Annotated in this window: 111 protein-coding genes and 1 pseudogene (1 of these 112 running past the window's edge); 43 read left to right on the top strand and 69 right to left on the bottom strand. The window is 66.2% G+C overall.

Annotated elements, in window-relative coordinates; translation table 11 throughout:
• The first annotated feature begins 128 nt into the window (after positions 1–128).
• Both ACSQ9I_RS35755 and ACSQ9I_RS35750 read left to right on the top strand, forming a co-directional pair.
• Positions 129–326 carry a ribbon-helix-helix protein, CopG family gene (locus ACSQ9I_RS35755; protein ID WP_436316691.1) on the top strand — a complete coding sequence of 66 codons (198 nt, stop codon included), beginning with the start codon at positions 129–131 and terminating at the stop codon, positions 324–326.
• A gap of 354 nt (positions 327–680) precedes the next feature.
• Positions 681–941, top strand: coding sequence for a hypothetical protein (locus ACSQ9I_RS35750; RefSeq protein ID WP_436316690.1), 261 nt, complete (start codon positions 681–683; stop codon positions 939–941).
• A gap of 224 nt (positions 942–1,165) precedes the next feature.
• Here the strand turns inward: ACSQ9I_RS35750 and ACSQ9I_RS35745 are convergent, their stop codons facing one another.
• Positions 1,166–1,588, bottom strand: coding sequence for an ACT domain-containing protein (locus ACSQ9I_RS35745; RefSeq protein WP_436316689.1), 423 nt, complete (start codon positions 1,586–1,588; stop codon positions 1,166–1,168).
• 138 nt (positions 1,589–1,726) lie between these two features.
• On the opposite strand from ACSQ9I_RS35745, the gene acs (ACSQ9I_RS35740) reads away from it, so the two are divergent.
• Positions 1,727–3,778, top strand: coding sequence for an acetate--CoA ligase (gene acs, locus ACSQ9I_RS35740; RefSeq protein ID WP_436316688.1), 2,052 nt, complete (start codon positions 1,727–1,729; stop codon positions 3,776–3,778).
• A gap of 445 nt (positions 3,779–4,223) precedes the next feature.
• Here the strand turns inward: acs (ACSQ9I_RS35740) and ACSQ9I_RS35735 are convergent, their stop codons facing one another.
• On the bottom strand, positions 4,224–4,661 hold the full coding sequence (locus tag ACSQ9I_RS35735) for a universal stress protein (RefSeq protein WP_436316687.1): 438 nt from the start codon (positions 4,659–4,661) through the stop codon (positions 4,224–4,226).
• 301 nt (positions 4,662–4,962) lie between these two features.
• Between ACSQ9I_RS35735 and ACSQ9I_RS35730 the strand changes: the two genes are divergently transcribed.
• Positions 4,963–6,702: a hypothetical protein gene (locus tag ACSQ9I_RS35730; RefSeq protein ID WP_436314384.1), complete on the top strand. Its 1,740-nt coding sequence runs from the start codon at positions 4,963–4,965 to the stop codon at positions 6,700–6,702.
• A 425-nt stretch (positions 6,703–7,127) separates the two neighbouring features.
• Here ACSQ9I_RS35730 and ACSQ9I_RS35725 read toward each other — a convergent pair whose 3' ends face one another.
• Positions 7,128–8,639, bottom strand: a complete 1,512-nt coding sequence (locus ACSQ9I_RS35725; RefSeq protein ID WP_436316686.1) for a DUF2254 family protein — start codon at positions 8,637–8,639, stop codon at positions 7,128–7,130.
• A gap of 196 nt (positions 8,640–8,835) precedes the next feature.
• On the opposite strand from ACSQ9I_RS35725, the gene ACSQ9I_RS35720 reads away from it, so the two are divergent.
• The 3 genes and pseudogenes from ACSQ9I_RS35720 to ACSQ9I_RS35710 form a co-directional block, all read left to right on the top strand.
• A complete protein-coding gene (locus ACSQ9I_RS35720; RefSeq protein WP_436294349.1) occupies positions 8,836–9,285 on the top strand; it encodes a universal stress protein in 450 nt (149 codons plus the stop codon).
• Positions 9,286–9,802: 517 nt separating this feature from the next.
• Positions 9,803–10,540: an acetoacetyl-CoA reductase gene (phbB, locus tag ACSQ9I_RS35715; RefSeq protein WP_436314853.1), complete on the top strand. Its 738-nt coding sequence runs from the start codon at positions 9,803–9,805 to the stop codon at positions 10,538–10,540.
• 186 nt (positions 10,541–10,726) lie between these two features.
• Positions 10,727–10,855: pseudogene (locus ACSQ9I_RS35710) on the top strand (phosphorylase); the annotation flags it as partial.
• Between the two features lie 56 nt (positions 10,856–10,911).
• On the opposite strand, the gene ACSQ9I_RS35705 reads toward ACSQ9I_RS35710, so the two are convergent.
• The 7 genes from ACSQ9I_RS35705 to ACSQ9I_RS35675 form a co-directional block, all read right to left on the bottom strand.
• Positions 10,912–11,574: an ABC transporter ATP-binding protein gene (locus ACSQ9I_RS35705; RefSeq protein WP_436316685.1), complete on the bottom strand. Its 663-nt coding sequence runs from the start codon at positions 11,572–11,574 to the stop codon at positions 10,912–10,914.
• A gap of 44 nt (positions 11,575–11,618) precedes the next feature.
• Positions 11,619–12,863, bottom strand: coding sequence for an ABC transporter permease (locus tag ACSQ9I_RS35700; protein WP_436316684.1), 1,245 nt, complete (start codon positions 12,861–12,863; stop codon positions 11,619–11,621).
• 4 nt (positions 12,864–12,867) lie between these two features.
• A complete protein-coding gene (locus tag ACSQ9I_RS35695; RefSeq protein ID WP_436316683.1) occupies positions 12,868–13,920 on the bottom strand; it encodes an efflux RND transporter periplasmic adaptor subunit in 1,053 nt (350 codons plus the stop codon).
• Positions 13,921–14,194: 274 nt separating this feature from the next.
• Complete coding sequence (locus ACSQ9I_RS35690; protein WP_436316682.1) at positions 14,195–16,987, bottom strand: cation-translocating P-type ATPase; 2,793 nt, start codon at positions 16,985–16,987, stop codon at positions 14,195–14,197.
• A 4-nt stretch (positions 16,988–16,991) separates the two neighbouring features.
• A complete protein-coding gene (locus ACSQ9I_RS35685; protein WP_436317127.1) occupies positions 16,992–17,210 on the bottom strand; it encodes a hypothetical protein in 219 nt (72 codons plus the stop codon).
• Positions 17,211–18,140: 930 nt separating this feature from the next.
• A complete protein-coding gene (locus ACSQ9I_RS35680; RefSeq protein WP_436316681.1) occupies positions 18,141–18,296 on the bottom strand; it encodes a hypothetical protein in 156 nt (51 codons plus the stop codon).
• A 16-nt stretch (positions 18,297–18,312) separates the two neighbouring features.
• Complete coding sequence (locus ACSQ9I_RS35675) at positions 18,313–18,756, bottom strand: universal stress protein (protein ID WP_436307652.1); 444 nt, start codon at positions 18,754–18,756, stop codon at positions 18,313–18,315.
• A gap of 105 nt (positions 18,757–18,861) precedes the next feature.
• Here ACSQ9I_RS35675 and ACSQ9I_RS35670 point away from each other — a divergent pair, with 105 nt between their 5' ends.
• The 9 genes from ACSQ9I_RS35670 (at position 18,862) to ACSQ9I_RS35630 (ending at position 26,539) form a co-directional block, all read left to right on the top strand.
• A complete protein-coding gene (locus ACSQ9I_RS35670; protein WP_436316680.1) occupies positions 18,862–21,192 on the top strand; it encodes a heavy metal translocating P-type ATPase in 2,331 nt (776 codons plus the stop codon).
• Positions 21,192–21,329 (top strand): cbb3-type cytochrome oxidase assembly protein CcoS, encoded by a 138-nt coding sequence (ccoS, locus tag ACSQ9I_RS35665; RefSeq protein WP_436316679.1) that lies wholly within the window; start codon positions 21,192–21,194, stop codon positions 21,327–21,329. Before ACSQ9I_RS35670 ends, ccoS begins: the two co-directional genes overlap by 1 nt.
• A gap of 65 nt (positions 21,330–21,394) precedes the next feature.
• A complete protein-coding gene (ccoN, locus tag ACSQ9I_RS35660) occupies positions 21,395–22,834 on the top strand; it encodes a cytochrome-c oxidase, cbb3-type subunit I (RefSeq protein WP_436316678.1) in 1,440 nt (479 codons plus the stop codon).
• Positions 22,835–22,846: 12 nt separating this feature from the next.
• A complete protein-coding gene (gene ccoO / locus ACSQ9I_RS35655; RefSeq protein WP_436316677.1) occupies positions 22,847–23,473 on the top strand; it encodes a cytochrome-c oxidase, cbb3-type subunit II in 627 nt (208 codons plus the stop codon).
• A 10-nt stretch (positions 23,474–23,483) separates the two neighbouring features.
• On the top strand, positions 23,484–23,621 hold the full coding sequence (locus tag ACSQ9I_RS35650) for a cbb3-type cytochrome oxidase subunit 3 (RefSeq protein ID WP_436307656.1): 138 nt from the start codon (positions 23,484–23,486) through the stop codon (positions 23,619–23,621).
• 9 nt (positions 23,622–23,630) lie between these two features.
• The gene (gene ccoP, locus ACSQ9I_RS35645; RefSeq protein WP_436316676.1) at positions 23,631–24,545 is read left to right on the top strand and encodes a cytochrome-c oxidase, cbb3-type subunit III; all 915 of its coding nucleotides are present in this window, start codon (positions 23,631–23,633) and stop codon (positions 24,543–24,545) included.
• A 7-nt stretch (positions 24,546–24,552) separates the two neighbouring features.
• Positions 24,553–25,992, top strand: coding sequence for a cytochrome c oxidase accessory protein CcoG (gene ccoG / locus ACSQ9I_RS35640; protein WP_436316675.1), 1,440 nt, complete (start codon positions 24,553–24,555; stop codon positions 25,990–25,992).
• 20 nt (positions 25,993–26,012) lie between these two features.
• Positions 26,013–26,288, top strand: coding sequence for a FixH family protein (locus ACSQ9I_RS35635; protein ID WP_436316674.1), 276 nt, complete (start codon positions 26,013–26,015; stop codon positions 26,286–26,288).
• 5 nt (positions 26,289–26,293) lie between these two features.
• Complete coding sequence (locus ACSQ9I_RS35630; protein WP_436316673.1) at positions 26,294–26,539, top strand: hypothetical protein; 246 nt, start codon at positions 26,294–26,296, stop codon at positions 26,537–26,539.
• On the opposite strand, the gene fnr is transcribed toward ACSQ9I_RS35630, so the two are convergent.
• Positions 26,520–27,236 (bottom strand): fumarate/nitrate reduction transcriptional regulator Fnr, encoded by a 717-nt coding sequence (gene fnr / locus ACSQ9I_RS35625; protein WP_436316672.1) that lies wholly within the window; start codon positions 27,234–27,236, stop codon positions 26,520–26,522. The genes ACSQ9I_RS35630 and fnr overlap by 20 nt on opposite strands.
• 212 nt (positions 27,237–27,448) lie before the next feature.
• Here fnr and ACSQ9I_RS35620 point away from each other — a divergent pair, with 212 nt between their 5' ends.
• A complete protein-coding gene (locus tag ACSQ9I_RS35620; protein ID WP_436316671.1) occupies positions 27,449–28,162 on the top strand; it encodes a sulfite exporter TauE/SafE family protein in 714 nt (237 codons plus the stop codon).
• A 23-nt stretch (positions 28,163–28,185) separates the two neighbouring features.
• A complete protein-coding gene (locus ACSQ9I_RS35615) occupies positions 28,186–28,782 on the top strand; it encodes a hypothetical protein (RefSeq protein WP_436294363.1) in 597 nt (198 codons plus the stop codon).
• A 550-nt stretch (positions 28,783–29,332) separates the two neighbouring features.
• Here the strand turns inward: ACSQ9I_RS35615 and ACSQ9I_RS35610 are convergent.
• The 3 genes from ACSQ9I_RS35610 to ACSQ9I_RS35600 all read right to left on the bottom strand — a co-directional run bounded on the left by ACSQ9I_RS35610 (position 29,333) and on the right by ACSQ9I_RS35600 (position 33,157).
• The gene (locus ACSQ9I_RS35610) at positions 29,333–29,548 is read right to left on the bottom strand and encodes a YgaP family membrane protein (protein WP_436316669.1); all 216 of its coding nucleotides are present in this window, start codon (positions 29,546–29,548) and stop codon (positions 29,333–29,335) included.
• Positions 29,549–29,617: 69 nt separating this feature from the next.
• The gene (locus ACSQ9I_RS35605) at positions 29,618–32,296 is read right to left on the bottom strand and encodes a bifunctional acetate--CoA ligase family protein/GNAT family N-acetyltransferase (protein WP_436316668.1); all 2,679 of its coding nucleotides are present in this window, start codon (positions 32,294–32,296) and stop codon (positions 29,618–29,620) included.
• 180 nt (positions 32,297–32,476) lie between these two features.
• Positions 32,477–33,157: a hypothetical protein gene (locus ACSQ9I_RS35600; RefSeq protein ID WP_436316667.1), complete on the bottom strand. Its 681-nt coding sequence runs from the start codon at positions 33,155–33,157 to the stop codon at positions 32,477–32,479.
• Positions 33,158–33,394: 237 nt separating this feature from the next.
• Between ACSQ9I_RS35600 and ACSQ9I_RS35595 the strand changes: the two genes are divergently transcribed.
• Entirely contained in the window at positions 33,395–34,126 is a 732-nt protein-coding gene (locus tag ACSQ9I_RS35595) for a Crp/Fnr family transcriptional regulator (RefSeq protein ID WP_436316666.1), read from the top strand.
• Here ACSQ9I_RS35595 and ACSQ9I_RS35590 read toward each other — a convergent pair.
• The 3 genes from ACSQ9I_RS35590 to ACSQ9I_RS35580 all read right to left on the bottom strand — a co-directional run bounded on the left by ACSQ9I_RS35590 (position 34,120) and on the right by ACSQ9I_RS35580 (position 37,814).
• A complete protein-coding gene (locus tag ACSQ9I_RS35590) occupies positions 34,120–36,168 on the bottom strand; it encodes a PAS domain S-box protein (RefSeq protein WP_436316665.1) in 2,049 nt (682 codons plus the stop codon). The two genes, ACSQ9I_RS35595 and ACSQ9I_RS35590, sit on opposite strands and share 7 nt — an antisense overlap.
• Positions 36,168–36,896: a winged helix-turn-helix domain-containing protein gene (locus tag ACSQ9I_RS35585; protein WP_436316664.1), complete on the bottom strand. Its 729-nt coding sequence runs from the start codon at positions 36,894–36,896 to the stop codon at positions 36,168–36,170. The genes ACSQ9I_RS35590 and ACSQ9I_RS35585 overlap by 1 nt, the downstream gene beginning before the upstream one ends.
• Positions 36,897–36,980: 84 nt before the next feature.
• The gene (locus ACSQ9I_RS35580) at positions 36,981–37,814 is read right to left on the bottom strand and encodes a universal stress protein (RefSeq protein ID WP_436316663.1); all 834 of its coding nucleotides are present in this window, start codon (positions 37,812–37,814) and stop codon (positions 36,981–36,983) included.
• 133 nt (positions 37,815–37,947) lie between these two features.
• Between ACSQ9I_RS35580 and ACSQ9I_RS35575 the strand changes: the two genes are divergently transcribed.
• The gene (locus ACSQ9I_RS35575) at positions 37,948–38,268 is read left to right on the top strand and encodes a hypothetical protein (protein ID WP_436316662.1); all 321 of its coding nucleotides are present in this window, start codon (positions 37,948–37,950) and stop codon (positions 38,266–38,268) included.
• Here ACSQ9I_RS35575 and ACSQ9I_RS35570 read toward each other — a convergent pair.
• The 6 genes from ACSQ9I_RS35570 to ACSQ9I_RS35545 all read right to left on the bottom strand — a co-directional run bounded on the left by ACSQ9I_RS35570 (position 38,259) and on the right by ACSQ9I_RS35545 (position 44,113).
• Positions 38,259–38,633, bottom strand: coding sequence for a TraR/DksA family transcriptional regulator (locus ACSQ9I_RS35570; RefSeq protein ID WP_436316661.1), 375 nt, complete (start codon positions 38,631–38,633; stop codon positions 38,259–38,261). The genes ACSQ9I_RS35575 and ACSQ9I_RS35570 overlap by 10 nt on opposite strands.
• A 163-nt stretch (positions 38,634–38,796) precedes the next feature.
• Positions 38,797–39,786 (bottom strand): zinc-dependent alcohol dehydrogenase family protein, encoded by a 990-nt coding sequence (locus ACSQ9I_RS35565; RefSeq protein ID WP_436316660.1) that lies wholly within the window; start codon positions 39,784–39,786, stop codon positions 38,797–38,799.
• A gap of 5 nt (positions 39,787–39,791) precedes the next feature.
• Complete coding sequence (gene adhP, locus ACSQ9I_RS35560) at positions 39,792–40,823, bottom strand: alcohol dehydrogenase AdhP (protein ID WP_093110199.1); 1,032 nt, start codon at positions 40,821–40,823, stop codon at positions 39,792–39,794.
• A gap of 55 nt (positions 40,824–40,878) precedes the next feature.
• A complete protein-coding gene (gene phbB / locus ACSQ9I_RS35555; RefSeq protein WP_436307702.1) occupies positions 40,879–41,598 on the bottom strand; it encodes an acetoacetyl-CoA reductase in 720 nt (239 codons plus the stop codon).
• A gap of 2 nt (positions 41,599–41,600) precedes the next feature.
• Positions 41,601–42,254 carry a BON domain-containing protein gene (locus ACSQ9I_RS35550; RefSeq protein ID WP_436316659.1) on the bottom strand — a complete coding sequence of 218 codons (654 nt, stop codon included), beginning with the start codon at positions 42,252–42,254 and terminating at the stop codon, positions 41,601–41,603.
• Positions 42,255–42,391: 137 nt separating this feature from the next.
• Positions 42,392–44,113, bottom strand: coding sequence for a PHA/PHB synthase family protein (locus ACSQ9I_RS35545; protein ID WP_436316658.1), 1,722 nt, complete (start codon positions 44,111–44,113; stop codon positions 42,392–42,394).
• A gap of 136 nt (positions 44,114–44,249) precedes the next feature.
• On the opposite strand from ACSQ9I_RS35545, the gene ACSQ9I_RS35540 reads away from it, so the two are divergent.
• From ACSQ9I_RS35540 to ACSQ9I_RS35530, 3 genes are all read left to right on the top strand, one after another.
• The gene (locus ACSQ9I_RS35540; protein ID WP_436316657.1) at positions 44,250–45,107 is read left to right on the top strand and encodes a universal stress protein; all 858 of its coding nucleotides are present in this window, start codon (positions 44,250–44,252) and stop codon (positions 45,105–45,107) included.
• Between the two features lie 235 nt (positions 45,108–45,342).
• Positions 45,343–47,127, top strand: a complete 1,785-nt coding sequence (locus ACSQ9I_RS35535; RefSeq protein ID WP_436316656.1) for a PQQ-dependent methanol/ethanol family dehydrogenase — start codon at positions 45,343–45,345, stop codon at positions 47,125–47,127.
• 1 nt (position 47,128) lies between these two features.
• On the top strand, positions 47,129–47,449 hold the full coding sequence (locus tag ACSQ9I_RS35530) for a high-potential iron-sulfur protein (protein ID WP_093110193.1): 321 nt from the start codon (positions 47,129–47,131) through the stop codon (positions 47,447–47,449).
• Between the two features lie 307 nt (positions 47,450–47,756).
• Here ACSQ9I_RS35530 and ACSQ9I_RS35525 read toward each other — a convergent pair whose 3' ends face one another.
• The 10 genes from ACSQ9I_RS35525 to ACSQ9I_RS35480 form a co-directional block, all read right to left on the bottom strand.
• The gene (locus ACSQ9I_RS35525; protein WP_436316655.1) at positions 47,757–48,743 is read right to left on the bottom strand and encodes a tripartite tricarboxylate transporter substrate binding protein; all 987 of its coding nucleotides are present in this window, start codon (positions 48,741–48,743) and stop codon (positions 47,757–47,759) included.
• Positions 48,740–49,582, bottom strand: a complete 843-nt coding sequence (locus ACSQ9I_RS35520; protein WP_436316654.1) for an ABC transporter permease — start codon at positions 49,580–49,582, stop codon at positions 48,740–48,742. Before ACSQ9I_RS35520 ends, ACSQ9I_RS35525 begins: the two co-directional genes overlap by 4 nt.
• Positions 49,575–50,555, bottom strand: a complete 981-nt coding sequence (locus ACSQ9I_RS35515) for a PQQ-dependent catabolism-associated beta-propeller protein (RefSeq protein ID WP_436316653.1) — start codon at positions 50,553–50,555, stop codon at positions 49,575–49,577. The genes ACSQ9I_RS35520 and ACSQ9I_RS35515 overlap by 8 nt, the downstream gene beginning before the upstream one ends.
• A gap of 19 nt (positions 50,556–50,574) precedes the next feature.
• Positions 50,575–51,288 carry an ATP-binding cassette domain-containing protein gene (locus ACSQ9I_RS35510; protein WP_436316652.1) on the bottom strand — a complete coding sequence of 238 codons (714 nt, stop codon included), beginning with the start codon at positions 51,286–51,288 and terminating at the stop codon, positions 50,575–50,577.
• Positions 51,282–52,484, bottom strand: coding sequence for a pyrroloquinoline quinone biosynthesis protein PqqE (pqqE, locus tag ACSQ9I_RS35505; protein WP_436316651.1), 1,203 nt, complete (start codon positions 52,482–52,484; stop codon positions 51,282–51,284). The genes ACSQ9I_RS35510 and pqqE overlap by 7 nt, the downstream gene beginning before the upstream one ends.
• 8 nt (positions 52,485–52,492) lie before the next feature.
• A complete protein-coding gene (gene pqqD, locus ACSQ9I_RS35500) occupies positions 52,493–52,747 on the bottom strand; it encodes a pyrroloquinoline quinone biosynthesis peptide chaperone PqqD (protein ID WP_436307712.1) in 255 nt (84 codons plus the stop codon).
• The gene (gene pqqC, locus ACSQ9I_RS35495; protein WP_436316650.1) at positions 52,744–53,520 is read right to left on the bottom strand and encodes a pyrroloquinoline-quinone synthase PqqC; all 777 of its coding nucleotides are present in this window, start codon (positions 53,518–53,520) and stop codon (positions 52,744–52,746) included. The genes pqqD and pqqC overlap by 4 nt, the downstream gene beginning before the upstream one ends.
• Positions 53,517–54,449 carry a pyrroloquinoline quinone biosynthesis protein PqqB gene (gene pqqB, locus ACSQ9I_RS35490; RefSeq protein WP_436316649.1) on the bottom strand — a complete coding sequence of 311 codons (933 nt, stop codon included), beginning with the start codon at positions 54,447–54,449 and terminating at the stop codon, positions 53,517–53,519. Before pqqB ends, pqqC begins: the two co-directional genes overlap by 4 nt.
• Before the next feature lie 68 nt (positions 54,450–54,517).
• A complete protein-coding gene (pqqA, locus tag ACSQ9I_RS35485; RefSeq protein ID WP_139191749.1) occupies positions 54,518–54,592 on the bottom strand; it encodes a pyrroloquinoline quinone precursor peptide PqqA in 75 nt (24 codons plus the stop codon).
• A 245-nt stretch (positions 54,593–54,837) separates the two neighbouring features.
• The gene (locus ACSQ9I_RS35480; protein ID WP_436316648.1) at positions 54,838–56,955 is read right to left on the bottom strand and encodes a sigma-54-dependent Fis family transcriptional regulator; all 2,118 of its coding nucleotides are present in this window, start codon (positions 56,953–56,955) and stop codon (positions 54,838–54,840) included.
• A gap of 353 nt (positions 56,956–57,308) precedes the next feature.
• Here ACSQ9I_RS35480 and pedF point away from each other — a divergent pair, with 353 nt between their 5' ends.
• Both pedF and ACSQ9I_RS35470 read left to right on the top strand, forming a co-directional pair.
• Entirely contained in the window at positions 57,309–57,776 is a 468-nt protein-coding gene (gene pedF, locus ACSQ9I_RS35475; RefSeq protein WP_436317114.1) for a cytochrome c-550 PedF, read from the top strand.
• Positions 57,777–57,789: 13 nt separating this feature from the next.
• A complete protein-coding gene (locus tag ACSQ9I_RS35470; RefSeq protein ID WP_436316646.1) occupies positions 57,790–58,641 on the top strand; it encodes an ABC transporter substrate-binding protein in 852 nt (283 codons plus the stop codon).
• Positions 58,642–58,692: 51 nt separating this feature from the next.
• Here the strand turns inward: ACSQ9I_RS35470 and ACSQ9I_RS35465 are convergent, their stop codons facing one another.
• Together ACSQ9I_RS35465 and adh are read right to left on the bottom strand one after the other, a co-directional pair.
• Positions 58,693–59,073: a DUF779 domain-containing protein gene (locus ACSQ9I_RS35465; RefSeq protein WP_093110181.1), complete on the bottom strand. Its 381-nt coding sequence runs from the start codon at positions 59,071–59,073 to the stop codon at positions 58,693–58,695.
• Between the two features lie 2 nt (positions 59,074–59,075).
• Positions 59,076–60,596 carry an aldehyde dehydrogenase gene (gene adh / locus ACSQ9I_RS35460; protein WP_093110180.1) on the bottom strand — a complete coding sequence of 507 codons (1,521 nt, stop codon included), beginning with the start codon at positions 60,594–60,596 and terminating at the stop codon, positions 59,076–59,078.
• Positions 60,597–61,018: 422 nt separating this feature from the next.
• Between adh and ACSQ9I_RS35455 the strand changes: the two genes are divergently transcribed.
• The gene (locus tag ACSQ9I_RS35455) at positions 61,019–62,182 is read left to right on the top strand and encodes an Acg family FMN-binding oxidoreductase (protein WP_436316645.1); all 1,164 of its coding nucleotides are present in this window, start codon (positions 61,019–61,021) and stop codon (positions 62,180–62,182) included.
• A 105-nt stretch (positions 62,183–62,287) separates the two neighbouring features.
• Here the strand turns inward: ACSQ9I_RS35455 and ACSQ9I_RS35450 are convergent, their stop codons facing one another.
• Entirely contained in the window at positions 62,288–62,848 is a 561-nt protein-coding gene (locus tag ACSQ9I_RS35450; RefSeq protein ID WP_436316644.1) for a hypothetical protein, read from the bottom strand.
• A gap of 167 nt (positions 62,849–63,015) precedes the next feature.
• Between ACSQ9I_RS35450 and ACSQ9I_RS35445 the strand changes: the two genes are divergently transcribed.
• The gene (locus ACSQ9I_RS35445; RefSeq protein WP_093110177.1) at positions 63,016–63,264 is read left to right on the top strand and encodes a DUF6429 family protein; all 249 of its coding nucleotides are present in this window, start codon (positions 63,016–63,018) and stop codon (positions 63,262–63,264) included.
• Positions 63,265–63,817: 553 nt separating this feature from the next.
• Positions 63,818–64,123 carry an NIPSNAP family protein gene (locus tag ACSQ9I_RS35440; protein WP_436316643.1) on the top strand — a complete coding sequence of 102 codons (306 nt, stop codon included), beginning with the start codon at positions 63,818–63,820 and terminating at the stop codon, positions 64,121–64,123.
• Between the two features lie 56 nt (positions 64,124–64,179).
• Here ACSQ9I_RS35440 and ACSQ9I_RS35435 read toward each other — a convergent pair whose 3' ends face one another.
• The 8 genes from ACSQ9I_RS35435 to ACSQ9I_RS35400 all read right to left on the bottom strand — a co-directional run bounded on the left by ACSQ9I_RS35435 (position 64,180) and on the right by ACSQ9I_RS35400 (position 74,093).
• Positions 64,180–64,845, bottom strand: a complete 666-nt coding sequence (locus tag ACSQ9I_RS35435; RefSeq protein WP_436316642.1) for a TetR family transcriptional regulator C-terminal domain-containing protein — start codon at positions 64,843–64,845, stop codon at positions 64,180–64,182.
• 172 nt (positions 64,846–65,017) lie between these two features.
• The gene (locus tag ACSQ9I_RS35430; RefSeq protein WP_436316641.1) at positions 65,018–67,198 is read right to left on the bottom strand and encodes an exonuclease domain-containing protein; all 2,181 of its coding nucleotides are present in this window, start codon (positions 67,196–67,198) and stop codon (positions 65,018–65,020) included.
• Positions 67,195–67,569 (bottom strand): response regulator transcription factor, encoded by a 375-nt coding sequence (locus ACSQ9I_RS35425; RefSeq protein ID WP_093110175.1) that lies wholly within the window; start codon positions 67,567–67,569, stop codon positions 67,195–67,197. The genes ACSQ9I_RS35430 and ACSQ9I_RS35425 overlap by 4 nt, the downstream gene beginning before the upstream one ends.
• Positions 67,551–70,343 (bottom strand): ATP-binding protein, encoded by a 2,793-nt coding sequence (locus tag ACSQ9I_RS35420; RefSeq protein ID WP_436316640.1) that lies wholly within the window; start codon positions 70,341–70,343, stop codon positions 67,551–67,553. Before ACSQ9I_RS35420 ends, ACSQ9I_RS35425 begins: the two co-directional genes overlap by 19 nt.
• A 1-nt stretch (position 70,344) precedes the next feature.
• Complete coding sequence (locus tag ACSQ9I_RS35415) at positions 70,345–70,545, bottom strand: hypothetical protein (RefSeq protein ID WP_093110173.1); 201 nt, start codon at positions 70,543–70,545, stop codon at positions 70,345–70,347.
• Between the two features lie 15 nt (positions 70,546–70,560).
• The gene (locus ACSQ9I_RS35410; RefSeq protein WP_436316639.1) at positions 70,561–71,991 is read right to left on the bottom strand and encodes a putative nucleotidyltransferase substrate binding domain-containing protein; all 1,431 of its coding nucleotides are present in this window, start codon (positions 71,989–71,991) and stop codon (positions 70,561–70,563) included.
• Positions 71,992–72,060: 69 nt separating this feature from the next.
• Positions 72,061–73,788 carry a cation acetate symporter gene (locus ACSQ9I_RS35405; protein ID WP_436294600.1) on the bottom strand — a complete coding sequence of 576 codons (1,728 nt, stop codon included), beginning with the start codon at positions 73,786–73,788 and terminating at the stop codon, positions 72,061–72,063.
• Positions 73,785–74,093 (bottom strand): DUF485 domain-containing protein, encoded by a 309-nt coding sequence (locus ACSQ9I_RS35400; RefSeq protein ID WP_093110171.1) that lies wholly within the window; start codon positions 74,091–74,093, stop codon positions 73,785–73,787. The genes ACSQ9I_RS35405 and ACSQ9I_RS35400 overlap by 4 nt, the downstream gene beginning before the upstream one ends.
• 137 nt (positions 74,094–74,230) lie before the next feature.
• Between ACSQ9I_RS35400 and acs (ACSQ9I_RS35395) the strand changes: the two genes are divergently transcribed.
• The 3 genes from acs (ACSQ9I_RS35395) to ACSQ9I_RS35385 are packed head-to-tail and all read left to right on the top strand — an operon-like array spanning position 74,231 to position 77,191.
• Positions 74,231–76,207: an acetate--CoA ligase gene (gene acs, locus ACSQ9I_RS35395; protein ID WP_436316638.1), complete on the top strand. Its 1,977-nt coding sequence runs from the start codon at positions 74,231–74,233 to the stop codon at positions 76,205–76,207.
• Positions 76,208–76,226: 19 nt separating this feature from the next.
• Positions 76,227–76,583: a c-type cytochrome gene (locus ACSQ9I_RS35390; protein WP_436316637.1), complete on the top strand. Its 357-nt coding sequence runs from the start codon at positions 76,227–76,229 to the stop codon at positions 76,581–76,583.
• Positions 76,584–76,606: 23 nt separating this feature from the next.
• Entirely contained in the window at positions 76,607–77,191 is a 585-nt protein-coding gene (locus ACSQ9I_RS35385) for an NAD(P)H-dependent oxidoreductase (protein ID WP_436316636.1), read from the top strand.
• Between the two features lie 6 nt (positions 77,192–77,197).
• Here the strand turns inward: ACSQ9I_RS35385 and ACSQ9I_RS35380 are convergent, their stop codons facing one another.
• The 5 genes from ACSQ9I_RS35380 to ACSQ9I_RS35360 form a co-directional block, all read right to left on the bottom strand.
• Positions 77,198–78,487, bottom strand: a complete 1,290-nt coding sequence (locus tag ACSQ9I_RS35380; protein ID WP_436316635.1) for a trypsin-like peptidase domain-containing protein — start codon at positions 78,485–78,487, stop codon at positions 77,198–77,200.
• A 186-nt stretch (positions 78,488–78,673) separates the two neighbouring features.
• Positions 78,674–79,189 carry a universal stress protein gene (locus ACSQ9I_RS35375; protein ID WP_436316634.1) on the bottom strand — a complete coding sequence of 172 codons (516 nt, stop codon included), beginning with the start codon at positions 79,187–79,189 and terminating at the stop codon, positions 78,674–78,676.
• A 49-nt stretch (positions 79,190–79,238) separates the two neighbouring features.
• Positions 79,239–79,631, bottom strand: coding sequence for a DUF302 domain-containing protein (locus ACSQ9I_RS35370; RefSeq protein ID WP_436316633.1), 393 nt, complete (start codon positions 79,629–79,631; stop codon positions 79,239–79,241).
• A complete protein-coding gene (locus ACSQ9I_RS35365) occupies positions 79,607–80,215 on the bottom strand; it encodes a flavodoxin family protein (protein WP_436316632.1) in 609 nt (202 codons plus the stop codon). Before ACSQ9I_RS35365 ends, ACSQ9I_RS35370 begins: the two co-directional genes overlap by 25 nt.
• A gap of 116 nt (positions 80,216–80,331) precedes the next feature.
• Entirely contained in the window at positions 80,332–80,727 is a 396-nt protein-coding gene (locus ACSQ9I_RS35360; RefSeq protein WP_436316631.1) for a hypothetical protein, read from the bottom strand.
• Between the two features lie 198 nt (positions 80,728–80,925).
• Here ACSQ9I_RS35360 and ACSQ9I_RS35355 point away from each other — a divergent pair, with 198 nt between their 5' ends.
• From ACSQ9I_RS35355 to ACSQ9I_RS35340, 4 genes are all read left to right on the top strand, one after another.
• Positions 80,926–81,768 (top strand): universal stress protein, encoded by an 843-nt coding sequence (locus tag ACSQ9I_RS35355; RefSeq protein WP_436316630.1) that lies wholly within the window; start codon positions 80,926–80,928, stop codon positions 81,766–81,768.
• A 108-nt stretch (positions 81,769–81,876) separates the two neighbouring features.
• Entirely contained in the window at positions 81,877–82,377 is a 501-nt protein-coding gene (locus ACSQ9I_RS35350) for a universal stress protein (RefSeq protein WP_436316629.1), read from the top strand.
• Positions 82,378–82,865: 488 nt separating this feature from the next.
• The gene (locus tag ACSQ9I_RS35345) at positions 82,866–83,273 is read left to right on the top strand and encodes a hypothetical protein (RefSeq protein ID WP_436316628.1); all 408 of its coding nucleotides are present in this window, start codon (positions 82,866–82,868) and stop codon (positions 83,271–83,273) included.
• A gap of 40 nt (positions 83,274–83,313) precedes the next feature.
• A complete protein-coding gene (locus ACSQ9I_RS35340; RefSeq protein WP_436316627.1) occupies positions 83,314–83,946 on the top strand; it encodes a hypothetical protein in 633 nt (210 codons plus the stop codon).
• Between the two features lie 204 nt (positions 83,947–84,150).
• Here the strand turns inward: ACSQ9I_RS35340 and ACSQ9I_RS35335 are convergent, their stop codons facing one another.
• Entirely contained in the window at positions 84,151–85,515 is a 1,365-nt protein-coding gene (locus ACSQ9I_RS35335; RefSeq protein WP_436298218.1) for an IS1380 family transposase, read from the bottom strand.
• A 225-nt stretch (positions 85,516–85,740) separates the two neighbouring features.
• On the opposite strand from ACSQ9I_RS35335, the gene ACSQ9I_RS35330 reads away from it, so the two are divergent.
• Positions 85,741–86,625 (top strand): AAA family ATPase, encoded by an 885-nt coding sequence (locus ACSQ9I_RS35330; RefSeq protein ID WP_436316626.1) that lies wholly within the window; start codon positions 85,741–85,743, stop codon positions 86,623–86,625.
• Between the two features lie 87 nt (positions 86,626–86,712).
• On the opposite strand, the gene ACSQ9I_RS35325 is transcribed toward ACSQ9I_RS35330, so the two are convergent.
• A complete protein-coding gene (locus tag ACSQ9I_RS35325; RefSeq protein ID WP_436316625.1) occupies positions 86,713–86,922 on the bottom strand; it encodes a hypothetical protein in 210 nt (69 codons plus the stop codon).
• Between the two features lie 347 nt (positions 86,923–87,269).
• Complete coding sequence (locus ACSQ9I_RS35320; protein ID WP_436316624.1) at positions 87,270–88,163, bottom strand: LysR substrate-binding domain-containing protein; 894 nt, start codon at positions 88,161–88,163, stop codon at positions 87,270–87,272.
• 143 nt (positions 88,164–88,306) lie between these two features.
• On the opposite strand from ACSQ9I_RS35320, the gene ACSQ9I_RS35315 reads away from it, so the two are divergent.
• Positions 88,307–89,758, top strand: a complete 1,452-nt coding sequence (locus ACSQ9I_RS35315) for an amidase (protein WP_436316623.1) — start codon at positions 88,307–88,309, stop codon at positions 89,756–89,758.
• 264 nt (positions 89,759–90,022) lie between these two features.
• Here the strand turns inward: ACSQ9I_RS35315 and ACSQ9I_RS35310 are convergent, their stop codons facing one another.
• On the bottom strand, positions 90,023–90,544 hold the full coding sequence (locus ACSQ9I_RS35310; RefSeq protein WP_093110378.1) for a universal stress protein: 522 nt from the start codon (positions 90,542–90,544) through the stop codon (positions 90,023–90,025).
• A gap of 135 nt (positions 90,545–90,679) precedes the next feature.
• Here ACSQ9I_RS35310 and ACSQ9I_RS35305 point away from each other — a divergent pair, with 135 nt between their 5' ends.
• Positions 90,680–91,102 carry a universal stress protein gene (locus ACSQ9I_RS35305; protein ID WP_436316622.1) on the top strand — a complete coding sequence of 141 codons (423 nt, stop codon included), beginning with the start codon at positions 90,680–90,682 and terminating at the stop codon, positions 91,100–91,102.
• A 1-nt stretch (position 91,103) separates the two neighbouring features.
• Entirely contained in the window at positions 91,104–92,498 is a 1,395-nt protein-coding gene (locus ACSQ9I_RS35300; RefSeq protein WP_436316621.1) for a trypsin-like peptidase domain-containing protein, read from the top strand.
• On the opposite strand, the gene ACSQ9I_RS35295 is transcribed toward ACSQ9I_RS35300, so the two are convergent.
• A complete protein-coding gene (locus ACSQ9I_RS35295; RefSeq protein WP_436316620.1) occupies positions 92,488–92,949 on the bottom strand; it encodes an NUDIX domain-containing protein in 462 nt (153 codons plus the stop codon). The genes ACSQ9I_RS35300 and ACSQ9I_RS35295 overlap by 11 nt on opposite strands.
• A gap of 116 nt (positions 92,950–93,065) precedes the next feature.
• Between ACSQ9I_RS35295 and ACSQ9I_RS35290 the strand changes: the two genes are divergently transcribed.
• Positions 93,066–93,650, top strand: a complete 585-nt coding sequence (locus tag ACSQ9I_RS35290) for a hemerythrin domain-containing protein (protein ID WP_436310836.1) — start codon at positions 93,066–93,068, stop codon at positions 93,648–93,650.
• Positions 93,651–93,884: 234 nt separating this feature from the next.
• Here ACSQ9I_RS35290 and ACSQ9I_RS35285 read toward each other — a convergent pair whose 3' ends face one another.
• A complete protein-coding gene (locus ACSQ9I_RS35285) occupies positions 93,885–94,670 on the bottom strand; it encodes a YoaK family protein (RefSeq protein WP_436316619.1) in 786 nt (261 codons plus the stop codon).
• 181 nt (positions 94,671–94,851) lie between these two features.
• On the opposite strand from ACSQ9I_RS35285, the gene ACSQ9I_RS35280 reads away from it, so the two are divergent.
• Positions 94,852–95,283, top strand: coding sequence for a hypothetical protein (locus ACSQ9I_RS35280; RefSeq protein ID WP_436316618.1), 432 nt, complete (start codon positions 94,852–94,854; stop codon positions 95,281–95,283).
• Positions 95,284–95,292: 9 nt separating this feature from the next.
• Here the strand turns inward: ACSQ9I_RS35280 and ACSQ9I_RS35275 are convergent, their stop codons facing one another.
• From ACSQ9I_RS35275 to ACSQ9I_RS35260, 4 genes are all read right to left on the bottom strand, one after another.
• Complete coding sequence (locus ACSQ9I_RS35275; protein WP_436316617.1) at positions 95,293–96,522, bottom strand: hypothetical protein; 1,230 nt, start codon at positions 96,520–96,522, stop codon at positions 95,293–95,295.
• 280 nt (positions 96,523–96,802) lie between these two features.
• The gene (gene ubiM / locus ACSQ9I_RS35270; protein ID WP_436316616.1) at positions 96,803–98,023 is read right to left on the bottom strand and encodes a 5-demethoxyubiquinol-8 5-hydroxylase UbiM; all 1,221 of its coding nucleotides are present in this window, start codon (positions 98,021–98,023) and stop codon (positions 96,803–96,805) included.
• Between the two features lie 168 nt (positions 98,024–98,191).
• Entirely contained in the window at positions 98,192–98,548 is a 357-nt protein-coding gene (locus tag ACSQ9I_RS35265; RefSeq protein ID WP_436316615.1) for a TraR/DksA family transcriptional regulator, read from the bottom strand.
• 181 nt (positions 98,549–98,729) lie between these two features.
• On the bottom strand, positions 98,730–99,479 hold the full coding sequence (locus tag ACSQ9I_RS35260; protein WP_436316614.1) for a hypothetical protein: 750 nt from the start codon (positions 99,477–99,479) through the stop codon (positions 98,730–98,732).
• A 274-nt stretch (positions 99,480–99,753) separates the two neighbouring features.
• On the opposite strand from ACSQ9I_RS35260, the gene ACSQ9I_RS35255 reads away from it, so the two are divergent.
• Together ACSQ9I_RS35255 and ACSQ9I_RS35250 are read left to right on the top strand one after the other, a co-directional pair.
• Positions 99,754–100,035: a hypothetical protein gene (locus ACSQ9I_RS35255; protein ID WP_436316613.1), complete on the top strand. Its 282-nt coding sequence runs from the start codon at positions 99,754–99,756 to the stop codon at positions 100,033–100,035.
• Positions 100,036–100,340: 305 nt separating this feature from the next.
• Positions 100,341–101,894, top strand: coding sequence for a sialidase family protein (locus ACSQ9I_RS35250; protein ID WP_436316612.1), 1,554 nt, complete (start codon positions 100,341–100,343; stop codon positions 101,892–101,894).
• Between the two features lie 864 nt (positions 101,895–102,758).
• On the opposite strand, the gene ACSQ9I_RS35245 is transcribed toward ACSQ9I_RS35250, so the two are convergent.
• The 10 genes from ACSQ9I_RS35245 to ACSQ9I_RS35200 all read right to left on the bottom strand — a co-directional run.
• The gene (locus ACSQ9I_RS35245) at positions 102,759–103,958 is read right to left on the bottom strand and encodes an NnrS family protein (protein ID WP_436316611.1); all 1,200 of its coding nucleotides are present in this window, start codon (positions 103,956–103,958) and stop codon (positions 102,759–102,761) included.
• A complete protein-coding gene (locus tag ACSQ9I_RS35240) occupies positions 103,958–105,025 on the bottom strand; it encodes a hypothetical protein (protein WP_436316610.1) in 1,068 nt (355 codons plus the stop codon). Before ACSQ9I_RS35240 ends, ACSQ9I_RS35245 begins: the two co-directional genes overlap by 1 nt.
• Positions 105,026–105,111: 86 nt before the next feature.
• Positions 105,112–105,489 (bottom strand): metal-sulfur cluster assembly factor, encoded by a 378-nt coding sequence (locus ACSQ9I_RS35235; protein ID WP_436316609.1) that lies wholly within the window; start codon positions 105,487–105,489, stop codon positions 105,112–105,114.
• Positions 105,486–105,953 carry an RrF2 family transcriptional regulator gene (locus ACSQ9I_RS35230; RefSeq protein WP_093110357.1) on the bottom strand — a complete coding sequence of 156 codons (468 nt, stop codon included), beginning with the start codon at positions 105,951–105,953 and terminating at the stop codon, positions 105,486–105,488. Before ACSQ9I_RS35230 ends, ACSQ9I_RS35235 begins: the two co-directional genes overlap by 4 nt.
• 22 nt (positions 105,954–105,975) lie before the next feature.
• Entirely contained in the window at positions 105,976–108,288 is a 2,313-nt protein-coding gene (locus ACSQ9I_RS35225) for a nitric-oxide reductase large subunit (protein WP_436316608.1), read from the bottom strand.
• A 36-nt stretch (positions 108,289–108,324) separates the two neighbouring features.
• Complete coding sequence (locus ACSQ9I_RS35220) at positions 108,325–108,618, bottom strand: DUF2249 domain-containing protein (RefSeq protein ID WP_093110355.1); 294 nt, start codon at positions 108,616–108,618, stop codon at positions 108,325–108,327.
• Positions 108,619–108,709: 91 nt separating this feature from the next.
• Positions 108,710–108,919, bottom strand: a complete 210-nt coding sequence (locus tag ACSQ9I_RS35215) for a putative zinc-binding protein (RefSeq protein ID WP_436317113.1) — start codon at positions 108,917–108,919, stop codon at positions 108,710–108,712.
• A 5-nt stretch (positions 108,920–108,924) separates the two neighbouring features.
• Positions 108,925–109,542, bottom strand: coding sequence for a PAQR family membrane homeostasis protein TrhA (gene trhA / locus ACSQ9I_RS35210; protein ID WP_436316607.1), 618 nt, complete (start codon positions 109,540–109,542; stop codon positions 108,925–108,927).
• A gap of 12 nt (positions 109,543–109,554) precedes the next feature.
• Positions 109,555–110,454, bottom strand: a complete 900-nt coding sequence (locus ACSQ9I_RS35205; RefSeq protein ID WP_436316606.1) for an acyltransferase — start codon at positions 110,452–110,454, stop codon at positions 109,555–109,557.
• A gap of 148 nt (positions 110,455–110,602) precedes the next feature.
• On the bottom strand, positions 110,603–110,988 hold the 3' portion of the coding sequence (locus ACSQ9I_RS35200; protein ID WP_436316605.1) for a hemerythrin domain-containing protein. 166 nt of this gene lie beyond the right edge of the window; the window shows 386 of its 552 coding nt (coding positions 167–552); the start codon falls outside the window, past its right edge — the gene reads right to left on this strand; its stop codon occupies positions 110,603–110,605.

Genomic DNA, 110,988 nt, shown 5'->3' with positions numbered 1-110,988 from the left:
AACGAGACAATGCAAATGAACGGCTCCAGCATCTCGGCCAAGCAGGATCGGAAATGCCCTGCCTAGCTTGCAATTCGATTGCACTAGATGATACTGTTATTATCATGAAACTAACATAGGGATAGCTCATGGAACTCAAGACAGCGCGCCTGACGGTGCTGATCGATCCCTCGAAGAAAAAGGCCTTTGAGGCACTTTGCGCCCGCCAGGATGTGACCCCTTCACAGGTCGTTCGACGTCTGATTCGCGACTACTTGGCGCACCACGGCGTCACCTTCGTCCCAAGCGGAATCGAGCAAGACGAGGAAATGGCTGCAAAGCCCTGATCGACGCTGACGCGAGCAAGAACATTCGAGAGAACTGTCGGACGGCGCACAGTGGATGGTGTCGACAGCCCCGAAATCTTTGCCCAGTTCGGATGCTGGATGCATGCACTTTTTTCAGGGGCGGTCTGCGAAGCGCGATCTGGTCCCAATGGCTCTGGTCGATACGTGCTGCCGGCGACGGGGACTGCGAAACTTCGTGGGCCGCGCGCGGCGGCTCTCGATCAGCACAAGAGTCGCCGAGCCACATGGCAATCCTCGGCTTTCTACGCACGACGGTTGAAAGTGCCAAACCCAGCGGCGGCCATGTCGACGTGGCGCGGGCTATTTTTACGTAGCCGCCTCATCAGGCAATGAATGTCTTCTCCCAACGAAATAGAGAAACGAGCGGACGTGAGTGACCGCGTGCCGCCGCATGAACTCGACGACGATCAATTGGCCGAGATGGCCCGGGAATGGCGCAGTCGGGCCGCACGCGGGGATGAGCTCGCCTTTGGCCTCGCGCATGCTTTCGAGGCAGAACTTCGCCGCCGCGTGCGAGACAGCCAAATCTCGCCTCTCGCGACGTCCGAGCAACCGATGAGCCCCAAACCGCGGCCATGGTGGAAGTTCTGGTGAAGCATCAGCTTGAAGCGTCTATCCACCCGCTCTGTCCCGCCTCATTTCTGCAAAACACCCCGAGCCTGCCTTCTTCCAGCATGCGTTTTGCGTCGCAGGCTCGACGTACAGCTTGGCCTCAACCGGCTCCATGCCGAGCAGGCGGGAGCGGGCGCGCGACAGCTGTGCAGTCGTGCCTGCACGCAACCACCGCATTTCTTGCGCCGGAACCTGTTGTCGCGATCTCAGACCTTCGACAGGATTTCCATCGCCTTGTTGGCGTCGCCCAGCGAGTCGACCGCGATATAGGCCACGAACTGTTTGCCGATCACGGAGGCCGAGAAGCCGCGAAGATTGATTTCCCCAACGGCAAGCTTTTGCGTCAACTCCGCAGCGATGCCCGGGCGATCCGGGCCCATGACTCGAACCGAGTGAAGGCTTTGCGTCACGTTGAAGCCCACCTGTGCCGCCGCACGGATTTCGCGGTCGTTCTGCAGCGGCGTGACGTAGACGACCCCCGTCGCGGGCTTCTCCGGCCTGCGCCTCGCGATGATGAATTGCAGGTCTGCCCCTGCTTCACGCAGCGTATCGAGCACCTCGGCAAGGCCGCCGGGCCGGTCCTGGATGTCTGCTGCCCATACATCCGCACGTTCCACGAGAAGATCCATGATTGATCCTCCACTTTTGCTGCTGCTGACGCGTCCGACTACAGGCTAGACCGCAATCGCTGACTTGACAAGCCCTGGCGCGGTGGTGTACTGGTTTATTTCTGGAATTTCGATCCGTCCGAAAAAGGAGTGATCGTCATGACTGAACACACTCGCCATGCCGCGGAGCAGCAGACCGTCGATGTCTCCGAGGCACAGATCGCGGTGCATTGGCCGGAAGAGGACTATGTCGCGCCGCCCAGCCGGTTCATCGCACAGGCCAATTTGACCGACGCCGGCATCTTCCAGCGCTTTGCCCTCGACAAATTCCCCGAGTGCTTCAAGGAATTCGCGGACCTTCTCGACTGGTACCAGCCCTGGCAGACGACGCTCGACGCCAGCAACCCGCCGTTCTGGCGTTGGTTCGTCGGCGGCAGGATCAACGCCTGCCACAACTGCGTCGATCGCCACCTCGTCAAACACAAGAACAAGACCGCGATCCATTTCGTGCCCGAGCCGGAGAACGAGCCGGTACAGCACCTGACCTATCAAGAGCTATTCGTCCGCGTCAACGAGTTCGCGGCGCTGTTGCGCGACTTCTGCGGACTCAAGGCAGGCGACCGCGTGACCTTGCATATGCCGATGGTGGCGGAACTACCGATCACCATGCTCGCCTGCGCGCGGCTCGGCGTGATCCACTCGCAGGTGTTCAGCGGCTTCAGCGGCAAGGCTTGTGCCGACCGCATCTGGGATTCCGAGAGCCGCGTGCTGATCACGATGGACGCGTACTACCGTGCCGGCCATCTGCTCGATCACAAGGAAAAGGCTGACATCGCGGTGAAAGAGGCCTCCAGCCTCGGCCAGCAGATCGACAAGGTCCTGGTCTGGCAGCGCTACCCGGGCAAAACCTCGAGCGCCAAGCAGCTGGTCGAGGGGCGCGACGTCATCGTCAACGACCTGCTCGGTAAGTTCCGCGGCCATCGTGTCGAGCCCGTGCCGATGCCGGCCGAGGCGCCGCTGTTCCTGATGTACACGAGCGGCACCACCGGGCGGCCGAAAGGTTGCCAACATTCGATCGGCGGCTACCTCGCCTACGTCACCTGGACATCCAAATACATCCAGGACATCCACCCCGAGGACGTGTATTGGTGCATGGCCGACATCGGCTGGATCACGGGCCATTCCTACATCGTCTACGGCCCGTTGGCGCTCGCTGCTTCAACGGTCGTGTATGAAGGCGTTCCGACCCATCCGGATGCCGGCCGGCCATGGCGCATCGCTGAACAACTCGATGTCAATATCTTCCATACCTCGCCCACGGCAATCCGCGCGCTGCGGCGCGACGGACCCGACGAGCCAGCGAAATACAGCCACCAATTCAAGCACATGACGACCGTTGGCGAGCCGATCGAGCCAGAGGTGTGGAAGTGGTACCACCGCATGGTCGGCAAGGGCGAAGCCGTCATCGTGGACACCTGGTGGCAGACCGAAACCGGCGGCTTCCTCTGCAGCACGGTGCCGGGCATCCACCAGATGAAACCCGGCAGCGCCGGGCCCGCGATTCCCGGCATTCATCCGGTGATCTACGACGATCAGGGCAAGGAGCTCGCCAGCGGTTCGGGCAAGGCCGGCAACATCTGCATCCGCAATCCCTGGCCGGGCGGCTTCCAGACGATCTGGAAGGATCCCGAGCGTTATGTGCGCCAGTACTACTCGCGCTACTGCAAGGACCCAAAGAGCAAGGACTGGCGCGACTGGCCCTACCTGGCGGGCGACGGCGCGGTGCAAGCGGCCGACGGGTACTACCGCATCCTCGGTCGCATCGACGACGTGATCAACGTTGCCGGCCACCGCCTGGGCACCAAGGAAATCGAATCGGCTGCGCTGCTCGTGCCAGAGGTCGTCGAGGCGGCCGTGGTTCCGGTGGCCGACCCGGTCAAGGGCAAGGTGCCCGACCTGTATGTCGCGTTGAAGCTGGGGCTGGCACCTTCCGCGGAGATTGCCGACCGTGTCTCGGCATCGGTGGTGTCCGAAATCGGCGCCATTGCGCGTCCGCGCCGGGTGATCGTCGTTCCCGACATGCCCAAGACGCGCTCGGGAAAGATCATGCGGCGCGTGCTCGCAGCGATTTCGAACCGTCAGGATCCAGGCGACGTGTCCACCCTCGCCAATCCAGAGGTCGTCGACCGGATCAGGGAGCTGGCCAAATAGAACCGTTCTGTCGCCCGCGACCAGGCATGCTTCGAAAAATGCGAACGAAGGTCTGTCATGCGGCCCGAGATGAATGCTCATGTGCCGGATGCGCATCACGGCCATCGGCATTGGCACCGTGCGGTTCGAGCTGAAGTGTCTATGGTGGCAAGAGCAGCAAGGAGAAACACCATGCATGATTTGCTGCGCCGCAAAGTGTTGTCTAACGTACGCCGGTCCCGAGGACATCGTATTTTCGCCCGCGTGTTCAGGAAGCGTCAGGGGTAGCCACCGTCGCAAATCGCACGACAAACACGGACCCAACTTCGCTCACCCGACAAGGCGAAGAGGGGACATGCCAGCCTCTGGACCGAGCCTCTGGCGCCTTGCGCCTGCACGGCCATCCAGCCCACCGCAATTGGGGATCAGGATCACAGCCGTCAATCGCGCAGCACCGCAATTCCGCTCAGTGATACACCAGCACGGGTATCTTGCTGTGGGTCAGGACCTTGTGAGTTTCGCTGCCTAGCAGCAGGGCCCGTACGCCTCGTCTTCCGTGGGAGGCCATGACGATGAGATCGCAACCCTTCTCATCGGCCGTCTTGATGATCGCCTCGAAGGGGTGATCGCTGGTGACAGACACGGTGTCGCAGGTGACGCCCGCCTGGCTCGCCGCCTCCTGGATCAGGATGAGGTATTGACGCGCGTGAACGCGACAGTCCGCAGCAAACTCCTGCTTCGTGTCTTCCAGCATCTCGGTCCGATAGGTCAGTACGTGGAACTCGGGCATGACGTAGATGCCTGTCACGCGTGCCTGCGCGCTCTTGGCAAGCTGGATGCCTTTCATAACCGCGTCGTTGGACGACGGAGAACCATCCGTTGGCAGTAGAAGATGCTTGAACATGTTGCCCTCCTGTTCGCTAGCCTGGATTTCCACGCACCACCATTTGGGTAACGCTGCTCGATAGGAGCAGACCGCTTCTGCTGGTGTTGGTGGAGGGGCCTGGCCCTCCAGCGTTAGCAGTTGGTGCGCCTACCCCATCATCTCGACGGCCCCACGCGGGGCCGTTGGCATTTCTGCATTGCTTGTGCCAGTCCACGCCAATCTCTCGCCAAGCCGCATGCAGCTTGAGGTTCCCGATCTTTGATGGGTACCGATGGGATTGTCGTTGACACCGCCATTCTCCATATAGCACAATGCACGTATGGGTATAGGCGTACCTAAAGATCTAACAGATATCCGACGATTCTTCGCCGAGCCCTCCCATCCCCGCCAGCGCCAGTACGAAGCGCTGCGCGCCTTCTTCGTCGAAGACCGCCCCTCCCACGAGGTCGCCCGCGCCTTCGGCTACACCCCCGGATCCTTCCGCGTGCTGTGCCATCAGTTCCGCCGCGATCCCGATCCGCAGTTCTTCCACTCTCCCAGTCCCGGTCCACGCACCCAGCCGCTCAAGTCCAAGGCCCACGACCTGGCCGTGGCCCTGCGCAAGCAGAACCATTCGGTCTACGAGATCAGTCAGGCACTCAAGGAGCACGGCACGCCCTTGAGTCCCACCGCCGTGCGCGAAGTGCTGCGCGAGGAGGGCTTCGCGCCGCTGCCGCGGCGCGGCGACGACGAGCGACTTGAGCATCTGGGCCCCACCGCTGAGGCGGTGGCCGACGTGCGCGAGTTCGCGCTACAGCCCGGCACGCAGTTCACCACACGCTGCGGTGGCTTGTTCCTGTTCTTGCCCGATCTGGTGCGCCTGCAGCTCGAGGAGATCGCCGCGCGCGCCAAGCTGCCGGGCTCCAGGATGATCCCCTCGTCTCACGCCCTGCGTTGCGCGCTCGCGCTCAAGCTGTGGTCCATCGAGCGCAAGAGCCATGTCATGGCCTTGGTCACCGATCCGGGCCTGGCGTTGTTTTGCGGCTTGAACGTCATCCCCAAGAAGAGCTACCTGTGCGAGTACTCCTCGCGGGTCGAGCGTGAGCGCACCGTCGCGCTGCTGGCGGCCTGGCACCGCGCCGTCACCGACGAGCAACTGTTCGACGCCCACTCTTTCAACCTGGACTTCCACTCGGTGCCGTACTACGGCGACGATCCCCAGGTCCAGCGCCACTTCGTGTCCGCGCGCAGCCGCGCCCAGCCCAGTGTGCTGGCCTTCCTCGCGCAGGACGCGAGCGGTCGCGCCTTTTGCTACTCCAACGCCGATCTGCGCAAGGGTGAGGAGGCCGAAGAGATCTTCCGCTTCATCGAGTTCTGGAAGCGCCAGCACGGCGCGCTCCCGCGGCACCTGGTGTTCGATTCGCGCCTGACCACCTATGCCCACCTGGCGCGTCTGGATCAGTTGGGCATCACCTTCATCACGCTGCGTCGCCGCTCGGCGGCGCTGCTGCAGGAGGTGGCCGATCTTCCCGCCTCGGCCTGGCGCCGTGTCACGCTGGATGTGCCCGCGCGCAAGTACAAGACCCCGCGCGTGTTCGAGCAATCGATCCGCCTGGCCGGGGCCACCTTGCGTCAGCTCTTCGTGATCGACCTCGGCCATGAGCAGCCCACCATCCTGCTGACCAACGACCCTCACAGCTCTCACGCCAAGCTGCTCACCCGCTATGCCCAGCGCATGTTGATCGAGAACGCCTTGTCCGACGCCGTGCGCTTCTTCCACATGGACGCACTGTCATCGGCGGTGGGCATGAAGGTGGACTTCGACATGGCGCTGCTGGTCGTCGCCAGCGGCCTGTACCGGTTGCTCGCGCGTCGCATGCGCGGCTATGCCGATGCCCAGGCTCGCCACATCTTCCGTGACCTCATCGACACTCCCGCCGACGTCTCGGTCACCGACTCCGAGGTCCACGTCCACTTCCACCGCCGCGCCCACTTGCCCATCGTCCTCGCCTCCGGACTGCTCAATACTGCGATCCCCATTCCCTGGTGGAAGGGCTACTCTCTGCGCATGTCGGCGTAACCCCCAGCCCCTGACGAACAGGCCACCGCGTTAGGCGAACTACCCAGCGTGGAAATCCAGGCTAGAGGAGTTACAGGGACACTTCGTTCCCGAGCCGGCACCTGGGTGCGCTGTAGAGGGCGTCGAGGAGGCGCGATGGATAGCGAATCGCGTCTTGTCGCTCGGGCCGAGGGCCCCAGCCCATTCTGTACCTTGGCGTCGCGCTCGCCAACCCTCGTTGGCGCGCAGCGGCACCGGCCACCAGCAAGAAGGTGAAATACGGGGAGTACCTCGCCAACGTCGGCCACTGCATGGAATGCCACACCCCGCGCGACGCCAAGGGCTTGCTGCAGCGCGTCAGCCTGGGCGCAGGCGGCGTTGCCGGTCATCGGCGCTTGGTCGAATGGCGGGCGCGCATCGTTTGTTCGATGACGCGGTCCCGGCAGTCAGCCTGTGTTGGCCTTCAGCCGTTCGAAGACTTCGGTCACCCGCGTCCGGCGCTGCGGTTCGACGAAGTCGAAGTTGAGGCCGCGGTCATTCAGTTCCCAGAACACTCGGTCCTGCACGGAAAGGATGCCGTGCTTCGCTTTCTCGATGACAGCCGGCGTCACGCCCCGCAACGAGGCCTCCAGTAGTTCCAACTCTTGCGTCAACCCGCACTCGAGGAAATAGGCCGCGAGAATTGCACGCGACTTGACCAAGCCTACGCTCTGCGCGGCGCCGTCGAAGGCGAGCACGGCATCGAGCAGCTCTCGCGCTGGCGCAGCCTTGCGCTCGTAGGCGCGCTCGGTCAGTTCGCTCAACTCGTAACTGACCAGTTCATAGATGAAAGGCAGCCCCTGCATGCGCGCGTACTCGGCGTAAAAGCGCAGGTAGCGTACCAGTCGAGGAACCTGCTCGGGACGGTCGCTGAGTAAGCGACGGATCAGGGCCTTGTACGAGTAGACGACATTGAAGACGGAGGCATTCTCTTTCTTCTTGATCGCCTCGCGCGTAAAACAATTCAGCACGCGCACGAGCAGGTCGAAGACAGCATCGTTGCGCCGGCACGCCTCTTCGTGCGCGGCGTTCTTGACCGCCTGGGCCATGGCGCTCACGCCGTCCGGCATCTTCCCCAGCACGCTCTTGAAGGCCAGGACCAACTGAATGGCAATGCGGTGCTCCATCCAGATGCGGGCCTCGCTGAGAATGTCGGTGGCGTCGCCGGACAGGCCGACGAGCAGGTCGTTGCTGACCTGGAAGAACTTCTCGGGCAGCCGCGCCTTCACATCGCGCAAGCGAGCCAGTTCCAGCATGTGTGTCTGGATTGCGTCGAAGGTCACGTCGCGATCAGCTCGATCCGCCGCGCGTAGCAGCACGCTGCCGAGGTTGGCGATCTTCTGGTTGACGCGATGCTGGGACACAGCCACCGAATACTTGCCGGCGGCAGCGTCGTCGAGTTCGTGCATCAGGCTGTTGCGCACCCGCTTGATGATCGTCAGCGGGTCAATGAAGCTGACGACATAGAAGTAGTACGGCAGCAGCAAGAGCCAGCCGAAGATCGCACCGGCAACCGCAATCGCGAACGGCAGTTGTCCGGTCCATTGGTCGAACGAAAGGCTGAAGGCGAACAGATTGTGGGCGGCGAGAATCGCGCAGGTGCAGAGCACGAACAGGTTGATGCGGTCGCGGATGAAGATTTCGATCAGTTTCGGGGTGTAGAGATTGGCTGTGATCGGGATGGCCAGGGAGATGAAGGTCAACAGCAGGGCGATCAGCGTGTTGTAGGCGCCGGCGAAAGACGAAGAGAGCGAACGCACCATCGCCGGCGTCGCTCGAAGTTGCGACAGCCGCACGGCCTCCCCGGTGGCTGGGTCAATCGCGTGCGACAAATCCCACGCGGCTTCCAGCCAGAAGAAGATCAGCGTGATGAAAAACAGGGCGACCAGCAGCCTCAGGGCGAATTTGACATGGTCCATGGTGGAAGGGTCACAAGCGATAAGGGCTTTCGGCCAGCATCCCAGCATTCTGGAGCGACACGACGTACTTGTCCGCTTCGCGTCCGCGTCGAACTCAATCTTCACACTCGACTGCGGAGGGGATTTGCCCGGCGCCCGCCGGCACGCAAGATCTGGGTCAATCGGGAGTAATCTTCGATATTCTTGGAGAATCGCCATGTTCAAACGCATTCTTGTCGCTACCGATGGTTCCGCGCTGTCCGAACAGGCCGTCGCCAAGGCGATCGACCTGAGCGTGCTGACCGGGGCTGAGCTGTTTGCAGTCACTGTGGCTCACCTCGAACCGCACAGCTACTTTGACGGCTCGACCGTGTTGTTGAACGACCGGGAGATCGAAGAGTCGCGTCATCGTTCGGTCGCTGCCGCCCAGAAGTTGGTCGACGCAGTCAAAAGCGCCGCGCACGCCAAGGGGGTTCGCAGTGCGGAGGCCGTGGTCATGAAGTCGAACCTGGTGGCCGAGTCCATCGTCGACGTCGCCAAAACCCACGAGTGCGACTTGATCGTGATGGCTTCGCACGGGCGCCGGGGCCTCACGCGGCTGCTGATGGGTAGCGAGACGCTGCACGTCCTGACCCACTCGCACACGCCCGTTCTGGTACTGCGCTAGTCAGGGCTGCCTGCCACGCGGGCTTTGCGTGCCGGCCACGGACTGCCGCACACCTTATTCTTGCACCATCGTCGCTATCGGCCTGTTTCTTGGGAAACGTGCCGGCGTGCAAGCGCGACCCCCATGGCAGCCGCGATTCGCTCACTCACACCAGCGGCATGCCCCGTATGGCGGCCCCTCGAGCAATTGCGCCTTCCTGTCGGTGATCTGGTTGGGAGGCACGTCGTGCTGCTGGGCCAACGCGGCCAGCGTCGTGTCACCACGGACGGCCCCCAACGCCGCCAAGGCCCTAGAACGCTGGTGAGTGATCGCGGCGTGGTCTTTGGCTCTTGGTCTCTACGCCTCATACACCCGCTTCGCAGGTGCGTTTATGGGGCAGAGTTGCCATTCATCGCGGTGTGGGGCCACTGCTCACCCCGTTGCAATCCAGGCTCAGTGTTTTCCTGAGCGGGGGTGATGAGAAAGCTCGCTACAGTGAACAGCGCCGGTTCAGGTTCGTCCACTTCAAGGAACGCGCATGAGCAAGAAAGTCGCATACGTCACCGGGGGCATGGGAGGCATCGGAACCGCCATTTGCCAGCGCCTGCACAAGGATGGTTTCACGGTCATCGCCGGCTGCGGTCCCACGCGGGACCATGCCAAGTGGCTGGCCGAGCAGAAAGCCGAGGGCTACGAGTTCCACGCGTCGGTCGGCAATGTCGGCGACTGGCAGTCGACGGTCGAGGCCTTCACCAAGGCCAAGGCCGAACACGGCAGCATCGACGTGCTGGTCAACAACGCCGGCATCACGCGGGACCGCATGTTCCTCAAGATGACGCTCGAAGAGTGGAGCGCGGTGATCGAGACCAACCTCAACAGCATGTTCAACGTCACCAAGCAGGTGGTCGCGGACATGGTCGAAAAGGGCTGGGGCCGCATCATCAACATCAGCTCGGTCAACGGCGCCAAGGGCCAGGCCGGCCAGACCAACTACTCGGCCGCGAAGGCCGGCATGCACGGCTTCACGATGGCGCTGGCGCAGGAGCTGGCGGCCAAGGGCGTGACGGTGAACACCGTGAGCCCGGGCTACATCGGCACCGACATGGTCAAGGCGATCCGCCAGGAAGTGCTCGACAAGATCGTGGGCACGATCCCCGTCAAGCGGCTCGGCGAGCCGAGCGAGATCGCTTCCATCATCGCCTGGCTCGCGACCGACGAAAGCGGCTACTCCACCGGGGCCGATTTCTCGATCAACGGCGGCTTGCACATGCGCTGAGGGCGCTCGCGCCCTCGTGCATTCAAGAAGACCCGCTGCAGCGGGTCTTCTTGCGTGTCTTTTCGCCGCGATGGACGTGCGGCGATCCAGACGGCGCGCTCAACCCTTCGATCGAGACCGTGATCCGCAGCCACAACGAGGGCGAGGCCGATTGCTCATCTAGGAAGCGTCATCGTCCAAAACGCAATGCGGCGCGCCCTGGCAGACGGTGCACTGAAGCCGATCGAGACTCAGACCATCCTCCTCGACAGCGATGGAGTCCGATTCGTCGTGCGCACGGTGTCGAGCCTCGCGCGCAGGGACAAGACGCGCCATGGAAGCAAACTCAACATGTGCGCGCGAACCGTGGAACAGCGGCCAAGCGGCTGGCGTCAATCCGGCCGCCATGCCATGTCGATGCGGCCATCGACGATGCCGATGCGCCGGTCTGCCACAGAGGCAAAGTTGGCGTCGTGCGTGACGGCAACCACGGTCTTATCGAACTCGTGGGTCAGGTTGCGCAGGATGTCGCGCACGTTGGTGCTGGCGACCGAATCGAGGTTGCCGGTCGGCTCGTCGGCGAGGATCACGAGCGGGTCGTTCGCCAGCGCACGGGCGATCGCGACGCGCTGGCGCTGGCCACCCGACAACTGGCTCGGCCGCTTGTGGCGCTGGCCCGCTAGGCCGAATCGATCCAATAGCTCGGCGGCGCGCGCCCGGGCCGCTTCGTCGGACACGCGGCCCAGCTTTCGCATGGGCAGCGACACGTTGTCGAGCGCGCTGAACTCGGCTAGCAAGAAATGGAACTGGAACACATAGCCCAGCCGCAACAGCCGAAAATCCGTGAGCCGGTCGTCGTCGAAGCTGCTCGTATCTTCGCCGTCGATCCAGACGCGTCCACGCGTGGGCACGTCGAGCAGCCCCAGCAGGTATAGCAGGGAGGACTTGCCCGAGCCCGAAGGCCCCATCACGCAGACAAACTCGCCGCGCTCGATCTGCAGGCTCACGTCGCTCACCAGCGTAACCGGCACCTCGCCTTGGAGCGTGCGGGTCACGTGTTCGACGCGAATCGCCGGGCCAGACGCCGATTCACCGCCACTCATGCCGCACCCCGCAGGATGTCCACCGGATTTACGCGTCCGGCACGCCGCGCCGGAAGATACGAGGCCGCCAGGCACGAAAGCATCGCAAACGCCGCCGCCAGCGCGTACTGTTCGGCGCCCCAGAACATCGGCAGGTGCACGACCTCGGTCACGCCGGGCGGACGGATCTCGATCTGCTCCAGCAGCCGCATCAGAGACAGGCCGAGCAGTTCGCCTAAGGCGCTGCCGATGAGTCCGACGATCAGCCCTTCGAGTAGGAAAATGCGGCGCAGGTCGCGCGCGTGGAAGCCCATCGACTTCATGATCGCGATGTCGCGCGTCTTTTCCATCACGATGGTCGAGATCGTGTTGTAGATGCCGAACGCGGCCACCACCAGGATCGCCGAGACCACGCTGTACATGATGATGTTGCGCACCAGAAGCAGGCTCAGCAGGTCTTCCGAGGCCTCGATCCACGACACCGACTTGTAGCCCGTGGCGGCCTCGATGGTCTGCGCCACGCTCTGCGCCGCATACGGGTCGGCGACTTGGATGACCAAGCGGTTGACGCGATTCTCGCGCCCCAGCAGCGACTGCGCGCGCTTGAGGAGCACAAAGGCCTGGGCCTCGTCGTACGTGGCGTTGCCGGTACGAAAGATGCCGACCACGCGCAAGGATCGGCTGGTGCCGTCGGCGGCCAGCACGATCAGCGTACTTCCCAGGCGCAGGCTGAACTTGTCGACCAGGCCGCGGCCGACGACAACCCCGTTGGGGTCGGCCGCAAGCGCTTCGAGCGAGCCCTCGAGCATCTTCTCCTCGATGGTCGTCACATGCTTCATCTTCTCTGGCACCACGCCGGACAAGGTGACGCCCTGCTGGCGCCCAGCGAAGGTGAGCACGGCTGCGTCGGCGAGCACCGGCGCGGCGCGCACACCCGGCAAAGCCTCGATGACGGCCAGCCGCTGCGACCAGCCGCGTATGCCGCGCGTCTCACGCGGCGGCCGCACGTTGTGCACGCTGACTGCGCCATCGGGCCAGCGCAGCGCGGCCGGCTGCACGCGGCCGTGGCGCATCTCGTCGTAGACGGTGATGTGCGGGCTGTTGTCGACCAGACGCTTGAGAAAGTCTGCCTCCGAGCCGCGCATCAGCCCCGACACGGCGAGGAAGAAGGCCACGCCGAGCACGACGCCGGTGAGCGAGACCAGCGTCTGCCGCTTGCGACTAGTCAGGTGAGCCAGCGCGACGTCGAGTGCGATCGCCATGGCGTCACCGTTGGGTCGATGGGGCCGAGGCAGCCGAGGCGGGCGCGCTGCGCGCACGCTGCCCGTCGCGCAACGCGTCGGGCGGCGACAGCACCACTTCTTCGCCATCCGCGAGTCCGGTGACGATCTCGGTGCGCTCGCCGCCGACCACGCCCTTGTTCACCGTGCGCCGCTTCACTCGACCCTGCGCCATCACCCACACGGCGTCGCCCTTCAGCGCGCGGTTCGGTATCAGTAGCGCCCCTTCGCGGCGCGACACGATCAGGTTGGCGTCCATCGTCATGCCGCTGCGCAGCGGGCCGGCATCGACGGCGGGCGCGTCGGCGAGGCGGACGCGCACCCGGTAGCTGCGCGACACCGGATCGCCCTTGGGCGTGATCTCGGCCACCTCGCCGTCGAACAGGCGCTTGGGCAAGGCATCGCTGCGCATCGTGACCTTCTGGCCGACCGCGACACGGGCGATGTCCTCTTCGTCGACCTCAGCCGTCACGCGCAGCGGCGCGCAGCAGGCCAGCGTGAACACCGCCTGGCCGGCAGGCACGAACTGGCCGGCTTCGCCATCGCGGCGCAGCACCATGCCGTCGGCCGGGGCCACGAGTTGGTTGTAGTCGCGTTGGGCTTGGGCCCGCTTCGCAGCAGCCTGCGCGACCTGCAGCTCGCTGCGCGTGCGGTCGAGCTCGGCCGGCGCGACGAAGCGCTTCTCCACCAGGTTGCGGGTGCGCTCGAACTGGGCGCGCGCCAGCTGTTCGCGCGCGCGCATCTCCAGCACGGTCTGATCGAGGTCGATCGACTCGATGCGCGCGAGCACCTGGCCGCGCTTTACCGGCGCGCCTTCCTCGGCCTCGATCGCCACCAGCCGTCCGCCGGTGCGCGGCGCCACTGGTACCATCACCGTGGGTTCGACCGTGCCCGTGGCGTACACCGCCTCGATCGCCGGACCGCGCGTGGGCAGCGCGGTTTCCACGCGCGCGGGCCACTGCCACCAGACGATGGTGACCGCCCCAGTCGTCAGCGCGACGAGGGCGATGGCGATTGCCGTCTTCCGTTGCAAGCGCATTCCGGTTCGCATGAGTGCAAGGGGGTTCACTATCGCACGCCGGTGAATTCATGGGCTAGGGGTCTTTGGTATTTGCGATGTCCGGTCTGGCCCGACTGCCGAAGTTAGCGGCAGTCGCATCGACCGGTTGAATCCGCACTGCAAACCCGGCCGGACGCGTCATGCGCGCCGCAGCTTCATGTTGAAGAGAAATGTCTCGGCAGAGTACAGATTGATCGCCACTTCCGCGACCCTGTCCGAAGCCGTCTTGTACGAGCGAGCGGCGACCCGGCTCTCATCGGCCCCGTGCGCGTTTCACCAGCTTGCGAAGCTCGCTGAACCACAGCACTACGCTGGCCATCGCAGCGCACACCAGCCATTGATCGACAGCCAGCGGCACCGTGCCAAAGGCGAGGTTGAGGAAGTCGAGATGGACAACCGCCACCTGCAGCAGAACCGAAAGCGCAATCGCCCCCCAGAGCCAAGGATTGACGAACAGATGCGAGAAGGCACTCGTGGTTTCGGAGCGCGCATTGAAGCAGTTGAACAACTGGGCGAAGACGAGCACCGTGAAGCCCGCAGTGCGCGCATTGGCGAGGTCGTGCGTGCCCTCGATCAGCCCGCCGGGCAGGTGGATGTCGATTGTCAGCAGCGTCATCGCGGCCATCACGGCGCCGATCTGGATCACCCCTGCCCACATTCGCACGTCGATCACCCGCTCGGTGGGCCGCCTCGGTCTTCGGGCCATGACATCGTCGACGGGCGGGTCGACACCCATCGCCAGTGCGGGCCCCGAGTCGGTGATCAGATTGATCCAGAGAATCTGCGTCGCGAGCAGCGGCAGCACCACCGCCTCGCCGGAACCCGTGAGCCCGATCACGCCGGCTCCCACGACACCCAGGAAGACGGTCAGCACCTCGCCCATGTTCGAGGACAGCAGGTAGCGCAGGAATTTTCGAATGTCGTCGAAGATGGCGCGCCCTTCGCGCACGGCCGCGACGATCGTGGCGAAGTTGTCGTCGACGAGGATCATCTTGGCGGCCTCCTTCGTGACCTCGGTCCCGGTCACACCCATTGCAATACCGATGTCTGCCGATCTCAATGCCGGAGCGTCGTTGACGCCGTCGCCGGTCATCGCGACGACGTTGCCATCGGCCTGCAGCGCATCGACGATGCGCAACTTGTGCGCGGGCGCGACCCGGGCGTAAACCGAGGTCGTGCGCACTGCCTCAGCGAAGGCGGCATCGTCCAGCCCATCGATCTCAATGCCAGTCAGCGCGGTCGCTCCGGATTCCACAATCCCGAGATCCGTGGCGATGCGCACAGCCGTGCGGGGATGGTCACCGGTGATCATGATCACGCGGATTCCTGCGCGCCGGGCCTCGCGAATGGCCACGGCCGCTTCCTCGCGCGGCGGGTCGATGATGCCCACGGTGCCGACGAACACGAGATCGCGTTCGAGCGCTTCCGTGATCAGCGGATCTTCCTCGGGCCCGAGCGGGCGGTAGGCCACGGCCAGCGTCCGCAGCGCCGCGTCGGACAGCGTTTCGACGTCGGCGAGGATCCGCGCCCGAAGCGAGCCGTCGAGAACGACCGCGTCCATTCCCACCCGCGCCCGGGTGCACCGATCGAGTAGGACGTCCGGGGCTCCCTTGGTGATCAGCACGACTTCGTCGCCGTGCTCGTGGTCGCGCTCGATCGTCGACATCATCTTGCGCTCGGACGTGAACGGGATTTCCCCGATGCGCTCGAAACGCCGCTCGCGCCGCCCGGTGACGCCCAGCTTGCGCTCGGCTACCAGAAAGGCCGCCTCCGTGGGATCGCCCTGGATCTCCCATTGGCCATCCGGTCCTTGGCGCAGGTCGGCATTGCCGGCCAGGCTGCCGCCGCTGAGCACCACGATGTGCTCCTCGCGCAGCGCCCCGGGCTCAAGTTCGACGCCTTTGTGCTCGACCCGTCCCTGCGGCGCGTACCCCACCCCGGTGACGCGGGAACTGCCCGAGGCGGTGATCACTCTCTCAATGGTCATCTCCGCCCGGGTCAACGTTCCTGTCTTGTCCGAGCAGATGACCGACGCCGACCCGAGCGTCTCCACGGACGACAGGTTCTTGACAATCGCGTTGTGCTTTGCCATCCGCTGCACTCCCAGGGCGAGCACCACCGACAGGATCGCCGGCAGCCCTTCGGGCACGGCCGCCACCGCCAGCGAGACGCCGAGCAGCAGGACGGTGATGACATCTGCGGCGCTGCGGATGTCGGAGATCAGCAGGATGGTCCCCATCACCACGACGGCGATGATGACGACCGCGATGCCCAGCATGCGCCCGATGCGCCCGACCTCCTTCTCGAGCGGCGTCGGCTCCTGGGCGGTGGCCTCGAGCATTTCGGCAATCGCGCCCATCTCGGTGTCCATCCCGGTCGCCGTGACGACGGCGCGGCCGGTTCCCTGCGCGACGGCCGTTCCCTTGAAGACCATGTCGAGGCGGTCGCCGAGTGCAGCGCAATCCTGAAGCGTGGCGGCGTCCTTGAGCACCGCTTCGCTCTCGCCGGTGAGAGAGGCTTCCTGCACGCGCAGCGATGTGGCCTGAATCAGGCGCGCGTCCGCCCCAACGGCGTCGCCCTCGCCGAGGACGAGCAGGTCCCCGCACACCAGTTCGGCGCTGGGAACGCGCAGCGACTGCCCGTCGCGCACGACGGCCGAAGTCGCGGCGGTCATCCGGGCCAGCGCGGCCACGGCGTTCGCCGCCTTGGCCTCCTGCAGGTAGCCCAACACGGCGTTGAGCAGGACGATCGTCGCGATGACGATCGCATCCACGGGCCAGCCATCCCGACCTTCGATCGCCCAGGCAATGAGCGCGATAGCGATGGCGGCCAGCAGCAGGTAGATCAGCGGATCCTGGAACTGCGACAGGATGCGGCGCCAGGTCGGCGTCTGCGGGCTGGCGCGAAGTTCGTTCGGACCGCTTTCCGAAAGTCGGCGTGACGCCTCCTGCGAAGTGAGCCCTTTGTCGACGTCCGCCCCGAGCGCACGCGCGACTTCGTCGATGTCCTTCGTGGCCGGCTCGTCGAGGCGGGCTGCCTTTGCCATGGCGTCAGGCCGCCTGGGTCATGTATCCCATCCATGACCAGTACGTCAGCGCGAAGATCCCCAGCAGGACGGTCGCCGCCAGCATGTTCTGCGGCGCATTCACCGGCAGGATGAAGCCGAAGCTCACCACGAACTGCAGCAGCATGGTCATGCCGGAGATCTGGACCCGGTCTCCAGGCTTGAACGCGGAAACACCCGGACCCACGGCGTCGCCGATGCCCACGCCTTCATGGCGCGGTACGGTTGCGGGTTAGCAGCTCGGCGCGTCGCCCTTGAGGATGTGCAGGTCGGTGCCGGATGGTCATCTTCGTGATTCCTGATGACCGCGTCGGTGGGCCTGCTGATGATCGGCTTGGAGCGGACTTCCAGCGTCTGGCGACCTGGGCCGTTGTACACGAGGGCTTGAATGAGGATCTCCTTTGCAATCGGCCTGATGGCTGGTACGGGTGAGAGCGGACAAGAACCCACGTAGCCTAGGTTTCGAGCTTGCGCTGTGGTTTGCGCTGAATCAATGCAGCGTTTTCGGCCGGCGTGGCAAAACTTGATCGAGCGCAAGTGCCTTGTCCCGGCTGCTTGCTAGTCTCAGCCATTGTCCACGGAGAAGTCATGACACGACCATCATTGAAATTCAGATTGGCTGCGGCTTCTCTGCTGCAAGCGCTTCGAGACGGTGAGCGCGAGGTCTCGTCGTTTGGCGCCGGCGGACGATCGCGCGATGATGACGCCATCACGGCTCAAACGAAAGAAAGATCAACTCGGCGCAAGCGGCCCGGCTCAAGCGCCGGCAAGACCCCCGGGCGACTGCGAGCCCCTTGAGGGGGAACTCTCATTCAATGGCGCCGTGGGCGCTCGTTGTCTCACGCGCGGCGCCATGGGGGCCGCGTTCTGGGGAATTTCATGGTCCTTCCATCGACGACCTCAAGCGCTGGGCATCCCAACACTTTGGATTCATCGAGAACCTGCTGGATGGTGCGCCAGGTCAATGAGCTTGAATACGCGGATCAGATGTCAGCCTCGGATCGATCCGACGTCCCTTCCATGGGCTTGCCTCTCGCGGATCCGGCTGTGAGAGATAGATCGGGCTTCTGGCGGTGCTTGAAGAGGCCAACAACACCCATTCGTCGGCAGCCAGATGGCTCGTGTGGATCGCCCCTCAACGGGCATTGACCGGCAGACAGATGATGCAAGCGCTCGCGGCCGCCGGCTGCGGCTCTTCGGCGAGACCCGCGGCCACCAGCAGGGCTGTCGCTCCAAGGGTTGCAAGAACGAAGGCCAGCGCCTTCAGCGTTCGGGTGTGCCTCGAGGTCATGGGGTCAACTCTTCATTCAGCGAAGCACCAGTACCGGCAACGCCGAATGGGTCAACACGTGCTGTGTCTCGCTCCCGAGCAACAGCCGCTTGATGCCCTTGCGGCCATGCGATGCCATGACGATCAAGTCGCTCTTGTGCTTCTTTGCGGCGGCGATCACTGCGTCCCCCACGAGGTCCGAGTTGATGGTTGCCGTCTTGCTCCTGACACCCGCTGCCTCTGCCAGCGTAGTGGCTTCGTCCAACGTGCCCTGTGCGGTCTCGGCCCACTGCCGCTCAATGCGCGCGACCTCGTCGTGCGAGAAGACCATCGCGCCGTCGAAATAGGTCTTCGGATAGCGAGGCACGACCGTGACTGCCACGAGGTCGGCATTGTTCTGAGCCGCCAGGGCGACGGCGCTTTTCACGGCCTTCTTCGAGAGCGCGGAGCCATCCGTGGCGACCAGGATGCGTTTGAACATGATCTTTCCCCTATGCGGTGAATGTCGCAAGCGTACGGAACGGGGTGTGATGGGGGTTTGATGCAGATCAAGGCCGCCCTGCATGCGTGCCAATAGCCTTGCACAATGCAAGCCGCAGCTGCGTTCAGCCCGCCCGCCCGCCACGACCCCACGTCCGCCGATCTCGCGGCACAGGCGGACTGCTCGCTGCTGGACGATGCGACCGAGTGGCCGGCATTCGGGCGTTCGCTCGACGACCAGCCTGCGGCGGGCCGCTGGGAATCGCAGGTTGTGGTCGAGGGCATGCATTGCGCAGCCTGCGCCTTCACGGTCGAGGCGACGCTGGCACAGGTGCCGGGCGTCGAGAAGGCCGAAGTCAATGCCGCAACCCGGCGCGCCCGGATCGTGTGGTCGGCCGCGGCCGTGACGCCCTCGCGCTGGTTCGCGGCCTGCGCGGCCGCCGGCTACCGGCTCGTGCCGGCCGGCGACATGTTCGTGCGCGCTCGGCGTGCGCGTGAGGCGCGGCTCGCGCTGTGGCGCTGGCTGGTCGCGGGCTTCTGCATGATGCAGGTGATGATGTATGCCTACCCAGCGTACATCGCCGAGCCCGGCGACATGACGCCCGATGCCGCGCAGCTGCTGCGCTGGGCCTCCTGGGTGCTCACCCTGCCGGTGATCCTGTTCTCGTGCGGCCCGTTCTTTCGCAGCGCGCTTCTTGACCTGCGCCGAAAGCGCATCGGCATGGACCTGCCTGTTGCGCTCGGCATCGCAATCACCTTTGTTGTCAGCACGGCGGCCACCTTCGATGCCTCTGGCCCGCTGGGCGGCGAGGTGTACTTCGACTCCCTCACGATGTTCGTGTTCTTCCTGCTCACCGGCCGCTGGCTCGAGACGCGCTTGCGCGACCGCACCGCCGGCGCTCTCGAGGCGCTGATGAACCGGCTGCCAGACAGCGTCGAGCGGCTCGGCGCCGACGGAATATTCACACGCGTGGCCGTGCGCCGGATTGCGCTTGGAGACATCGTGCGCGTGCTGCCGGGCGAGGCTTTTCCGGCGGACGGCATCCTGACTGCCGGCGACACCACGGCGGATGAGGCCTTGCTGACTGGCGAATCGCGCCCGGTGCCGCGTCCCTGCGGCACGCGCGTCTTGGCCGGCAGTCACAACCTGTCGTCGGCGGTGCAGATCCAGGTCGAATCGCTGGGCCAGAACACGCGCTTCGCGCAGATCATGGCGCTGATGGAGAGCGCGTCGCTGCAGAAGCCGCGGCTCGCTCGGCTCGCGGATCGTGCGGCGCGGCCCTTCCTGGTGGCTGTTCTGGCCGCAGCCTTCCTTGCCGGGGCGTTCTGGTGGCCGGTCGATTCGGGCAGGGCGTTGATGGTCGCGGTGGCGGTGCTGATCGTCACTTGCCCCTGCGCGTTGTCGCTCGCCACGCCGGCGGCGATGCTCGCGAGTGCCGGCTTCCTGGCCCGCCGCGGCGTCGTGGTGCGCAATCTGCAGGCGCTCGAGGCGCTCGCCTCGGTCGACACCGTGGTCTTCGACAAGACCGGCACGCTCACGCGCGATGTGCCCCGACTCGACCGCGTCTACTGCCGGCACGGCATGCGGCCTGGCGACGCGGTGGAACTCGCCGCGGCGATCGCTGCGCAGTCGCTGCATCCCGCAGGCCGTGCCCTCGTCGCGGCCTGGAGTGCCCAGTTCCGCACCGCGCCGGCGTGGGAGATCCTTCAACTGACGGAATACGGTGGGCTCGGACTCGAAGCACGTGTTCGCCGAAATGCGGCGATGGACGACACCGCGCGTTGCGTGCGCCTCGGCTCGGCAGCCTTTTGCGGGGTGCCCCCGCTGGCGGTCGAGGCGGTGCAGGTGCATCTGAGCGATGCGCAGGGCTGGCTGGCGAGCTTCGTGCTGGCCGAGGATCTTCGCCCCGATGCGGGCGTCGCGGTGGCTGCGCTGCAAGGGCAGGGCCTGTCGGTGCAGCTTCTCTCGGGCGACCGCGACGCAGCCGCGCGCCAAGTCGCCGCCCGCGCCGGCATCAAACAAGCCAGGGGCGACTGTGCGCCCGAGGAGAAGCTGCGCGTCCTGCAGGCGCTTCAAGCGAGTGGTCGGCGCGTCGCGATGGTCGGCGATGGCCTCAATGACGGCCCCATCCTGGCGCACGCGCATGTCTCTTTCGCCTTTGGCAACGCCGTTCCGCTGGCCCAGGCGCGAGCCGACTTCGTCGTGCTGGGGGGCTCGCTCGCCGTCGTCGCGCAAGCGGTCGCGCAGGCACGCCGCACGCTGCGGGTGGTGCGGCAGAACCTCTGGTGGGCCGCCGGCTACAACGCGCTGTGCGTGCCGCTGGCCGTCGCAGGCTGGCTGCCGGCCTGGCTCGCCGGGCTCGGGATGGCGGCGAGCTCGCTGCTCGTGGTGCTCAATGCGGCGCGCCTGGCCAGGCCCGTTGAGGCAGGGCGCTGATGGACATCCTGTTTCTCCTGATCCCCTTCTCGGTCGTGCTCGTGCTGGTGATCCTGGGTGGGCTCTGGTGGGCCGTCGAGCGTGGTCAATTCGACGACATCGAAGGCGAGGGCGAGCGCATTCTGCGCAACGATTGATCTGCATCAAACCGCCTCGCATGCCGCGCCGGGACACTGACCGCAATCCACGAGAAGGCCAGAAGATGCAAGTATCCAATCCTCCCGCAGCGGTCTACAGCGACACCGTCGTGCGGCAACTCGCCCTGATGTCGGTCGTGTGGGGGGTGGTCGGCATGCTCGTCGGCGTGATCATCGCCTCGCAGCTGGCCTGGCCCGAGCTCAATCTCGGCATTCCCTGGCTCAGCTACGGCCGGCTGCGGCCGCTGCACACCAACGCGGTGATCTTCGCCTTCGGCGGCTGCGCGCTGATGGCCACCAGCTTCCACGTGGTGCAGCGCACCTGCCAGGTCCGCCTGTTTGCGCCGGCGCTCGCCTCCTTCGTCTTCTGGGGCTGGCAGGCCGTGATCGTGGCTGCCGCCATCAGCCTGCCGATGGGCTACACGAGCGGCAAGGAATACGCCGAGCTCGAATGGCCGATCGACATCCTGATCGCCCTGGTGTGGGTGGCCTACGCGGTCGTGTTCTTCGGGACCATCGGCACGCGCAAGGTCCGGCACATCTACGTGGCCAACTGGTTCTACGGCGCCTTCATCATCGCGGTCGCCCTGCTGCACATCGTCAACAGCGTGGCGATCCCCGCCGGCTTGATGAAGAGCTACTCGGCCTACGCGGGCGTGCAGGACGCGATGGTGCAGTGGTGGTACGGCCACAATGCGGTCGGCTTCTTCCTCACGGCCGGCTTCCTCGGGATGATGTACTACTACATCCCCAAGCAGGCCGGCCGGCCGGTGTATTCGTACCGGCTCTCGATCGTGCACTTCTGGGCGCTGATCTTCACCTACATGTGGGCGGGGCCGCACCACCTGCACTACACGGCGCTGCCCGACTGGACCCAGTCGATCGGCATGGTGTTCTCGCTGATCCTGCTGGCGCCGAGCTGGGGCGGAATGATCAACGGCGTCATGACCCTCTCGGGCGCCTGGCACAAGCTGCGCACCGACCCGATCCTGCGCTTCCTGATCGTGGCGCTCTCGTTCTACGGCATGGCGACCTTCGAGGGGCCGATGATGTCGATCAAGACGGTCAACGCGCTCTCCCACTACACCGACTGGACCGTCGGCCACGTGCATGCCGGTGCGCTCGGCTGGGTGGGACTGATCTCGATGGGCTCGCTCTACTACCTGATCCCGAGGATGTACAGCCGTAGCGAGATGCACAGCGTCAAGGCGATCGAGCTGCATTTCTGGATGTCGACCATCGGCATCGTGATCTACATCGCCGCCATGTGGATCGCCGGCGTCATGCAGGGCCTGATGTGGCGCTCCATCAACCCGGACGGCACGCTCACCTACACCTTCGTCGAGAGCGTGAAGGCCACCTATCCCTACTACGTGGTGCGCCTGATCGGCGGTCTGCTCTACCTGGGCGGGATGCTGGTCATGGCATGGAACGTCGTCATGACCGTCATTTCGGGACGCTCGGTGCGCGCAGCCATTCCACTGCCCGCAGCCGCAGCCGCCTGAGGAAAGAAGAACATGAGCTCGAACACGCCCAAGTCCGGCTTCTCGCACGAGAAGATCGAGACCAACAACTTCCTGATGATCGTGCTGATCCTGCTGGTCGTCGCCATCGGCGGCCTGGTCGAGATCGTGCCGCTGTTCTTCCAGAAATCGACCACGCAGGCCGTGACGGGCATGCGACCGCCGAGTTCGCTGCAGGTGCTGGGCCGCGACGTCTACGTGCGCGAGGGCTGCTACAACTGCCACTCGCAGATGATCCGGCCGTTCCGGGCCGAGACGCTGCGCTATGGTCACTACTCGGTCGCCGGCGAGTTCGTCTACGACCACCCGTTCCAGTGGGGCAGCAAGCGCACCGGCCCTGATCTGCAGCGCGTCGGCGGCAAGTACAGCGACGAGTGGCACCGCATCCACCTGAACAACCCACGCGATGTGGTGCCCGAGTCGAACATGCCGGGCTACGCCTGGCTCGAGAAGGCGCCGCTCGACGGAGCCGAGGCTGCAACCCACATGCGTGCCCTGCGCCGCGTCGGCGTGCCTTTCACCGATGAGCAGGTCGCCGCGGCGCCGGCCGAGGTGAAGGGAAAGACCGAGATGGATGCGCTGGTGGCCTATCTCCAGTCGCTCGGGCTCGCGGTCAAGTAAGGAGCGCCTCATGGACATCACCACCTTGCGGATCGTGGCCACGCTGGCTTCCTTCGCCACCTTCATCGGCATCTTCGTATGGGCTTACTCGCGCCGCAACGCGAAACGGTTCGAGGGCGCCGCCCAACTGCCGTTCGAACAGGACTGAGAGAGCAACATGAGCGATTTCTTCAGTGACTTCTGGTCGAACTATGTCGCCATTGCCTCGCTGGGCAGCATCCTGCTGTGTGCATTGCTGCTGTGGCTCGTTGCCCGCGCGAAGGTTCCGGGCGGGACCGATGAAACGACCGGACATGTCTGGGACGAAGACCTGCGCGAGGCCAACAATCCGATGCCGCGCTGGTGGATCGGACTCTTTGTGCTCACGATCATCTTCGGCCTGGCCTACCTGGTCGCCTACCCTGGGCTGGGCAGTTACCAGGGCGAGCTCGCCTGGAGTACCGAGAACGAGTATGCGAAGGACCTTGCCAAGGCCAAGCGCGAACTCGAACCCGTCTACGCCGCCTATGCGGTCATGCCGATCGAGCGCGTGGCGGGCGAACCCGCGGCGGCGGCGATCGGCGAGCGCCTGTTCCTCAACAACTGCGCGCAGTGCCACGGCTCGGACGCGCGCGGCAGCAAGGGCTTTCCGAACCTGGCCGACCGCGACTGGCTGCACGGCGGCGCACCGGAGAAGATCAAGGAATCGATCACCCGGGGGCGCACCGGCGTGATGCCGCCGATGGCCGAGGCGGTCGGCACCCCCGAGGATGTCAAGAACGTCGCCAACTATGTGCTGAGCCTGTCGGGCAGCCCGCACGATTCGGTCCGCGCCGGCCTGGGCAAGAGCAAGTTCAGCGCCTGCGCGGCCTGCCATGGCATCGGCGGCGTCGGCAACCCCGCCATGGGCGCGCCGAACCTGGCCGACAAGGTCTGGCTGCACGGCTACGGGCAGGAGGCGATCATCTCGATCATCAACACCGGCAGGACCAATCAGATGCCGGGGCAGCAGGGCCGCCTGACCGAGGCCCAGATCCATGTGCTGGCCTCCTATGTCTGGGGCTTGTCGAACAAGCCTGCCGCTGCGCCCTAGGGCTGTCATGAAGGATGCCGCTTCCGCGTCGACCCCGGTGAGGCGCCGGGTGATCCCGATCGCCGCCGTTAAGGAAGGTGGCGGCCTGTTCGCCGCGCACCAGAAGGTCTATCCCCGCACGGTGCGCGGCGTCTTCGCGCGCTGGCGCTGGGCCATGGTGTTCCTGACGCAGCTCGTGTTCTACGGCCTGCCCTGGCTCGAGTGGGGGCAGCGCCAGGCGGTGCTGTTCGACCTGGGCGCGCGGCGCTTCTACATCCTCGGCCTGGTGCTGTACCCGCAGGATCTGATCTATCTGACGGGCCTGCTGGTGATCTCGGCGCTGTCGCTCTTCCTCTTCACCGCGGTGGCCGGGCGGTTGTGGTGCGGCTATGCCTGTCCGCAAACGGTCTACACCGAGATCTTCATGTGGGTCGAGCACAAGATCGAAGGCAACCGCATCGCGCGCATGCGCCTGGACGAAGGCGACCTCTCGCTCGAGAAGCTGGTCAAGAAGTGGTTCAAGCACATCGTGTGGCTCGGCATCGCGCTGTGGACCGGCTTCACCTTCGTCGGCTACTTCACGCCGATCCGCGAGCTGGGCCTGGAATTCCTGCAAACGCGCATGAGTTCGTGGGAGGTGTTCTGGGTCTTCTTCTACGGCTTTGCGACCTACGGCAATGCGGGTTTCATGCGCGAGCAGGTCTGCATGTACATGTGTCCCTATGCGCGCTTCCAGAGCGCCATGTTCGATCGCGACACGCTGATCGTGAGCTACGACAGCGAGCGCGGCGAACCCCGCGGGGTGCGTTCCAAGAGCAGCAATGCCCGCGCTCAGGGGCTTGGCGACTGCATCGACTGTTCGTTGTGCGTGCAGGTCTGCCCGACCGGCATCGACATACGCAAGGGGCTGCAGTATGAGTGCATCGGCTGCGGGCTCTGTGTGGACGCCTGCAACACCGTGATGGACAAGATGGCCACACCGCGAGGTCTGATCCGCTACGCGACCCAGAACGGCATGGCCGGCCATTGGACGCCGAGGCAGGTGTTGCGCCGCGTGCTGCGCCCACGGGTGCTGATCTACACGGGCTTGCTCGCTGCGCTGACGATGGGCGTGCTGGCGAGCCTGGTCGTGCGCATGCCGCTGAAGGTCGACGTGGTGCGCGACCGGGCTTCGCTCGCGCGCATCGTCGAGGGCGGTCAACTCGAGAACGTCTATCGCCTGCAGATCATGAACGCGACCGAGCAGGTGCAGCGCTACCGCATCGAAGCCAGGGGGCTGGAAGGCTTGAGCGTGTCGCCGCCTGATCCGGTCGAGGTCGGTTCTGCGCAGTCGCGCTGGGTCGCGGTGCGCCTGCAGCTCCCCTACGGCAGCGCCACCGCGGGTTCCCACGTCGTGCACTTCGACGTGCGCTCGGCCGACGGCAGCGCGCAGGTGTCGGAGAAGGCGACCTTCCTGGTGCCTCGTTGAGTTGGCAAAGAGGAGACAAGATGGACGATCATGCGATGACTTCCCCGAAGAGCGAACCCTGGTGGCAGTTCCCGCTGCTGTGGATGGTGATGGCCGGGCCCGCGGTGGTCGTCGTCGCCAGCTTCGTGACGCTCTGGCTCGCCCTGCGCACGCCCGATCCGGTGGTGGCGCCGGACTACTACCACCAGGGTATCGAGATCAACAAGCATCTGGTCGAAAAGAAACTGATGCCCGCGCTGGCGGGCCGCAATCATGCGGCAACGCCTGATGCCGACCTGCCCGCACCCAGGCGCTGATGGTCATGAAGACGCGCAACTGGATGTCGATTCTCTGGCCCGCCTTTCTGCTGGCGAGCGCGGCCGAACTGCTGGTTTTTGCGCTGGTCGACCCCGGCGACCTCCACTGGCGCGGCGAGGCCGTCGGCCTGTCGCGCCAGGCGGTCTATGCGGCCGGCTTCTTCGCCTTCTGGCTGCTGGCGATAGGGTCGAGCGCGCTGACGCTGCTTTTGACCAGGCCGGCCTCCGAGATCAACAACCGGGAGGATTGACGATGCGCCGGAGCGCCTCGGCGTCGACGATGCGAAGATTGCGCTTCTCCACCTCGACGATCCCATCCTCCATGAACTTGGAGAGCGTTCGGCTCACGGTTTCGAGGGTGAGTCCGAGGTAGCTGCCGATCTCCTCGCGGGTCATGCGCAGCACGAACTCGGAGCGCGAGAAACCGCGCGCGTGCAGGCGCTGCACGAGGTTGAGCAGAAAGGCCGCGAGGCGTTCCTCGGCCCGCATGCTTCCCAGCAGCAGCATCACCCCGTGCTCGCGCACGATCTCGCGGCTCATGATCTGATGCACGTGGCGCTGCAGCGCCGAGACCTCGCGCGACAGTTCCTCGATTCGGTGAAAGGGCATCACGCAGACCTCGGCATCCTCGAGCGCGACCGCGTCGCAGGTGTGCTGGTTGTTGACGATGCCATCGAGGCCGATGATTTCGCCGGCCATCTGGAAACCGGTGACCTGGTCGCGCCCATCCTCGGTCGCCACGCGGGTCTTGAAGACACCGGTGCGGATCGCATAGAGCGAGGTGAAGGGCTCGCCGTTGCGAAAGAGCGTCTCGCGGCGTCGGACCTTGCGCCGCGTGGCCACGATCTCGTCGATGCGTTTCAATTCGCTCGGCTCCAGCCCCGCGGGCATGCACAGCTCGCGCAGGGTGCAACTGGAGCAGGCGACCTTGATGTGTTCGGCTTTCATGGAGGGCGTCGAGGGTTGCAGTGATTCTGTGACGCGGTGCGCCGCCCAGGCTTGATGCACATCAAGGATGACGGGTCGACCTGCCCGCATAGTGGGTCATTGCTTGCCAGACCCACCGCCGCAATGAACACATCTCTCGCCCTCGCCCCTGCCGATTCATCTCGCGTCCCGGCCGAGCACAACCGCACGCGCTTCTCGCGCATCGTCTGATCATGCAGACTGCGCTCGCCAGCACTGCGCTCCTGATGGGATTGGTCGGCGGGCCCCATTGCGTCGCGATGTGCGGTGCTGCCTGTGCCGGCGTGATCCGTATCGTGCGCGTGCCGGTGGATGGTGGTGTGGCGCCGCTTTCGGCGAGCCCTCCGGCTGTTTCCGCATCCGTCGCCTTCCATGCGGCCCGTATCGCAGGCTATACGGCTGCCGGGGCGGCCGCCGCAGCGGCGATGCAGAGCCTCGGGTTCGCAAGCGAACAGGTCGCGGCGTTGCGCCCTCTGTGGGTGCTGCTTCATGTGTTCGTGCTCGCCTGGGGCCTGGTGCTCGCCGCACTCGGGCGACAGCCACTCTGGGCGCACCGTATCGGGCGCGCGCTCGCTACGCGCCTGCGGCCGCTCACCGGTTCGATGGCCGGCGTGCTCGCGACGGGTGCGCTCTGGGTCTCCATGCCTTGCGGTCTGTTGTATTCCGCGCTGATGCTTGCCGGGCTGGCCAACGGACCGGCGCAAGGCGCACTGACGATGGCCCTCTTTGCCGTGGGCAGTGGCGTGTCGCTGGTTCTGGCCCCTTGGCTGTGGCAGCGCTTGCGTTCAGGCGCCAGCATTGCGCGCAAGGAATGGGGAACCCGGCTTGCCGGCGGCCTGCTTGCGGCAGTGGCAATTCCGGCACTGTGGATCGACCTGAGTCATCAGATCGACATATGGTGCCGCTGAAGGGAGACACCATGAGACGCACCATGATCGCGCTGATCGGACTTTCGGCCGTCTGCGCCGCGCTCATGAGCCCTTGCGCTGCCCAGCAGCGCCCCGCGCAGCCAGACCTTCAGATGCAGGGCATGGCCGCCCATGACGTTGCATATCAGGCGGCTCTCGATGCAGCCTCGGCCACGCGAAACGCGTCCAAGGACGCCGCTGCGGCGTTGCTCAAGGCAAGAAGGTATGCAGCTCGGCCCTCTGATCGCCGCGTGAAGGCGGCCGGCGAAGCGGCACGAAAGACCGGGCTGTCCGCCCATCGCGCTTGGCAAAGGGCGCTTGTTGCAGCCGATCGCGCGACGAGCCAAAGCAAGACAGCGGCCGAGCATGCGGCGCAGGCGAGCGAGCAAGCCTCTGTCGCCTGGAATCGGGCGCTCGAGCAGATCGAGGCGGCGTCCGACCAGTTCGCTGGGGCGAGCACGGCGCAAGCCAAGAGCGCCGCGAGCGCTGTCTACGAAGATCTCCGGACAGCGCGCGATGCCTTGCGCATGGCAGCAAAGGCGAGCCACGAGGCCGCTGAGGAATCATGGCGGGCGAAAAGGCGGGCGCTGAGCGGAGAGACAGCTTCGGCCGCGCCTTAGCGCCGGGTTAGCCTTCAATGGAGCACAAACCAGACGGCAGCGGCCCATGCGCATGCGAGGTTGGCAAACAGGCCGGCGGCGATACGCAGCGCGAAGCTGAACCCCCCGCGATGGCGGCCAGGGTACATCGGGTCACCGTGTTGGCGCTGACCGCGACCAAGGCGCCGCGCACGAAGTGATGGTCGGCAAGCGCCCGCCTATGCTGCGACGGCGAAGGTGCGCAGGTCTGCGGCGGCGCGACGATCACCGTCGCCCTTGCGACCCCTTGCGACGTTCGCGCTCGAAGCCGAGCAGGAGCCCGATGCCCAACGCCACGGCCAGGCCGACGACCGCGCCTGACCGGGCGAGTTGCTCATACCTTCAGTGTCGCTTGAAGCTGCGCGTTCGCCGAGCCGCCGGCGCGCCAGGGATATCGCGAAGCATCAATCCAGGGTGATCCAGGCAATCAGCGCCTGGAGGGCGAGCCACAGCAGCGCCGCGCCGAGCAGCACCAAGACCGCGACGATCATCCACATGGCAGATCTCCAAAGGCGCCTCGATGGGCCGACATTCACGGTCGTCCTGGCCGGCCTCGAGGGCTGTCGCTGGCACAGGTGCTGACGCCGAGCAGCGCGTAGGCGGGGCAGGCGCCGGAGAGGCCTGTCAGCAGGGGCACGATGCCCAGATATCCCCATGGCCCGATCGTCCCGGCAGCCGACAGGCCGATGAGCGCGGCACCCGCCGTGATGCGCAGCAGGCGATCGGCAGCTCCAACATTCCGCTTCATTGCGCACGCTCCTTGTGGCTTCAATGCATCCATCGTGCGCCAGACATGGGCGGGCGTCCTTGCGATGGATCAAGGGGTGATGATCGGACTGTTCAATGCCTTGACCACGCGCCGCACGCCCGAATCGGGCGGTTCCGCCGGATCGGCCTCGAAGCCCATGGCGCGCGCCAGGTTCAGCATCCGCGTGTTCTCGCGCAGGATGATGCCCACGAGACGGCCGATTTCGCGGCTCCTGGCGTGCTCGATCATTTGCGCGAACAGCAGCTTGCCGAGCCCGGCGCCCTTGAGATCGGAGCGCACGATGATGGCGAACTCGGCCTCCACCCGGTCGGGATCGCTCACGGTACGGGCCACGCCCAGCGTCTCGGGTGCGCCCTGCGCGTCGGAGCCTTCGGCAATGAAGGCCATCTCACGGTCGTAGTCGATCTGGGTGAGGCGGGCGAGCTCGCTGCGCGGCAGCTCACGCCTTGTCTGGAAGATCCGCATGCGAATGTCTTCCGGGTCGAGTTGCTCCAGAAAGCGCCGGTGCTGCGCCTCGTCCTCGGGGCGGATCGGCCGCAGCGTGATCTCGCGGCCGTTCCAGGTCAGGGTGCGGACCCATTGCGAAGGATACGGAAGGATCGCAAAGCGCTCCGCCCCGGCGACCGGCCGCGCGGCGACGCGAATGCGGGCATCGAGAGCGACAGCGCCCGATTCGTCGACATACAGCGGATTGATGTCGAGTTCCGCCAGCTGCGGCAGATCGGCGAGCATCTGCGACACGGCGATCAGCACGTCGTAGAGCGCGTCCATCCGGGCCGGCGGATGGTCGCGGTAGCCGGCCAGCAGGCGCGACACGCGCGTGCGCGAGACCAGCTCGCGCGCCAGGCTGCGGTTGAGAGGGGGCAGGGCGACGGCGCTGTCGGCGGTGACCTCCACCGCGGTGCCGCCCTGGCCACAGAGGATCACAGGGCCGAACACGCTGTCGATGCTGGCCCCGACAATGACTTCCTGGGCATGAGGCCGACGCACCATCGGCTGCACAGTGAACCCGTCGATGCGCGCATCGGGCCGGGCGGTCCGCACGGCCTGCAGCATCTCGCTGACCGCATGGTCCAGCGATGCCTGGTCGCGCAGGTCGAGCCGGACGCCACCGACGTCGGATTTGTGCGAGATGTCGCGCGAGACGATCTTGAGCGCCACCGGGTAGCCGACTTCTCGCGCCGCTGAAAAAATGGCCTCGGCCGAGGCGGGAACCGCGAGCGTGGGCACCACCGGCACGCCATAGGCCTTGAGCACGGCCTTGGCCTCCTGCTCGCCAAGCCATTCGCGACCTTCGGCGAGCACGGCGTCCAGCCGGCGGTATGCCGAGGCGACATCGGGCACCGGGTTTTCGCTGGCGCTCGGTGCCTCGATCAGGGTGTCCTGGTTGCGTCTGTAGGTTTGCAGCATCGCGAAGGCGCGAACGGCTTCCTCCGGCGTCGGGTAGTCGGGTATGCCGGCCTGTTCGAACAGCTGGCGCGCCTGGGCGACGGCGGCGTCGCCGAGCCAGGCGCTCATGACGCGCGGCCCGGTTGTGCGCAGCAAGGGCAGGCAGGCGCGCGCGATGTCGTCGCTGCGAACGATCGCGGTCGGCGCGTGGACGAACAGCACCGCGCCGGCCGACTCGTCGGCCAGCAGGGCCGACAGCGTGTCGGTGTAGCGCTCGATCGGCGCATCGCCGATGATGTCGATCGGGTTGGCGTGCGACCAGTTGGCCGGCAGCACCGCATTCAAGCGTTCCAGCAGCGCCTCGTTCGGCTCGGCGAGCGTGATGCCGGACCGCGCGGCCGCGTCGGCTGCCATCACGCCGGCGCCGCCGCCGTTGGTCATGATGGTCAGCGATTCACTGCGGTTGCCGCGAAAACGCGCCAGGGTCTCGGCCGCGATGAACAGGTCCTGCAGCGTGTCGACACGCAGCATGCCGGCGCGGCGGATGGCGGCGTCGTAGACGGCGTCCGAACCCGCCAGCGCACCGGTGTGCGAGGCGGCGGCGCGCACGCCGTTGCCGGCGCGCCCGGCCTTCACGACGATCACCGGCTTGTTGCGCGCCGCCGCCCGCGCGGCGGACATGAACTTGCGCGGCGACTCCACCGATTCGACGTAGAGCAGGATGGATCGCGTGCGCGCGTCGCTCGCCAGATGGTCGAGCAGATCGCCGAAATCAACGTCGCAGTGGTCGCCGAGGGACACGAGGTGCGACAGGCCGATGCCGCGGCTCCTGGCCCAGTCAAGTACCGCGGTGACCAGCGCGCCGGACTGCGACACGAAGGCCAGCTCCCCCGGCAGCGCGTCGGTATGAGCGAAGCTGGCATTCAGCCCGATGTGCGGGCTCAGCAACCCGATGCAGTTGGGCCCCAGCAGGCGCATCAGGTAGGGCTTTGCCGCATCGAGCGCTGCCTGCTTCTGCGCTGGACTCAGACCGGCGGTCACGATGATGACGGCGCGGGTACCCATTGCGCCGAGTTCGGCGACCAATTGGGCCACCGTGTGCGCCGGCGTACACAGGAGGGCGAGATCCGGTGCGCCGGGCAGATGGGCAGCCTGCGCGAACACCGGCGCGCCATCCAGCACAGCGTGCTTGGGATTGACGGCGTAGATCGGACCCGCGAAATGGCCGGCGCGCAGATTGCGCCAGACGGTGGCGCCGACACTGCCTTGGCGGTTCGAAGCGCCGAACACGGCGACCGAGTTCGGAGACAGCAGGCGGTCGAGATGGCGAATGGTCAAGGGGGGCCTCCGGCGAAAAGCCGATCATGCGCAGCGGAGCACGCCTCTGCCTTGACGAACATCAAGCCGAAGCGTGCGGCGGCTGCCACGTATCGGCCAGCCGTCATCCCATGCCGCCTGACCGTCTGCTGCCGGTCGCGCGAAGACCGAAGGGATGCCGCTCAGCCTGAGACTTTCGCGTCAGACCCTCTCCATCGTGTCCAGCAACACCGTCTGCATCACGCGTCGGTGCGTCTCCGAGCGTCGAGCCTCGTCGAGCAGGTTCGATGGCGAATGCAGCGCCCAGCGAGGATGGTGCGTGGCATCGACCACGAAAATCGTCGCGTCGTTCGATGCCGCCTGCAGGTGCTGGCCCAGGCGCACCTCGAAGCCGATCTGCCGGGCGGCCGCGAGAAACGCGTGCCCGCGCTTCGTTCGCGGGTCGCCGAGATAGAGGAGCGAAGCCTTTGCTGATGGCAGGCGTTGGTCGCTGAGCGTCATGAGATCCGCCAGCACCTGCACCGGATGATCTTGCAGGGCCAATCCTGCGTAGACCGGCACGCCCGCCTCCTGCTCGATCTGGCGCACGGTGGCCGGAGCCAGCGTTCCGCAGTCGATGGCGTCGTACATGCGTCCCAGCATCCGCGCCAGGCCGCGGAGATCGTCGCGTCCCGACGCGCCGGCCGGTTCGGCGAATGGCACCTCGGCGACCCGGGCGCCGAGCTCCAGCGCGGCGCGATGGAGGGCGGGCGTTTCCCCGGTGGGCGATCGGCCCAGCAGCAGGGCGATGTTCTTGCCGTGCAACGGCTTGCCGAGCGTGCCCGCGTGCGCCTGCAGGCGCCGGGCGGCCGCGAAGATCGCCAGGATGTCTCCCGCGGCCATCGGCCTGTTCTGCGACAGGCGGTGAGAAGGAAGGGAGAGAGCGGATTCCACAGGAGCGAGGGTAGGGCGCGCTGCGGTCACGACCTTTGATCACCATCAACATTCTGGCGTCCAGCAGCCACCGATACCGGTCTGACACAGAGCATTCACCCACTGTTACCGAGGGGGCCGCCGCATTGGCGCTCCTGTTGCAGTGCCCTTCTAAGCTTCCAGCTATCGAACTGCGAGGACCAAGCGATGACTGAAGCGACAAGCGTGACCCAGGGCCACCGGACTGCCGCGCGGCGCATTGCCGACATGCTGCAACTGCTGCAGGACAGCGTGGCGATCCAGCGGCGCATCGTGCGCGCAGGCGACTCGGTCTACCAGGTGGGGCAGCAGTTCGGCTGCCTCTACATCGTGAACTCGGGCTTCTTCAAGATGGTCAACCTCTCCGGCGAGGGGCGCGAGCAGGTGGTCGGTCTGCACTTCAAGGGCGACTGGCTGGGCCTCGACGGCATCGCGGCGGGCCGGTACGGCTGCGACGCGGTCGCGATGGACACCGGCGAGGTCTGGGCGGTTCGCTATGACGCGCTGCTGCAGGCGGCGGTTCGCACGCCAGCCTTGCTGACCGCGCTGCACGAGGCCATGAGCCGCGAGCTCGTGCGCGACCACGATTCGCTGCTCTCGCTGTGCACCTTGCCGGCCGACGCCCGCGTGGCCGGTTTCCTGCGCTTCTGGGCTGACGCGCTCGCGCAGCGCGGGCTGCGCACCGACCAGATCACCCTTCACATGACCCGCGCCGAGATCGGCAACTACCTGGGCATGACGCTGGAGTCGGTGAGCCGGGCCCTGTCGCGGCTGGCGCGGGGGGACGTGATCCGCTTCATCGAGAAGGGCCGGCGCGACATCCACATCCCGCAGGTCGAGGCGCTGACGAGCTTCATCCAGCGCATCGCCGTGCCGATGACGGCGGCGGCCCTTCATTGAGCGGCGCCCAGGACCTTCACCATCGCGCGTTCGAGTTCGACCCGCGTGTAGGGCTTGCGCAGCAGCTCCCAGTCCTGCGGCTCGTGGAACACTTTGCTGGAATAACCCGACATCAGCAGCACCGGCAGGCCTGGCCGCCGCGTGCGTGCCGCCTCCGCCAGTTCGGTGCCGCGCATGCCGGCGCCGAGCAGGATGTCGGTGAGCAGCAGCCCGATGTCCGAGTCTGATGCGAGCAAGCGCAACGCGTCTTCGGCGTTCGCGCAGGCGACGACCTCGCAGGCCATCGAAGTGAGAAACTTCTGCACCACGCTGCGGACCTCGGCGTCGTCCTCGACCAGCAGGACACGCAGTCCGGGCGGTACGCTGTCCAGAGTCGTGGCGTCGAACTCGTCGTCGGCAGCACCGTCCACTTCGACTTGGGGAAGATAGAGCGTTACCGTCGTGCCCGCGCCGGGCGCGCTGCTGAGACCGACGGCGCCGCGCGACTGCTTGGCGAAGCCGTAGACGGTCGAGAGACCCAGGCCGGTGCCGCGGCCGGCTTCCTTGGTCGTGAAGAAGGGCTCGAAGGCGCGCTCCTTCACGGCCTCGGGCATTCCCTCGCCGGTGTCCGAGATCGAGATTGCCACATAGCCGTCCTCCTCGGTCTGCTCTCGCTCGGCATCGAGACTGGCCGGTAGCGACGCAACGGCGCGGCAGGCAAAGGCCAGCGTGCCGCCTTGAGGCATCGCATCGCGTGCATTGATGGCGATGTTCAACAGCGCGGATTCGAGCTGCACCGGATCCGCCAGACACAGTACCTCCTTGGCATCGAGCGTGATGACGATGCGCTGGTCCAGCGTGCGGCGCAGCATGTCGGTCAGGGAATGCAGCAACGCGGAGGTGTCGACGATCGTGGGCTGAAGCACCTGGCGCCGCGAGAACGCGAGCAGCTTGCTCGTCAATTCGGCACCACGGCGTGTGGCGCGGGCGGCGGCGCCGACGAGTTGCTGGACGAAGGGATCGTCGGCGCACGCAGGAGCGTCCTCCAGCACCTGCAGATTGCCGGAGATGACGGTCAGCAGGTTGTTGAAGTCGTGCGCGACGCCGCCGGTGAGCTGGCCGACGGTCTCCAGCCGCTGTGCATGGTTGAGCGCCTCTTCGCTCTGCGCGCGCTGCAGGACGGTCGCGAGCAGGCTCGACAGCGAATCGAGGAATCGAAGTTCGTCGTCGCCGAAGCGTCTTGGCGTGCTCGAACGTACGGCCAGCACACCGATGGTTCGGCCACGATCCGACAGCGGCACGGCGAGCTCGCTTGGCAGGCCGCTTTCCATCGCGCGCGCCGCAGACTGGAACCGCTGCTCCCGGGCGTGGTCATCCACCAGAACCGCTTTGCCGTCGGCAACAACGCTGCCGGCAAGCGAGGTGGGCGAACTGGGAATCCGATCGCCGACGGCGAGTTCCTGCAAGGCGCCGGTGATGGCCGCGACCCGAAACTCGAGGCCGTTCGGCTCCAGCAGGAGAATCTCGGCCGTTTCGACCTGGAGCGCTTCGGCCGCGATCGCCGGCACGAGTTCCAGAAGTTCTTGCGGGTCGCGCGCATCGACTGCGAAGCGGCCGAACTGGGCGAGATGCTCGGCATAACGGGCTCTCTGCAAGGCCTGCTTGACGCGCGGATAAGTGCCCACGCTGCGAATCGCGGCCACGACATACGGCAGGCCGTGGTCCTGCAATGGGCTCAGCGCGATCTCGACCATCACCTCGCTGCCGTCGCGCCGCTTGGCGACCAGGTCCATCTGCATCCCCATCGGGCGCGTGCGCGGGTGGGCTGCATAGGCGCTGCGATAGGCCGCATGGCGTGGCCGGATCGCGTCGGGCACCAGTTCGTCGACCGAAAGTCCAACGAGTTCATCTGCCGAATAACCCAGCAAATCGAGCGCCGCCGGATTGGCCAGTCCGATCACGCCCTGAAGATCGACCAGCAGAAGCGCATCGGGATAGGCAGCAAAGAGCGAACGGAATACCGCCCCATCGTCGAATCCGGGAACGAGGGATGTCTGCTTCATCAACCCGCCTCGACCTTGGGAACCAGAATGTAGCCGGCGCCGCGAACCGATTTGATGATCTGTGGATTGTTCGGGTCGGCTTCCAGCTTTTTGCGCAGCCGCCCGATCTGGACATCGATGGTGCGGTCGAAGGGACCGCCGTCGCGGCCACGGGTTTGTTCGAGGAGGAAGTCCCGCGACAGTACGCGGCCCGGGTGCGTCGCGAGCGTGTGCAGCAGGTCGAATTCGCCCGTAGTCAGCGACACCTCGTTTCGACCCGGATCCAGCAGCCGCCGTGCCGCGGTGTCGAGCTCCCACTGCGCAAAGCGCAGCAGTGTCGCGGCGTCGTTGTTTGTTTTGCCCGGCCCGGCTTCGGCAGGCGCAAGCCGACGCAGCACGGCCTTGATGCGCGCGAGCAGTTCGCGCAGATCGAATGGCTTGGTCACGTAATCGTCGGCGCCGACCTCCAGGCCAACCACCTTGTCGACCGCGTCGCCGCGGCCGGTGACGATCACCAGCCCGCAGCGCCAGTGCTCTCGCAACTGGCGCGCGATGGCGAAACCGTCCTCGCCGGGCAGACCCAGGTCGAGCAGCACGAGCATGGGCGCATCGCGTTGCATCAACTCCATGAGCGCCGCACCGGAATGCAGCTGGCTGACGCGAAACCCATGCCCTTGCAGATAGGTTGCAAGAAGCGTTGTGATTTCGACTTCATCGTCGAGGACGGCGAGGTGGGTGGGAGCAGTCACCCAGGGATGTTATCCCTTGTGGCGGCGGCATCGCAACGCCACGCCTGGACACGCCGAGGGCGGGAAATGGCCCGGCGGCTGCGACTAGTGAGCCATCAAGGCTGGCACCGTCATCGACTCCAGCACTGTGCGGGTCGCCCCGCCCAGCACCAACTCGCGTGCGCGGCTGTGGCCGTAGCAGCCCATCACGATCATTTCGGCGCCGGTGTCCGCCGCCAGGGTCAGCAGCTCGTTGCCGGCATCGCGTTCCGTGAGCCAACGATGCTCGCGCACGTGCTCGACGCCGTGCAGGCGAAGGTAGTTCGGGACCTCCAATGGCGCCGACTGCGTGTAGTCGGCGTTTTGGTCGGCGCACACCAGGTGGACCTGCCGGGCGCCTCGCAGGAACGGCAGGGCGGCAGTGAGCGCGCGGGCGGATTCGCGCGTCGGCTTCCAGGCCACCAGCACGGTCTGCGGTGCGGCGGTTGCCTCGCCGGCGTATGGAATGACGAGCGCGGGCCGCCCGCTGTCGATGATCGCGCACTCAACGAAGTCGCCCGGCACATCGAGGCCCGTGGCATCGCCCGGATCGCGCTGCCCAAGTACCAGAAGGTCCGACGCCAGGGCGCGCCGCGCGAAACTGCAGATCACCGGATCGCCGTTCAACTCCAGCCACTCGCACTCGGGCGCTCCGGCATCCCGCGTTCGCTCGAACGTGGCCATGGCATGGGCACGGTGATCCGCATCGATGGCGGCGGCCGGTGGCACCAACGGAACGCCTCCCGCGAGGGGCAACAGGGGCGGGTAGCGTGGGGCTACTGCGAACAGCGCGGTCAACCTGGCCCGATAGGCACTTGCCAGTTGGTGCGCAAGGCGCAGCCGTGCCTCGGCTCGCGCCGTTCCGTCAAGGTGGACAAGAAGGGATTTGACGGGGTGCATGACGGTGCTCCTGCATGTTCATCCATCTTGCGCGGTAGCACGGCTGCAAGGCTTGCGTCAGCGCAAGTAATCGGTGGGTTGCAGCCGCTCGGATGCAGTGGTCCTCGCTGCATTCGTGCGATGTTCGGCACTGTTGACCTGCATCAAAACGCCCGAAACACCGCTGCGCGATCCTGAGCTGGTACCCGTGCTGCAACGGATTGGCGCAACCCCTGTCCTGGAGAACCGTATGCCCAATGAAACTTCCACCGTCTCCTCGCTTCGCGACGGTTACGTGCGGTCGGCCCTCGAATGGCAGGGCGCATTGACCGAGGCCTTGATGCAGGCTCAGCGCAGCCAGTTGCAGATGGTGTCCGCCTGGCTGACGTCACTGGGCGCATTCAACCAGGACTTGTGGGACCGATGGGTATGCCGCTTCGACGGCGGCGTGCCGCTCGACGGGGGTCAGCGATGAAGCCGGAGCTCGGCCGTGGCTTGGCACGCGGCACAGCGAATGGCGATGGGTTGCGCCAGCAGGCGCTCGCGCGCAATGGCCTCGCCGCAGTCCGCGCAGATGCCGTAGCGCCCATCTGACATGCGTTGCTCGGCCTGCTCGATGTCGCGCAGCCTGGCGCGGTCGATCTCGATCTCGGCGAAGCGCACGTCGCCGAGACGTTCGGCTTCGGCTTCGTCCGCGTGGCTCTGAACTTCATGGTCCTGAGGCTGCAGATCGATTTCGACATCGGCCGCGGTATCGCGGATTTCATCGAGGACGCTGTGTTTCATGGCCTGGAGTTGAGCGGCCAGTGCATTGAGGTCGGCTGAAGTCAGATGTTTCATGGGAATCTACAAGAAGATCGGGGAGTGCATTGATCGTCGCTGCCGTCGGTCTCGATCACCTTGACCTCCGTCAAACTGTGGGCGACATGTGTTCCAGCTGATGGCTGTGGATCGGCGCCGGGCAGGTACTGCATGGCGGTGCGGCGGGCCGATGTCGCGACGCTCAGGGCAACAGTACCGCAGCGCCCTGGAGCCGGCCTCTGCGCAGGTCGTCGAGCGCTTCGTTGGCCTGGGCCAGGCCATAGGTCGTGATGTGGATCTGCGGCGGGTGCGCTTGCACCTGGTCCAGGAATTCGCGGGCGTCGAGGCGCGTGAGATTGGCCACGGAGACGAGCTGCCGTTCTTCCCAGAGCAATCGGTAGGCAAAGGCGGGAATGTCGCTCATGTAGATGCCAGCGCAGACGACGCGGCCGCCTTTGCGCACCGCGCTCAGCGCGATCGGCACGAGTTCGCCCGCCGGCGCAAAGATGATCGCGGCGTCCAGCGGGACGGTGGGCATTTCGTCCAACCCCCCGGCCCATGCGGCGCCCAGCGAGCGCGCGAAGGCCTGGCCTGCGGCGTCGCCAGGCCGTGTGAAGGCATGGACCTGCCGGCCCTGGCCAGCGGCGACCTGCGCGATCAGGTGCGCAGCCGCGCCAAACCCGTAGAGGCCCAGGCGCCGTGCGCCTTCACCGGCCGCTTTCAGGCTGCGCCAGCCGATCAGGCCGGCGCACATCAGGGGCGCGATGCGGGCCGGCTCCTGCGTCAACATGCCGAGCGGCAGGCAGAAATCGGCCTCGGCGATGACGTGGCTCGCAAAGCCGCCGTCGCGGTGGTAGCCGGTGAAGCGCGGCGCATCGCACAGGTTTTCACTGCCACTGGCGCAGAAGGCGCAGTGGCCGCAGCTGTGGCCGAGCCAGGGCACGCCGACGCGGTCGCCGATGCGGTGCGCGAGGACGCCGGCACCGAGCGCTTCCACCTCGCCGACGATCTCATGTCCTGGCACGATCGGCATCACGGGCAGTGGCAGGTCGCCGTCGACCACGTGCAGGTCGGTGCGGCAGACCGCGCAGGCCAGCACGCGCAGGCGCAGCTCGCCGGCGGCCGGCTCCGGCAGTGGGCGCTGTTCCATCCGCAGCGCCTGGCCCGCAGCGCAGAGCACCATCGCCTGCATCGAAGCTAGACCTCGTCCGTCAAGCGCATGACGACTCGGCCCTCGATCCGGCCTTGGCGCATGCGATCGAAGACGGAGTTGATGTTGTCGAGCCGGTCTTCGCTGCACACCGTGCGCACCTTGCCTTCGCCGGCGAATTCCAGCGCCTCCTGCAGGTCCTTGCGGGTGCCGACGATCGAGCCGCGCACGGTCTTGGCATTGAGCACCATGTCGAAGATCGGCAGCGCGAAATCGCCCGGCGGCAGCCCCACCATCGACATGGTGCCGCGCTTGTGCAGCATGCCCAGCGCCTGCGCGAAGGCGCTGCGCGAGACGGCGGTCACCAGCACGCCGTGCGCGCCGCGCAGGGCTTTCTGCATCTCCTGCGCGGGATCCTGTTTCGCAGCATTGATCAGCATGTCGGCCCCGACCTCCTTGGCCAGTTGCAGCTTCTCGTCGTCGATGTCGACGGCGGCGACGTGGAAGCCCATCGCCTTGGCGTACTGCACCGCCAGGTGACCCAGGCCGCCGACACCGGAGATTGCCACCCAGTCGCCCGGTTTGCAATCCAGGACCTTGAGTCCCTTGTAGACCGTGACGCCCGCGCAGAGCACGGGCGCGATCTCGGTGAAGCCGACATTCGCCGGCAGGTGGCCCACGTAGCCCGGGTCGGCGAGCACGTATTCCGCGTAGCCGCCGTTGACGGTGTAGCCGGTCATCTGCTGGTGGTCGCACAGCGTCTCCCAGCCGGTGATGCAGTGTTCGCAATGGCCGCAGGCGGTATGCAGCCACGGCACGCCCACGCGGTCGCCTTCCTTGACGTGCTTCACGCCCGCGCCGACGGCCGCGACGTGGCCCACGCCCTCGTGGCCGGGGATGAAGGGCAGGGCGGGCTTGACTGGCCAGTCGCCTTCGGCTGCATGCAGGTCGGTATGGCAGACGCCGGAGGCGGCCACCTTGACCAGCACCTGCCCCGGGGGCACCTCGGGCACAGGCACTTCTTCGATCTTCAGGGGTTGTCCGAACGCGTGGACAACCGCGGCTTTCATCGTTCGCATGGCAAGCTCCAGGAGCAGAAAAAGGGGGATGTATGTTTGGTCGCTATGCGGCCACTCAGGGCATGTACTTGCCGCCGTTGATCGACAGCGTGATGCCACTGATGAAGCCGGCCTCGTCGGCGGCGAGAAAGACGACGCCGCGCGCGATCTCCGCCGGTGTCGCCAGCCGCCCCATTGGGACGGCCTTCAGGATCTGCGCCAGCGCGTCGGGCGGCACGGCACCGACCATGGCGGTGTCGGTGTAGCCCGGCGCGACGACATTGGCCGTGATGTTGCGGGACGCGCCCTCGAGCGCGAGCGACTTCGTGAAGCCGACAAGGCCCGCCTTGGTCGCGGCATAGTTGGTCTGCCCCGCCTGGCCCGACAGCCCGTTGACCGAGCTCATGTTGACGATGCGGCCGAAGCGGCGTTCCCGCATGCCCTCGATCACCGCCCGGCACATGTTGAAGCAACCGCCAAGATTGACGTCGAGCACCTCGCGCCACTGCTCGAACGCCATCTTGTGCAGCATCGCGTCGCGCGTGATGCCGGCATTGTTGATCAGCACCTCGATCGGTCCCAGGGCGGCCTCCACGCGGGCCACGCCCGCCTTGCAAGCCGCCGGGTCGGCCACATTCCACGCGAATGCGGGAATGCCGGTTCGTGCGGTGAACGCCTCCGCCGCCTGCGTGTTGGTGCCGTAGTTGGAGGCGACGCGGTAGCCTGCGGCCAAAAGGGCTTCGGCCACGGCGGCTCCGATGCCAGCGGTGCCGCCGGTGACCAGTGCGACGCGCATCCTCAGGCTTCAACGAGCAGGTTGTTGATCACGTTGGCGACGCCCGGCGCCGACCATGCGGCTCCCTGGGCGGCCTTGCGTTCGGCCCAGGAGTGGACCTTGCCGCTGAGCGTGACGTGGGCACCGTTGACCTCGATCTTGATCTGCTCGGCCTCGTGATCGGCCTGGCGCTCCAAAGCTTCGCGGATCTTCTTTTCGACGTCGGCCGGCGTGAACTTCGGCTTCACGACGACCCGGTTGCTGACGCCGGTGACGCCCAGCAAGCTGCGTACGGCACCTTCCGCGGCCCTGCGCTGGTACTCCCACTCGACCTCGCCGTCCAGCGTGACCCAGCCCTTTTCCACCATCGGATGAATCTTGTCGTCGGGCACGAGCACGTTCCACTCGATGGCGCGCTCCACCGCCATGGCGATGTCGGCGTCGGTGCGCTCGTAGTCGGTGTCGAGCTTGACCGGCATTTCGATCGCCAGCGCCTTCACGCCCTTGACGCGCTGCGCAGCGCGCTCGATGGCGTACTTCTCGGCGTGGCTCGAGGGATGGCCTGACAATGTGACCACGCCGTCCTTGACGATCACGCCGACGTTGGTGGCGGTGATCGCCGGATCCCAGGTCAGCTCGGCGACGATATCGCTTCTGAGTTGAGCATCGGATTTCATGAGCCTTCTTTCGTTCGTGGATGGAGGGCAGCCGTGTGGCGCCCTGGATTCAGGCTCGCAATGCCTGTGACATCACTTTAGGAAGCGCCTGGGGGTCGAGCGTTGCGCTGGATCAAGGGATTCGCACGGCGCGGGACTCAACGCGCCATGACATAGCTGCCCGGTGCGTTGCAGATGGGGGCGTAGCCGAGCTGCGCATGCCCCATGCGCGGCGGCTTGCGCCGCGGTCCGGAGCGATCCGCCAGCCATGCTCGCAACGCCGGCCACCAGGAGCCTTCGACCTGCTCGGCGCGCGCCGTGTACCCATCCGGCGGCACGTAGGGTGCATTCCTGGCGCGGTGGAGAATCCGATAGTGGCGGTGCGCGTGCCCGGGCTCGCTCAGGATGCCGGCGTTGTGGCCGCCGTCCGTGAGGACGAAGCTGATCTCGGTATCGCACAGCAGGTTCAGCTTGTAGACGGAGCGCCATGGCGCGACATGGTCGGTTCGTGTGCCGACGGCGAAGACCGGCACCTCGATGTCGCCCAGCGAGACCGGGTGTCCGTTCACCAGATACTGGCCACGCGCAAGCGCGTTCTCGAGGAACAGGCTGCGCAGGTAGTCGGCGTGCATCCGGTAGGGCATGCGCGTGCCGTCGGCGTTCCAGGCCATGAGATCGGTCATCGGCGCTCGCTCGCCGAGGAGGTAGTTCTGCACCATGGGCGACCAGATGAGGTCGACGGCGCGCAGCAAGTGGAGGGCGCCGGCCATCTGTCTCGAATCCAGATAGCCCTGGCGCGCCATCAGGTCTTCCATGAAGCTGAGCTGGCTCTCGTCGATGAAAAGGCTGAGTTCTCCCGGCTCGGTGAAGTCAGTCTGCGCCGCCAGCAACGTCACGGTGGCCAAGCGATCGTCTTGGTCGCGCGCCATGGCCGCCGCGCCGATGGCCAGCAGCGTGCCGCCCAGGCAGTAGCCCACCGCATGCACGCGCTGGCGGGGCACGATGGCGTTGATGGCATCGAGGCCCGCCATCAGGCCCTGCGCCAGGTAGTCATTGATGCCGAGGTCCCGATCTTTCGCATCCGGGTTCTTCCACGAGATCGCGAACACGGTGTGGCCCTGGTCGACCAGGTAGCGGATCAGCGAGTTGTGCGGCGACAGGTCGAGGATGTAGTACTTCATGATCCACGCGCTCATGACCAGCACCGGCTCGGCATGGACAGTGGCCGTCGTGGGTGCGTACTGGATCAGTTCCATCAGGTGGTTGCGCGAGACAACCTTGCCGGGCGTGGTCGCGACGTCGTGCCCCGGTACGAAGCGCTCGGCACCCTTTGGCGGCAGGTGCTGGAGACTTCGCTGCAGGTCTTCTGCCCAGTTGCGGGCGCCTTGCATCAAATTCAGTCCGCCGGTCGCAGCGGTTCTTTGCAGCACCAGCGGGTGGATGGCAGGCGAATTCGCCGGCGAGCACATGTTGTGCAATTGCCGCGCCGCGAAAGAAACGACCTGTTCGTGATGACGTTCGACGCCGGGCACCCCTTCGGTCAGCTCCCGCAGCCACTGCGCGCCTGCGCGGAACGCCTGCCGGTACAGGTTGAAAGGCCACGCATCCCATGAAGGGTCTGCGAGGCGGCGGTCGTCTTCGTGCGAATCCGGCGTCGGTGGTCCATGGGCAGACAATGGTTGGAAGGCCTGGGTCGCAGCCGCCATCGCCTGCGTCAGCGGGCGGATCATGAGCACTTGCGCGCTGCGCGCCGGCTGCGCCGCGAGGTGGATGGCCCAGTCCGACCAGGCCAGCATCAGCGCTGCGGGCGAGAGTCCCCTTGTGAGCTGGGCCAGTCCGGCGTGCAGCGTCCGATCCAGCGCGTCGACTCTGTCGTCCATCTCCATCCTCGAAGTGATTGCCGATGGCGTCGGAGTCTGAGTGCGCGAACGTGCGCCGCGTTTGATCGATGTCAAGGTACCGCAACATCGGACGTTCGAAGATGGTTGTGTTGCGTTGCGTTGGAATGGAAGATCCATGAATATCGGAACCATCCTCGTCCACCTGGACCACACGGAGCGGTGTGCCGCGCGCGTCGAGCTCGCCGCGCGCCTGGCCCGCGCGCACGGCAGCCATCTGGTCGGGCTCGTGCCGACGGGCCTTCGCGATGGCACTGCGCCGATGGATGCGGATCTGATGCGCGGCACCGAATTCATTGCGGCTGTCGCTGACGGCCTGCGCCTGCGTGCGGAAGCGACGGCCCATGTCTTCAGGGATCTGGTGCGCGGGCCAGGGTCGTTGCCGTACGACGTGCGGCTGGTCGACGGCGAGCCCGTGGATGCGACTGTTCGTCATGGCCACGCCAGCGATCTGCTCATCGTGGGGCAGGTCGACCACGCCAAGGTAGACCACAACAAGACCGCAGACATGGTGGCGCGTGATCTGCCCGAGCAGGTCGTCTTGCACTCAGGGCGGCCCGTGCTCATCGTTCCTTGCGCCGGTCATTTTCAGGAGGTGGGCAAGAACGTTCTCGTCGCCTGGGACGGCACGCGGGAGGCGGCCATGGCATTGCGCGACGCGCTACCGCTGTTTGCCGAATCGGCGCAGGTCACGCTGGTGTCGTTGCGCAAGGAAGGTGATGCGGAAGTGGCCGCCAAGCGCTGCATTCCAGAGACCATCGCCTGGCTTCGGCGGCACGGCGTTGAGGCGAAGGCCGAGCAGTACATGACCACCATCGGCTTCGCCGATACCCTTCTGTCGTGCGCATCAAGCATGAACATTGATCTGATGGTGATGGGCGCCTATGGGCACACCCGCCTGCGGGAACTCGTGCTCGGTGGTGTCACCCGCGAGATCCTTGCACGCATGAACGTGCCGGTCCTGATGGCGCATTGAAGCCCGCGGGGGCTGGAGTCGCTGGTGTGCCGTGATGTCACGGTCACTGGCGCCCCGACTGCTCAAGCATGTAGCAATGCAGCGGGAAAACCCGCAGCTCGCCGACCCCATCCGGCACATCGGCAGGCTCATCGAGCGGTTTGCGACATGGCATGGACATTGCCCTCGATCAACGTGGAGGACGCGGCCAACAGGCCGTGTTCGACCCGCGATCAACCCTTGAGGAGACCACCCCATGCAACTGAAACTCTTGACCGTTCTCGTGTCCGCCGCTCTGGCTGCCACGGCGTCCCACGCCGTCGTGACAGACAAGATGATCGATAACGAAGCCACCGCCACCGGCGATGTCTTGACCTGGGGCCTGAACACCCAGGGCCAGCGCTATTCGCCGCTCAAGCAGGTGAATGTCACCACCGTCGGCAAGCTCGCGCCGGTGTGGGCGTTCTCCTTCGGCGGCGAGAAGCAGCGCGGGCAGGAGTCCCAGCCGGTCCTGCACAACGGCAAGATGTTCGTCACCGCGTCGTACTCTCGCCTTTTCGCGCTCGATGCAACCACCGGCCAGAAGCTGTGGAAGTACGAGCACCGGTTGCCCGAAGGCATCATGCCCTGCTGCGATGTCGTCAACCGCGGTGCCGCGCTGTACGGCAACCTGGTGATCTTCGCCACGCTCGATGCGCAACTCGTGGCGCTCGACCAGGACACGGGCAACGTGGTCTGGAAGGAAAAGATCGACGACTACAAGGCCGGCTATTCGGCCACCGCCGCACCGATCATCGCCAACGGCTTGATCCTCACCGGTGTGTCCGGCGGCGAGTTCGGCGTGGTCGGCCGCGTCGAGGCCCGCAACGCCAAGACCGGACAGCTGGTCTGGACGCGCCCCACCGTCGAGGGTCACATGGGCTACGTCTACGACTCCGATGGCAACGCCAAGGAAAACGGCATCTCCGGCACCACCAACCAGAGCTGGCCGGGCGACCTGTGGAAGACCGGCGGCGCAGCCACCTGGCTTGGCGGCACCTACGACAGCAAGACCGGCCTCGCCTATTTCGGCACCGGCAACCCCGCGCCGTGGAACAGCCACCTGCGCCAGGGCGACAACCTGTTCTCCTGCGCCACCGTGGCCATCGACGTGAAGACCGGCCAGATCAAGTGGCACTACCAGGCCACGCCCAACGACAGCTGGGACTTCGACGGCGTGAACGAGTTCGTGACCTTCGACCTGGACGGCAAACGCGTGGGCGGCAAGGCGGATCGCAACGGCTTCTTCTACGTGAACGACGCGACCACCGGCAAGCTGATCAACGCATTTCCGTTCGTCAGGAAGATCACCTGGGCGAGCAGCATCGACTTGAAGACCGGCCGTCCCAACTTCATCGCCGACAACCGGCCTGGTGATCCGACCGCGAGCGCGGAAGGCAAGAAGGGCAGCCCGGTGTTCGCTGCGCCGGGCTTCCTCGGCGGCAAGAACCAGATGCCGATGGCTTACAGCCCCGACACGAAGATGTTCTACGTGCCCGCCAACGAATGGGGCATGGACATCTGGAACGAACCCGTTGCCTACAAGAAGGGCGCGGCCTACCTTGGCGCCGGCTTCACGATCAAGCCGCTCAACGACGACTACATCGGCGCGCTGCGCGCGGTCGACCCGAAGACCGGCAGGATCGTCTGGGAGGTGAAGAACGGCGCGCCGCTGTGGGGCGGTGTGCTGACCACCGGCGGCAACCTCGTGTTCTGGGGCACGCCCGAAGGCTATCTGAAGGCGGCCGATGCCAAGACCGGCAAGGTGGTGTGGCAGTTCCAGACCGGCTCCGGCGTGGTAGCGCCGCCGGTCACCTGGCAGCAGGGCGGCGAGCAGTACGTGAGCGTGGTCTCCGGCTGGGGCGGCGCCGTGCCCCTGTGGGGCGGTGAGGTGGCCAAGAAGGTGAACCTGCTCGAACAGGGCGGGATGGTATGGGTGTTCAAGATTCCCAAGACCACCAGTGCTGCGAGCGCGGCGAAGACCAACGTTGTCGGAGACTGAGATGAAAGACACGACGCGGCGCATCTTCATCACTCGAACCCTTGCAAGCGGCTGTGCCATGCTTGCATCCTCCGCCGTCACGCAAGCCGCACCGGCGCGCGTCGACGAGGCCGACGAGACGGCCCAGGCCCTCGGCTACAAGCACGACACCGCCAAGGTGGACAAGAAGCGCTTTCCCAAGCACAGCGCCACGCAGCGTTGCACGAACTGCTCCTTCTTCCAGGGCGGTGCCTCCGACGAATGGGGCGGCTGCGCGATGTTCGGGCGCAAGCAGATCGCAGGTCCCGGCTGGTGCAGCGCGTGGGCGCCCAAGCCCGGCTGAAAAACTTGTCGCGCGTTCCTGTTTTTCGTCCATGTTACGGGAACACGCCTGCATGTCATGAGACACGCCGTTGGCATCGGCGGCCACCCCATGGTTCGGTGGCGCGCCCGCCAAGGGGGGATGGGGGCGAGGTCGATCGGGGCGAGGTCGATCGGCGCGAAGACGCAGGCGACCAGCGCCTTCGCGGTGGCGTCCTGCTGGAGGATCGGCCGCCCCGGGAAGCTGCGCATCCCGTTCGCCGACGATCACCGGCGGCGGAAAGCGCAGCGGCTCGCGACGGTCGCCATCACCCGGGCCTCGCCGCACATCACTCCTGGCCGGGCCTCAGCCCCAGCCGTTCGACGATGCGCTGCTGCGCCGCGAAGGATTCGCGCATGCTGCGGCCATAGTCCGCGCTGCCCAGGTAGGCGATCTCCTGGTCGTACCTGGCCAGCTCCGCAATGTGCCGAGGGTCGAACAACGCCGTCTTGAACGCATCGTGCAGCGTGCGCAGCACGGAGGCCGGCAGGCCGCGCGGACCGGCCAGGCCGTAAGGCGACATCGCGACGATGCCGTGGCCCAGCTCGTCCAGGGTCGGCACGTTCGGCCAGCGCCGGGTGCGCGCCGCGCCGAAGGTCGCCAGCAAACGCAGGCGGCCCGAGTCGACATAGGGAGCGAAACCGTTGGAGTTGACGCCCGCCATCACCTGGTCCGAGGCCACCGCCACCATCTGCTCGGCGGTTCCCTTGTAGGGAACATGGATGTAGCTCAGACCGTGTCGCGCGAACAAGCCGTCCAGCACGACATGCGGTGTCGTGCCGATGCCGTTGGTGGCGATGCTCAGTTCGCCGGGGTGCGCGGCGGCATGGCCCAGCAGGTCGTCGACGCTGCGCAAGGCGCTCGCCGCAGGCACGACCAGTCCGAAGGTCACGCCGCTGATCTGCAGGATGGGCGTGGTGTCGCGGATAGGATCCCAGGCGACCTTCTGCGTGTGCGGCGCGCGGAACACCGGCTGCGGCATCTGCGCCAGGGTGTAGCCATCGGGCGGCGCCTGCTGCAGCACCGGCATCGCCAGCGTGCCGCCGGCGCCGCCGCGGTTTTCGATCAGGATCCTCTGACCCAGCTGTCGGCCGGCAAGGTCGGCCAGCAGGCGCAGCGTGACGTCAGTGGCACCGCCCGCCGGCCATGGCACCCACAGCGAGATGGGGCGCTGCGGAAACGAGGTATCGCTGCCGGGCTGGGCATGAACCCAGGGCGCGGCGCTCGCTGCCGCTGTGGCCGCTGCGGAGAACAGGACGCGACGTCGCGAGATCATGCCGCCCCCCGCTGCGCCAGGGTGCCGAAGCCGCGCTGCGGCTCGTAGCCCCGGCACGCCAGCGTGAAGCACAGCAGCAACGTGGCCAGGACGATCAGCGGCGCGATCCCGGGATCCTTGCCATAGAGCGCGAAGCGGATCCACTCGACGGCGTGCGTGAACGGGTTGAGCTGCGCTGCGCGCCACACCCACGTCGCGCCCGACTCTTCCAGCTTCCACAGCGGGTACAGCGCAGTCGACAGGAAGTACATCGGGAAGATGACGAAGTTCATCGCGCCGGCGAAGTTCTCGAGCTGTTGCACGTGCACCGACAGCAGCAACCCCAGCGACGCAAGCATCAGTGCGGCGGCGAGCGTGGCACCGAGCGCGTGCAGCAGCGACCGCGCCTCCATCGGCAGCGTCGTGCCCAGCAAGGCGGCCACAGCCACGAAGGCCAGCACCTGCACCAGGCTCAGCAGCGCGGCCGCGACCAGCTTGCACAGCAGCAGCCACCAGCGGGGCAGGGGCGCCGTGAGCAACAGTCGCATCAGACCCATCTCGCGGTCGTAGACCATCGCCAGCGACGACTGCATGCCATTGAACAGCAGCACCATGCCGACAAGCCCGGGAGCGATATACAGGTCGTAGGGAATGTAAGTGTCGTACGGCTCGACGATGGCGACTCCGAACACGTTGCGAAAGCCAGCTGCAAACACCGCCAGCCACAGCACCGGGCGCACCAGCGCCGAGACCAGCCGCGCCCTCTGCCGCGCGAACCTGATCAGCTCGCGCAGCACGATGGCGCGCATGGCTTGCAGCGCATGCGCGGCGCAAGCGCGTGCCGCGCGCGACTCAGTCATCGACGACCACCGTGTGCGGCACGCGGCCGACGGGCAGCGTCTTCAGCGCCTTGGCGCTGGTGGTGTCGACCACCGTCATGTCGTCCGACAGGCCATTGACCACGAACAGGCGCGAGCCGTCGCGGTTCAGTCCGAGACCCCAGGCACGCTTGCCGACGAGCACCAGCTGGTTCGTCTTGCGCGTGGCCGCGTCGACGAAGGCCACGTGGTTGGCGCGGCCGAGGCCCACGTACATCGTCTTGCCGTCGCGCGACAGCGTGAGCCCGACCGGTGTGATGTCGTCGGCGCGCATGCCTTTCACTTCGAAGGAGATGGTGGCCACCACCGCCAGGTCGCGGACCGAGATGACGCTGACACTGCTGCCGAGCTCGTTGCTGACCCACAGCTCGCTGCCGTCGGCCGAAAACGCGAAGCGCCGCGGGCGCTTGCCCACCGCGATATTCTTGACGATCTTCAGCGTGGCGGTGTCGACCACGTGCACCAGGTTCGCGACTTCCGAGCTCACGTAGACGCGCTTGCCGTCGGCGGCGACCTTGACGCCCTCGGGCTCCTTGCCGAGCGGCACGCTCGTGACCTGCTTCTTCGCGACAAGGTCGAAGACGTTGAGCGCGCCGTCCTCCTCGGCCGACACATAGGCGGTGCGGCCATCGGGCGACAGGTCGAAGACCTCGGGGTCGTCGCCGAGCGGCACGCTGCCGACCGAGCGGCGGCTCGCCAGGTCGATGATGTCGGCGCGGCCGGAATCGCTGCACGCGACCATCAGCTGCGTGTTGGCGCGAAGCCGCTGCATGTGGCGTGGGCGCTTGCAGGTCGGGATGGTGCCCACCACGGCGAGCGTCTTCAGTTCGACCATCGTGATCGCATGGTCCTTCTCGCTGGAGATGTAGGCAAGCCCGCTGTCCTTGGCATGGACGGTGGGGGCGCTCAGCATGGCCGCGAGCAGCAGCATCGGGAACAGGAAGAGGGGTTTCATGGCTTGATGCGCTGGCGGCTCAGCGGGTGGCATTGAGGAAGGCTGCCTCGAGCGTCGGCCCGCCGAGAGCCGCGGTGACTGCGGCCGGTGTTCCCTCGGCCAGCAACTCGCCACGGTGCAGCACCAGCACGCGGTCGGCGCCTTCGGCCTCGGACACCAAGTGGGTGGCCCACAGGACCGTCACGCCGCGCTCGCGCACCTCTTGGTGCAGGCCACCGATGAGGTCGCGGCGGGACTTCGGATCGAGGCCGACGGTGGCCTCGTCCATCAACAGGAGTTCGGGCCGGTGCAGCAGCGCGCGCACCAGTTCGACCTTGCGCCGGCTGCCGCCCGAGAGTTCTCGCACGCGCCGCCCCAGGTCGGCCACGAGGCCGAAGCGCGCCGCCTCGAAGGCGATGCGCTCGGCGGCCGCTGCGCGCGGCAGGCCCTGCAGGTCGGCGTGGAACTGCAGGTTGCGCGCGACGCTCAGGTCGAGGTCGAGCGACTGCTGCTGGAACACCACGCCGATGTGCGCCAGCGCGCGTCGCGCGTCGTTGCGCATCGACAGGCCTGCCACTTCCACATCGCCCGCATCGGCCGCGAACAGGCCTGTGAGCACCTGGAACAGCGTCGACTTGCCGGCCCCGTTGGGCCCGAGGATGACCGCGAAGCTGCCGCGTGCGATCGAGACGCTCAGCGCATTGAGCGCCACTCGCGCGCCGTAGCGCTGGGTGAGCTGGTGGACTTTCAGCATGGCGCGGCCTGCGAAGCCGAGAGCGCGCGCGAATTCTCGTCGCTGCGGTAGATCAGCCCGGCCTGCCTCGCCGCGCCCGGAACGAAGCGCAAGGGCTGCACCGGCATGCCGCATTGCCCGGCGTGCGCGCGCTCGGTGTCCGCATCGGCCAGCATCGCATCGATGCGCCCGCGGTGTTCGCTCTTCGGGCACACCGGGTCGGTGGCCGCGGCATCGCCCGTCACCAGGAAGGCCTGGCAGCGGCAGCCACCGAAGTCGTGGTCCTTTTCGTCGCAGTCGCCGCAGGTGCTGCTCATCCACGACTGGCCGCGGTAGCGGTTGAACGCGTCGCTCTCGTACCAGGCCTCGCGCACCGAGGTACGGCGCAGGTCGGGGAACGCGATGCCGGGCAGCATGCGCGCGCTGTGGCATGGCAGTGCGCTGCCGTCGGGCGCCACCACCATGAACAGCGAGCCCCAGCCGGCCATGCAGGGCTTGGGCTTGGCGTCGGCATAGTCGGGCGAGACCCACAGCACCTTCATGCGGCCGTCGAGGCGCTCGCGGTGCGCCATGACGACCGCCTCGGCGTCGCGCAGCTCGTCGACGGTCGGCATCAGGGCCGCGCGGTTCTGCCAGGCCCAGCCGTAGTACTGCGTGTTGGCGAGTTCGAGGTAGTCGGCGCCCATGCGCTCGGCCATGTCGATGATTCGGCTCACGTGCGGCAGGTTGAAACGGTGCATGACGCAGTTCAGCACCATCGGGTATCCCTGCGCCTTGATGATCGCGGCGACCTTCGACTTCAGTTCGAAGGTGCGGGTCGAGCTGATGAAGTCGTTGAGTTCGCGCGTCGAGTCCTGGAACGAGAGCTGGATGTGGTCGAGCCCGGCCGACTTCAGTGCCTTCGCGCGCGCCTCGGTGAGGCCGACGCCCGAGGTGATGAGGTTGGTATAGAAGCCGAGCTGGCGCGCATGTGCGACCAGCTCTTCGAGGTCGTCGCGCAGCAAGGGCTCGCCACCCGAGAAGCCGAGCTGCACGGCGCCAAGCGCACGCGCCTCGCCGAGCACGCGCTTCCAGATCGCGGTGTCCAGCTCGCTGTCATGCCGGGCGTAGTCAACCGGGTTGGAACAGAACACGCAATGCAGCGGGCAGCGGTAGGTCAGCTCCGCCAGCAGCCACATGGGAGGCCGGGTCGTGGTGCTGTTGGCGGCGGCTTGCATCGTCGCCTCTATTGCAGCCAGCCGCGCTGCCTGGCCTGGCTGAGAAACGCGCAGACGTCGTCGGCGAGCCCGGGCTGTCCGAACGCGAGTTCGAGCTCCGCCACGATCTGGTCCACCGAGCGGCAACCGTCGCAGCGCCGCAGGATCTCGGCGGCTGGCGTGTTGAGCCTGACCATGCCTTCCGGATAGAGCAGCACCCAGCTGTCCTGCGCCGGCTCGAACTGCAGCCGGAACATTGTCGCCACGTTGGGCCTGGCGTTCATGGCCGCGACTCCAGCGACAGGTCGTCGGGGTAGGCGCGCTCGATGGCGTCGAGCATCGACCACAGGATGTCCAGCTTGAACTGCAGGATGGCTATCGCGCGCTCCTGGCGCGCGCGCGTGCTGCACCAGCGCCGCGCCACTTCGAGCCCGTGCTCGACATCGCGCGTGGCGAGCGGGATGCGATGGCGAAAGTAGGCGAGGCCATCCGCTTCGATCCATGGGTACAGCGTCGGCCAGCCCGCCAGCCGGTCGGCGTGGATCTTCGGCGCGAACATCTCGGTCAACGACGAGATCGCCGCCTCTTCCCACGGCCTGCTGCGCGCGAAGTTCACATAGGCGTCGACGGCGAAGCGCACGCCTGCCTGGACATGGCGATGCGACCAGAGGTCTTCGCGGCGCAGGCCGACGGCCTCGCCGAGACGGCTCCAGGCCTCGATGCCGCCCGCATTGCCGCCGCCGAAGTCGCCGCGGCCATCGTGGTCGAGGATGCGTTCGATCCAGCGCCGGCGCTCCGCACGGTCGGCGCAGTTGGCCAGCACCGCCGCATCCTTCTGCGGAATGTTGACCTGATAGTAGAAGCGATTCGCCACCCATCCCCGAACCTGGAACGGCCGCAGTTCGCCACGGTTCAGGCGCTTGTTGAACGGGTGGTGGATGTGATAGTCCTTCTCGCAGTCGCGAAGCCTGGCCTCGAAGGCCGAAGCGCTCCACGGCTCCCGTGCGTCGCCCTGATCGGCGGCCGGCGGGGCGCTCTGAAACAGTTCGGTATTCACAGCGTGATCTCCATTCCGTCGTAGGACACCTCGATGCCGTGCGCCTCCAGCACGCGGCGCTGCGGGCTGCCTTCGTCGAGGATCGGGTTGCTGTTGTTGATGTGGATGAGCACCTTGCGTCGTGCGGTCGTGGCCCGCATCACGTCGACCATGCCGGTGCGCACGGCGCTGGCGCTCTGCGGCAGGTGACCCATCTCGGTGGCTGTCTTGCCGCTCAGGCCGGCACGCTGCATTTCGTCTTCTTCCCAGAAGGTGCCGTCGACCAACAGGCAGTCGGCGTCGCTCATCCAGCGCAGCTCCTGGTTGCCCACCTCGGCGAGGCCCGGCGAGTAGAACAGGCGCCTGCCATCGCGCCGGTCTTCGATCAGCAGTGCGATGTTGTCGCCGACCATCTGCTCGCGACGGTGCGGCGAATACGGCGGCGCCTTGCCCGGGATGGCCAGCGCAGTGAAGCGCAGCGAGGCGAAGCCCTCAATCTCGAACTCGGCGCTCACCCGGTCGCCCGCCACCGGCAGCATGTGCCAGCGCGTGCCGCAATAGTGCTGGAGCACGTTCAACAGCGGCAGGCCGGTGGTGAGGTCTTCGAACACGCAGGGCGTGGCATAGAGGTCGATGCAAGGGCCTTCGCGCAGACCCAGCAGACCGGTGACGTGGTCGATCTGGGCGTCCATCAGCACCACCGCCTTGATCGGCGTGTCGCGCAACCCCTGCCGCGGGTGGAGCTGCGGATGGCTGCGAATCTGCTGGCCGATGTCGGGCGACGCGTTGAGCAGGACCCACGAGTCGCCGTCGGCCGACACGGCGATGGAGCTCTGCGTTCGCGCACGCGCGCTCAGCTCGCCTTGCCGCTGGCCGGCGCACAAGCGGCAGTTGCAGTTCCATTGCGGGAAGCCGCCGCCGGCGCCCGAGCCGAGCACGAGAATTTTCATGGGAAGGTGTCTGGTGTGACCGGCGGCGGCGCATCGCATGCGAGGCGCCGCCGCCTGAGTCGAGCGGGTCAGCGGTTCGAGATGTACATCGTGATTTCGAAACCGAAGCGCATGTCTTCGAATGCGGGTTGCGACCATTGCATGAGAGTCTCCTTGGGGTTGCCATCCAAAGTCCGGGCAGGATTGCCGTGAGGACACACGCCGTTCCGCAAGACGCATGCCTGTGGCACGCCGGCCCAAAAAACTGGTGCTTGCCCCTAGGCGCAGGCGTGCGCGGCCGGCTCTGCGCGACATCGAAGGGCAAGCAAGGGGAATGCTGTGTTGCGACTGCTCCATCCGGGGACAGTGGCGCGCAGCGATGGCACAGGGATTTCCCGTGCCCGGGTGTTCATCCGCCCTTGCCCCAGCGCAGCTTGCGATAGATGGTGTTGCGGCTGATGCCCAGTCGCTTCGACGCAATGGAGATGTTGCCGTTCGCCGCCGCAAGGGCCGCGCGAATCATCTCGATCTCGGCTTCTCCGAGCGTGAGTGACGACGTGCCGTCGTAGGCGGTCTCGGCCGGCGGGGCGACGACGGTCGGCTCGGCGGGTCGGTCCACGGACGCCGGCGCGGGCACGTCAAGCGGCATGCTCGCCGCCGGGGTTGTGATGGCCGGGGCGGCTGCGGGAATGGACGAGCGAACCCGCTGCACGTCCTCGAGGAAGTCGTCCGACAGATGATGCTCGGTGATCTGCGGCGCGCCGGCCGCCATCACGGCGGCCGTGCGCAGCACGTTCGCGAGCTGGCGGATGTTGCCGGGCCATGCGTAGCGGCTGAACAGCGCCGACACGTGCGGGCTGATCTCCGGCGTGCCATGCGGGCACTCGGTCAGCAGGATGCGGCGTGCCACGACGCCGAGATCGCTGCGCTCGCGCAGCGCCGGCAGGCGCACGACCAGCCCGTTCAAGCGGTAGTACAGGTCTTCGCGGAACGTGCCGGCCTCGATCATCTCGCGCAAGTTGCGGTGGGTCGCCCCGATCACGGCGATGTCCACCGGAATCGACTTCTGGCTGCCCAGCGGCATCACGCAGCGCTCCTGGAGAACGCGCAGCAGCCGCGCCTGCAGGGCGAGCGGCATGTCGCCGATCTCGTCGAGGAACAGTGTGCCGCCGTTGGCTTGCACGATGCGCCCGCATGCGCCCTTGCGGCGCGCGCCGGTGAACGCGCCGTCTTCATAGCCGAACAGCTCGGCCTCGATCAGGGACTCGGGGATGGAGGCGCAGTTCACGGCCACGAAGGCCTGCCTGGAACGGTTCGAGTCCTGGTGCACCGCGCGCGCGAGCAACTCCTTGCCGGTGCCGGTTTCCCCGAGGATCAGGAGCGGGATGTCGCGGTTCAGGACGCGCTGCACCTTCTGCACCATCGCCTCGATCCGCATATCGCCGGTCTTCAGGTAGTGCAGGCCCGAGAAAGCGCTCGGTGGCGCGGCCGCGGCGTCGGCCGGATGGCGCGGCGGGTTCGCGTCGACCGGCACGGCTTCGCGGGCCGTGACGGCCTGCGATGCCGGTTCGTCGCCGCCCAGGCCGGCCATCATCGAGCGCGGCGTGCCGTTGAAGCGGGCCTTGACATAGAACTGCCGCCCATTCGAAAGGCTCAGGCACATCGGCGTCGACAGCGGTGCCCGGAGATGGTCGAACATGGCCGGGACGGTGGTGCCGAACAGGCTGGTCAGGCTCTGCATTCGCAGCGCCGCGCTGCTCATGTCGAGCTGGTCCAGCGCGCTGCGATTGGCGCCGAGGATCTTGCCATCGGCGCCGACGACGATGATGCCTTCGAGCAAGGTGCCGATGAATTCGACGCGGCTGTGCAGGTGCAGCCGAAGCCGGTTGCCGAAGTCGTCCGACAACCACTGGTTCTCGATCATGCGCGCCGACATGCGCACCAGCCCCATGGTGTGCTGGTGATACGAACGCTGGTCGCCGGTGACGTCGAGCACGCCGAGCATATTGCCGCGCGGATCGAAGATCGGGGCCGCCGAACAGGTGAGGAAGCTGTTCGCATGGATGAAGTGCTCGCCGCCGTGAACGACCGTGGGCGACTCCTCGAACAGCGCCGTGCCGATGGCGTTGGTGCCTTTCGAATGCTCGGCCCAGCTGACGCCCGGCGACAGTGCCACTTTGCCGGCGCGTTCGAGAAACTTGTCGTCCCCGACCGAGTGCAGGATTGTTCCCTGGGCATCGGCCAGCACGATCATGCTCTCGGTGTTGACGATCTGCTCGAACAGCATCTCCATCACCGGCGCCGCGTGCGTGAACAGGCGCTGGTTGCGCTCCCGCGCCACGCTGAGGTCGCTGCGCATCAGGGGTTCGAAGTCGGGGCGCTCGATGCGGGTCAACCCTAGCGCGGCGCAGCGCTGATGCGACTGCTCGATCAGTTCCGTGCGCCCGGCCTGCCGCACGAAAGGCAATGCCGACGGCGTCGTCCAGGTCTTGGCGTTCGTGACCAAGGCGCGATGGGTTGCGGACATCTTTGTGTCTCCTCTGCGCCTGCCGAGGCAGGATGTCTCCGTCGAATAACCGCGCGCCGGGCCGTTGACACCAGCTGCGTGGCACTGCTGCGTTTTGGCACAGCTCTCCGGGTCTGTTGCAAAGCAGGCCGGCCAAAGTGGCAAGGATGCCGCAGTGCCGCACGTGCGGCTTGATCTGGAGCAACTGGGCGATCGATCACAGGCAATTTGTGTTCCCGCCTGCAACACCGGCGGGTGGCACGGCGTTTGCAGACCGAGCTCATCTTTCAACACGACCATGACGGAGACCTGACATGAAGCGAAACGGAAATCTGCCGGCCGCACCCACCCCGCCCAGCCACCGGCGCGGGCGCATGGCCTTGCGCCACGGCGCCTGGCTGCTGGCCATCGCCGCCTGCGCCGCAAGCCCCGCCGTATGGGCGCACGGCGACGTGACGCCGCAGGCGGTCGACACGTCGGCGCTGCCGAAGCTCGGCCAGGAGTGGCGTCCCGAGAACCCGTTCCGGGCCAACGACGCAGCCGTCAAGATCGGCACGTCGGCCTACAACCAGAACTGCGCCCGCTGCCATGGGCTGGAAGCGATCTCCGGCGGCATCGCGCCCGACCTGCGCAAGATCGACAACGAATGCGCAGCGCTCAAGGACAGCGCCAAGAAGGCCGCCTGCGTGAAGGAGATCGACGAGTTCTATCTCACGACAGTTCGCCAGGGGCGCACGCGCAACGGCGCGGTGTACATGCCGCCGTTCGAAGGGGTCATGAACCAGGAAGCCATCTGGGCGATCAAGGCCTATCTCGAAACGCGTCGTGACAAGCCGTTCTAGGCGGGGAGGGACCATGACACCCAAGACACCGAGCCGTCGCGATTGCCTGCGCTTGCTGGGCGTGTCCGGCGCCGCAGCCCTGGCATGTGCGCCGCTGCACCTGCGGGCGACGCCACTGGAGCGCGTGCGCGAGCGCGGCGCGCTGACGGTCGGCCTCTACCACGACATGCCGCCGTTCCACGTCGGCGGCCAGGGCATCGACGTGGAGCTGGCGCGCGCCCTGGCCGAATCGCTGGGCGTCAAGCTCTCGCTGCTGCCGTTCCATGCCGACGAGAACATGAACGACGACTTGCGCAACATGGTGTGGCGCGGCCACTACCTCGGCTACGGCCCGGCCGACGTGTTGCTGCACGTGCCGGTCGACCGGCCGCTGATGGAAGGCAACCCGCAGGTCAGCATCTTCGCGCCGTACTACCGCGATCAGGTCGTGATGGCACGCCAGCTCGAGCGCGTGCCGCGGCTCGAGACGCTGTCCCAGTTGGGCGCCGACAAGGTGGCGGTGCCTGGCCAGTCGCTCGCCGGCTGGTTGCTGATCGGCGCCGATGGCGGCGCCTATCGGAGCCAGTTGATCACGCAATGGAAGGACGGCGCCGAGACGGCGCGCGCGCTGTTGCGCGGCGAGGTGGCGGTGGCCGCAGGACTGGCCTCGGAGATGGAGTCGGTGCTGCGCGGCGACCCGCGCTTCGCCATCGCGCCGATGCCTTCGCCGCGGGCGCCGCGCGACGGATGGGCCGTCGGCATGGCCGTCAAGCGTGACGCCACCGAGCTGGCGCAGGCGCTGCAGCGCGCGGTGAACGAAATCGCGGCCGGCGGCCGGCTGCGTCAGATCTTCGAGCACGGCAACCTCGCGTGGCAAGCCGCATGACGCGCGGAACCGGCAGCCTGCTGCCGGGTTCGCGTGAGCTGCGCCGCGGCGCTAGAGCCTTCCGCGCGCTTCGAGCACCTTCCACTCCGCGTCGTCGTACAGGCGCGAGCGTGTGAGAAAGCGCAGGCCGGTCGGCCGCTCGAGCGAGAACATGCCGCCGTTGCCCGCCACCGCATCGATGATGAGATGCGTATGCTCCCAATACGCGAACTGGGCCCGGCTCATGTAGAACGGCGTGCCCGCGATCTCGCCCAGGCAGACGTCCGAATCGCCGGTGACGAACTCGCCGGCGGCGAAGCACATCGGTGCGCTGCCGTCGCAGCAGCCGCCGGACTGGTGGAACATCAGCGGGCCGTGCACGGCGCGCAGGCGCTCGATGAGCGCCTGCGCGGCCGGCGTGGCGGACACGCGGCTGACGCCGTCTTCGGGCATCTTCAGAAGAATCCCAGCTTGTTCTGGCTGTAGCTCACCAGCAGGTTCTTGGTCTGCTGATAGTGGTCCAGCATCATCTTGTGGTTCTCGCGGCCGATGCCCGACTGCTTGTAGCCGCCGAAGGCCGCATGGGCCGGATAGGCGTGGTAGCAATTGGTCCACACGCGTCCCGCCTGGATGCCGCGGCCCATGCGGAAGGCACGCGCGCCATCGCGGGTCCACACGCCGGCGCCCAGTCCGTAGAGCGTGTCGTTGGCGATCTCCAGCGCCTCTTCTTCGGTCTTGAAGGTCGTCACCGACAGCACCGGGCCGAAGATTTCTTCCTGGAAGATGCGCATCTTGTTGTGGCCCTTGAAGACCGTGGGCTTGACGTAGTAGCCAGCGCCGAGTTCACCGACCTGCGTATTGCGTTCGCCACCGATCAAGCATTGCGCGCCTTCCTGCTTGCCCAGATCGATGTACGACAGGATCTTCTCCATCTGCTCCTGCGAGGCCTGCGCGCCGATCATGGTGGACGGGTCCAGCGGATGGCCCTGCTTGATGGCCTCGACCCGCTTGATCGCGCGCTCGATGAAGCGCTCGTAGATCGACTCCTGCACCAGCGCCCGGCTCGGGCAGGTGCAGACCTCGCCCTGGTTCAGCGCGAACATCGCGAAGCCCTCGAGCGCCTTGTCGAAGAAGGCGTCGTCCGCCGCCATGACGTCCTCGAAGAAGATGTTGGGCGACTTGCCCCCTAGCTCCAGGGTTACGGGGATGATGTTCTGGCTCGCGTACTGCATGATCAGCCGGCCGGTGGTGGTTTCGCCCGTGAAGGCGATCTTCGCGATGCGCTTGCTCGACGCCAGCGGCTTGCCCGCCTCCAGCCCGAAGCCGTTGACCACGTTGAGCACGCCGGGCGGCAGCAGGTCGCCGATCAGCTCCATCAGCACCAGGATCGAGGCGGGCGTCTGTTCGGCCGGCTTGAGCACCACGCAGTTGCCTGCGGCCAGTGCGGGGGCCAGCTTCCACACCGCCATGAGGATCGGGAAGTTCCACGGAATGATCTGCCCGACCACGCCCAGCGGCTCATGGAAGTGGTAGGCATAAGTGTCGTGATCGATCTCGCTGATGCCGCCTTCCTGCGCGCGGATGCAGCTGGCGAAATAGCGGAAGTGGTCGATGGCCAGCGGCATGTCGGCCGCCATCGTCTCGCGCAGCGGTTTGCCGTTGTCGATCGTCTCGGCCACAGCAAGCGTCTTGAGGTTCTGCTCCATTCGATCGGCGATCTTGAGCAGGACGTTGGCCCGTTCGGTGGGCGACGTGCAGCCCCAGGCCGCCTTCGCCTTGTGCGCAGCATCGAGCGCGGCTTCGATGTCCTTCGCGTTCGAGCGCGGGATGCTGGTGAAGGCCTGGCCGGTGATCGGTGTCAGGTTGTCGAAGTACTGGCCGTCGATCGGTGCAACCCACTCGCCGCCGATGTAGTTGCCGTATTGCTTCTTGTACGGGTTCGCAATGTCGAGGTGGGTCATTTCTGCCATGTCCATGAGTCGTCTCCAGTCGGGTGGTTGAAAAAAAGCGGATGGCGGGACGCGACGCGGCCCGCGGAGCGACTCAGTGCAAAGCGCGGGCCACGCCGCGGCGGCCTCATCGCGGACGACGCAAGCCGTTGTCAGGCATGGAGTTTTTCCGCCGGGCTCGCGCGGTGCGTCGTCGTTGCTCCAGCGGGCGGCTGTGCCGTAGAGGAGCAACTGCTGCAAAACGGATCACGTTGCACGTGCAGCCGCGCAGTACCGACTTGGCGCACGCCAGCGGCCTTCAGCTCCGAGCTCCTCCACCCGGCGCCAAGGTGCCCTACCTTGATCTTGCTCAAGCGCGCCGCGCGGTGCGCTTGCCACCTGCGTACTTGAACATCAAGATTCGCAGCATCCCATGCACAGGCGCGCGGCAGATGGCCGAAGGAGTCGCAATGGATCGTCGCAAGTTCGTTCGGGTTGCGGGAGGCGGCTTCGTCTTCGCTGCGGCGACGGCGGCACTCGCCGGCTGCAGCCAGCAGATGCCCGCTGCGGCCATCGAGCCGTGGCAGGGGCCGGGGCCGGAGGCCGACCCGCGCCGCTGGATCCTCGGCTACGCGATCCTGGCGCCGCACTCGCACAACCTGCAGTCCTGGCTGGTGGATCTGCGCACGCCGGACGAGATCGTGCTGCGCTGCGACCTTGGCCGGCTGCTGCCCGAGACCGACCCGTTCTCGCGCCAGATCATGATGAGCCACGGCACCTTCCTGGAGCTGCTCGACATCGCGGCGCGCGAGCGCGGGCTGCGTGCCGACATCACGCTGTTTCCCGAGGGTGCGTTCGGCCCGGAGAAGCTCGATCAGCGACCGGTGGCGCGCATCCGCCTGATGCCCGATGCGGCCACGCGCAAGGACCCGCTGTTCGCGCAGATCCTCGCGCGCCGCACCAACCGCAGCCTGTACGACCTGCAGCGGCCGGTGCCCGCCGAGGCCTGGAAGGCGATGGTCGAAGCAGTGGGGCCGCACCCCTTGCATTTCGGCTTCGTCGGCGCGGACCGGGCCGACGCGCTGGAACAGCATCGCGCCATCGCGGCCGAGGCCTGGCGCATCGAGCTGAGCACGCCGCGCACGATCCTGGAGTCGTACAAGGTGCTGCGCGTCGGCGCCGCCGAGATCGAGAAGCACCGTGACGGCTTGTCGATGCTGGACCCGACGGTGGTGCTGCTCGAGCGCATCGGCCTGTTCGACCGCAGCAAGGCGCCAGTGTCCGATGCCTTCGCCACCACCAGCCAGATCAAGGACTTCGGCAAGAAGCTCGCGTCCACGCCCGGCTTCCTCTGGATGGTGACCGAGGGCAACGACCGGGTGACCCAGGTCAACGCGGGACGCGCCTATGCGCGGGTGCAGCTCGCCGCGACCGGGCAGGGCCTGGCGCTGCAGCCGCTGCAGCAGGCCCTGCAGGAGTATCCCGAGCAGGCCGGACCCCACGCCGACATTCGGCGCCTGCTGGCCGTGCCGCTACCCGAGCGGACCGTGCAGATGTGGGCGCGTGTGGGTTATGCGCCGCCGGTCGGTCCTGCGCCGCGCCGTGGCCTGGCAGCGCAGCTGATTCGCGCGTGAGGGCTCGTTATCGACGACAACCATCATGCGGGACATGAGAGGTGAGACCGACGCTCTACGTCGCCAGCCTCGTCGCCTCGACAGAATTCGGCCAGACGCCAATCTTCAACGTCGTCGTGAGATGTTGTCGTATTCGGTCAGCAGGTCGCTCATGGCCTCGCCGACTCCGTAACCGATGTTCTGACTGATGCGACACACAGCATCCAGTCGTTCCATGAACAAGGGCCGCTGCGCATCCGGCAGTCTTGCAATGGTCTGCAACGCCTGCTCGAACATTCGCACCAGCGCACTGAAGTAGCCCTCGTCCTGCAGGCCGACTTCGACGCTGAAGCCTGACGCGCGCTCGCAGTAGAAGACCATCAGCTCTGCCAGACCCGCCGGTTGGCCAATGGCCTTCTTGAAATTCGCGATGGACTTCTTGGCCTCGGCGACGGACGCGTTCTGGTTCCGGAACATGTCGGGCCAGAGCCAACGGTTGATGGTGGTCTTGTACGGCTCCAGGACATCTTCGTCCAGCCCGAAACGGGCGTGAAGGAACACTTGATTGTCCTTGTTGGCCGTGTACAGGTCATGCACCAAGCCGACCAGACCGTCGTGGTCGAAGTGGGTCAGTCTGGCCTTGACGTCACTCCAGGACGCGGCTTCCTTACTCTTGCTTGCTTTCATCTCTGTGCGGTTTCCGGAATTGAAGGCAGGCCATATTGGATGGGCTAAGGCCGAATGACCAAAGTACCATCGTAAAGTCGAACTGCAGTCGTGCAGTGGGCGCAGCCAATCAGAGGTTGGGCCCTTTCACAGGGTCACCGTCGTGCTGAACGTTGAGGGGCGAGCACATGAAATACGACATGGTCAAGGTCGAAGAGGCGCTTCTGGCGTTGCTTGGCGTCTTCGAGTTCGAGAACGGACGCGTGTGGAAGCGGTATGACTTTGCAGTCATGGACGGTCTACACGACAAGGGGCTCATCACGGAGCCCCACGGCAGGCAAGAGTCGGTCTACCTGACTGACGAGGGCCTGCGCCGCGCCAAGGAGCTCGCGGCCAAACACTTCGGGACCAGCGGGGCGGCGCTGGAGCAGCCATAGCTGCGGCAGAATCCGGCCCAACCACGGACGTTCGGACCCTCTACCCCAATCCAGCCAAATGAAGTCCGGGCGCGTCGCCAAGTCCTACACGGCGATCCCATCGATGACGGCGCGAGACCATGAAGCACGGCGGCTATGCTCGAATGCCAACGATAGAAGGACCACGCCATGAAGAAGCTAGTCGCTGCACTTCTCGCAACAGCCATGCTCGGGGGCTGCGTTGTCTACCCCGACGGTCCGGGATATCCCGGTGGCGGATACGGGAAGCAATGCCCGCCGGGACAGGCAAAAAAGGGCAACTGCTAATCCCGGCTTCGCTCTCGACCCGGCTCGGCACGAATGGCCAAGGGCAATTGCCCTTCGCGACATCGCCAGAGTCCGGCCGACCGCCCGTATTCCTTGGTAGCCTCTGGCCCTTCTGGCCGGGCGCACGGTAGGACGGCCCTCGGCCAAGAGCAGCCGCTCGCGGGTCGGCTAGAGTTTGCCCGCAAGCAGACAGAACGGACTGGCCTGGCCAGCCCTCATGTCAAACGTTAAGCATCTCGGAACTACCATGGTCACCTGCTACCTGCGCTATGTCATCGATCCGTTCAAGCTCAAGGAGTTCGAGCACTACGGAAAGATCTGGATTCCTCTCGTCGAAAGGTTTGGAGGGCAGCACCATGGCTACTTTTTGCCATCGGAAGGCGCGAACAACATTGCGCTGGCTATGTTCACGTTCCCAAGTCTTGCGGCGTACGAGGAATATCGCGCGTTGTCTGCCACAGACCCAGAGTGCCAAGCTGCGTTCAAGTATGCGCAGGACACTCGCTGCATCCTCAGCTATGACCGCAGCTTTTTCAGGCCTGTATTCAAATGAATCGGCCTACGGCTTGCAGGCCGCCCGCACGCGGCGTGCAGCCGAGCGAATGGTGACTAACGCGCGCCAGCGGCCTTCAGCAAGAACTGCGTCACCTGCTCGACCAGATAGCGCCGGTCCTCCTCGTCGCTCTGCGGCACGCTCCTGAAGTGCGCCACCTGCGCCACGTGGTCGGCGTAGAACTGGGTCACGGCGCAAAGGTGGAACAGGAACAGCATCGGGTCGGCCTGGTCCATCAGGCCCCGGTTGATCCAGTCCTGGATCATCAGCGTGGCTCGGTGGATGCACTGCCTGCTTGTGTCCGTCATGGTCTTGAGCACCGGCGCGCCGCGCATCACCTCGGCGGCGAGAATCCGCGAGCGCAGCGGGTGCTCGAAGGAGAACAGCATCTTGCGACGGATGAGTCCGGTCAGCACCTCGCGCGGTCCGAAGTCCTCGCCGCTGAAGATGAAGACGCCGACCATGTCGTTGACGATGTCCTTGAGCACCTGGCGGTAGAGGGCTTCCTTGCTCTCGATGTAGTAGTACAGCTGCGCCTTGGACAGCCCGGCCTTGTCGGCGATCGCCTGGGTCGTCGCGCCGGCCAGGCCCTCGCTCGCGAACTCCTCGATGGCCGCCTGGTAGATGGTGTCCAGCACCTGCGCGTGCTTGCGCGAACGCCCGGGCCGGCTCGGCCCCGGGGCCGTCGCGATCTCTGACGGCGCATCGTGACACTGAGCCACTGGCCTGGTGTTTCTCACGGCGCAGAGGAATACGACATCCCTGGTTTGGCTCATCGGGGTCTCCGGGTGGTAGCGGCGACAACGGTTTTATCGCCGCGGCGGCGGTCATGAGTTGCGCTGTGTCAAACAGGCTTCGAGCCGTGCGCTGGAACCGGGTCCCGCATGTCCAGCCTCAGTACTTCAGGCGCGCGTACCAGGTGCGCTGCGCCGCCTCGCGCGCCTGGCCCAGCGTGTGGATTCCCTTGTCCGCCAGCAAAGGGACCAGGCGAAGGAACACCTCCGCCGTCAGGATCGCATCGCCCAGGGCGGTGTGGCGGCCCAGCACCGCGATGCCGAAGCGCTCGGCAATGGCTTCCAGCTCGTGCGACGCCTGGTGCGGGCTTGCCACCGCCGACAACAGCAGCGTGTCGAGCACCGGCTGATCGAAACGCACGCCGGTAGATGCTTCCTTCAGCTGCAGGAAGCGCATGTCGAACGCGGCGTTGTGTGCCACCAGGACGGTGTCGTTGGCGAAGGCGTGGAAGATCGGCAGGATCTCGGCGATGCCCGGCTGGCCGGCGACCATCGCCGGCGTGATGCCGTGTATGGGAATGCCGGCGGCCGGGATACTTCGACCGGGGTCGATGAGCTGCTCGAAGCTCTCCTGCCGCAGCAGCTTGCCGTTGACGATGCGCGCCGCGCCGATCTGGATGATCTCGTCGCCCTGCGACGGATCGAGCCCGGTGGTCTCGGTGTCGAACACCGTGTAGGCCAGGTCCACCAGGCGACGCTCGTCGAGCTCGCGCGCCTGAATGCCGGGCTGGAACAGGTCGAAGTCGTAGTACTCGGGGCGGCTTTCGCTGCGCAGCACTGCGGCTGCCTCCAGCTGTTCCTGGGGTGGAGCGAGCGGGAGCAGGAAGCGAAAGAAAGTCGTTTGCAGCGCGCGCTCGCGCTGAAACCAGAACTCGCCACCATGGCGCTCGACCACGTCACGAACCGACAGCGGGCTGGCCCGGTCGCCCACCGTCATCGGGCTCGACTCCCAGCTCGTCACCGTTTCGGTGCTGATGGCCGTGCCGGCCCAGACCAGGTCGAGATGGGCGCGTTCGCCCGCGCGGCGCAGTCGCAATTGGACGCGCTTGACCGCGAATTCGTCCACCAGCCGGGTCGCCAGCGAGGCCAGTGCCTGGAGCAAGGCGTAGCTGTCGACCCTGAGCCACAGGCCAGCGTCGACTTCCGGCGCGGAGGCGCGCGCGCCCGAGCGCGCCTCGATCAGGCGCAGGGCGGCCTGTACCAGGTCGGCGCCGAGCATGTCCTCGAGCGGCCAGCGCGTCTTCAGGCCCTGGCTGGCGCTCGCTGCGAGCGACTGGAGGCGCGCCGTCATGGCGCGAACTTCGTCGTGCACGACGCGCAGGAAGCGCTCGCGCGTCGGCGCGTCCAGGTCGGGCAGCTCGAGCATGTCCACTGCCGCCTGCAGGCTGCCCAATGACGAGCGGCTGCCTTCGGTCAGTCCGTGCAGCAGGCGGTCCTGCTCGGCATCCTCCTCGAACTCGCGGGTGATGTTCTGCAGCATCAGAACGAAGCCCGACAGCTGCGCGGCATCCCCGGGCGCGGCCGAGGGATCGCGCACCGGCGCCAGCTGCACCCGCAGCAGTTGACCGGCGTGCGAACTGGTGACGAACTGCGCCGAGGGCTGGGGTGCTCCGCGCAAAAGCCGCCGTTGGACGCTTTCGAGCGCGTGGGCGATGAGCTCGCGGTCGAACAGGGCGTAGATCGAGCGGCCCAGTCCGATCAACTCCGCCCCGTCGGCCAGTGCCGGCACAGACGACAGCGCGCGAGACTGCAGCCGCGCCCGATTGTTATAGAGCAGGATGCGGCCGTCCAGGTTGCACACGACCACGCTCTGCGTGAGCTCCGACATCAGCGCAGCCAGGCGGCTGCGTTCCTGCTCGATGCCGCGCGCGGCCTCCTGCACCCGGGCGTCGATGTCGGCACGCAGGCCGTCGCGCTGGCGCGCGAGCTCATCGACGACGCCGGCCAGCGCCCGGGCACCCGCTCCGCATGCCGCCTCCGCGGGGGGCGCGCTGCGGTGGGGCACGCCGCCGGCCGCCGTGGCCTGCGCGGCTTCAGCCAGCCGGGCCGGCTCGGTCACCCAGATCGCATGGGCGCGACGCGCCAGCGCACCCAGCGCGATCGCCAACACCGCCCAGCCCAGCACCAGCAGGGGCACGCGCGGCGCGATCATCTCGCCCAGCACAGCGCGCTCGTCTGGCGCAAGCGTGGCAGCGAAGATGGCGCCGAGCCCCAAGCCGAGGAGCGCCAGGAGAGCTCCCGGCGCGAGCGCCACAGCGAGTTGGTGGGCATCGATCTTCATGCGGAGCTGCTGAGCAACTGCCGCACGCGCGCGGCAAGCTCCCGGGTGGAGAAGGGCTTGGTCATGTAGGCATCGGCTCCCAGGGCCATGCCCTTCGCGACGTCGGTCTCCCGGCCCTTGGCGGTGAGCAGGAGGATCTTCGTGGCGGCGATCTCCTCGTCGGCACGCACGGCCTGCAGGACCTCGAGGCCGGACTTGAAAGGCATCATGACGTCCAGCAGCACCAGGTCAGGCTGTAGGCTGCGGATCAGTTCGAGCGCCTGCTGGCCGTCGCGCGCGATGCTCACCGCGTGCCCTTCGCGCTTCATGAGGAACTCGAGCGAAATCACGATGTTGGGCTCATCGTCTGCAATCAGCACCTTGTAGGCCATGGTGTCTCCAGTTCTTGCGTCTCGGGGTGCAGCGGCAGTTCGAAGCCGAAGCATGCGCCGTGACCCGGCCTGGAGTCGAGCCACATCCGGCCGCCGAAGTGTTCGACGATGCGACGGCTGATGGGCAGGCCCAGGCCGGTACCCTGCGGACGATGCGCGGCATCGCCACCCTGGCGAAACTTATCGAACACCAGCTCCTTCTGCTCCGGCGGCACACCGGGGCCGTTGTCCTGCACAGTGATGGTGACGCGATCGACATCGCAGTGCAGGCTGACCTCGACCCGGCCCTGCCCCTGCGGCACGAACTTGGCCGCGTTCGACAGCAGATTGATCAGCACCTGCGTGAGGCGGTCGGGGTCGAGCTGCAGCGGCGGCACCGCATCGGGGAGCCTCAGCGCCACGACCGCGCCACGCTCACGGAACAGCTCCTGCGTAGTCTGAACGGCTTGCTGAACCAGCGCGCGCAGGTCGACCTCGGTGCTGCGCCATTCGGCGACGCCCGATTCGATCTTCGCCATGTCCAGCACCTGGTTGACCAGGCGCGTCAGGCGCTCGGTCTCGGTCACCACCAGGCCGAGAAAATGCTGGCGCTGTCCGGTGTCCATCGCCGGGTCGTCAAGCATCAGTTCGGCCAGCGCGCGGATCGAGGTCAGCGGCGTGCGCAGCTCGTGCGTCACCGAGGACATGAAGTCGTCCTTCAGCAGATCGAGACTCTTGAGCTGTTCGTTGGCCTTGCTGAGATCTGCGGTGGCGCGCTCCAGGGAGAGCGATTTCTCCTCCAGTGCCTGCGAATGGGCGCGCAGCGCCGCCGTCTCGCGCGAGGCTTCGTCCAGGATGCGCATGACGTCATCCAGCTCCAGCGCTTCTTCTTCGACGACCGAGGCCACCACCAGCCGGGCCGAGGCGCTGCCGATGGCGCCCGCGAGCTGCGTTTCGATGAACTGCACCAGCCGCGCGTCGGCGGCGAGCTGCTCCGGCCCGGCCAGGCCGTTGCGTCGTGCGTAGTCGTTCAGCAGCCGGTCGGCAGCCGCGGCGCCCAGGAATCGCGTGGCCAGTTGGCGCAGATCGGCCAGCCTGGCGCGGCCGCGCCAGAACACCGGCCCAGCCTCGGCGGCCCCGCGTTCCGTACGCTGGAAGACGTCGACGAACATCAAGGCCTGGCTCGCTTCGCGTGCGGAAGGGCGGCTCAGCAGCGACACGCCGAAGTACAAGGCGGTGTTGACCAGCAGGCTCCAGAACAGCGCATGGGTCAGGTTGTCCAGGCCCGCGAGGCCCAGCAGCTGCTCGGGCCGCAGCCAGGCGACGCCGAACGGCCCCTGGTCGATGTATCCGGCGGGGATCCAACCCGACTTGGCGATCGACGGCAGCATCAGCGTCCAGGCCCACAGCACGAAGCCGGCGCCCAGGCCGGCGAGCGCGCCGTGCCGCGTGCCACCCTTCCAGTACATGCCCGCCAGCATCGGCGGCGCGAATTGGGCGACGGCGGCGAAACTGATGAGCCCGATGCTGACCAGCGCATAGTCCTCGCCGGCGACGCGGTAGTAGAGATAGCCCAGCAGCAGGATCGCCACGATCACCGTCCGGCGGATGCCCAGCAGCACGCCGCTCAGGTCGTGCGCTGTGCGCAGGCCGGCGCGCAGCAGCAGTGGCATCACGAGGTCGTTGCAGACCATGGTCGAGACCGCGATGGCCTCGACGATGACCATGCCCGTGGCGGCCGAGAGGCCGCCGATGAATGCCGCCAGCGCCAGCCCCGGCTGGCCGTCGGCCAGCGGCAGCGAAAGCACAAAGGCCTCGGGATTCTGCCGGCCGACACCGAAGTACAGCAGGCCGCCCAGTGCGATCGGCAGCACGAAGAGATTGATCAGCAGCAGGTACAGCGGAAACGCCCAGGTGGCGCGCCGCAGATGGCGCTCATCGACGTTTTCGACCACCATCATCTGGAACTGCCGTGGCAGGAAGATCACCGAGAGCATGGCAAGCAGCGTCAGCGCGAACCACTGGCCGCCCGCAAAGCCAGTGGCCGCTGTGGCGCCACCGGTGTTCCCAAGGCTCAGCAGGCGGCCCAGTTCGGGCCGCGCCGCGGCGCGGCCGAACAGGTCGGCCGGTCCGTCGAACAGGTGCCAGGTGACGAAAACGCCGACGGCCAGGAAGGCCAGCAACTTCACCACCGACTCGACGGCGATCGCCGCCACCATGCCCTCGTGCCGCTCGGTGGTATCGAGGTGGCGCGTGCCGAAGGCGATCGTGAAGCCGGCCAGCGCCAGCGCGATGTACAGCGTGCTGTCGCGCCACCAGGCCAAGGGCTGCTGCAGCGCAGCGCCGGGCGCGGCGGTGAGCAGCGCATAGCCGCTGGCGATGGCCTTGAGCTGCAGCGCCACGTAGGGCAGGATGCCCACCACCGCGATCAGTGTGACCAGCATGGCCAGCAGCGTGCTCTTGCCGTGGCGGCTGGCGATGAAATCGGCGATGGAGGTGATGCGGTAGCTGCGCGCGATGCGGATCATCTTGCGCAGCACCATCCAGGCCATCAGCATCGCGAGCGTCGGGCCGAGGTAGATCGGCAGGAACCACAGGCCCGACGACGCGGCCCGGCCCACGCTGCCGAAGTAGGTCCAGGCCGTGCAGTACACGCCCAGCGACAGCGTGTAGACCCACGCGTTGCCGATCAGCGAACGGCCTTCGCGTGCGCGCTTGTCGCCCACGTGCGCCACCAGGAACAGCAACGCCAGGTAGGCGAAAGAGGCGATGATGACCGTGGAAGCGGGCAGCATGTCAGTGCTCCCCCGGTGCCTCGGCCACCCACGCCGCCAGCGCGATGAGGATGCCCCAGCCGCCGAAGAGCGCGAGCGGCATCAGCGGCAGCCCCCAGAGCATGACCGGGCGGTCCCACAGCGTGAGCAGCGGCACGTTCAGCAGCAGCCAGCCCAGTGCGAAGAGGCCGAGCAGGCGTTGTGATCTCAAGCCTTGGAACATGGTGGCTCGCCTGAACTACAAGGCGTCGAGGTGGAAGCGTTGCCGCAGCACGCCGCGAAAGCGGCGCACGATGCCCAGTGCATCACGCAGCGCATCACGTTCCAGCGCACCCAGCTCGGACAGCCGAACATCATTGCCTGGCACTTGTCCGGCCTGCTTCTGACGCAGCTGATGCGTCAGCCTGAGCGCCATCAAGTAGTGCAGCGCGTCCAGCACGTCGCGCGCCAGGCCGGATTCGATCTGCTGTTGCTCGACCAGCAAGCGCAGCCGCGCGGCCGTGCCGTTGACGCGCAGGCGCCGCTGCAGCGCCAGCGCCCGCACGCCGTGCACGATCGGGAAGATGCCGATCTTTTTCAGATCCATTGTCTCGTCGTCGTGACGTGCGGTGAGCCTGCGCCACCATCCCGTCGGGTGGTCGAACAGATCGATCGCGCTGGCAAAGCGCGCGAGGAAGACGTCCGCGCTGTCGAGGACGCGCTCCAGATGCCGGCGTGCCTCCTGCAGAAGCCCTGCGTCGCCGGCCACTGACTTGCTGTCAATGAAGATGGCGAGTCGCATCGGGCCCTCGGGGTCGGATCCGTATACCCAGTCGCGCAGCGACTCCTTGAAGCCGGCCAGCGGCTGCCGCCAGAGCGGGTTGGTCAGCATGATCTGCCCGGCGCAGGGGGGATAGCCCAGCTCGGCCAGCGCGGCATTGAACTGCGTGGCGATGGCCTCGAGATCGGGACACGCGAAGCCGTCGCGCAGCAGCAGCGCGTTGTCCTGGTCGGTCTTGATGATCTGCTCGTCGCGGCCCTCGCTGCCCATGACCACCAGACAGCTGTTGGCCACCAGATCGGGTGGCGCCAGCAACGACCACAAGCGCGCGAAGAGGCGCGCGTTGAGCTCCCCCACGAGCCGCGCGATGCGCTCGATCTTGATGCCGCCCTCGTGCAGCAGCGAGACCATGGTGTCGATGCGCGCGGCTGCGGCCGCCAGTTCGGCCACATTGGCGGCTTCGTCGATCTGCAGCGCGGCGATCTGCGAATGGTTGGCGACGAAGCTCACCAGGTCGAGCTGGTCCAGCAGGCCGAGCACGGTGTCGCCGTCGCGCACCAGCAGGCGGTGCACCCGGTGGCGCGCCATCAGCCACAGCGCCTCGAAGAGGTCCGCGTCGGGGTGGATCTCGACCAGGCCGAAGCGGGCCACCTCGCGGACCGCCAGCTCGGCCGGGGCCTCAGGACGCAGCAGCGCATCGCGCAGGTCGGCGGTGGTGAAGATGCCCAGGCGATGGCCGTCCCGCACCAGCGCGTCGCGCAGCCCCTGCTGCGACAGCACCCGGCACACCGACACCAGGTCGAGCCCGCCATCGACGTAGCAGGCCTTGCGCACATGGGCGTCGCGCACGCGCGCAGTGAGGAGCGAGAGCATCTCGCGCTGGGTTTCGACTGCGCGCAGTTCCGTCATGGTGCGGGGCACAAAAAATGAACGGGCCGGTAGACAGTGTGCCTGCCTACCGGCCCGTCCACTACCCGCTCAATGCCCGCTGGCGCCGGACGCCCCGATGCCGGTTTCCGAGCGCACCTGCTGGGCCAGGAAGCCGCGCTTGTCAACGTCGCCGCGCGCGCTGGAATCCAGCAGCGAGAAGATCCAGATGCCGAGGAATCCGATCGTCATCGAGAACAGGCACGGCGAGGCGTACGGGAAGAACGCGGAGCCCTTCGGATAGCCCAGCGTCGCCTCCCACACGGAGGGCGAGACGATCGTCAGCGCAACCGACGAGACCAGCCCGAGGAAGCCGCCGATCACCGCGCCGCGCGTGGTGCAGCCCTTCCACAGCACCGACATGAACAGCACCGGGAAATTGGCCGACGCGGCGATGGCGAACGCCAGCGACACCATGAAGGCGATGTTCTGCTTCTCGAACACGATGCCGAGCAGCACCGCCAGCACGCCGAGCGCGACGGTGGTGATGCGCGAGACGCGCAATTCCGAGGCGCTGTCGGCCTTGCCGCTCTTGACTACCGTCGCATACAGGTCGTGCGACACCGCCGAGGCGCCCGACAGCGTCAGGCCGGCAACGACCGCGAGGATGGTTGCGAAGGCCACCGCCGAGATGAAGCCGAGGAACACGTTGCCGCCCACCGCATTGGCGAGATGAATCGCCGCCATGTTGCCGCCGCCGATCAGCACGCCCTGGGCGTCGACGAACTGGGGGTTGGTGAGCACGAAGGTGATGGCGCCGAAGCCGATGATGAAGGTCAGCAGGTAGAAGTAGCCGATCCAGCCGGTGGCCCACATGACCGACTTGCGCGCTTCCTTGGCGCTGGGCACGGTGAAGAAGCGCATCAGGATGTGCGGCAGACCGGCGGTGCCGAACATCAGCGCCATGCCGAAGGAGATGGCCGAGATCGGGTCCTTGACGAAGTTGCCGGGACCCATGATCGACTGGCCGATGGCCGCGGCCGCCTCCGCAGTCTTGCCGTCCTTGAGCGCCAGGTCGGTCTTGACCTTCACGGCACCGGCGAACATCGCTTCGGGGCTGAAGCCGAAGTGCCACAGCACCGACAGCGCCATGAAGCTGGCGCCGCCCAGCAGCAGGCAGGCCTTGATGATCTGGACCCAGGTCGTGGCGGTCATGCCGCCGAAGAGCACGTAGACCATCATCAGCGAGCCGACGATGGCAACGGCGATCCAGTATTCGAGGCCGAACAGCAGTTTGATCAGTTGGCCCGCACCGACCATCTGGGCAATCAGGTAGAAGGCCACGACGACCAGCGTGCCCGAGGCGGCGAAGATGCGCACCGGTGCCTGCTTGAAGCGGAACGCGGCCACGTCGGCAAAGGTGAACTTGCCCAGGTTGCGCAGCCGCTCGGCCATCAGGAAGGTGATCACTGGCCAGCCGACGAGAAAGCCGATCGAGTAGATCAGGCCGTCGTAGCCGGCCGCCATCACGGCCGCCGAGATGCCGAGGAACGATGCCGCCGACATGTAGTCGCCGGCGATCGCCAGGCCGTTCTGAAAGCCGGTGATGCCACCGCCGGCGGTGTAGAAATCCGCCGCCGACTTGGTCTTGGACGCGGCCCACTTGGTGATGAACAGCGTGCCGAGGACGAACAGCCCGAACATGCCGATGGCCGTCCAGTTCGTCGCCTGCTTTTGCGCCTGGCCGAGATCGGCGCCGGCCGCATAGACGGTCGCGGACGCGGCAACCAGGGCGGCGAGCGCCAGTGCCCGGCGTGCGACCAGGGAGAAGGCCTTCATTTGAGCACCGCCTTTGCGACGGCGTCCGACAGGGTGTCGAACTCGGCATTGGCGCGTCTGACGTAATAGGCGGTGATCGCAATGGTGAACACGATGACGCCGAAGCCGATCGGGATGCCCAAGGTCATGACGCCTTCGCCCAGGCGCTGGGCGAGGAAAGGCTTGTTGAAAGCCACGAGCAGCACGAAGCCGTAATACGCGATCAGCATCAGTGCCGTCAGTGTCCAGCCGAAGCGCGTGCGCTTGGCCCTCAACTCCTGATACTGGGGATGGCCGGCGATGCGTGCAACCAGGTCGTCTTCCATGGAGGTCTCCTCGAAGGGTGGATTGGCTTCGGCGATTGGACGCGGTGCGACGGCGCACGCAGTTGCGCTAGCGCAAGGTTTGCAACCGCCATGTCGTCGACGATGCGGAACCCGCCCGAACCCAACAGGAGCTACGCATGAGCACGCAGGACAACGCCCAGCATTCCAAGCATTATCCGCCGCCGGAGGCCCTGGCGCGCGCGGCCCACGTCGCGGGCCGCGCGGCCTATGACGCGCTCGTGGCCGAGGCGCAAGCCGACTATGAGGGCTACTGGGCGCGCCTGGCGCGCGAGTTCGTGCAGTGGAAGACACCCTTCACGACGGTGCTCGAGAGCGCAAAGGCGCCGCATTACGAATGGTTCGGTGACGGTACTTTGAACGTCTCGTACAACTGCCTGGACCGGCAGGTCGCCGCCGGCCTCGGCGAGAAGACCGCGATCATCTTTGAAGCCGACGACGGCAAGGTCACGCGCACGAGCTACGCCGAAATGCTGGCGCGGACCTGCCGCATGGCCAATGCGCTGAAGAGCCTGGGCGTGAAAAAGGGTGACCGCGTGGTCATTTACATGCCCATGTCGGTCGAAGCCGTGGTGGCCATGCAGGCCTGCGCGCGCCTGGGGGCGGTGCATTCCGTGGTCTTCGGCGGCTTTTCGGCGCATTCGCTGCGCGACCGCATTGCCGATACCGGCGCAGTGGTCCTCGTCACCGCCGATGAGCAGATGCGCGGCGGCAAGGCACTGCCGTTGAAGGCGCTGGCCGATGAAGCCCTGGCGCTCGGCGGCTGCGAAACGGTGCGCGAGGTGATCGTCTACCGCCGCACCGGCGGCGCGATCGCCTGGCAGGCGCGCGACCTGTGGATGCACGAGATCATGGATGCGCAGTCCGACACCTGCGAACCCGAATGGGTGGGTGCCGAGCATCCGCTGTTCCTGCTCTACACCTCGGGCTCCACCGGCAAGCCCAAGGGCGTGCAGCACAGCAGCGGCGGCTACCTGGTGCAGGCCGCGGCGACGATGAAGTGGACCTTCGACATGCACGACGACGATGTGTTCTGGTGCACGGCCGACATCGGCTGGGTCACCGGCCACACCTACATCACTTATGGGCCGCTGGCCATCGGCGCGACCGAGGTGGTGTTCGAAGGCGTGCCGACTTATCCCGATGCCGCCCGCTTCTGGAAGATGATCGAAAGGCACAAGGTGACGGTGTTCTATACCGCGCCGACCGCCATCCGTTCGCTGATCAAGGCGGCGGAGGCAAACGCCGCCGTGCACCCGGACAGGCACGACCTGACGAGCCTGCGCATCCTCGGCTCGGTCGGCGAGCCGATCAACCCGGCGGCCTGGGAGTGGTATCACAAGCACGTGGGGGGCGGCCGCTGTCCGATCGTCGACACCTGGTGGCAGACCGAAACCGGCGGCCAGATGATCACCCCGCTGCCGGGCGCCACGGCGCTGGTGCCGGGCTCCTGCACGCTGCCGTTCCCCGGCATCATGGCCGCGATCGTCGACGAGACCGGCGGCGACCTGCCCAACGGGCAGAGCGGCCTCCTGGTCATCCAGAAGCCCTGGCCCGGCATGATCCGCACGATCTGGGGCGACGATGCCCGCTACCAATCGAGCTACTACCCGCCCGAACTGCGGGGCTACTATCTCGCGGGCGACGGCGCGGCGCGCGATCCGGAAACGGGTTACTTCACGATCGGAGGTCGCATCGACGACGTGCTGAACGTCAGCGGCCATCGCATGGGCACGATGGAAATCGAGTCGGCGCTGGTGTCGTGCACCGATCTCGTTGCCGAAGCGGCGGTGGTTGGCCGGCCGGACGACACGAGCGGCGAGGCCATCTGTGCTTTCATCGTGCTCAAGCGCCCGAGGCCGACGGGCGAAGAGGCGAGGAAGCTGGCGATCGAACTGCGCAACTGGGTCGGCAAGGAGATCGGGCCGATCGCCAAGCCCAAGGACATCCGCTTCGCCGACAACCTGCCGAAGACGCGCAGCGGCAAGATCATGCGCCGCCTGCTGCGTTCGGTGGCGAAGGGCGAGGCCATCACCCAGGACATCTCCACGCTGGAGAACCCGGCCATCCTGGACCAGTTGTCGGAGGCGCATTGAGCGGCATGCCGTGACGCGAATGGGAAGCCCCGCATCGGCGCTGCTGGCAGCATGCGTGCTGGCCGGCGCGCTGGCCGGCGCGCCCACGGCAAGCGCTCAATCGCGCGGCGAGCTGCTCTACGCGACCCATTGCATTGCCTGCCACACCACGCAGGTGCACTGGCGCGACAGGAAGCTGGCCACCGACTGGAATAGCCTCAAGCTGCAGGTGCGGCGCTGGCAAGCGGTGGCGGCGCTCGATTGGAGCGAACAGGATGTGCTTGAGGTCACGCGGCACCTGAACGACAGCTTCTATGGATTCAAGCCGGCATCCAATACGGTGGGCGTGCTGGTGCCAGCGGCACACAGGAGCCGCAACAGGCCGGCCTCGAACTGAGCCGGCCCCGTCAGGCGTTGCACATGGCGAAGCGCATCCTCATCATTCAGGGCCATCCCGATGGCTCCACCCCCCATCTATGCCATGCCCTGAGCGAGGCGTATGCGCAAGGGGCTCGCAGCGCGGGGCATGTGGTCGAGACGATCGATGTCGGCCAGCTCGACTTTCCTCTGTTGCGCAGCAAGAGCGACTGGGACAAGGGCACGCTGCCGCAGAGCCTGATGGCCTCCCAGCTGGCCATCAAGGATGCCGAGCATCTGGTCTTCTTCTTCCCGCTCTGGCTCGGTGGCATGCCGGCGTTGCTGAAGGGATTCATGGAGCAGGTCATGCGGCCGGCTGTCGGCTTGTTCGCCGATGGGGGGAGCAGGCCCGGCAGGCCGCTGAGCGGCCGCAGCGCGCGAATCGTGATCACGATGGGGATGCCTGCCATCCTCTACCGCTGGTACTTCCGTGCCCACAGCCTCAAGGCATTGAAGCGCAGCATCCTCGGCTTCGTCGGGGTCGCGCCGGTGCGCGACACCCTGATCGGCGCGGTCGAAGCGATGGACGCCGGCCGCCGCGCGCAATGGATGGAGCGGATGCACGATCTGGGGCACCGGGCCGCCTGAGGTCTCTCAACGCAACGGCTGGCTGCGCTGGCGCTGCGCGGGGAGCTGGACCGGCACGTAGGCCAGCCTTCTGTCGCGCATCACCAGCAGCGCGATCGTCTGGCCGGGCGGCATCTGCGCCAGCGTGCGGGCGAAATCGTCGACGCGCTCGAGCCGGGTGTCGTTGATGGCGACGATGAGGTCGCCTGAGCGGATGCCTTCGCTGCGTGCAGCGCCGGTAGCTTCGCGGACCAGCAGGCCGCCGTCGATGCGCAGCTGGTGGCGCAGCGCTGCCGGGACTTCGCTCAGGCTCAGCCCCAGGACGCCGCTGCGTTCACGCTCAACGTCGTTGCGCGCGAAAGTCTTGATCGGGGGCTGGTGGCCGAGGATGGCCCAGAGCGTGCGCTTTGTCCCATGGCGCCACACGTCCAGCCTGGTTTGGGCGCCGGCCGGGCGGTTCGATACTTGCTGCAGCAACTCGGAGAAATGCACGATCCGGACACCGTCGAACGCCCTGACGATGTCGCCTCGGAGCAGGCCGGCCGCCTGGGCGGGGCTGCCTGCATCCACCCGCACCACCAGGGCGCCGGCCACGTCGGGCAGCGCGAAAGACTGCGCCAGCGCGGGCGTCATCTCCTGGAACTCGGCGCCGAGTTGCGCGCGCTGAACCACGCCGACCGTGCGCAGCTGGGTGACGATCCTCATCGCCAGGTTGATAGGTACGGCAAAGGACAGCCCCATGTAGCCGCCGCTGCCGCTGTAGATCATCGAGTTGATGGCGACGACCTCGCCGCGGCCGTTGAACAAGGGGCTGCCTGAACTGCCGGGATTGATGGCGACGTCGGTCTGGATGAAGGGAATCTCGCCGCCACCGCCGATGAAGCGGTTCGTGGCGCTGACCACGCCCGTCGTCACGCTGCTATGGAATCCGAACGGCGCACCGATGGCGGCCACCCAGTCGCCCGGCGCCAGGTGCGAGGAGTCGCCGATGACGGCGACGGGCAGGCCGGCTGCGTCGATCTTCAGCAGCCCGACGTCGGTGCGTCTGTCGACACCGACCACGCGGGCCGAGAAGCGGCGGCCGTTGTCGAGGCGGACCTGCGCCTCGTCGACGTTGGCGATCACGTGCGCGCTGGTGAGGATCAGCCCGTCGCTCGTGAGAATCACGCCCGAGGCGAGGTCGCGGATCTCGCTGAGCCGCACGCTCGCTGGCAGCGGCCAGGCCAGGCGGTCGGCGAAATCGTTCTCGGGCGCGAATTCCAGCTCGATATCTTCGCGACCTTCGTCGCGCCCGATGCGCAGGGTACTGATGTCCACCACGGTGGCGCTGCGGCTCGCCACGAGCGACGAGAAGACAGGCGCGGCAGGCGCGGCCGGTGCGGCGACATCGCCCCCGGCGCTTGCCGCAGGCGTTGGCCCAAGGCTCGCGGCACACGCGCCGAGAAGGCACGCGAGTCCGAAGGCGGGAAGAAGGGCGGTGATCCGAAGCACGGGGCCGCTGGCTCAGGTGTCGACCGGCTCGTTGCGCACCAGCAGAACCGGCACGGGGCTGCTGCGTACCACCAGGTCGGCGTCGCTGCCCAGCGCCAGGCGGCTGAAGCCGCGGCGACCGTGCGTGCCCATGACGATCAGGTCGCAACCGGATTTCCCGGCCTCGTCCACCACGACATTTGCGACGCGGCCCTGCATGACTTCGCGCAAGACGGTCTCGGTCTCCACGCCTGCCTCGGTGGCAGTCTTGCGGCTCTTGGCCAGCAGCGCCTCGCCGTACGCACGAACTTCGCGCATCGTCGTCTCGAAGCTGGAGGCTGCCGCCATGTCCATCAGCATCGGAAGGTTGTCGATGACATGCAGCAGACGCAGTTTCCCCTTCTGCTCGGCGGCGAGCCGCATCGCTTCGCGCAAGCCACGCTCTGCAGTTGCACTGCCGTCCAGAGGGACCAGAATGTGTTGGTACATGGGGTGTTCCTTGCCGGCCGCATCAGGAGGGTGCTCGCCACCGGCCATGCGGGCGAGCAAACCATTCTTGGCCTGTGGCTCGCGTGGACCTTTGCGCCAGATCAATTTTCTAGGCGCACAGGCGTGCGCCCGCGCGACGCAGGCGCTGCTCCGCATCGTCGGCGATCGCCTGGATCTCCTTGGCGCTCGTCAGTCCGACCATGGTCTGCGGATTCAAAAAACCGACGATCACGCGTTCAGGTCCCTCTTCGCGCACCACCACATTGCACGGCAGCAGCAGACCGATGTCGGGTTCGGCTTGCAAGGCTCGGTGCGCGAGCCGCGGGTGGCAGGCGCCAAGGATGCGATACGGATGCGTTCTGATGTCGAGCTTGTCCTTCATCGTGCGCTGCATGTCGATGTCGCTGAGGACGCCGAAGCCTTCACCCCTGAGCGCATCAATGACCTTGGCCACGACCTCGTCGAAGGGTGCGTGGCTCAGCGTGATGGTGAAGCCGTACATGGAATATTTCGAGCAGTTGCAGATGCTTGGCTAGGTTGGACCGCGCGCATCGGTCCGACCGAGGCGACAAGTTGATCGTCTGCACGACCGATTCCTCTGCCTTGCACACGGGCGTGCCGCACCGCCGTGCCGAATGTCTGGAGGCGGGAGGCGCAGCTTCCGTCGTTGACCTCTTGCATGGTGAGCGCGATGCTCAGGATGGGAGCACGACCGATGATGCGGCCGATCTCGGCAACGGCATTGGGCGCACCGCGGCCGCCCATGACCGACACCACGGCTACATCGGGCAGGTGATCGCGTCGCCTCGTGACGAAGCTGCGCATCGGTCCGGCAAGTTGCAGTCCCCAGATGGGGGACACCAGCACCACCGTGTCGAAGTGCCTGGGCAGCGGGCCGTCATACCGAATCTCCGGACAGCGTCGGAACCGGGAATCGAGAAGACAACGCAAGTTCCCGAACGCGCCGCTGCGCGGGCGGACCTCCGCGATCTCGGCGACTTCCCAGCCTTGCTGATCGCGCAGAAGTTGCGCCACCCGGCGGGAAGTGCCCGTATAGGAATAGCTGACGACGAGAACTTTGGTCATGCTGTCTCCGCTGCGTTGATGCGTTGATGCGTAATCAATGTAGGAGTCAAACACGGCAGATGCCTTGCGCTGAATCAAGGGGCGAACGCGATGCGCGCGCCGTCCATTGCCTCTCGTCAAGCGCCGGATCGAAGTCTCCTGCCGCCGTGCCACCAGGCCAGATGGGCGCCGCGCGACGGCTCCCCCTGCGGCAGCATCTGTGCTGGCCGCTGCACCTGCGCGGCCTCTAGACTCTGCTCGTCGCTCAACGCCTTTCGACCGCGTGGTGTGACCTCTAGGGCGATGGCGGGATCCTGACGCGCGCAGTTGTCGCAGTCGACGTGGACGGCCGGAATGAATGCCTTGACGTATCCCATGGCGTCAAGCATCCGCAACCGGTCAATGAGGGCCTTGTCGGTAATGGTGAGCGGCAGCTTCGCGTCAGCGAGCATTCCCAAGAGATTCATGCACATCGCCGGATCTCCTTCAGTCTTGAAGCCAAGGAGCGAACGACGAAAGTGCTCGGTTGCCATGTCGGCTGCGCGACCTGGGCGCCTTTCCTGTTTCGCCCCGAACGCTTGACATGTTCCATCGTTGTGGCGTGCAGGTTGTTGCGCTGGATCAAGCTTCCAGCGTTCGAGCCGTCGACTGGGCGCGCTGCACATTGATCGCCGTCAAGGTGGGTGCACGAGAAGTGATCGAGGATGCGAACATCTTCGAAAGGATGACCCATGGACTTCAAGACCATCCTCGTCCACCTGGACCACACGGAGAGGTGTTCCGCCCGCGTCGCGTTCGCGGCCGGGCTCGCCAGGGCGCACGGCAGCCACCTGATCGGCCTCGTGCCGACTGGTTTGTACGACGGCGTCATTCCCGCGAATGCGATCCCACCGGGTGTCACCGACTTCATTGCCGAATCGGCGGACCATCTGCGCCGGCGCGCGGAGGCGATCAGCGAAAGTTTCAAGGTCCGGGTGTCCGGGCCGATTCCCGTGTCGCACGAGATTCGACTGACCGATGGGACGGCGGTCGATGCCATCGTGCAGCATGGTCGCTCGAGCGACCTGATCGTGCTAGGCCAGGAAGATCGCTCCGCGAGGTCGGACGCGCCGGCGCACGGCCTCGTGCCGCGCGTGATGCTGCAGGCCGGTCGTCCTGTGCTGGTCGTGCCCTACGCGGGAAGCGCCGAGCCGAAAGCGAAGAACGTGTTCGTCGCGTGGGATGGATCCCGCGCGTCGGCGGTGGCGATGCGCGCTGCGTTGCCGCTGCTAGCCAAGGCGCGCCAGGTGAAGCTCGTTTTCTGCCGCAGGCTCGGCGAGCCTCATGAGCCGGCGCGACTGCTTGTTGCCGAAACGCTCCAGTGGCTCCAGAGGCATGGCATCAAGGCGACGGCTGAGGAGGACGTGATCGAGATCGACATCGCCGCCGCGCTGCTTTCGCGGGCCTGCGATCTCGGCGCCGACCTGATGGTGATGGGCGGCTATGGCCACTCGCGCCTGCGCGAGATGGTGCTCGGCGGCGTCACGCAGCAGATCCTCGCGCATATGACCTTTCCAATCCTGATGGCGCATTGAGCGGGCGCGTGCGACAGCGCGGCCTTGAGTTGACGTGCATCAAGGTCGAGGGGCCGCCTGGCGCTGAAACTGATAGCGAACTCTTACCGCCCCACTCGAGTGATAGTCATGTACCAACGCATTCTGGTTCCCATCGATGGCAGCCCGACCTCCCTGCGTGGCCTGGATGAGGCCCTTCGTCTGGCCAAGCTCACGGGCGCGACGGTGAGGCTCGTCCACGTCGTGGACGAGCTGAAGTATGTGACCGGCTTCGAGACCTTCGCCGCCTACAGTTCGGACGTGGTCCCGCTGATGGAAGCAGCGGGCGAGCAGATTCTCCGGCAGGGGAGGGAGCGTGCGCAGCGCGCCGGAATCGAGGCGGAAACAGTGCTCTTCACCTCGCTTGCGGGTCGCGTATCGGAACTTGTCGCCGAGCAGGCGAGGGCCTGGAACGCCGAACTCATCGTGATCGGCACGCACGGCCGCCACGGCGTCGGGCGTGTGCTGCTGGGCAGCGATGCGGAGCAGGTACTGCGCATCTCACCGATCCCGGTGCTGCTGGTCAATGCCCACCAGGCAGACGGCGAAGCAAGCCGCGCAGCGGCGCCGCACGAAACGGCCGAGGTGTGAGACGGGATGCGCCAGCCAGTGGCATTGGGGGCGGGCCCCAGGTCTCGCGATTGTCAACGCGCGCCTGCATTCTGCGGAAACCCCGGCCTTGCACCCGGAGGTGGAGCCGCAGATTGGCCTGCCGGCTGAACGGGCGGCGCGGCGGCAGGGCCATCCCGGCAAGAATCGGCTGTCCGAGGTGACCCGCAAAGCCCGATGCGGCGTGTCCGCGATCGGTTCCACGATTTTGGGGTACTGTTGTTGATCCCGGCTGCGCTGGCGGCTGCGTCGGCGATCGGCACACGGTCGCGGCTCGCAGGAACGTGGCAGCCGCACCGGGACGCGGCTGCTTCGTGATCGATGTGGCCCTTGATGCGCGTCAAGGCCGCCATCCGGTCCTGCGAAGAAACTGGGCGATGAGACCTTTCGCGCGTCGATGTTGAGCCAACAGCTTGCCATCGGGGCGACCGCCTCCTTCTTGTTCCTTCAAGCTGTCCAGGAGCCTGAGCATGCCCACAAAGATCGTCGATTTCTCCGCCCGGTCCAAAATCATTCGGGCTGAACCTTTCAATGCCCATTTCTGGGAGTGCACGCCCCTGGAATTCAAGGCCTATCTCGGGAAGCCGCGGGAGTTTCTCAGGAGGATGGGCATCGGGCTGCCGGCAGATTGCCGCATCGAAACTACCATAGAGAACCACGACTGGCTCGGCCAAGAGGCCCCCGATTTCGATGGCGAGAACGACACGGTCATCTGCAACGTGGGAAGTGGCAACGTCGCCCGCCACGTCTACCGTGTCATCAGCTACGCGCATGACAGGTCGGCGATCGGGGAGTTCGAGAAACAGTTGTTGCACAAGGCCAATCAGCAGCAGGTCAAGGAGAAGGTCAGACGCGGCAAGAAGCGCAAGGCGAAGTAGTCTCGGCCGATCCCACGTTCGGAACGGGTGGAGCCAGGCCATGGACACTGTTGGCATGAAGTCGCCGGATTCCGCGGCCGTCGCAGCAGACCGTACGCTGGTGACGGCGCTGCGCGAGCGCCTGCAGTCGGACACCGGCCAAGCGGTCTCGCTGGTGGAGACCCATATCTCCTGGGTGCTGCTGACCGCGCAGATGGCCTACAAGCTGAAGAAGCCCGTCTCCCTGGGTTTCGTCGACTTCAGCACGCTCGTGGCACGCAAGCACTTCTGCGAGGAGGAAGTGCGCCTCAACCGGCGGCTTGCGCCTTCGCTGTACCTCGGCGTGGTGCCGGTGACCGGCACCACGCAGGCTCCGCGCCTGGGTGCCGGCGATCCCATCGACTTCGTCGTCTGCATGCGGCGTTTTCCCGAGGATGCATTGCTGCAACGCCTGCTACCGGCCGGACGGCTGGAGGATGGCTGCCTTGAACAGTTCGCGCAACGGCTGGCTGCTTTCCACGCGCAGGCACAGATTGCCGCGCCGGCGTCCGAGCTCGGTGCTCCGGCCCAGGTGGGTCGCCCGGCAGTCGATGCATTGGCACGTCTGCGCGCCGATGGTGGCGCGAAGCGCACAAGAGATCTGCAGGCTTGGGTTTTCGAGCAACCTGAATCCGTGAGCTCAGTGACGAGCTGAGCGAGTCTGCTCGACTGTGATGCCCACTGCCACGAGATCGCGACCGATGATGCCCGCGCACACGGACGACGCCGGCAAGTTGGCTCCACGGGGCAAGTGGTTTGTGCCTTCGAACTTGGTTGGCGGCACATCACCGACGCCGCAACGTGCGTTGGACGCACGATTTTGGAATCCGTGGGGAGTAACAGGCGTCTTTGCGTCGCGCTATCCGCACGCGGCAAACAACTCGCCGTGTACGCGCGCGAAGGCCCTTGCTGCACGGTCATTGGCCCCCAGCCCGAGGATCAATTGCCGACCATGTTCGATGAGTCGCCCGGCGCGGTAAACGAGTTCCTGCATCACGGTCTTGATGCGCCGGCGCTTGGCCGCATGGCGCACCGGCGCATCCGGCCCATGCAGGCCGGCCTGGCCCATCAAGCGCAGGATGTTCATCGCCAACGCAGCCAGCTCGCACACGACGTAATTGGTGTCGAACTTGCCCGAGGGCAGCCGCTCCAGATCGAGGTCGGTCTTGAATTCGGAGTGGAACTGCTCATGCGTGCCGTGGTCGGCGTACAGCGCGATGACGGCTTTCGCATCGAACTGTTTGGCGCTCAGGCTCGTGCTCCAGCCCTCCAGCGTGAGCTTGGGCTCGATCAACAACTGGCCCTGCGCATCGATGGTGCGCTCGGTCAGGCGCAGCACGCGGCGCAGGGGCCGCTCGATGCCTTCGATCTCCAGCGCCTGTTCCCACAGCGTCACGCGTTTGCCCGCGCGGGGATGCTCCCAGAGCGTGGTGGCGTCGGCCTCAAGCCGCTCGGCCAGCGCCGCCACGTCGCTCGTGCGCGGGTTCCACTTGATCAGCCAGTTCAGCTGCGGCACGCCTGCGCGGTTGTACGACTCGATCTCGCGCATCAGCGCTGTGGAGTCGAAGCCCGCGTCCAGCCGCGCCAGGATCGGCGCCTTCGGACCGGCCGCACTCAGGCGCTGCGCCATCGGGATCACACGCTCGAAGTTGAATTGCGTCTCCGACGCCGAGTGCTGCACGCCCGGGCGCAGCGCCAGCTCCAGGCAGAACCCGTGCGAGCCGAGGTACGCCGCCAGCGGACAGTAGCCATCGACGCCTGCATAGGTACGGCCCACGCCGTCCTTGACAGTGCCGCCGTTGTCCATCGCGAAGGTGTCCACGTCCAGCGCCAGCCAGCCGCAAGGCAAGACGCCATAGTCGAGCCGCACGTCGGACAGCAGCGTCTCGATCAGCACTGGCAGGAAGTCAAACAGCTCGACAGCGCGGGCGTCCATGCGCTGGCGCAGCGTCGGGCTGGAGGGCAGCAGCTTGATGCCCAGCGCCTGCTTGAAGAAGGCATCGCCGCGGAAGTTCTCGATCGCATCGAAGTCCGACTTGCCTTGCACCAGCAGGCCCAGGTAGCTGCGCAGGATGTCGCTGTTGGCAACGCCACTTCTCACGGGCAATGCGGCATCGAGTTGCTTGAACACCGGTGCGAGTCGATTCAGATAATGACCCACCAGCGCCAGGCCGGCCACCGGCGTAAGGTCGTAGTCGAGTTGCTTGACGATGAAGGGGCGCATTCGAAAGATTCAGGGACTGCGTTTGCAACAGCAGCATGAACGCGCCGCACCTGTCTCGCGTTTACCAAACTACCTCGAATCACCCGCACCCGCAGGGTGAACCACTTTCGCTCGTGAGCTCACGGATCCAGGGAGCAAGGGAAGGCACTGCGCACGGCCTGGTTTGCGCGGCAGCGCAGCGGTGCGGTGCGCGAATGCCATGGCGACCTTCATCTGGCCAACGTGGTGCTGATCGATGGCCATCTGACCGCCTTCGACTGCATCGAATTCGATCCTGCGCTGCGCTGGATCGATGTGACGAGCGACGTCGCGTTTCTCACGATGGACCTGAAGGCGCATGGTCGCAAGGATCTCGCGTTCCGCTTTCTCGACGCGTACCTGCAGTACAGCGGCGACTACGCCGGTGTGCCGGTGTTGCGCTTCTACGAGGTGTACCGGGCCCTGGTGCGCGCACTGGTCTGCCGACTGCGCGCGCGCGCAGGCGCTGATGTTGCGCCGCCCGTCGAGCCGGACTACCTGGCCTGTGCGGGACAGCTTGCGCAGACCCCGGGCGACGCGCCGCGCCTGATGATCACGCACGGGTTGTCCGGCTCGGGAAAGTCGACCATGGCCGCGGCGCTGCTGGCGGCTGCGGGCGCGATCCGCATCCGGTCAGACGTCGAGCGCAAACGCCTCTTCGGACTCGGGGCGCAGCAACGTTCAGCCGATCAGCATGCCGAGATCTACACGCAGGACGCGACGCAGCGCACTTTGGCCCGCTTGGCCGAGTGCGCGCGCACGGCGCTGCAGGCCGGCTACCCCGTGATCGTCGACGCGGCCTTCCTGCGCCGCGACGAGCGGCTGGCATTCCGGGCCTTGGCGGCCGAGCTGCGTGTGCCGTTCTCGATTCTTCGTTGCCGCGCGGCCGAAACGCAGTTGCGTCGGCGAGTGCTGGCGCGCGACGCCGAGGGACGCGATGCGTCCGAAGCGACCTTGGCCGTGCTGGAGCGGCAGCTTGCCACCCACGAGCCCCTGGATCACGACGAGTGCGCCCTCGCGCTTGAAGTCGTCACGGACGAGCCGGTGGATACGGCTGCGCTGAGCGCGCGTTGGCTTGCGCTGTCCCCGTGACTTGAGCTGGCGGCGCGCCGGAGTCGGGCGCACCTGATTCTCATTCGACGCGGAGGATGGGTCGCCAGCGCCCGCCGGCGGCGGCGCTCAATGTGGAAGGCTCGAAATCACGTCCGGCCACGAAAGCTCGTGTCCCATCATGGCGCGCGCATAGAGATAGTTGTTGAGCGCACGTTCACCAAGCGAATCCATGTCGACATGGCCTGCCGCGTCGCACGGGAAGGCGTAGGCGCGTCGGTCGGCGAAGAGTGGGCGGAAGCGCAGTTCGTATCCGCTGGATGCATGCGAGGCGTTCATCACAGTCTCCTTGGCGCGCCTCGCTTCTGGAAGAGGGTAGGAAAGCGGTGAGGCACGGCCTCAATCTAGATCGCCCGCTTAGCCGTACCGTCAATGCGGCGCATCCGTAGGAAACATTGCGTGAACCGTCTGTCTCATCATTCGAACGCCAAGGCGGGCGCGAGGCTCGCGGATCTCCGAGACGGGACCCGCCGCGCCTCCGACTCGATCTCCTGAGCACGGACCCAGCAGTGCGGGCGCCGGCGAGTACGCAGAATGCGCTGCGCTCCTGATCCCAATAAGGTTCGTCGACAAGAATATAGACCACCGCGCAAATCAATAAAGATCGCCTCTCTGCATGCGCGCACTCAGACCCCGTCGAACCTGAGCCTTTCCTTGAGATAGGAGATGAATGCCTGCACCTTCGGAGACGGCATCCGCTCCCGTGAGGAAAGCGCATTGAGATCCTGCGGCGGGCCGATCCACTGTGGCAGAACGCGCATCAAGCGGCGCGCCTTGACATCCATCGCCATGCTCTGTTCCATAGCCAGTGAGATGCCTTCCCCTTGGCACAAAGCGTCATAGAGCAGAGCCGGATCGCTCGCCACAACGACCGGGTCGATCAGGTAGCCGCGGGGTTTGCCGCTGCCCTTTCGCAGCGGCCACACATAGCCGACGTCGCGACGCGCCTGATGCAGCGCCAGTGTCGGATGATCGCGCAGGGCTTCAGGCGTCTGGGGTGCTCCCGCGCGCCGAAGGTATGCAGGGCTTGCGAAGGTGCCGGAAGGAAAGCTCGCGAGTCGCCGTGCCACGAGGCTGGAGTCCGGCAACTCGCCGAGGCGCAATGCAATGTCGATCTCGTCCTCGACCAGATCGAGCGTCGCGTGCGAGGCCAGGATCTCCAGCCTCACGTCGGGGTAGCTCGCGCGGAAACCGGGGAGCAGCGGGGCGAACCAGCTCACGCCGAACGAGTAGGGCATGGTCACCCGCAGCCACCCGCGCGGGCCGTCGCGCAGTTGGTGCACTGCACCCTCGGCGGCCTCGAGTGTGCTGGCGATGGCTCGACATTGCTCGAAATAGATCGCTCCCGCTTCGGTCAGGCTCAGCTTGCGCGTTGTGCGCCGTAGCAACTGCGCGCCCATGTACTTCTCCAGTTCGTAGACGCGTCGACTGACCGTGGTCTTGGGGACCTGCAGTGCGCGCGCCGCGGCGGTGAAGCTGCCTTCCTGTACCACCCGGACGAACACGAGCGTGTCGTTCATATCTCTTGCCATGATCAACGTCCCCTCGACGGTACGCACGTCCGGCATTGTCCCATTCATGGTCCAGCTCTTGCCGTCCGAGTGGGCTAATCAAAACGGCTCGCTTTCCCTATCTTTGGTGCTCCACCTTCTGGAGAAACACCATGAACCTGAGCGAATACACGACCTACGACGCCGTTGGCCTGGGACAGCTCGTCGCTGCCGGCGAAATCCGGCCGGCAGAACTTGCTGCGCTCGCAAGGGCCGCGGCGGATGCCGTGAACCCCCGAATCAATGCCGTGGTCGAGCACTGGGCGCCTGAAGAATCGGACCTGGCCGCGCAGGCGACCAGCAGCCCACTCGCTGGCGTGCCGTTTCTGATCAAGGATCTCGCCATCCAGATGGCAGGCAGGAAGAACGAACTCGGCAGCCGGCTGGCCAAGGGTGTGGTCGCATCTGGCGACTCGAGTCTCATGCGCCATTTCAGGAAGGCCGGCTTGGTCACCATCGGCCGCACGACGACGCCCGAAATGGCCTTCAGCACGGAAACAGAGTCCGCATTGCAAGGGGCGACCGGCAACCCTTGGGACACCCGCCTCAGCGCGGGCGGCTCCAGCGGTGGCTCCGGCGCAGCCGTCGCGGCGGGCGTGGTACCGATGGCGCATGCAACGGATGCAGCAGGCTCGATCCGCGTGCCCGCTGCCTACAACGGCTTGTTCGGCCTCAAGCCCACGAGGGGCCGCACGTCCAACGGCCCGGCCCTCGATGAAGTGTTCGCGGGCCTCGGCGTGCAACTCGGCGTCAGTCGCACGGTTCGCGACAGCGCCGCCCTGATGGACGCAGTGCAGGGATATTCGGTCGGCGACCCCTACTACACTGCACCGCCCGCGGACAGCTTCCTGTCAGACGTGGGGCGCGACCCTGGCAGGCTGCGCATCGGGCTGATGGTCCACTCGTGGAACGGCGTGCCCACGTCGGAGCCTATTGCGCAGGCCACGCGCGACGCGGCGCGCCACCTCCAGTCGCTCGGCCATCATGTCGAAGAGACCACGCCGGAACTTGGCGTGTCGTGGGAGGCCTTCGTCCATGCCAACGCGCAGATCTGGTGCGCCACGCTGGTGCGCTGGATCGACGGACTTGCCGCCGCAACCGGCCGCCCCATCGATGCGACGACTCTCGAGCCTTCCACGCTCGCGAACTATCGCTATGGCCGCAGCGCGAGCGCCGTCGACTTCGCCGCTGCGCTCGAAGTGCGCAATACCGTCGCGCGCGCCGTCGGTGAATGGTTCGCGAAGATGGACGTGTTGATGACGCCCACGCTCCCGCAGCTGCCGGGGCTGCTTGCGACCTACAGCGAGGGCGCCGATCGCATGAGCGGCCTGGAGTGGACGGCACGCGTCTTCCGGCATGCCTCCTTCACGCCGCCGGCCAACGTGGCGGGAACACCGGCGATGTCCGTGCCGGTGGCGGTGGCGCCGGGCCACGGCTTGCCCATCGGCATCCAGTTCACCGCCGGCTTTGCGCGTGAAGACCTGCTGCTACGGCTGGCCGGGCAGCTCGAGCAGTCGATGCCCTGGGCCGCCCGGCGTCCGGCGGTTTGGGCAGGCCGGCCATAGGCCGAAGGGTCTCTGGAGGTCAAGGCCAAGTCTCCGCGGAAATGAGCCGGGCGGGGCGCCTCAGTCCGTCGTGCGGACAACGATGCTGCGGCTGCAGGAGGCCCGGCGCATCATGGTGGCCGAAGTCCGTCCACGGGTCAGCTTGGCGACGCGCTTGGCCTCTTCGAGTCCGCGATTCGATGTCGGGCTGCCATCGACGGGAACAGAATGCGGTGATACGCGACCCATCCTTCGTATGTTGGTGAGGCGACGACGCGCAGCCAATCACTCGAAGGCCAGCGCCCCGGTCGGCAAGCTGACACTCGTCGGCGCCTGGACCGGTTCGCCCTTCGATTCGCCCTCCGGCGCACGAACCAGCAGAACCGGCACCGAGGCATAGCGCAGGATGTGCTCCGCGCTGCTGCCCATGACGACGCGGCCGACCCCGCGGCGGCCGTGGGTGCCGAGGACGATCAAGTCTGCGGGCCACTTGGCGGCTTCGGCATTGACCACCTGATGGACCGAGCCCGCAAAACTGTCGCACAACACCTTGTCGGCTTCAATGCCGGCGGCCTGGGCGGTGGCCGCGGCCTCATCGAGAAGGCGCCTGCCATTCTCGCGCAGCACGTTCAGCCAGTCACCGGCGTATCCCGCGTAGGCGTCCATGGCGAGGGCGAAGGACAGTTCGTCGATCACATGGAGCAGCCGCAGCCTTCCTTGCGTGAGTTTGGCGACGCGGATGGCCTCGTCCAGGCCGTGCCGCGATGTCGGACTGCCGTCGATGGGAACAAGGATCTGCTGGTACATGACGCGCTCCTTCGGTGCAGGTTGAGACGGTCAGTATCGGAATGATGGCGCGCTGCATATTGATTTGGCGCAAAGGAAATCGATGAGCGCGCAACGAACATCAGGCCATCCGGGACTTTCAATCGAAGGAACATCATGAAGATTCTTCTCGCAGTGGATGGGAGCGACTACACGAAGCGCATGCTCTCCTACCTGACAGCGCACAAGGACGGGCTGGGCGCGGGTCACACCTATACGGTTTTCCATGCGGTTCTCCCGGTACCACACCGGGCTGCTGCCTTCGCGGGGCCCGAACTCGTTCATGGCTACTACGAAGATGACGCGCGGCTGGTGCTTGAGCCGATTCGAGCGTTCCTTTCGGAGCACGGTATCGAGGCGGCCTTGGTTCACAAAGTGGGCCATCCGGCCGACGAGATCGCTGCGTACGCAGAAGCGGGAAAGTTCGATCTGCTGGTCATGGGATCGCACGGTGCCGGCGCGTTGAAGAATCTCGTGCTCGGCTCCGTCGCCACGAAGGTGTTGGCGCAATGCACGGTGCCGATCCTGCTGGTGCGCTGAGATGCTGAGCAAGCCGTTCGCGCGCGGCGTCGTGGCGGCGACGCTCGGCGCGCTGGCGTTCCTGGGCACCACGCATGCATGGTCTCGCGACGGGCCCTGTCTTGACCCGTCCGACGCGCCGAGGCAGGGCGTCGACTTCGTGGCAGCGGTGGCACGCCAGGCACCGGCTGTGGTGAGCGTGCTGGCGATCGGGCAAGGCACAGAGTGGGGCGACAACGATGAAAGCGGGATGCTGGCCCGATCCCGACCGGGATCGGAGCGCGCCTCTGCGTCGGGCATTGTCGTCAGCGCCGACGGGTACGTGCTGACCAGCGCGCACGTGGTGCTCGGGGCCCAGGAGACAGCGGTCCTCGTCGGCGGGCAGCGTCGTTGGCCGGCCGATGTCGTCGGGCTCGACCGACGCACCGATGTAGCGCTCCTGAAGATCGCCGCGACTAACCTGCCGGTCGCTGCCATCGGCAGCAGCGCGCGCCTCTGCGCCGGAGAATGGGTGGCAGCGCTGGGGGCGCCATTCGGATTCGAGCAAAGCGTGACCGCCGGCTTGGTGAGCGCCAATCCGCGCTTCCTGCCCGGCGGCACCGGCGAGCCCCTGATCCAGACCGACGTCGCGCTTAATCCCGGCAATTCGGGGGGGCCTCTTTTTAACAAGCGCGGCGAAGTCGTCGCGATGAACTCGATGATCTATTCCGCGAGCGGCGGGTATCTAGGGGTGTCGTTCAGCCTGCCGATCGACACGGCCATGCGGGTCGCCGCCGAGCTCCGGTCGACGGGGCGCGTGACGCGCGGGCAGATTGGTGCCCGAACTCAGGCGCTCACCTCGGATCTTGCGCTCGCGTTCGGGCTCGACGCTGCGTTGGGGGCGCTGATCGTGCGTGTCGATGCCGGCGGACCGGCGGCGAATGCGGGCCTTCGCAGCGGTGACGTCGTGCTGGGCGTCGACACCAACACGGCGACGGCCTACCCGGAAATCCAGCAGCGCGTTGCGGCTGCCCGCCCCGGCGCTTCGATCACGCTGAGCATCTGGCGTCGCAAGGCGCCGCTAACGGTGAAGCTCACCGTTGCGCAAAGCGCACCCGATCTTCCGCAGCGCGTCGCCTCCCGGGACGGACGCGAGCCGCGCCTGGGCCTCGACCTGGTCGAGCGCACAGCCAAGCAGACGGGCGGGCTGCTCGAGCCAGGACTCTATGTGAGATCCACTTCGGGATCCGCCCAGCGGGCAGGTCTTCGCTTCGGTGACGTGATCCTGGCTGTCAACGATGTCGGCGTCTCCGGGATCAGCGATCTGGACAGAGCGCTCGAATCGGTCCCGCAGGGCGAGACCGTGGCCCTGCTGATCCGGCGCGGTTCGATCACCACCTTCGTGCCGATGACGCCGCCCGTCGGGCTCACACGCTGAGCGCTTCGAGCCGGTCGATGAAAACGACCAGCCCGGGAAGGATGCTTTTGCGCGCTGCAGCCGTCGTGAACCAGGCAGCCCGGTCTGCTTCCGCGTAGTTCTTGAAGTTCCCTGATCGCGGCGGCCATTCGAGCTCGAAGCTGTTGGATTCGAGCGCCTGCGGATCGCAATCGCCTTCGAAGGCCCAGGCCGACACGAGCTTGCCGCTGCGCTGGCGAGCCTCTCCCAGGCTCACGTGGCGCGTGCCGGGCGCAAAGCCGGTCTCCTCGGCGAATTCCCGTTTGGCGGCGTCAAGGGCAGTCTCGACCTCATTGTCGTACTCGCCCTTCGGAAAGGACCATGCACCCTCGTTGCGCCGCGCCCAGAAGGGCCCACCGGGATGCACCAGCAGCACCTCGAGCACACCGTCATTGCGACGGTACATGAGCAATCCAGCACTTCGCTTCGCCATCTGCGCGCATTGGACCATGCACTGGGACCTTGCGCAGGTCGAAGCGACCTTCATTTGATCTGCAGCAAGGCCGCGTCCCGAACTCCATGGGAGTCTAGAGCCTTCCAAGGATTTGTATGACCCACACCACCACCAGAATCATCCGCGACGAGCACTCCGCCCTGTCGGCCATGCTGCGTTCCGTCCTGCTGCTCTTGGCGCAGCATCGACGGCAAGGCACGCTGCCTGACTTCGGCGCGCTGCGGGCGATGCTGTTCTACGTCGACGAGTTTCCCGAGAAGCGGCACCACCGCAAGGAGTCGGAGTTGCTGTTTCCGAAGCTGCGTGCGCGGACACCGCTTTCGCGCGAACTGCTCGATCGCCTGGACGACGACCATGCGCGTGGCGAGCGAAGAATCCGCGAGGTCGAACACGCCTTGCTCGGCTTCGAGATGATCGGCGAGCCGCGCCGGCAGGCCTTCGAGGAGGCGGCAGAGCGCTATGTTGATTTCTATCTTGCTCACATGGCGATGGAAGAAAGGGAGATCCTGCCGTTGGCCGAACGGGTGCTCACCGACGACGATTGGGCAGACCTCGACGAGGCATTCAGCACCAACCGCGATCCATTGACCGGATGCGAACCTGAAGCGGACTACCGCGCGCTCTTCACGCGCATTGTCAACGCAGTGCCTGCGCCGATCGGGTTGGGCGCAGCCAGCTGACGTCGTCCATCGGCCAATGCGCCCGGAAGACGTCCGTCGCCTGGTGCGATGCGGCTGGACCGCTTCCGGCGGAGAGCGCATTTCGATCGCGGACGTTGTGTCGGCGGCAGGCGATCGTGCCCATGATTGCCCTGGCCCTCAGGTGGCCTTGCCGAACGTGGTGCTGGCGCAGTAGGGAGTTCGATGCGTCCCGGGACTCTTGCACGAGTCCCCGGCTCTCGCGAGAGGAGGGCGTCAATTGCTCTTTCGCGAGTGCCTGGCCGCGCGGCCCCAGCGGCGCGCAAGAGTCGTCAGATCGTCGGCCGCCGGAACTATCGCAAGCCCCAGCAGTACCAGGGCGAGAGGCACGGTCGAGACGTAGCCGACGTGCTTGAAGCCGACAGCGCCAAGCACACCGCCGGCAAAGAAGAAAACAACGAGAAGCGTGAGAACGCGCAGGCGGTCTCGGTTGGCCATGACGCGCAGATGCGAAGGCGGGCCGGCGGCATTTCGATAGAACAACTTCCCAAGCTCGATGCCGATGTCGGTCACGATGCCGGTGAGGTGGGTGGTTCGAATTTCGGCATGCGACAGCTTGGTGATCACCGCGTTCTGCAGTCCCATGATGAAACAGAGAAGCATCACCGTCACTGGAACAAAAAGGCCTCGCATATCGGACAGTCGGGCACCAAGGACGCCGAAGCAGATCAACAAAGAGGCCTCCGTCAACAGCGGCAGCGCGTACTCGCTGTGCATTCGGCGGCGCCGTGCGTAGTTGACCAGGACTGCTGAGCTTGCAGCGCCTGCGAGGAACGACAACAGCCCGCCCGCCCCGCTGAGCACCACGTCGTATACGCCCAGGACAAGGTTGTCGGCCATCGAAGAGACGATGCCCGTCATGTGAGAGGTGTACTGCTGGACGGCCAGGAACCCACCGGCATTGATGGCCCCGGCCACGAATGCCAATGCGAATCCCAGGTGGCGATTCGCATTCGCGGTTCGTTTTCGACCTGTAAGGCGTCTGGCGTAGTTGATGGGCATTTCGATGGCGAAATCCAGATGTTACGCGTCCGGCAATAGATCCTGGTGGTAGCGAACGGAAGGTCCGCACAGATGTTGCATCAAGCTGTGCGATTGATATTCGTCAAGGAAGCAAGCAACTGCAGCGAGCATGCTCTTGGCGATTGCCGCCGATTTTGCATTCGCATCGAAAGGAACTGAAATGAAGAAGATGATCCTCATCACCGCAGCGCTGATGTCGCTTGCCGGTTGTTCATCGTTCCCAGGGGCGGGAGCCAAAAAGGCGGATGAACACGCCGCACATCACCCCGCGAGCACCGCAGCGAAGGCCGACACCGCCAAGCTCGACGAGCAAATGAAGTTGATGCACGACATGCATCAAAAGATGAAGGCCGCCAAGACGCCGGCAGAGCGTGCGGCGCTGATGAAGGACCACATGAGCGCAATGCAGGGCGGTATGTCGATGATGGGCCAGATGAGGAGCGGCATGCCGAGGCAAGACGGTGGCATGTCCTCGATGCCGGCGGGGCCAACCGGGCAGAAAGACATGATGGAGCGCCGCATGGACATGATGGAAATGATGATGCAGATGATGATGGACCGGGAAGGGGCGAAGCCTCCGGCAGCCAGGTAGCGTCCTCGGTCATGGAGGCATTGAGATGGATACGCGAAACAACGAATCGGGAAGATCGGCCACCTCCTGCAGCAGCGCCGCCGAGCGGCGACGCAGCGTGATGAAGGTGATGCCCAACTGATCCAGACGCGCCAGGTGGGCATAGGTGGTCAGGCGCGAATCGAACACCAGGTGCCGCGGGAGCGCGCCGTGCTGGCGCTTCCAGAACTCGATGAAGCGGAAGATCTCTTCGGCCTCCTCACCCTTGCGCAGATCGGCGTTGGAGTAGCAAAAGGCGCGGCCGCTCGCGTCCTGCGCGAGGAAGGCCAGCACACTGGGCTGGGCGCGGCTGCGCGCGGACACGAAGTGGCGCTGGACCTGGGGATCGTCGCCGTAGTACGGCACTGAGTGGAAGTCCAGGTTGAAAGAGTGGGCGTCGAACAGTTGCTCGTCGGTGACGGCGCGGTGCCAGGCCGCCAGCAGCGCGACGGTGCGCTCACGCTCGACCCGCGAGGAGTACTCGCACAGGTAGCTCTTCTTGGGGATGACGTTCAAGCCGCAAAACAACGCCAGGCCCGGATCGGTGACCAAGGCCATGACATGGCTCTTGCGCTCGATGGACCACAGCTTGAGCGCGAGCGCGCAACGCAGGGCGTGAGACGAGGGGATCATCCTGGAGCCCGGCAGCTTGGCGCGCGCGGCGATCTCCTCGAGCTGCAGGCGCACCAGATCGGGCAAGAACAGGAACAAGCCACCGCAGCGTGTGGTGAACTGCGTGCCGGGCTGTAGCGCGAACTCGCGCACGTCGGCCACCGCCTCAGCGGTGGGGCCCAGATGCTCAAGTCGCTCGTCGTCGCCGCGCCGCGGCAGCGGCGCGAAGCCCTCCTCGCGCAGCACTTCGCGCACGGCGGTGGGACTCAAGGGCGTGCCGTGCTCCTTGAGTGCCTGACTGATCTCGTAGACCGAATGGTTCTGCTTGCGCAGGGCCACGGCCAGGTCGTGGGCCTTGGACTTGAGCGGCTGGGTGCGTGGACCGGGACTGGGAGAGTGGAAGAACTGCGGATCGGGATCGCGGCGGAACTGATGGCACAGCACGCGGAAGGATCCGGGGGTGTAGCCGAAGGCGCGGGCGACCTCGTGGGAGGGGCGGTCTTCGACGAAGAAGGCGCGCAGCGCTTCGTACTGGCGCTGGCGGGGATGGGAGGGCTCGGCGAAGAATCGTCGGATATCTGTTAGATCTTTAGGTACGCCTATACCCATACGTGCATTGTGCTATATGGAGAATGGCGGTGTCAACGACAATCCCATCGGTACCCATCAAAGATCGGGAACCTCAAGCTGCATGCGGCTTGGCGAGAGATTGGCGTGGACTGGCACAAGCAATGCAGAAATGCCAACGGCCCCGCGTGGGGCCGTCGAGATGATGGGGTAGGCGCACCAACTGCTAACGCTGGAGGGCCAGGCCCCTCCGCCAACACAGCAGAAGCGGTCTGCTCCTATCGAGCAGCGTTACCCAAATAGTGGTGCGTGGAAATCCAGGCTAGGGAGCCGCTCCGGGCAACTGCAGGCCGCCCTGGCCTTTGAGGCGCGCAGTGATCGCCGCCTTCAGCGGTGGCAGATGCTGGGCCGCGCGAAGGATCAGCTGACGTGCGAAGCGCTGCGGTGCGCTGGTGCTGGCATAGAGCTTCGCCACGGCATTCGTGCCGTGGTAGATCAGGGCCGAATCGCGACGATGCCTGCGTTCGTAGCCCGCCAGAACCGCGGCGGCGCCGATGTCCTGGTTGGCGGCGCGGGCTGCGCAGAGTGCGTGTGTGAGAGAGGTGATGCTTTGCAATCCTAGGTTGTAGCCGTGGGCCGTGACCGGATGCATGCCGACGGCCGCGTCGCCGACCAGCGCGCTGCGCAGGGCCGCAAAGCGGCGGGCATACGCGGCAACGAGCGGGTAGGCGAAGCGCTGCCCGAGCAGCTGCATGCGGCCCAGCCGGCCGCGGAACTGGCGCTCCACCAGGGTCGCGAACGCACGTTCGGGCAATGCCAACAGCTGCGCCGCCGCGGCGGCGTCGGTGGTCACCACGACCGACGAGACATGGCCCGCAGCGGGCAGCACCGCGAGCGTGCGTTCGTAGCCGAAGCACTCATACGCGACGTCGTCATGTGGCAGGTCGTGCTGCATCCGGCACACGATCATGGTGCGGCCGAAGTCATGCATGTCGGCCGCGATGCCGAGCTGCCGGCGGGACCAGGAGAATCGGCTGTCCGCCGCGACGAGCAGGCGGCCGCGCAGATGGTGCGGCGCGCCCGGTGAGGTGCCGAACTCAAGTTCCGCGTGCGTGGACAAGGTGCCGATGCGCAGCGCCTGCGCGCTATCGATCAGACGCAGTCCCGGGCGCTGTGCCGCAGCTGCAAAACTGACGCGGCGCAGTGCATGGTTCGGCACGATCCAGCCCAGCGCGTCGGCGCCGTGGCCGTGCGCGTTGAAGGACAGCGCCGAGCGCTGCCGATCGCCATCCATGACGCGCGCTTCCCGGATGCGCCCGATTTCTTCGGGCAAGAGGCACTGCCAAAGTCCCAGTGCGCGCAACGTGGCCACGCTGGCGTGGGTCAGCGCGATGTCGCGTCCGTCCTCGGCCGGGGCGGCCAGGGCCTCGCGCGGCTGTGCGTCCAGCACGGTAGCGGTGAAGCCGGCGTCGGCCAGGGCAATGGCCAAAGCCAGCCCGGTCGGACCGGCGCCGACGATGAGGACGTCACGATCCTGCTGCATTCAGTTTCCTCCGTGGATGAGGAGCCGGGTTGTGGGCGGCGCAGCAGCGCTCACCTTGACGGAGGTCAAGGGTTGGCGAAACGGGCCTTGGCGCCCGAAAGTTCAACACGCGGCGCTTCAGGTCGAGCGCCGTGGGCGAGGGCGAGTTTGGCTGCAATGCTCCAGCGTTCAGCGGGCCAGCCTGAACTGACAGGCGTGGCACCGGATGGCCGCCGGTTCGATCAGCATGCGTTCGCGCGCGATGACACGCTCGCAATCGAGGCAAAGCGCGTAGAGGCCCAGGGAGATGCGTTGGAGTGCCTGTTCGATATCCTGCAGCGTCGGCCGACGAACCTTGACGGCAGCGAAGGCCGTGACATTGCCGACTTCCCCAGCCGACGAAGGGCAGGGCTCGGAAGCCCGCGCGTCGGGCGCATGCTCGGCGCGGCCGTCGTGCAGCTGGGCGCGTTCGCTGAGCGCCCACCGCTTCAGGATGTCCAGACGCTCGATGAAGGACTGCAGATCTTCCGGCTTCATGTGGTTCATGCTGGTGGCTCGGGATGAGGTTGACTGGCCGCCAGTATCCGGATGTCCATTCGCCCGGGATTTGATCCGCGTCAAATTCCGCGTCGCCCCAAAACTCCGCGCAGCTGCCAGCGGGCGACCTTGTCCGTATCTGGCCTGACGGCGTGTGACAGCCGTCGGCCCAGGAGCAGCCATCGGATTCTCACCTCCCAAGCTTTCCGAAAATCCGGCGGATAACCGCGTCTGCATCCGCGTCGAAGCAGCGCCCATGACTGAGCAAGATGCGGCGAGGCCGCCATGCGTGAAGTTTCGCGATGGCCGCAGCTGCCTTTTTCCGCTGCAACAACAGCGGCAGGCGCATCCCGAAGAACACCTGCCCGCGTGGGTAGTACATCCCGCTCATCCTCGTGAACGTTCGCCAAGGCTCGTCCATCTTGTCCAACTCGATGTTGATGATGGCGTCCGTCACAATGAGAGATTCTGATTCCCGGTGGAAGAAGATGAATTCCTTGAAGTAGCCACCCGGAAACAGCGTTTGGTCCAGTTCGTTCCGCCATTCGCCCGGCGGGTCCAGATCGAGGTCTCTCCCGAAACGGATCTCCACGCGCCGCGCTCTGCTCCTTCTGCGTACGCCCGGCGAAGCCCATGCGACGGCATCCGGAAAGGCGTTCAACCACTCCCCAATGTGGGCATAGTGGAACTGGTTGGGGGAGATCAGATACCGGACAGTCCCGAGGTGCTCAAGCTCGTCTGCAAGCTTGCGATCGAACTTTGTCGGCGAGTGAAGGAAAAGATCGCCGTTCGAGAGGCGCACCACCGTCATGCGGGTGGTGAACGGTAGCGGCAGCCTGACGCCAGCCACGGTCAGGTATTCAAAGGGCCCGTCGACAACTCCGATGTTTGCCGCCACAGGCTTGTACACATTGATCGGCTCGTAAAGTGCGGCGCCCATGTTGCGGTCCCGGATACATCTTGCACGATTCTGGCAGCGCTTGACACTGCCGACCTTCGCCTTTGTGGCCCCAAGCCGCCGTACATGGCCGTTGGACGGCCCGCATACACCAAGGTCCGCAGGCGCGACACGGGAATGTTCGAATGTTCGGTGGCGCGCCGCGTGAAGATCCCGTGGCGCGCGGGCCCAAGCACCACACCGGATCAAGCACTTTCAGGACGGCTGAGCGAGTGCAAAGGGCTATGAGCGGACCTTCCAGGTCATCGACGGCGCCGTGAATTGCGTCTCCGACATCCTTGCCGCGACTGACGAGGAGTTCTCGCTCATTTTCCCGGCTGGACAGGACGTCGCGTTCATCGATGAGGTCTACGAACGCGGGCTTGATGAAGCAACGCTCAACAGCGCGTTCAAAGCGCTATGGACACGGCGCGTAGTCAAAGCACAAGCCATGGGAATTCATGGCTTGCTGTTCTACCAATTGGACGAGAAGAAGCCGTATTACCCAATTAGGCGAGATGAGGAAGCAGCAAACCCGGGCGGCTCCAGACTTCGATAGATGCACATGCCGGCAGCGCGCATGGCTGGCTGGCTGGCAGAAAGCTCTTCGGCAGAATGCGGCCATCACCAGCCATTCAATGTTGATGCCAAAAAGCAGTCGCTCAACGCCGCTCTCGGCCCATTGCTGCTGTTAGCAAATTTCGAGTCGAACGCCCGCTTGACAATTCGAGACCGGCCATTGCCACCCGGTTTCCGCAGGGGGCACGCCGTTGGCTCCACGCGCGCGCCACGCAGCACATGCCTTGACATAGCTTTCGTGGCGAGCGCACGATGTGGCCTCCTTCGATACAGCAGGAGGAAGGCATGTCACAGCTTCCACGGCTTGCGCGCGGATCGGCGTTCCTCGGCGCGGCGATGCTGGGCCTAGTGCTCGCTGGCGCGCCCGATGCGGCGCGCGCGCAGGTGCTGATCAGCGGCTTGAGCCTCAACCCCGACGGCGGCAACCCGAACAACCCGCTCGCCGTCACCGCGTGCAACGGCGCGCCGCAGCTCGGCGTCGTCTATCGCAACAGCGAGTCTGAACCCTACCTCGCGGTCAACCCGACCAATCCGAGCAACATGATCGCCGGCTGGCACCAGGACCGCTGGAGCACCGGCGGCGCACAAAGCCTCGGCGCCGCGTATACGTTCAATGGCGGCGCGACCTGGCAGCAGGTGGTCATTCCGTTCACGCGCTGCTCCGGCGCGGTACCCCGCTCGGCCGGCGATTTCGAGCGCGGCAGCGATCCGTGGATCAGCTTCAGCCCGAACGGCACCGCGCACTACATGGCACTGGTCGTGCAAGACTCGGCCAACGAGAACGCGATGGTCGTCGCCCGTTCGACCGACGGCGGCGCGACGTGGTCGCCGCCCGTCGTCATCGCGCGCAACCCGGCGCAGGATCCCGGGCGCTCAGTGTTCCACGACAAGAACGCGATCACCGCCGATCCGTTCGATTCGCGGCTCGTGTACGCGACGTGGACGGTGTTCCGCACCGGGTTCGTGTCGCTCGTGTTCGCGCGCTCGACCGACGGCGGGCAGACGTGGTCGCCGGCGATCCCGATCGCCACGATGGGCAACGCGGCGCCTGCCCAGCAGGCCGTGTTTCGCCAAGGCGCGCAGATCGTCGTGCTGCCGAACGGCACGCTGGTGAACGCGTTCTTTCGCATCCTCGTCGATCGGGCCGCGGGTCGCGTCACGTTCGAGCAGGCGATCCTTCGCTCGCTCGACCAGGGCAAGCATTGGACGCGCGTCGACGCGCGCGTCGCCTCGTTCGCGAGCATCACCGCGGTCGATCCGGAACTCGGCATCCCCGTCCGCGATGCGCAGGAGATCCCCAACATCGCGGTCAACCGCACGTCCGGCCAGCTCTACATGACCTGGCAGGACGGCAACGCCAACACCCAAGGGGGCGCCGGCATCGTCGTCGCGCGCTCGAGCGACGGCGGCGCCACGTGGTCGACGCCGGTGCGCGTCAACCAGGGGACGCCCGCCAGCGTGCAGGCGTTCCTGCCGGTCGTTGCGGTCGATGCGCAAGGCCGGGTCGGCGTGCTCTTCTACGACTGGCGCAACGACGTGCTCGGCGATCCGGCGTTGAGCACGGACGTGTGGCTGTCGCTGTTCGACGCCGACCTGAACTACCTCGGCGAGCGGCGGCTCACGCCGCAATCGTTCGACATGCGGCAGATGGTCATCACCGGTCAGCGCGGCTTCTTCCCCGGCGACTACGTCGGGCTTTCGACCGTCGGCACCGATTTCGTCGCCGCCTTCACCGTTGCCAACAACCTAGGTCTGCCAGTCGTCTTCCCGCAGAACAACAATGGCGTGTTCGTCGACAGCCACGACCGCCAGAGCATCGTTTTCATCCGGCAGCCCTGACGATGGCCGTGTGCGAACGGTTCGGGCGGTGCTTGAGATTGGGCGTCGCGGCGGCGGACCCGAGTCGTGGATCGGGCGCATGCATCGCGGCGCGGTCGAGGTGGACGATTTGCACGCACGGGCCCTTCGCGGCGCTGAACAGGCCGAGCTGGGTGTCGATGAGGGCCTCTGCGTTGAGCGCGCGGATGGCATCCGTTGCAGGGCTGCAGAGCTGACGATCGACCAGCTTTCGTGTTGTCGCCCACGGCCCACGATGCAGGTCCGCCCTGGAGAAATTCCCACGCCCTACGTCGACGTATGACTGCCGTACTCGGGCAGCGGTCGTTGCCTGCGGCGCCTTTGGAGCACACGGATGTCTCTTGATGGCCGTTCAGAAACTTTGACGAAGATCAGCTTCTCTTGATGCTAAAGGACCGCAACAGCCCCAACCGGCTGTTCGCGCCCGGCCGCCGGCAGTTCGTGACCGGCTCGCGCGACACGGAAAATTCAAAGATGGGTAAAAACCCGCCCGAAAATTCAACCTCTGTTGCGCAGCGGGTTCAAAGTAGCTTGGCAGATCTGCTCCCAAGTCCTTGATGCGCAACGCCTCGGGGTTTGCGTCCTCGGCGCCGATCGACAGGTGCAGAACGACACTGGCGAGGCCAGATCGACGATCGCCAGGTCCCAGCCGTGCGGGTGCTCGACCAGCCAGGTCAGGCCTCGGAGCTCGGTGTCGGCGCATCCCACGATGGCGAGGTCAGCGCAGTGGCTGAGGTCTTCCGTGAGGCGGACGCGGGCCGCTGCGCTGTCCTCGGCCATGAATATGCGAAGCTTTGACATGATGCAGGCGTTGGGTGGCGCGAATGCGTATGGAGGTCGGCGAGCTCAGCCAGGCTTGCCGTCCAGGCGGGGGCGGGTCAGCACGGCCCAGTAGCGCACGGCGTACAGGCCGAAGCCCAATGTCCAGAAGGCACCGGAACCAAGCACGGCGGCGAGGGTTTGGGACGGTGCGACGAGCGGCACGAGAATCCGCACGAGCGCGGCGAGCAGCACCAGCACGAAGCAGGCGGTATCGACCTGGTCGGCGCGCAGGATTCGAGCGGTGTGACCTCGCGCCGTGCGGACCATCATCCCGATGATGAGCCCCCCGGCCGCGCCGACGGTCAGCGCGTGGGTCGCCAGCGACGGCGACACCCAGCCATGCAATGCCAACACCCGCAACGCGAGGTGCACGGGAATCCACGCGTAGGCCAGGTGCAGCACGAGAACGAGTGTGTTGTTCAGCGTTTTCCAGGGCTGCCAGAGCAGCCAACGCACGAGATGCACGAGCGCCGCCGGCACGGCGATGGCTGCCACGACAAGCGACGGCAGACCCATTGCGTCGCTGATCGGCAGCGCGATCAGAGAGCCCAGCGCCACCTTCTCGATCAGGGGGTGTCGCGTCGCATTGGCGCCGGAAATGCCGTTGTTGGTGAACATCGGGATCACCCGGCCGCCCATGACCGCCATGATGAACAGCAGGACATCCAGGGCCAACTGGATGCCGATCCATGTCGGCGTCTGGATCACGCCGAGGGCCGAGAGATGGAAGGCGAATGCAGCGCCCGACAGCACCAGCAGCAATCCAATGAAGAAGTAGTTGCGGCGGTTGCGTGCAGTCACGAGAGGGATGGCCAGCGCCACCGCGCACGCCAGCGGAAACGCCGCGTTGACGACGGCGGCCGTCCAGGCGAAGGGCGTGAGAACGAGGACGCGCCCTGCCACCCACAGCGCCGCCAGGGCGGCCAGCGGCAGTCCCACGGGCGTCGGCTGGCCCGACCAGTTGCGCCCCGCGGTGAAGAGGAAGCCGACGATCACGGCGAGGGCGAAGCCGAACAGCATTTCGTGTGCATGCCACAGCGGGCCCTGGAGGTAGGCCCCCGGCAGCCAGCCGGCGAACTGCATCGCCCACAGGCCGATGGACAGCGCGGCGAAGGCGCTCGCGAGCAGATAGAACGGTCGGAAGCCGAGTTGCCACAGGGCAAAGCCGGGCCCTTCTTGGGCCGCGGGTGGTTGCGCGCGTTTGACGGCGGTGAAGGGCGCCATTACTGGGTCTTTCTGGCGCCGGCGGCGCCGTGTTGGAGTCGCCACGCCACGGCCGCGCCGGCCACGGTGGCGGCAAAGAAGCCGATCGTCGCTGCGTTGAATGAGGCGCCGGCGGCGCGCAGCGGTTCGCTGAAGGTCCCCAGGACGAGCCGCATCAGGAGCGACAGATGCAGGGCAGCCAGCGGCAGATAGAAGAAGGCGCCGAACTGCAGCTTGACCCGTGCGATCGCCGGCAGCACGACCGGCGCGTGCCCCATCATCATGCTGACGACGAAGCCGAGTCCCAACGCGTGCAGCGCTGCGTCGCGGGTGGCCCATCCGAGCGCCGTCGTGGCCCACGCCACGCCGGCGATCCCGAGCCAGGCGTAGCCGCCCAGGAGACAGACCGCCATGTAGCGGCTGATGCCGTGCGCGAACACCGTGCGTCGCGCGACATCGAAGGTCACCAGCCACGCGGCGAGCAGCACGAGCGCCGTGCCGTAGACCAGCCCACCGGCGCGCGGCGCCACGCCCGACCATGCGGCGCCCGCCAGCAGCAGCGACAGCACGACATGCAGCGTGACGCTGGCGCTCGGGCGTCGGCGCATGAGCCGCGTCATCTCCAGGCGTTCGGCGGCGATCGTCATGACGAGAAAGGCAAACCACCAGGGAAAAACTGCATTGCCGCCATGTCCCAGCGCGAACAGAACGTTGCCTGTCACCCATGCGGCCGCGCCGACCAGCAACAGCAGGGTGTGGGCGGCGGCGTGTTGGCGCCGCACGACGACCGCGTTGACCGCAAGGAAGGACACCGCCGCCGCCACGCCGAGCCACGCGCCGGCGGCCTGCTGCCCAAGGACCAGGCACAGCGCGCCGGAGCCCGACGCGAGCGGCGCGAGGAAAGCCGCACGATGCTTGACGGCCACTGCGCGTTCGATGCCGATGACCGTGCCCAGAAAGCCGCAGATCATGAGGGCCGCATGCACCAGCAGCACCTGGCCGGTCCAGGCGAAGGAAAGCGGATCCGGCACCGCGACGCCGAGCCGCCAAAGTCCGCCCGCGACACCTGCCACCAAGGAGACGGTCACCAGCGCACCGAACACCACGCGCGCGAAGATCCATAGGCGGGATGTCGATGCCCCGCGGCGGGCTCGGACGGGCGGACGTTCGGCGTTCACCATCCCATGAACCGTCTGGCGTTGGCGCTCATGCGGTCTGGGGTCCAGGGCGGCTCCCACACCAGTTCGATGCAGATCTTGAGATCGGCCGGGAGGACCTTGTCCAGCTCGAGCTCTGCGTCCTCGATGATGAGGTCGATCACCGGGCAGGCGGCCGAAGTCATCGTGATCAGCACGTGCACGGTCTTGGTGTCGACGGTGACGCCGTAGATGAGGCCGACATCGACGATGTTCATCGAGACTTCCGGATCGACGACGCGTGACAGCGCTGCGGCGATCGGCTGGCGCAAGGCTTCCGGTCCGTCGTAGGGAATGGAAGCCGCCTCGAGAGTTGCCTGCTCTGGCGTACGAGCGCGACGAGAGGAGGAGGTCATGCCGCCCCCTTGGCAGCGCGACGCACTGGGGCTTGATCGACAAAGAATATTGCGGAAAGCGCCTCCCGGTTGTGAACCAGGTCCGCCAGCGTGTAGCGATGCAGCACCGCATGAAACGCCGCCACGGCCTCATCCAGCACGCCACGCAGACGGCACAGGCCGGTGATCCGACATTCGCCACCGCCTTCCCCGAAACATTCCACGATCGCGTTGCCTTCGGTGTGACGCACAACGTCGCCGATATTGATCGAGTCGGGCGCCTTCGCGAGCGACAGACCGCCTCCCTTGCCGCGGACGTTGGCGAGCCACCCGTGCTTGCCCAGGAAATGGACCACCTTGGTCAAGTGATGCTCCGACACCGCGAAAGAGGAGGCGATCTCGGCGATGGTGGCGCGTCGCTCCGGCTGCGCGGCTAGGTAGATCAGCACCCGCAGGCTGTAGTCGGTGAAAGCGGTGAGCTTCATGATCTCTCACGGGCAAGCCGCCTCACCGTTCGGCCACGTGGCCCGCCTGGACGGCCAGACCTTTGCGGCCCTTCAAGCGCGGCGATGTTTGCGGCGCAGATTGCGACGCTGGGCGGCGCAGCAGACGCAGCGCGTACCCGGCGAGCAGCACCGCGCCCAGGGCGAAGACGATGTCGCCCGGAACACGCATCCAGACCAGGATCTCCATCACGCGGGAATGCACGATCTCGGCAGAGCGGGCGTACCACAAGCCCTGCGTGACGCTGGCCCAGGCCTGGTAGATGCCGGCGGGCAGCAGCGACAGGAACACCATCATGGCAAGACCGATGTTGAGGCCCCAGAACGCGGGCTTGAGCAAGCCGTCGGCGTGCAGCTCGCGCTCGTACAGACCGCGCAGGCAGAACAGCATCAGCCCGATGCCCAGCATCCCGTAGACGCCGAAGAGTGCGGCGTGGCCGTGGGCGGCGGTCATGTTGAGCCCCTGCACGTAGTAGAGCGAGGCGGGCGGGTTGATCGCGAAGCCGAGCACGCCGGCACCGATGGTGTTCCAGAAGCCGACGGCCACGAAGCACATGATGGTCCACCTGTAGGCGGCGAGCCAGGGCATGGCCTGCGACCGCCGGTAGGTCTGCAGCGCCTCGAGGCCGATCAGGGTCAGCGGCACGACCTCGAGCGCGGAGAACACGGCGCCCACGGCGATCACCGACGTCGGCGTGCCGGTGAAGTAGAGGTGGTGCAGCGTTCCGAGGATGCCGCCGAACAGGAACACGATGGTCTCGGCGATGATCGCTCGGTTGGCGCTTTCGGTGCGCACCAGGCCCAGACGCGTGAAGATGAGCGCGACGACGGCGGTGGCGAACACCTCGAAGAAGCCTTCCACCCACAGGTGCACCAGCCACCAGCGCCAGTACTCGATCATCGAGTAGTGGGTGTGCTGTCCCCAAACCAGCGAGGTGGAATAGAAGCCGCCGATGCAGGTTGCCGACAGGAACACCATCGCGATCAGGCCTCGCGATGCCGAGGGCTTGGTCAATGCCGGCCACAGTGCGCGACCCAGCAGGAAGACCCAGAAGAGCAGGCCGACGAACAGCAGCACTTGCCAGACACGGCCCATGCTCGTGTATTCCAGGCCCTGGTTGCCCAGCCAGAAGCTGAAGTCAACGCCACGGTGCTGCAAGGTGCCGAGCCAGCCGGTCAGCGTGGAGCCGACGACGATGGCGATCAGGGCCCAGAAGAGCACATCCACGCCGAGCTTCTGCAGCTTGGGCTCGCGGCCGGACAGCAGCGGGGCGATGTACAGGCCGGTGGCCAGCCACGCGGTCGCGATCCAGAAGATGCCGATCTGCGTGTGCACCGTACGGCTGACCACGTAGGGAAGCAGCTCGGCCAGCGGAAGCCCGAAGAACGACTGCCCCTCGACCGCATAGTGGGCCGTGATGACCCCCATCGCGATCTGCAGCAGCATCAGCCCGATCACCGCGAAGAAGTACTTGCGCGTGGCCTTCATGGAGGGCGTCGCGGTGGCACCGAGCAGCGGGTCCGCCTTGGGCGGCTGCGCCTCGGCTTCGTGCCTCTGGCTGCCGTGCAGCCACAGCATGGCGGCGATGGCTGCCAGCAGCAGGACGATGCTGACCATCGACCAGACAGCCGCGGAACTGGTCATGGTGTTACCGACCAGCGGCTCGTGCGGCCAGTTGCTGGTGTAGCTCAGTCCCGTCCCCCCAGGTCGGTCGGTGGCCGCAGCCCACGCTGTCCAGAAGAAGAAGGCGGTGAGTGCCTGGCGGTCGGCGCGATCGGGCAGCGTGTCCAGCGTCATGGCATATTGCTCGCGCAGCGTGGCGACCGAGCCGTCGTGGCCGAACAGGGCCTCGTAGTGCGCGGCCGTTTCGCGGATCGCCTGCGCGCGTTCCAACGAAACACTGACCACACCACTCGTGCTGTCGTAGGTGTTGCGCCGCATCTCGTCGATCACCGTGGCGTCGAGCGCCCCGCGTTCCGATGCGCTCAGCGCGGAGGGCTCCTTGCGGTAGGCCTGTGCGTGGCGATTCTTGAGCGCAACGGCCTCACGGTGCAGCCAGTCCGCGGACCAGTCGGGTGCGACGTAGCCGCCATGGCCCCACACGGAGCCCAGCTGCTGTCCGCCGGCCGACAGCCAGACCTGTTGGCCCCGCTGGACCTGCTCGCCGGTGAAGATCACCTCGCCGTTGGAGGCGGTGACGGATGCGGGAATCGGTGGGGCCGTCAGGTAGATCTGCACGCCCAGGTAGCCGAGTGCACCGAACGACAGTACGAAGATGAAGGCGAGCCAGCGCCACAGCCTGTTGTTGTTTCTCATGACATTTCCTTGGGTCATCGAAGAGGGGCCCGGCGTTCAGGCGCCGCCGCATCCACCGCAGCAACCCCCGCTCGCATTGGCGGTGAAGGCCGGGATCTTGGTGATGGCAACGCGCCACACCGAGGGACCTTCCTCGAGGTAGTTCCATGCGAAGCGGTTGGGCCACTGCGCCTGCAACTGCGCGCAAAGCGGCCTGGGATCGTGGTCGTTCACGAGTTCGATGGCGTGGCCGTCGTCGAGGGCGGCGAAGGTCGAGAAGATGTGCGAATGACGAAAGCGTGGTTCCAGAACTCGGACATCGACGGTGGAGGAGAAGGCTGCAGATTTCACGGGGATTCCTTGTGGATAGCGAAGGGGCTAGAAGGTGTATTCAAGATGCATCTATGCTAGGAAAGGGCCTGCCGTGAGATGTTGATCTGCATCAAGGTCCGCATCGAAATCGAGGTCGCCTGCGAGCGCCATCGGAGCGCTGCGCCGCGCCACCGGCTTGAGCGCAGATGAAGGACATCTCGGCGATGTCTCGACGGTCCAGTTGCAGTGCAGCGTGGTTCGCCAGCTGCGCGGCGCTGGAGCAGCCGGAGCACGACCAGACCAAGGGGCTTGCAGCGGGATCGTCAAGCGGCCTATCCATCATGGTCAGGCCACGTAACGCAGCACCGTGTAGAAGTGGCAGCCGCTTCCGGCCAGCACGAACAGATGCCACAGCCCGTGGCCGTGACGGACCTTGTGGTCGGTGGCGTAGAAGAGCAGGCCGACCGTGTAGCAGGCGCCGCCGGCCAGCAGCCAGCCGAAGCCCGCCGGCGTGAGCGCCCGCCAGAGTGGCCACGCCGCTACCAACGCGAGCCACCCCATGAGCATGTAGATTGCCAGCGACACGGCGCGCGCGCCTCGGGCGAGCCAGATTTCCTGGACGATACCGGCCAGCGCCAGCCCCCACACGACACCCAGCAGCGACCAGCCCCATGCGCCACGCAGCGACACCAGCGCGAACGGCGTGTAGCTGCCGGCGATCAGCAGGTAGATGGTGCAGTGATCGAATTTGCGCAGGACATCTTTCGCGCGTCCCTTGAAGCTGTGGTACAGGGTCGAGAACAGGTAGAGCGCGACCAGCATCGCGCCGTAGATGCTGAAGCCCGTGATCTTCCAAGGGTCGCCCGCGCGACTGGCCTGCGTGATCAACCAGGCGGTGCCCGCCGATGCGAACCCGGCGCCGGCGAGATGGCTGATGCTGTTGAAACGTTCGCCGCGGTACATGCCTTGCACTGCTTATTCGCGAGCGCTGCGGCGCTCGCCCAGCAAGCGCTGGATCAGGCGGTCCTTCTCTGCCCATTGGGCCTCGACCCATTCGCGAATCCGCTGGCGGTGCGCCCTGTCGCCCGATGAATCCCCGCCCAGCAGGCTGGGCGGAATGGCACATCGACGGACGTCGACGGTGACGGGCTTCACCTTGCCGCACAGCAGCGCCCAGAAGCTGGGCGTCCCCTCGGGGTAGACGATGGTCACGTCGAGCATGGCCTCGAAGCGCTCGCCCATCGTGGCCAGCGCCACGCCGAGGCCACCCGTCCTGGGTTCGAGCAGATGGCGGTAGCTGCTGTTCTGCGCGGCATGCTTGGCCGCCGTGAAGCGGGTGCCCTCGGCGAAATTGATGACTGCCGTCGGAACGCGCTTGAACTTCTCGCAGGATCGTCGGGTCGCTGCCAGATCCCCTCGATGCGCATTCCGGCCTCGGCCGCGTTTCATGAACGGAAAGTCGAGCGCCCACCAGGCCAGCCCGATCACCGGCACCCAGATGAGCTCGCGCTTCAGAAAGAATTTGAGAAACGGGATGCGTCCATGGAAGGCACGCTGCAGCACCAGGATGTCGACCCAGCTCTGGTGATTGCTCGACACCAGATACCAGCCGCGGTGATTCAGGCCCTCGAGGCCCCGGATCCGCCATGGCGCCGGGCACGCGGGCGCGATCCACGCGTTGTTGACGGCCACCCATCCGGTGGCCAGGGTGTTCAGGATCCGGTCACAGCCGGTGCGCACGCTGCCGGCGGGCACGATCAGCTTGACCAGCGCCGGTGGCACCATCAGGGTGAACGCGACCAGCGTGTTCAAGCCGAGCAGTGCAGCGCTGAGGGCACCGCGCAGCAGGGCGAACATCAGTTGGAGGGCAGACAAGGAATGGCGTGCAGAAGGAGGAGCAGGGCGCCTGCGTTTGCGCAGACCTTGAGTCATTCTGCGTGGGCTGCACCTTTGACTTGTTGATCCCGCTCAACCTTCCATGGCTTGCCGGGCAGCGAGGCGATCGAGCCCACCGTCGGTGCCGTCAGGAGGCCGCACCGCGGCGACGCCGCATCTCCGCGCCCATCGCGTCGCGCGCGCCATCGTCGAGCAGCGCGGCCGCAGCCGGATAGGCGAGCTGCTCTTCGGCTTCGATGTGAGCTCCATACAGGCGCGTGAATGCATCGATCTCCGCTGCACTGGCCGTCGAGATTGCTTGGATCTCTGCACGCTCGAGCCGTTCGAGGATCGCGCGCACCGTGCGCCAGCGCGCCTCCATCTGAAGATGGTCCTGCTGCAGGCGAGCGACCAGCGCGAGCATGGAAGGATCGCCGCGCACGACCAGGGTCGGGAACACATGCATCTCCTCGTCGAGATGGTGCTGCGGCGCGGCCATATCGAAGTAGCGCATGACATCGCGGGCGGCCTGCC

This window comes from Variovorax sp. LjRoot84, assembly GCF_964254305.1.
Taxonomy (GTDB): domain Bacteria; phylum Pseudomonadota; class Gammaproteobacteria; order Burkholderiales; family Burkholderiaceae_C; genus Variovorax.
The sequence above is the reverse complement of the archived record's forward strand: the minus strand, read 5'-3'. Positions and strand labels throughout refer to the sequence as shown.

Coding starts and splice junctions, on each gene's coding strand:
- ACSQ9I_RS35755 (WP_436316691.1), top strand. CDS start 129: ATGGAACTCAAGACAGCGCGCCTGACGGTGCTGATCGATCCCTCGAAG.
- ACSQ9I_RS35750 (WP_436316690.1), top strand. CDS start 681: ATGTCTTCTCCCAACGAAATAGAGAAACGAGCGGACGTGAGTGACCGC.
- ACSQ9I_RS35745 (WP_436316689.1), bottom strand. CDS start 1,588: ATGGATCTTCTCGTGGAACGTGCGGATGTATGGGCAGCAGACATCCAG.
- acs (WP_436316688.1), top strand. CDS start 1,727: ATGACTGAACACACTCGCCATGCCGCGGAGCAGCAGACCGTCGATGTC.
- ACSQ9I_RS35735 (WP_436316687.1), bottom strand. CDS start 4,661: ATGTTCAAGCATCTTCTACTGCCAACGGATGGTTCTCCGTCGTCCAAC.
- ACSQ9I_RS35730 (WP_436314384.1), top strand. CDS start 4,963: ATGGGTATAGGCGTACCTAAAGATCTAACAGATATCCGACGATTCTTC.
- ACSQ9I_RS35725 (WP_436316686.1), bottom strand. CDS start 8,639: ATGGACCATGTCAAATTCGCCCTGAGGCTGCTGGTCGCCCTGTTTTTC.
- ACSQ9I_RS35720 (WP_436294349.1), top strand. CDS start 8,836: ATGTTCAAACGCATTCTTGTCGCTACCGATGGTTCCGCGCTGTCCGAA.
- phbB (WP_436314853.1), top strand. CDS start 9,803: ATGAGCAAGAAAGTCGCATACGTCACCGGGGGCATGGGAGGCATCGGA.
- ACSQ9I_RS35700 (WP_436316684.1), bottom strand. CDS start 12,863: ATGGCGATCGCACTCGACGTCGCGCTGGCTCACCTGACTAGTCGCAAG.
- ACSQ9I_RS35695 (WP_436316683.1), bottom strand. CDS start 13,920: ATGCGCTTGCAACGGAAGACGGCAATCGCCATCGCCCTCGTCGCGCTG.
- ACSQ9I_RS35690 (WP_436316682.1), bottom strand. CDS start 16,987: ATGGCAAAGGCAGCCCGCCTCGACGAGCCGGCCACGAAGGACATCGAC.
- ACSQ9I_RS35680 (WP_436316681.1), bottom strand. CDS start 18,296: ATGACCTCGAGGCACACCCGAACGCTGAAGGCGCTGGCCTTCGTTCTT.
- ACSQ9I_RS35675 (WP_436307652.1), bottom strand. CDS start 18,756: ATGTTCAAACGCATCCTGGTCGCCACGGATGGCTCCGCGCTCTCGAAG.
- ACSQ9I_RS35670 (WP_436316680.1), top strand. CDS start 18,862: ATGCAAGCCGCAGCTGCGTTCAGCCCGCCCGCCCGCCACGACCCCACG.
- ccoS (WP_436316679.1), top strand. CDS start 21,192: ATGGACATCCTGTTTCTCCTGATCCCCTTCTCGGTCGTGCTCGTGCTG.
- ccoN (WP_436316678.1), top strand. CDS start 21,395: ATGCAAGTATCCAATCCTCCCGCAGCGGTCTACAGCGACACCGTCGTG.
- ccoO (WP_436316677.1), top strand. CDS start 22,847: ATGAGCTCGAACACGCCCAAGTCCGGCTTCTCGCACGAGAAGATCGAG.
- ACSQ9I_RS35650 (WP_436307656.1), top strand. CDS start 23,484: ATGGACATCACCACCTTGCGGATCGTGGCCACGCTGGCTTCCTTCGCC.
- ccoP (WP_436316676.1), top strand. CDS start 23,631: ATGAGCGATTTCTTCAGTGACTTCTGGTCGAACTATGTCGCCATTGCC.
- ccoG (WP_436316675.1), top strand. CDS start 24,553: ATGAAGGATGCCGCTTCCGCGTCGACCCCGGTGAGGCGCCGGGTGATC.
- ACSQ9I_RS35635 (WP_436316674.1), top strand. CDS start 26,013: ATGGACGATCATGCGATGACTTCCCCGAAGAGCGAACCCTGGTGGCAG.
- ACSQ9I_RS35630 (WP_436316673.1), top strand. CDS start 26,294: ATGAAGACGCGCAACTGGATGTCGATTCTCTGGCCCGCCTTTCTGCTG.
- fnr (WP_436316672.1), bottom strand. CDS start 27,236: ATGAAAGCCGAACACATCAAGGTCGCCTGCTCCAGTTGCACCCTGCGC.
- ACSQ9I_RS35620 (WP_436316671.1), top strand. CDS start 27,449: ATGCAGACTGCGCTCGCCAGCACTGCGCTCCTGATGGGATTGGTCGGC.
- ACSQ9I_RS35615 (WP_436294363.1), top strand. CDS start 28,186: ATGATCGCGCTGATCGGACTTTCGGCCGTCTGCGCCGCGCTCATGAGC.
- ACSQ9I_RS35610 (WP_436316669.1), bottom strand. CDS start 29,548: ATGAAGCGGAATGTTGGAGCTGCCGATCGCCTGCTGCGCATCACGGCG.
- ACSQ9I_RS35600 (WP_436316667.1), bottom strand. CDS start 33,157: ATGGCCGCGGGAGACATCCTGGCGATCTTCGCGGCCGCCCGGCGCCTG.
- ACSQ9I_RS35595 (WP_436316666.1), top strand. CDS start 33,395: ATGACTGAAGCGACAAGCGTGACCCAGGGCCACCGGACTGCCGCGCGG.
- ACSQ9I_RS35590 (WP_436316665.1), bottom strand. CDS start 36,168: ATGAAGCAGACATCCCTCGTTCCCGGATTCGACGATGGGGCGGTATTC.
- ACSQ9I_RS35580 (WP_436316663.1), bottom strand. CDS start 37,814: ATGCACCCCGTCAAATCCCTTCTTGTCCACCTTGACGGAACGGCGCGA.
- ACSQ9I_RS35570 (WP_436316661.1), bottom strand. CDS start 38,633: ATGAAACATCTGACTTCAGCCGACCTCAATGCACTGGCCGCTCAACTC.
- ACSQ9I_RS35565 (WP_436316660.1), bottom strand. CDS start 39,786: ATGCAGGCGATGGTGCTCTGCGCTGCGGGCCAGGCGCTGCGGATGGAA.
- adhP (WP_093110199.1), bottom strand. CDS start 40,823: ATGCGAACGATGAAAGCCGCGGTTGTCCACGCGTTCGGACAACCCCTG.
- phbB (WP_436307702.1), bottom strand. CDS start 41,598: ATGCGCGTCGCACTGGTCACCGGCGGCACCGCTGGCATCGGAGCCGCC.
- ACSQ9I_RS35550 (WP_436316659.1), bottom strand. CDS start 42,254: ATGAAATCCGATGCTCAACTCAGAAGCGATATCGTCGCCGAGCTGACC.
- ACSQ9I_RS35545 (WP_436316658.1), bottom strand. CDS start 44,113: ATGGACGACAGAGTCGACGCGCTGGATCGGACGCTGCACGCCGGACTG.
- ACSQ9I_RS35540 (WP_436316657.1), top strand. CDS start 44,250: ATGAATATCGGAACCATCCTCGTCCACCTGGACCACACGGAGCGGTGT.
- ACSQ9I_RS35535 (WP_436316656.1), top strand. CDS start 45,343: ATGCAACTGAAACTCTTGACCGTTCTCGTGTCCGCCGCTCTGGCTGCC.
- ACSQ9I_RS35530 (WP_093110193.1), top strand. CDS start 47,129: ATGAAAGACACGACGCGGCGCATCTTCATCACTCGAACCCTTGCAAGC.
- ACSQ9I_RS35525 (WP_436316655.1), bottom strand. CDS start 48,743: ATGATCTCGCGACGTCGCGTCCTGTTCTCCGCAGCGGCCACAGCGGCA.
- ACSQ9I_RS35520 (WP_436316654.1), bottom strand. CDS start 49,582: ATGACTGAGTCGCGCGCGGCACGCGCTTGCGCCGCGCATGCGCTGCAA.
- ACSQ9I_RS35515 (WP_436316653.1), bottom strand. CDS start 50,555: ATGAAACCCCTCTTCCTGTTCCCGATGCTGCTGCTCGCGGCCATGCTG.
- ACSQ9I_RS35510 (WP_436316652.1), bottom strand. CDS start 51,288: ATGCTGAAAGTCCACCAGCTCACCCAGCGCTACGGCGCGCGAGTGGCG.
- pqqE (WP_436316651.1), bottom strand. CDS start 52,484: ATGCAAGCCGCCGCCAACAGCACCACGACCCGGCCTCCCATGTGGCTG.
- pqqD (WP_436307712.1), bottom strand. CDS start 52,747: ATGAACGCCAGGCCCAACGTGGCGACAATGTTCCGGCTGCAGTTCGAG.
- pqqB (WP_436316649.1), bottom strand. CDS start 54,449: ATGAAAATTCTCGTGCTCGGCTCGGGCGCCGGCGGCGGCTTCCCGCAA.
- ACSQ9I_RS35480 (WP_436316648.1), bottom strand. CDS start 56,955: ATGTCCGCAACCCATCGCGCCTTGGTCACGAACGCCAAGACCTGGACG.
- pedF (WP_436317114.1), top strand. CDS start 57,309: ATGGCCTTGCGCCACGGCGCCTGGCTGCTGGCCATCGCCGCCTGCGCC.
- ACSQ9I_RS35470 (WP_436316646.1), top strand. CDS start 57,790: ATGACACCCAAGACACCGAGCCGTCGCGATTGCCTGCGCTTGCTGGGC.
- ACSQ9I_RS35465 (WP_093110181.1), bottom strand. CDS start 59,073: ATGCCCGAAGACGGCGTCAGCCGCGTGTCCGCCACGCCGGCCGCGCAG.
- adh (WP_093110180.1), bottom strand. CDS start 60,596: ATGGACATGGCAGAAATGACCCACCTCGACATTGCGAACCCGTACAAG.
- ACSQ9I_RS35455 (WP_436316645.1), top strand. CDS start 61,019: ATGGATCGTCGCAAGTTCGTTCGGGTTGCGGGAGGCGGCTTCGTCTTC.
- ACSQ9I_RS35450 (WP_436316644.1), bottom strand. CDS start 62,848: ATGAAAGCAAGCAAGAGTAAGGAAGCCGCGTCCTGGAGTGACGTCAAG.
- ACSQ9I_RS35445 (WP_093110177.1), top strand. CDS start 63,016: ATGAAATACGACATGGTCAAGGTCGAAGAGGCGCTTCTGGCGTTGCTT.
- ACSQ9I_RS35440 (WP_436316643.1), top strand. CDS start 63,818: ATGGTCACCTGCTACCTGCGCTATGTCATCGATCCGTTCAAGCTCAAG.
- ACSQ9I_RS35430 (WP_436316641.1), bottom strand. CDS start 67,198: ATGAAGATCGATGCCCACCAACTCGCTGTGGCGCTCGCGCCGGGAGCT.
- ACSQ9I_RS35425 (WP_093110175.1), bottom strand. CDS start 67,569: ATGGCCTACAAGGTGCTGATTGCAGACGATGAGCCCAACATCGTGATT.
- ACSQ9I_RS35420 (WP_436316640.1), bottom strand. CDS start 70,343: ATGCTGCCCGCTTCCACGGTCATCATCGCCTCTTTCGCCTACCTGGCG.
- ACSQ9I_RS35415 (WP_093110173.1), bottom strand. CDS start 70,545: ATGTTCCAAGGCTTGAGATCACAACGCCTGCTCGGCCTCTTCGCACTG.
- ACSQ9I_RS35410 (WP_436316639.1), bottom strand. CDS start 71,991: ATGACGGAACTGCGCGCAGTCGAAACCCAGCGCGAGATGCTCTCGCTC.
- ACSQ9I_RS35405 (WP_436294600.1), bottom strand. CDS start 73,788: ATGAAGGCCTTCTCCCTGGTCGCACGCCGGGCACTGGCGCTCGCCGCC.
- ACSQ9I_RS35400 (WP_093110171.1), bottom strand. CDS start 74,093: ATGGAAGACGACCTGGTTGCACGCATCGCCGGCCATCCCCAGTATCAG.
- acs (WP_436316638.1), top strand. CDS start 74,231: ATGAGCACGCAGGACAACGCCCAGCATTCCAAGCATTATCCGCCGCCG.
- ACSQ9I_RS35390 (WP_436316637.1), top strand. CDS start 76,227: ATGGGAAGCCCCGCATCGGCGCTGCTGGCAGCATGCGTGCTGGCCGGC.
- ACSQ9I_RS35385 (WP_436316636.1), top strand. CDS start 76,607: ATGGCGAAGCGCATCCTCATCATTCAGGGCCATCCCGATGGCTCCACC.
- ACSQ9I_RS35370 (WP_436316633.1), bottom strand. CDS start 79,631: ATGTACGGCTTCACCATCACGCTGAGCCACGCACCCTTCGACGAGGTC.
- ACSQ9I_RS35365 (WP_436316632.1), bottom strand. CDS start 80,215: ATGACCAAAGTTCTCGTCGTCAGCTATTCCTATACGGGCACTTCCCGC.
- ACSQ9I_RS35360 (WP_436316631.1), bottom strand. CDS start 80,727: ATGGCAACCGAGCACTTTCGTCGTTCGCTCCTTGGCTTCAAGACTGAA.
- ACSQ9I_RS35355 (WP_436316630.1), top strand. CDS start 80,926: ATGGACTTCAAGACCATCCTCGTCCACCTGGACCACACGGAGAGGTGT.
- ACSQ9I_RS35350 (WP_436316629.1), top strand. CDS start 81,877: ATGTACCAACGCATTCTGGTTCCCATCGATGGCAGCCCGACCTCCCTG.
- ACSQ9I_RS35345 (WP_436316628.1), top strand. CDS start 82,866: ATGCCCACAAAGATCGTCGATTTCTCCGCCCGGTCCAAAATCATTCGG.
- ACSQ9I_RS35340 (WP_436316627.1), top strand. CDS start 83,314: ATGGACACTGTTGGCATGAAGTCGCCGGATTCCGCGGCCGTCGCAGCA.
- ACSQ9I_RS35335 (WP_436298218.1), bottom strand. CDS start 85,515: ATGCGCCCCTTCATCGTCAAGCAACTCGACTACGACCTTACGCCGGTG.
- ACSQ9I_RS35325 (WP_436316625.1), bottom strand. CDS start 86,922: ATGAACGCCTCGCATGCATCCAGCGGATACGAACTGCGCTTCCGCCCA.
- ACSQ9I_RS35320 (WP_436316624.1), bottom strand. CDS start 88,163: ATGAACGACACGCTCGTGTTCGTCCGGGTGGTACAGGAAGGCAGCTTC.
- ACSQ9I_RS35315 (WP_436316623.1), top strand. CDS start 88,307: ATGAACCTGAGCGAATACACGACCTACGACGCCGTTGGCCTGGGACAG.
- ACSQ9I_RS35310 (WP_093110378.1), bottom strand. CDS start 90,544: ATGTACCAGCAGATCCTTGTTCCCATCGACGGCAGTCCGACATCGCGG.
- ACSQ9I_RS35305 (WP_436316622.1), top strand. CDS start 90,680: ATGAAGATTCTTCTCGCAGTGGATGGGAGCGACTACACGAAGCGCATG.
- ACSQ9I_RS35300 (WP_436316621.1), top strand. CDS start 91,104: ATGCTGAGCAAGCCGTTCGCGCGCGGCGTCGTGGCGGCGACGCTCGGC.
- ACSQ9I_RS35295 (WP_436316620.1), bottom strand. CDS start 92,949: ATGGCGAAGCGAAGTGCTGGATTGCTCATGTACCGTCGCAATGACGGT.
- ACSQ9I_RS35290 (WP_436310836.1), top strand. CDS start 93,066: ATGACCCACACCACCACCAGAATCATCCGCGACGAGCACTCCGCCCTG.
- ACSQ9I_RS35285 (WP_436316619.1), bottom strand. CDS start 94,670: ATGCCCATCAACTACGCCAGACGCCTTACAGGTCGAAAACGAACCGCG.
- ACSQ9I_RS35280 (WP_436316618.1), top strand. CDS start 94,852: ATGAAGAAGATGATCCTCATCACCGCAGCGCTGATGTCGCTTGCCGGT.
- ACSQ9I_RS35275 (WP_436316617.1), bottom strand. CDS start 96,522: ATGGGTATAGGCGTACCTAAAGATCTAACAGATATCCGACGATTCTTC.
- ubiM (WP_436316616.1), bottom strand. CDS start 98,023: ATGCAGCAGGATCGTGACGTCCTCATCGTCGGCGCCGGTCCGACCGGG.
- ACSQ9I_RS35265 (WP_436316615.1), bottom strand. CDS start 98,548: ATGAACCACATGAAGCCGGAAGATCTGCAGTCCTTCATCGAGCGTCTG.
- ACSQ9I_RS35260 (WP_436316614.1), bottom strand. CDS start 99,479: ATGGGCGCCGCACTTTACGAGCCGATCAATGTGTACAAGCCTGTGGCG.
- ACSQ9I_RS35250 (WP_436316612.1), top strand. CDS start 100,341: ATGTCACAGCTTCCACGGCTTGCGCGCGGATCGGCGTTCCTCGGCGCG.
- ACSQ9I_RS35245 (WP_436316611.1), bottom strand. CDS start 103,958: ATGGCGCCCTTCACCGCCGTCAAACGCGCGCAACCACCCGCGGCCCAA.
- ACSQ9I_RS35235 (WP_436316609.1), bottom strand. CDS start 105,489: ATGACCTCCTCCTCTCGTCGCGCTCGTACGCCAGAGCAGGCAACTCTC.
- ACSQ9I_RS35230 (WP_093110357.1), bottom strand. CDS start 105,953: ATGAAGCTCACCGCTTTCACCGACTACAGCCTGCGGGTGCTGATCTAC.
- ACSQ9I_RS35225 (WP_436316608.1), bottom strand. CDS start 108,288: ATGAGAAACAACAACAGGCTGTGGCGCTGGCTCGCCTTCATCTTCGTA.
- ACSQ9I_RS35215 (WP_436317113.1), bottom strand. CDS start 108,919: ATGGATAGGCCGCTTGACGATCCCGCTGCAAGCCCCTTGGTCTGGTCG.
- trhA (WP_436316607.1), bottom strand. CDS start 109,542: ATGTACCGCGGCGAACGTTTCAACAGCATCAGCCATCTCGCCGGCGCC.